The organism is Catenovulum sp. SX2 (assembly GCF_052056295.1).
In the GTDB taxonomy this organism is placed as follows: Bacteria; Pseudomonadota; Gammaproteobacteria; order Enterobacterales; family Alteromonadaceae; genus Catenovulum.
In genome coordinates this window covers 1,153,431-1,268,773 of sequence record NZ_CP182493.1, presented here as the reverse complement: position 1 = coordinate 1,268,773, position 115,343 = coordinate 1,153,431, and the positions used below count along the sequence as shown (strand labels likewise).

The 115,343-nt window shown below is 40.8% G+C and carries 95 protein-coding genes and 1 pseudogene (2 of these 96 cut by a window edge); 64 read left to right on the top strand and 32 right to left on the bottom strand.

The window, feature by feature from the left end:
• The 12 genes from rplF to rplQ all read left to right on the top strand — a co-directional run.
• Nucleotides 1-244 carry the final stretch of a 50S ribosomal protein L6 gene (gene rplF, locus ACMZOO_RS05290; RefSeq protein WP_440905704.1) on the top strand. 290 nt of this gene lie to the left of the window's left edge, so 244 of the gene's 534 nt are visible here — the last part of the coding sequence; the start codon falls outside the window, past its left edge; its stop codon occupies nucleotides 242-244.
• Between the two features lie 9 nt (nucleotides 245-253).
• Entirely contained in the window at nucleotides 254-607 is a 354-nt protein-coding gene (gene rplR / locus ACMZOO_RS05285; protein WP_016955059.1) for a 50S ribosomal protein L18, read from the top strand.
• Between the two features lie 9 nt (nucleotides 608-616).
• The gene (gene rpsE, locus ACMZOO_RS05280) at nucleotides 617-1,123 is read left to right on the top strand and encodes a 30S ribosomal protein S5 (protein WP_016955058.1); all 507 of its coding nucleotides are present in this window, start codon (nucleotides 617-619) and stop codon (nucleotides 1,121-1,123) included.
• 5 nt (nucleotides 1,124-1,128) lie between these two features.
• Nucleotides 1,129-1,311 (top strand): 50S ribosomal protein L30, encoded by a 183-nt coding sequence (gene rpmD, locus ACMZOO_RS05275; protein WP_016955057.1) that lies wholly within the window; start codon nucleotides 1,129-1,131, stop codon nucleotides 1,309-1,311.
• Nucleotides 1,312-1,314: 3 nt separating this feature from the next.
• The gene (gene rplO / locus ACMZOO_RS05270) at nucleotides 1,315-1,749 is read left to right on the top strand and encodes a 50S ribosomal protein L15 (RefSeq protein ID WP_016955056.1); all 435 of its coding nucleotides are present in this window, start codon (nucleotides 1,315-1,317) and stop codon (nucleotides 1,747-1,749) included.
• A gap of 7 nt (nucleotides 1,750-1,756) precedes the next feature.
• Nucleotides 1,757-3,085 (top strand): preprotein translocase subunit SecY, encoded by a 1,329-nt coding sequence (gene secY, locus ACMZOO_RS05265; protein ID WP_016955055.1) that lies wholly within the window; start codon nucleotides 1,757-1,759, stop codon nucleotides 3,083-3,085.
• Nucleotides 3,086-3,111: 26 nt separating this feature from the next.
• On the top strand, nucleotides 3,112-3,228 hold the full coding sequence (rpmJ, locus tag ACMZOO_RS05260) for a 50S ribosomal protein L36 (RefSeq protein WP_016955054.1): 117 nt from the start codon (nucleotides 3,112-3,114) through the stop codon (nucleotides 3,226-3,228).
• 99 nt (nucleotides 3,229-3,327) lie between these two features.
• Nucleotides 3,328-3,684 (top strand): 30S ribosomal protein S13, encoded by a 357-nt coding sequence (gene rpsM, locus ACMZOO_RS05255; RefSeq protein ID WP_016955053.1) that lies wholly within the window; start codon nucleotides 3,328-3,330, stop codon nucleotides 3,682-3,684.
• Between the two features lie 16 nt (nucleotides 3,685-3,700).
• Complete coding sequence (gene rpsK / locus ACMZOO_RS05250; RefSeq protein ID WP_016955052.1) at nucleotides 3,701-4,093, top strand: 30S ribosomal protein S11; 393 nt, start codon at nucleotides 3,701-3,703, stop codon at nucleotides 4,091-4,093.
• Nucleotides 4,094-4,122: 29 nt separating this feature from the next.
• The gene (gene rpsD, locus ACMZOO_RS05245; protein WP_016955051.1) at nucleotides 4,123-4,743 is read left to right on the top strand and encodes a 30S ribosomal protein S4; all 621 of its coding nucleotides are present in this window, start codon (nucleotides 4,123-4,125) and stop codon (nucleotides 4,741-4,743) included.
• 24 nt (nucleotides 4,744-4,767) lie between these two features.
• The gene (locus tag ACMZOO_RS05240) at nucleotides 4,768-5,757 is read left to right on the top strand and encodes a DNA-directed RNA polymerase subunit alpha (protein ID WP_016955050.1); all 990 of its coding nucleotides are present in this window, start codon (nucleotides 4,768-4,770) and stop codon (nucleotides 5,755-5,757) included.
• Between the two features lie 37 nt (nucleotides 5,758-5,794).
• Complete coding sequence (gene rplQ, locus ACMZOO_RS05235) at nucleotides 5,795-6,196, top strand: 50S ribosomal protein L17 (protein ID WP_016955049.1); 402 nt, start codon at nucleotides 5,795-5,797, stop codon at nucleotides 6,194-6,196.
• A 73-nt stretch (nucleotides 6,197-6,269) separates the two neighbouring features.
• Here the strand turns inward: rplQ and ACMZOO_RS05230 are convergent, their stop codons facing one another.
• Both ACMZOO_RS05230 and ACMZOO_RS05225 read right to left on the bottom strand, forming a co-directional pair.
• Nucleotides 6,270-7,625 carry an ATP-binding protein gene (locus ACMZOO_RS05230; RefSeq protein ID WP_440905703.1) on the bottom strand — a complete coding sequence of 452 codons (1,356 nt, stop codon included), beginning with the start codon at nucleotides 7,623-7,625 and terminating at the stop codon, nucleotides 6,270-6,272.
• A 95-nt stretch (nucleotides 7,626-7,720) separates the two neighbouring features.
• Nucleotides 7,721-8,848, bottom strand: coding sequence for a substrate-binding domain-containing protein (locus ACMZOO_RS05225; RefSeq protein WP_440905702.1), 1,128 nt, complete (start codon nucleotides 8,846-8,848; stop codon nucleotides 7,721-7,723).
• A gap of 351 nt (nucleotides 8,849-9,199) precedes the next feature.
• Here ACMZOO_RS05225 and ACMZOO_RS05220 point away from each other — a divergent pair, with 351 nt between their 5' ends.
• Both ACMZOO_RS05220 and ACMZOO_RS05215 read left to right on the top strand, forming a co-directional pair.
• Nucleotides 9,200-11,821, top strand: a complete 2,622-nt coding sequence (locus ACMZOO_RS05220; protein WP_440905701.1) for a carbohydrate-binding protein — start codon at nucleotides 9,200-9,202, stop codon at nucleotides 11,819-11,821.
• Between the two features lie 131 nt (nucleotides 11,822-11,952).
• The gene (locus ACMZOO_RS05215; protein WP_440905700.1) at nucleotides 11,953-12,759 is read left to right on the top strand and encodes an alpha/beta hydrolase; all 807 of its coding nucleotides are present in this window, start codon (nucleotides 11,953-11,955) and stop codon (nucleotides 12,757-12,759) included.
• 4 nt (nucleotides 12,760-12,763) lie between these two features.
• On the opposite strand, the gene ACMZOO_RS05210 is transcribed toward ACMZOO_RS05215, so the two are convergent.
• Nucleotides 12,764-13,882 (bottom strand): ABC transporter substrate-binding protein, encoded by a 1,119-nt coding sequence (locus ACMZOO_RS05210; protein WP_440905699.1) that lies wholly within the window; start codon nucleotides 13,880-13,882, stop codon nucleotides 12,764-12,766.
• A gap of 182 nt (nucleotides 13,883-14,064) precedes the next feature.
• On the opposite strand from ACMZOO_RS05210, the gene ACMZOO_RS05205 reads away from it, so the two are divergent.
• Nucleotides 14,065-15,183: a glycoside hydrolase family 5 protein gene (locus tag ACMZOO_RS05205; protein WP_440905698.1), complete on the top strand. Its 1,119-nt coding sequence runs from the start codon at nucleotides 14,065-14,067 to the stop codon at nucleotides 15,181-15,183.
• A gap of 44 nt (nucleotides 15,184-15,227) precedes the next feature.
• A complete protein-coding gene (locus ACMZOO_RS05200; protein WP_440905697.1) occupies nucleotides 15,228-17,792 on the top strand; it encodes a glycoside hydrolase family 3 C-terminal domain-containing protein in 2,565 nt (854 codons plus the stop codon).
• A gap of 42 nt (nucleotides 17,793-17,834) precedes the next feature.
• Here the strand turns inward: ACMZOO_RS05200 and ACMZOO_RS05195 are convergent, their stop codons facing one another.
• From ACMZOO_RS05195 to ACMZOO_RS05185, 3 genes are all read right to left on the bottom strand, one after another.
• A complete protein-coding gene (locus tag ACMZOO_RS05195) occupies nucleotides 17,835-19,139 on the bottom strand; it encodes an ADP-ribosylglycohydrolase family protein (RefSeq protein ID WP_440905696.1) in 1,305 nt (434 codons plus the stop codon).
• Nucleotides 19,140-19,250: 111 nt separating this feature from the next.
• Nucleotides 19,251-21,278, bottom strand: a complete 2,028-nt coding sequence (locus ACMZOO_RS05190) for a cellulase family glycosylhydrolase (RefSeq protein ID WP_440905695.1) — start codon at nucleotides 21,276-21,278, stop codon at nucleotides 19,251-19,253.
• 152 nt (nucleotides 21,279-21,430) lie between these two features.
• Nucleotides 21,431-22,645: a helix-turn-helix domain-containing protein gene (locus ACMZOO_RS05185; RefSeq protein ID WP_440905694.1), complete on the bottom strand. Its 1,215-nt coding sequence runs from the start codon at nucleotides 22,643-22,645 to the stop codon at nucleotides 21,431-21,433.
• A 264-nt stretch (nucleotides 22,646-22,909) separates the two neighbouring features.
• Between ACMZOO_RS05185 and ACMZOO_RS05180 the strand changes: the two genes are divergently transcribed.
• From ACMZOO_RS05180 to ACMZOO_RS05140, 9 genes are all read left to right on the top strand, one after another.
• On the top strand, nucleotides 22,910-26,245 hold the full coding sequence (locus tag ACMZOO_RS05180; RefSeq protein ID WP_440905693.1) for a TonB-dependent receptor: 3,336 nt from the start codon (nucleotides 22,910-22,912) through the stop codon (nucleotides 26,243-26,245).
• 67 nt (nucleotides 26,246-26,312) lie between these two features.
• The gene (locus ACMZOO_RS05175; RefSeq protein WP_440905692.1) at nucleotides 26,313-27,818 is read left to right on the top strand and encodes a tryptophan halogenase family protein; all 1,506 of its coding nucleotides are present in this window, start codon (nucleotides 26,313-26,315) and stop codon (nucleotides 27,816-27,818) included.
• Nucleotides 27,819-27,964: 146 nt separating this feature from the next.
• Nucleotides 27,965-30,058 carry a cellulase family glycosylhydrolase gene (locus ACMZOO_RS05170; RefSeq protein ID WP_440905691.1) on the top strand — a complete coding sequence of 698 codons (2,094 nt, stop codon included), beginning with the start codon at nucleotides 27,965-27,967 and terminating at the stop codon, nucleotides 30,056-30,058.
• Nucleotides 30,059-30,158: 100 nt separating this feature from the next.
• Nucleotides 30,159-30,872 (top strand): DUF6445 family protein, encoded by a 714-nt coding sequence (locus ACMZOO_RS05165; protein ID WP_440905690.1) that lies wholly within the window; start codon nucleotides 30,159-30,161, stop codon nucleotides 30,870-30,872.
• A gap of 17 nt (nucleotides 30,873-30,889) precedes the next feature.
• Entirely contained in the window at nucleotides 30,890-31,162 is a 273-nt protein-coding gene (locus ACMZOO_RS05160; RefSeq protein ID WP_440905689.1) for a hypothetical protein, read from the top strand.
• A 40-nt stretch (nucleotides 31,163-31,202) separates the two neighbouring features.
• Nucleotides 31,203-31,658: a hypothetical protein gene (locus ACMZOO_RS05155; protein WP_440905688.1), complete on the top strand. Its 456-nt coding sequence runs from the start codon at nucleotides 31,203-31,205 to the stop codon at nucleotides 31,656-31,658.
• A 165-nt stretch (nucleotides 31,659-31,823) separates the two neighbouring features.
• The gene (locus tag ACMZOO_RS05150) at nucleotides 31,824-32,252 is read left to right on the top strand and encodes a hypothetical protein (protein WP_440905687.1); all 429 of its coding nucleotides are present in this window, start codon (nucleotides 31,824-31,826) and stop codon (nucleotides 32,250-32,252) included.
• 26 nt (nucleotides 32,253-32,278) lie between these two features.
• A complete protein-coding gene (locus ACMZOO_RS05145; protein WP_440905686.1) occupies nucleotides 32,279-35,272 on the top strand; it encodes a P-loop NTPase fold protein in 2,994 nt (997 codons plus the stop codon).
• Nucleotides 35,273-35,421: 149 nt separating this feature from the next.
• Nucleotides 35,422-36,039, top strand: a complete 618-nt coding sequence (locus tag ACMZOO_RS05140) for a hypothetical protein (RefSeq protein ID WP_440905685.1) — start codon at nucleotides 35,422-35,424, stop codon at nucleotides 36,037-36,039.
• A gap of 163 nt (nucleotides 36,040-36,202) precedes the next feature.
• Here the strand turns inward: ACMZOO_RS05140 and ACMZOO_RS05135 are convergent.
• Nucleotides 36,203-36,301, bottom strand: a pseudogene (locus ACMZOO_RS05135) (type II toxin-antitoxin system RelE family toxin); the annotation flags it as partial.
• On the bottom strand, nucleotides 36,291-36,539 hold the full coding sequence (locus ACMZOO_RS05130) for a type II toxin-antitoxin system Phd/YefM family antitoxin (protein ID WP_440905684.1): 249 nt from the start codon (nucleotides 36,537-36,539) through the stop codon (nucleotides 36,291-36,293). The gene ACMZOO_RS05130 and the pseudogene ACMZOO_RS05135, both read right to left, overlap by 11 nt.
• A 269-nt stretch (nucleotides 36,540-36,808) precedes the next feature.
• Between ACMZOO_RS05130 and ACMZOO_RS05125 the strand changes: the two genes are divergently transcribed.
• Nucleotides 36,809-37,048 (top strand): type II toxin-antitoxin system Phd/YefM family antitoxin, encoded by a 240-nt coding sequence (locus ACMZOO_RS05125; RefSeq protein ID WP_440905683.1) that lies wholly within the window; start codon nucleotides 36,809-36,811, stop codon nucleotides 37,046-37,048.
• Nucleotides 37,049-37,192: 144 nt separating this feature from the next.
• Here ACMZOO_RS05125 and ACMZOO_RS05120 read toward each other — a convergent pair whose 3' ends face one another.
• A complete protein-coding gene (locus tag ACMZOO_RS05120; RefSeq protein ID WP_440905682.1) occupies nucleotides 37,193-40,270 on the bottom strand; it encodes a TonB-dependent receptor in 3,078 nt (1,025 codons plus the stop codon).
• 420 nt (nucleotides 40,271-40,690) lie between these two features.
• Nucleotides 40,691-43,264 carry a glycoside hydrolase family 3 protein gene (locus tag ACMZOO_RS05115; protein ID WP_440905681.1) on the bottom strand — a complete coding sequence of 858 codons (2,574 nt, stop codon included), beginning with the start codon at nucleotides 43,262-43,264 and terminating at the stop codon, nucleotides 40,691-40,693.
• 206 nt (nucleotides 43,265-43,470) lie between these two features.
• Between ACMZOO_RS05115 and ACMZOO_RS05110 the strand changes: the two genes are divergently transcribed.
• Nucleotides 43,471-44,556 (top strand): hypothetical protein, encoded by a 1,086-nt coding sequence (locus tag ACMZOO_RS05110; RefSeq protein WP_440905680.1) that lies wholly within the window; start codon nucleotides 43,471-43,473, stop codon nucleotides 44,554-44,556.
• A gap of 77 nt (nucleotides 44,557-44,633) precedes the next feature.
• Entirely contained in the window at nucleotides 44,634-45,773 is a 1,140-nt protein-coding gene (locus ACMZOO_RS05105; protein ID WP_440905679.1) for a helix-turn-helix domain-containing protein, read from the top strand.
• 18 nt (nucleotides 45,774-45,791) lie between these two features.
• On the opposite strand, the gene ACMZOO_RS05100 is transcribed toward ACMZOO_RS05105, so the two are convergent.
• Complete coding sequence (locus tag ACMZOO_RS05100; RefSeq protein ID WP_440905678.1) at nucleotides 45,792-46,487, bottom strand: pirin family protein; 696 nt, start codon at nucleotides 46,485-46,487, stop codon at nucleotides 45,792-45,794.
• Between the two features lie 28 nt (nucleotides 46,488-46,515).
• On the bottom strand, nucleotides 46,516-46,959 hold the full coding sequence (locus tag ACMZOO_RS05095; RefSeq protein ID WP_440905677.1) for a DoxX family protein: 444 nt from the start codon (nucleotides 46,957-46,959) through the stop codon (nucleotides 46,516-46,518).
• 146 nt (nucleotides 46,960-47,105) lie between these two features.
• Here ACMZOO_RS05095 and ACMZOO_RS05090 point away from each other — a divergent pair, with 146 nt between their 5' ends.
• Entirely contained in the window at nucleotides 47,106-47,999 is an 894-nt protein-coding gene (locus tag ACMZOO_RS05090; protein WP_016957700.1) for a LysR substrate-binding domain-containing protein, read from the top strand.
• 145 nt (nucleotides 48,000-48,144) lie between these two features.
• Nucleotides 48,145-48,936 carry a hypothetical protein gene (locus ACMZOO_RS05085; protein WP_440905676.1) on the top strand — a complete coding sequence of 264 codons (792 nt, stop codon included), beginning with the start codon at nucleotides 48,145-48,147 and terminating at the stop codon, nucleotides 48,934-48,936.
• Nucleotides 48,937-49,028: 92 nt separating this feature from the next.
• Here the strand turns inward: ACMZOO_RS05085 and ACMZOO_RS05080 are convergent, their stop codons facing one another.
• Complete coding sequence (locus ACMZOO_RS05080; RefSeq protein ID WP_440905675.1) at nucleotides 49,029-49,514, bottom strand: VOC family protein; 486 nt, start codon at nucleotides 49,512-49,514, stop codon at nucleotides 49,029-49,031.
• Between the two features lie 118 nt (nucleotides 49,515-49,632).
• Between ACMZOO_RS05080 and ACMZOO_RS05075 the strand changes: the two genes are divergently transcribed.
• Complete coding sequence (locus tag ACMZOO_RS05075; RefSeq protein WP_440905674.1) at nucleotides 49,633-50,526, top strand: LysR family transcriptional regulator; 894 nt, start codon at nucleotides 49,633-49,635, stop codon at nucleotides 50,524-50,526.
• On the opposite strand, the gene ACMZOO_RS05070 is transcribed toward ACMZOO_RS05075, so the two are convergent.
• The 3 genes from ACMZOO_RS05070 to ACMZOO_RS05060 form a co-directional block, all read right to left on the bottom strand.
• Nucleotides 50,527-51,612 (bottom strand): HDOD domain-containing protein, encoded by a 1,086-nt coding sequence (locus ACMZOO_RS05070; RefSeq protein ID WP_440905673.1) that lies wholly within the window; start codon nucleotides 51,610-51,612, stop codon nucleotides 50,527-50,529. It lies immediately after the preceding gene.
• Between the two features lie 170 nt (nucleotides 51,613-51,782).
• Complete coding sequence (locus ACMZOO_RS05065) at nucleotides 51,783-52,841, bottom strand: helix-turn-helix domain-containing protein (RefSeq protein WP_016957696.1); 1,059 nt, start codon at nucleotides 52,839-52,841, stop codon at nucleotides 51,783-51,785.
• 5 nt (nucleotides 52,842-52,846) lie between these two features.
• Nucleotides 52,847-53,728 carry a GGDEF domain-containing protein gene (locus tag ACMZOO_RS05060; protein ID WP_440905672.1) on the bottom strand — a complete coding sequence of 294 codons (882 nt, stop codon included), beginning with the start codon at nucleotides 53,726-53,728 and terminating at the stop codon, nucleotides 52,847-52,849.
• Between the two features lie 352 nt (nucleotides 53,729-54,080).
• Here ACMZOO_RS05060 and ACMZOO_RS05055 point away from each other — a divergent pair, with 352 nt between their 5' ends.
• The 8 genes from ACMZOO_RS05055 (at nucleotide 54,081) to ACMZOO_RS05020 (ending at nucleotide 64,812) form a co-directional block, all read left to right on the top strand.
• Nucleotides 54,081-56,774 carry a TonB-dependent receptor gene (locus ACMZOO_RS05055; protein ID WP_440905671.1) on the top strand — a complete coding sequence of 898 codons (2,694 nt, stop codon included), beginning with the start codon at nucleotides 54,081-54,083 and terminating at the stop codon, nucleotides 56,772-56,774.
• On the top strand, nucleotides 56,774-57,754 hold the full coding sequence (locus ACMZOO_RS05050; RefSeq protein WP_440905670.1) for a purple acid phosphatase family protein: 981 nt from the start codon (nucleotides 56,774-56,776) through the stop codon (nucleotides 57,752-57,754). Before ACMZOO_RS05055 ends, ACMZOO_RS05050 begins: the two co-directional genes overlap by 1 nt.
• A gap of 65 nt (nucleotides 57,755-57,819) precedes the next feature.
• Nucleotides 57,820-59,817: a phytase gene (locus ACMZOO_RS05045; RefSeq protein ID WP_440905669.1), complete on the top strand. Its 1,998-nt coding sequence runs from the start codon at nucleotides 57,820-57,822 to the stop codon at nucleotides 59,815-59,817.
• A 736-nt stretch (nucleotides 59,818-60,553) separates the two neighbouring features.
• Complete coding sequence (gene katG, locus ACMZOO_RS05040; RefSeq protein ID WP_440905668.1) at nucleotides 60,554-62,725, top strand: catalase/peroxidase HPI; 2,172 nt, start codon at nucleotides 60,554-60,556, stop codon at nucleotides 62,723-62,725.
• 156 nt (nucleotides 62,726-62,881) lie between these two features.
• Nucleotides 62,882-63,406 carry a demethoxyubiquinone hydroxylase family protein gene (locus tag ACMZOO_RS05035; RefSeq protein WP_440905667.1) on the top strand — a complete coding sequence of 175 codons (525 nt, stop codon included), beginning with the start codon at nucleotides 62,882-62,884 and terminating at the stop codon, nucleotides 63,404-63,406.
• A 15-nt stretch (nucleotides 63,407-63,421) separates the two neighbouring features.
• A complete protein-coding gene (locus tag ACMZOO_RS05030; protein ID WP_440905666.1) occupies nucleotides 63,422-63,862 on the top strand; it encodes a GNAT family N-acetyltransferase in 441 nt (146 codons plus the stop codon).
• 24 nt (nucleotides 63,863-63,886) lie between these two features.
• Nucleotides 63,887-64,225 carry a DUF5329 family protein gene (locus ACMZOO_RS05025; RefSeq protein WP_440905665.1) on the top strand — a complete coding sequence of 113 codons (339 nt, stop codon included), beginning with the start codon at nucleotides 63,887-63,889 and terminating at the stop codon, nucleotides 64,223-64,225.
• A gap of 116 nt (nucleotides 64,226-64,341) precedes the next feature.
• Nucleotides 64,342-64,812, top strand: coding sequence for a hypothetical protein (locus ACMZOO_RS05020; RefSeq protein WP_440905664.1), 471 nt, complete (start codon nucleotides 64,342-64,344; stop codon nucleotides 64,810-64,812).
• Between the two features lie 46 nt (nucleotides 64,813-64,858).
• On the opposite strand, the gene ACMZOO_RS05015 is transcribed toward ACMZOO_RS05020, so the two are convergent.
• The 6 genes from ACMZOO_RS05015 to ACMZOO_RS04990 form a co-directional block, all read right to left on the bottom strand.
• The gene (locus ACMZOO_RS05015; RefSeq protein WP_440905663.1) at nucleotides 64,859-67,957 is read right to left on the bottom strand and encodes an efflux RND transporter permease subunit; all 3,099 of its coding nucleotides are present in this window, start codon (nucleotides 67,955-67,957) and stop codon (nucleotides 64,859-64,861) included.
• Nucleotides 67,950-69,032, bottom strand: coding sequence for an efflux RND transporter periplasmic adaptor subunit (locus ACMZOO_RS05010; RefSeq protein WP_440905662.1), 1,083 nt, complete (start codon nucleotides 69,030-69,032; stop codon nucleotides 67,950-67,952). Before ACMZOO_RS05010 ends, ACMZOO_RS05015 begins: the two co-directional genes overlap by 8 nt.
• Before the next feature lie 116 nt (nucleotides 69,033-69,148).
• Nucleotides 69,149-70,054, bottom strand: coding sequence for an AraC family transcriptional regulator N-terminal domain-containing protein (locus ACMZOO_RS05005; protein ID WP_440905661.1), 906 nt, complete (start codon nucleotides 70,052-70,054; stop codon nucleotides 69,149-69,151).
• Between the two features lie 23 nt (nucleotides 70,055-70,077).
• Nucleotides 70,078-70,722 carry a flavodoxin family protein gene (locus tag ACMZOO_RS05000; protein WP_440905660.1) on the bottom strand — a complete coding sequence of 215 codons (645 nt, stop codon included), beginning with the start codon at nucleotides 70,720-70,722 and terminating at the stop codon, nucleotides 70,078-70,080.
• A 31-nt stretch (nucleotides 70,723-70,753) separates the two neighbouring features.
• Nucleotides 70,754-71,701 carry an alpha/beta hydrolase gene (locus tag ACMZOO_RS04995; RefSeq protein ID WP_440905659.1) on the bottom strand — a complete coding sequence of 316 codons (948 nt, stop codon included), beginning with the start codon at nucleotides 71,699-71,701 and terminating at the stop codon, nucleotides 70,754-70,756.
• A 27-nt stretch (nucleotides 71,702-71,728) separates the two neighbouring features.
• Nucleotides 71,729-72,646 carry an alpha/beta hydrolase gene (locus ACMZOO_RS04990; protein WP_440905658.1) on the bottom strand — a complete coding sequence of 306 codons (918 nt, stop codon included), beginning with the start codon at nucleotides 72,644-72,646 and terminating at the stop codon, nucleotides 71,729-71,731.
• Between the two features lie 463 nt (nucleotides 72,647-73,109).
• Here ACMZOO_RS04990 and ACMZOO_RS04985 point away from each other — a divergent pair, with 463 nt between their 5' ends.
• The 3 genes from ACMZOO_RS04985 to ACMZOO_RS04975 all read left to right on the top strand — a co-directional run bounded on the left by ACMZOO_RS04985 (nucleotide 73,110) and on the right by ACMZOO_RS04975 (nucleotide 75,286).
• The gene (locus tag ACMZOO_RS04985; protein ID WP_440905657.1) at nucleotides 73,110-74,000 is read left to right on the top strand and encodes a hypothetical protein; all 891 of its coding nucleotides are present in this window, start codon (nucleotides 73,110-73,112) and stop codon (nucleotides 73,998-74,000) included.
• Between the two features lie 86 nt (nucleotides 74,001-74,086).
• Nucleotides 74,087-74,620: a hypothetical protein gene (locus ACMZOO_RS04980; protein ID WP_440905656.1), complete on the top strand. Its 534-nt coding sequence runs from the start codon at nucleotides 74,087-74,089 to the stop codon at nucleotides 74,618-74,620.
• 132 nt (nucleotides 74,621-74,752) lie between these two features.
• Nucleotides 74,753-75,286 (top strand): hypothetical protein, encoded by a 534-nt coding sequence (locus ACMZOO_RS04975; protein WP_440905655.1) that lies wholly within the window; start codon nucleotides 74,753-74,755, stop codon nucleotides 75,284-75,286.
• Nucleotides 75,287-75,450: 164 nt separating this feature from the next.
• Here the strand turns inward: ACMZOO_RS04975 and ACMZOO_RS04970 are convergent, their stop codons facing one another.
• The 3 genes from ACMZOO_RS04970 to ilvC all read right to left on the bottom strand — a co-directional run bounded on the left by ACMZOO_RS04970 (nucleotide 75,451) and on the right by ilvC (nucleotide 81,442).
• Entirely contained in the window at nucleotides 75,451-76,446 is a 996-nt protein-coding gene (locus ACMZOO_RS04970) for an HD domain-containing phosphohydrolase (RefSeq protein ID WP_440905654.1), read from the bottom strand.
• Entirely contained in the window at nucleotides 76,446-79,757 is a 3,312-nt protein-coding gene (locus ACMZOO_RS04965; RefSeq protein WP_440905653.1) for an MHYT domain-containing protein, read from the bottom strand. Before ACMZOO_RS04965 ends, ACMZOO_RS04970 begins: the two co-directional genes overlap by 1 nt.
• 194 nt (nucleotides 79,758-79,951) lie before the next feature.
• The gene (gene ilvC / locus ACMZOO_RS04960; protein ID WP_440905652.1) at nucleotides 79,952-81,442 is read right to left on the bottom strand and encodes a ketol-acid reductoisomerase; all 1,491 of its coding nucleotides are present in this window, start codon (nucleotides 81,440-81,442) and stop codon (nucleotides 79,952-79,954) included.
• Between the two features lie 158 nt (nucleotides 81,443-81,600).
• Between ilvC and ilvY the strand changes: the two genes are divergently transcribed.
• The 6 genes from ilvY (at nucleotide 81,601) to ACMZOO_RS04930 (ending at nucleotide 88,616) form a co-directional block, all read left to right on the top strand.
• Entirely contained in the window at nucleotides 81,601-82,494 is an 894-nt protein-coding gene (gene ilvY, locus ACMZOO_RS04955) for an HTH-type transcriptional activator IlvY (RefSeq protein ID WP_440905651.1), read from the top strand.
• A gap of 75 nt (nucleotides 82,495-82,569) precedes the next feature.
• Nucleotides 82,570-82,866 (top strand): DUF3630 family protein, encoded by a 297-nt coding sequence (locus ACMZOO_RS04950; protein ID WP_440905650.1) that lies wholly within the window; start codon nucleotides 82,570-82,572, stop codon nucleotides 82,864-82,866.
• Between the two features lie 163 nt (nucleotides 82,867-83,029).
• The gene (locus ACMZOO_RS04945) at nucleotides 83,030-85,954 is read left to right on the top strand and encodes an EAL domain-containing protein (RefSeq protein ID WP_440905649.1); all 2,925 of its coding nucleotides are present in this window, start codon (nucleotides 83,030-83,032) and stop codon (nucleotides 85,952-85,954) included.
• An 8-nt stretch (nucleotides 85,955-85,962) separates the two neighbouring features.
• Nucleotides 85,963-86,739: a thermonuclease family protein gene (locus tag ACMZOO_RS04940; protein ID WP_440905648.1), complete on the top strand. Its 777-nt coding sequence runs from the start codon at nucleotides 85,963-85,965 to the stop codon at nucleotides 86,737-86,739.
• A gap of 65 nt (nucleotides 86,740-86,804) precedes the next feature.
• Entirely contained in the window at nucleotides 86,805-87,392 is a 588-nt protein-coding gene (locus ACMZOO_RS04935; protein WP_440905647.1) for an anthranilate synthase component II, read from the top strand.
• A gap of 78 nt (nucleotides 87,393-87,470) precedes the next feature.
• Nucleotides 87,471-88,616: an HDOD domain-containing protein gene (locus ACMZOO_RS04930; protein ID WP_440905646.1), complete on the top strand. Its 1,146-nt coding sequence runs from the start codon at nucleotides 87,471-87,473 to the stop codon at nucleotides 88,614-88,616.
• A 2-nt stretch (nucleotides 88,617-88,618) separates the two neighbouring features.
• Here ACMZOO_RS04930 and mutH read toward each other — a convergent pair whose 3' ends face one another.
• Both mutH and ACMZOO_RS04920 read right to left on the bottom strand, forming a co-directional pair.
• Nucleotides 88,619-89,308: a DNA mismatch repair endonuclease MutH gene (gene mutH, locus ACMZOO_RS04925; protein ID WP_440905645.1), complete on the bottom strand. Its 690-nt coding sequence runs from the start codon at nucleotides 89,306-89,308 to the stop codon at nucleotides 88,619-88,621.
• The gene (locus tag ACMZOO_RS04920; RefSeq protein ID WP_440905644.1) at nucleotides 89,308-90,147 is read right to left on the bottom strand and encodes a putative RNA methyltransferase; all 840 of its coding nucleotides are present in this window, start codon (nucleotides 90,145-90,147) and stop codon (nucleotides 89,308-89,310) included. The genes mutH and ACMZOO_RS04920 overlap by 1 nt, the downstream gene beginning before the upstream one ends.
• A 324-nt stretch (nucleotides 90,148-90,471) precedes the next feature.
• Between ACMZOO_RS04920 and ACMZOO_RS04915 the strand changes: the two genes are divergently transcribed.
• The 4 genes from ACMZOO_RS04915 to ACMZOO_RS04900 all read left to right on the top strand — a co-directional run bounded on the left by ACMZOO_RS04915 (nucleotide 90,472) and on the right by ACMZOO_RS04900 (nucleotide 92,392).
• Entirely contained in the window at nucleotides 90,472-91,185 is a 714-nt protein-coding gene (locus ACMZOO_RS04915) for a SapC family protein (protein WP_440905643.1), read from the top strand.
• Between the two features lie 102 nt (nucleotides 91,186-91,287).
• Nucleotides 91,288-91,833, top strand: coding sequence for a SprT-like domain-containing protein (locus tag ACMZOO_RS04910; RefSeq protein WP_440905642.1), 546 nt, complete (start codon nucleotides 91,288-91,290; stop codon nucleotides 91,831-91,833).
• 56 nt (nucleotides 91,834-91,889) lie between these two features.
• Complete coding sequence (locus ACMZOO_RS04905) at nucleotides 91,890-92,132, top strand: type II toxin-antitoxin system Phd/YefM family antitoxin (RefSeq protein ID WP_016957664.1); 243 nt, start codon at nucleotides 91,890-91,892, stop codon at nucleotides 92,130-92,132.
• Entirely contained in the window at nucleotides 92,132-92,392 is a 261-nt protein-coding gene (locus tag ACMZOO_RS04900) for a Txe/YoeB family addiction module toxin (RefSeq protein WP_440905641.1), read from the top strand. Before ACMZOO_RS04905 ends, ACMZOO_RS04900 begins: the two co-directional genes overlap by 1 nt.
• Nucleotide 92,393: 1 nt before the next feature.
• Here the strand turns inward: ACMZOO_RS04900 and ACMZOO_RS04895 are convergent, their stop codons facing one another.
• The 3 genes from ACMZOO_RS04895 to metK form a co-directional block, all read right to left on the bottom strand.
• A complete protein-coding gene (locus ACMZOO_RS04895; protein WP_440905640.1) occupies nucleotides 92,394-93,599 on the bottom strand; it encodes a pyridoxal-phosphate-dependent aminotransferase family protein in 1,206 nt (401 codons plus the stop codon).
• 78 nt (nucleotides 93,600-93,677) lie between these two features.
• A complete protein-coding gene (locus ACMZOO_RS04890) occupies nucleotides 93,678-94,400 on the bottom strand; it encodes a class I SAM-dependent methyltransferase (RefSeq protein ID WP_440905639.1) in 723 nt (240 codons plus the stop codon).
• 178 nt (nucleotides 94,401-94,578) lie between these two features.
• Nucleotides 94,579-95,730, bottom strand: a complete 1,152-nt coding sequence (metK, locus tag ACMZOO_RS04885) for a methionine adenosyltransferase (RefSeq protein ID WP_440905638.1) — start codon at nucleotides 95,728-95,730, stop codon at nucleotides 94,579-94,581.
• A 400-nt stretch (nucleotides 95,731-96,130) separates the two neighbouring features.
• Here metK and tkt point away from each other — a divergent pair, with 400 nt between their 5' ends.
• The 7 genes from tkt (at nucleotide 96,131) to ACMZOO_RS04850 (ending at nucleotide 104,341) form a co-directional block, all read left to right on the top strand.
• Complete coding sequence (gene tkt, locus ACMZOO_RS04880; RefSeq protein ID WP_440905637.1) at nucleotides 96,131-98,125, top strand: transketolase; 1,995 nt, start codon at nucleotides 96,131-96,133, stop codon at nucleotides 98,123-98,125.
• Between the two features lie 50 nt (nucleotides 98,126-98,175).
• A complete protein-coding gene (epd, locus tag ACMZOO_RS04875; protein ID WP_440905636.1) occupies nucleotides 98,176-99,201 on the top strand; it encodes an erythrose-4-phosphate dehydrogenase in 1,026 nt (341 codons plus the stop codon).
• A gap of 30 nt (nucleotides 99,202-99,231) precedes the next feature.
• On the top strand, nucleotides 99,232-100,410 hold the full coding sequence (locus ACMZOO_RS04870; protein ID WP_440905635.1) for a phosphoglycerate kinase: 1,179 nt from the start codon (nucleotides 99,232-99,234) through the stop codon (nucleotides 100,408-100,410).
• Nucleotides 100,411-100,503: 93 nt separating this feature from the next.
• Nucleotides 100,504-101,634, top strand: coding sequence for a DNA alkylation repair protein (locus ACMZOO_RS04865; protein WP_440905634.1), 1,131 nt, complete (start codon nucleotides 100,504-100,506; stop codon nucleotides 101,632-101,634).
• A 112-nt stretch (nucleotides 101,635-101,746) separates the two neighbouring features.
• Nucleotides 101,747-102,400 carry a bifunctional tRNA pseudouridine(32) synthase/23S rRNA pseudouridine(746) synthase RluA gene (rluA, locus tag ACMZOO_RS04860; protein ID WP_440905633.1) on the top strand — a complete coding sequence of 218 codons (654 nt, stop codon included), beginning with the start codon at nucleotides 101,747-101,749 and terminating at the stop codon, nucleotides 102,398-102,400.
• Nucleotide 102,401: 1 nt separating this feature from the next.
• Nucleotides 102,402-102,893 (top strand): DUF6942 family protein, encoded by a 492-nt coding sequence (locus ACMZOO_RS04855; protein WP_440905632.1) that lies wholly within the window; start codon nucleotides 102,402-102,404, stop codon nucleotides 102,891-102,893.
• Between the two features lie 518 nt (nucleotides 102,894-103,411).
• Nucleotides 103,412-104,341 carry a DUF3530 family protein gene (locus ACMZOO_RS04850; protein WP_440905631.1) on the top strand — a complete coding sequence of 310 codons (930 nt, stop codon included), beginning with the start codon at nucleotides 103,412-103,414 and terminating at the stop codon, nucleotides 104,339-104,341.
• Nucleotides 104,342-104,413: 72 nt separating this feature from the next.
• Here ACMZOO_RS04850 and ACMZOO_RS04845 read toward each other — a convergent pair whose 3' ends face one another.
• Nucleotides 104,414-105,580: a nucleotide sugar dehydrogenase gene (locus tag ACMZOO_RS04845; RefSeq protein WP_440905630.1), complete on the bottom strand. Its 1,167-nt coding sequence runs from the start codon at nucleotides 105,578-105,580 to the stop codon at nucleotides 104,414-104,416.
• Nucleotides 105,581-105,706: 126 nt separating this feature from the next.
• A complete protein-coding gene (locus tag ACMZOO_RS04840; RefSeq protein WP_440905629.1) occupies nucleotides 105,707-107,116 on the bottom strand; it encodes a mannose-1-phosphate guanylyltransferase/mannose-6-phosphate isomerase in 1,410 nt (469 codons plus the stop codon).
• Nucleotides 107,117-107,386: 270 nt separating this feature from the next.
• Between ACMZOO_RS04840 and pdhR the strand changes: the two genes are divergently transcribed.
• The 5 genes from pdhR to ACMZOO_RS04815 all read left to right on the top strand — a co-directional run.
• Nucleotides 107,387-108,151, top strand: a complete 765-nt coding sequence (pdhR, locus tag ACMZOO_RS04835; protein WP_016957916.1) for a pyruvate dehydrogenase complex transcriptional repressor PdhR — start codon at nucleotides 107,387-107,389, stop codon at nucleotides 108,149-108,151.
• Nucleotides 108,152-108,212: 61 nt separating this feature from the next.
• Nucleotides 108,213-110,882: a pyruvate dehydrogenase (acetyl-transferring), homodimeric type gene (aceE, locus tag ACMZOO_RS04830; RefSeq protein WP_440905628.1), complete on the top strand. Its 2,670-nt coding sequence runs from the start codon at nucleotides 108,213-108,215 to the stop codon at nucleotides 110,880-110,882.
• Nucleotides 110,883-110,903: 21 nt separating this feature from the next.
• Complete coding sequence (aceF, locus tag ACMZOO_RS04825; protein ID WP_440905627.1) at nucleotides 110,904-112,817, top strand: pyruvate dehydrogenase complex dihydrolipoyllysine-residue acetyltransferase; 1,914 nt, start codon at nucleotides 110,904-110,906, stop codon at nucleotides 112,815-112,817.
• Nucleotides 112,818-112,884: 67 nt separating this feature from the next.
• Nucleotides 112,885-114,315, top strand: a complete 1,431-nt coding sequence (gene lpdA, locus ACMZOO_RS04820) for a dihydrolipoyl dehydrogenase (RefSeq protein WP_016957914.1) — start codon at nucleotides 112,885-112,887, stop codon at nucleotides 114,313-114,315.
• Between the two features lie 154 nt (nucleotides 114,316-114,469).
• Nucleotides 114,470-115,343: the 5' end (the start) of a TIM-barrel domain-containing protein gene (locus tag ACMZOO_RS04815; RefSeq protein WP_440905626.1), read on the top strand. The gene runs 1,520 nt beyond the window's last position; the window shows 874 of its 2,394 coding nt (coding positions 1-874); its start codon is at nucleotides 114,470-114,472; its stop codon lies off the right edge, out of view.

Genomic DNA, 115,343 nt, shown 5'->3' with positions numbered 1-115,343 from the left:
AGCTAAAGGTAAAACTTTAAACTTAACATTAGGTTTCTCTCACCCAGTTGACTATGAAGTGCCAGAAGGCATTACAGTTGAAACCCCTAGCCAAACTGAAATTTTGGTAAAAGGTGCTGACAAGCAATTGGTTGGTCAAGTAGCGGCTAACATCCGTGGTTACCGTCCACCAGAGCCTTATAAAGGTAAAGGTGTACGTTACGCTGATGAAGTTGTTCTACGTAAAGAAGCTAAGAAAAAGTAGGGTAATACGATGGATAAGAAAGCATCTCGTTTACGTCGTGCAACTCGTGCACGCGCAAAAATTAGAGAATTGGGTGCCAACAGATTGGTCGTTCACCGTACTCCACGCCACATCTACGCGCAATTAATCGCGCCGACTGGTGGTGAGGTATTGGCTTCTGCTTCTACAGTAGAAAAGACCATTCGCGAAAGCATCAAATACACTGGCAACGTTGAAGCTGCTAAATTAATCGGTAAAACAATTGCAGAACGTGCAATTGAAAAAGGTGTAACTAAAGTTGCATTTGACCGTAGCGGTTTCCAATATCACGGTCGCATTCAAGCATTAGCTGATGCAGCTCGTGAAGCTGGCTTACAATTCTAGGGGTAAACAATGGCTAATAATGCAGAAGTTAAAAACAACCCAGAGTTGTCTGAAAAACTAATCGCTGTTAACCGCGTTTCTAAAGTGGTTAAAGGTGGTCGTATCTTCAGCTTCACAGCTTTGACTGTGGTAGGTGATGGTAACGGTCGCGTTGGCTTTGGTTACGGTAAAGCACGTGAAGTTCCTGCTGCTATTCAAAAAGCAATGGAACAAGCTCGTCGTAACATGGTTACTGTACAGTTGAAAGGTCAGACGTTACAACACCCTATTAAGGGTCGTCACTCTGGTTCAAAAGTATACATGCAGCCAGCATCTGAAGGTACAGGTATCATCGCTGGTGGTGCTATGCGTGCAGTTTTAGAAGTTGCAGGCGTACACAACGTACTTTCTAAGTGCTATGGCTCAACCAATCCAATTAACGTAGTTCGCGCTACAATCAACGCTTTGGCTGATATGAAGTCTCCAGCTCAAGTAGCTGCTAAGCGTGGTTTAAGCGTTGAAGAAATTCTGGGGTAAACATCATGGCTGGTAAAACTGTAAAAGTGACTCAAGTCAAAAGTTCTATCGGACGTTTACCTAAGCATAAAGCAACGTTACGTGGTTTAGGTTTACGTAAGATTAACCACACTGTTGAATTAGAAGATACTCCTTCTGTTCGCGGTATGATTAATAAAGTTTATTATATGGTTAAGGTGGAGGATTAATACATGTATTTAAATACTCTTAGTCCTGCTCCTGGTTCAAAACCAAGCAAAAAACGTGTTGGTCGTGGTATCGGTTCTGGTTTAGGTAAGACAGGTGGCCGTGGTCACAAAGGTCAAAAATCACGTTCAGGTGGTTCTGTTAAGCCAGGATTCGAAGGCGGTCAAATGCCAATCCAACGTCGTTTACCGAAGTTCGGTTTTACGTCACGCAAATCTTTAGTTTCAGATCAAGTTACTTTGACTGAAATCGCTAAAGTTGAAGGTGATGTAGTAGACTTAGCTTCACTTAAAGCGGCTGGTTTGGTGAAGAAGCATATTGAGGCAGTTAAGGTTTTAAAATCTGGTGCTGTAGCTCGCGCTCTTACTGTAAAAGGTTTAGGCGTGACTAAAGGTGCACGTGAAGCGATTGAAGCTGCCGGTGGTAAAATCGAGGAATAATTGATCCATGGCTAAACCAGGACTGGAATTTAACAGCACGCAAGGCGGACTTTCGGAATTAAAACGTCGCTTATGGTTCTTATTTGGAGCATTAGTGATTTTCCGAGCTGGTTCATATGTACCTATCCCAGGTATTGATCCAACTGTACTTGCACAACTGTTTGAGCAACAAAAAGACACCGTGTTAGCAATGTTTAACATGTTCTCAGGTGGTGCACTTGAGCGCGCGTCAGTGTTAGCATTGGGTATTATGCCGTACATTACTGCATCTATTATTATGCAGCTGATGACCCATATTCACCCTACTTTTCAAGAGTTGAAAAAGGAAGGCGAGGCAGGTCGCAAAAAAATCAGTCAGTACACTCGATACGGAACGCTGTTGTTAGCGATTGCCCAGTCCACCACAATAGCCAATAGCCTGCCGAACATGGTTCCAGGCTTAGTGATTGATCCTGGCTTTACTTTTTACTTCACAGCTGTTGTGAGTTTGGTTACCGGTACCATGTTCTTAATGTGGTTAGGTGAGCAAATTACAGAGCGCGGTATTGGCAATGGTATCTCTATGATTATCTTTGCTGGTATCGTGGCTGGTCTTCCAACAGCTATCGGCCAGACTGCTGAACAAGCACGTCAGGGCGAGTTACCTCTGATTCTATTGTTAATCATAGGTATTATTGTTTGTGCGGTTACATATTTTGTTGTGTTTGTAGAACGTGGCCAACGTCGTATCGTGGTTAACTATGCAAAACAACAACGTGGTCGCAAGGTATTTGCAGCGCAAAGTACCCATTTACCACTAAAAGTGAATATGGCTGGCGTAATTCCACCAATTTTCGCTTCTAGTATTATGTTGTTTCCAGGTACAATAGCGACTTGGTTTGGCCAAAGTGACAGTGCATTTGCAGAAGCAATTGCTCAAATAGCCATAGTGCTATCACCAGGACAACCTTTGTATATGATGTTGTACGCTGCTGCGATTATATTCTTCTGCTTCTTCTATACAGCATTAGTATTTAATCCAAGAGAAACTGCAGACAACTTGAAAAAGTCTGGTGCATTTATCCCGGGTATTCGCCCAGGTGAACAAACCTCACGTTATATTGATAAAGTTATGACTCGCTTAACTTTAGCGGGCGCACTTTACATTACTTTCGTATGTTTGGTTCCAGAGTTTATGATGGTATTTTGGAATGTTCAGTTCTATTTTGGCGGAACATCATTACTTATCATAGTTGTTGTAATTATGGACTTTATGGCTCAAGTACAAACTCACCTGATGTCTAGTCAGTATGAATCTGTGCTGAAGAAGGCTAACTTAAAGGGTTATGGCCGATAGGCCGAACCCATTAACGGAGTTGGAAAATGAAAGTTCGTGCATCTGTTAAAACCATTTGTCGTAACTGTAAAGTTATCAAAAGACATGGTGTTGTTCGTGTGATTTGTTCATCAGATCCTAAGCACAAACAACGTCAAGGTTAAAAAATCGGACGAAATTCGTCTTTTTATTTGAAATCTAGTCTCGGCTTGAGTATCCTTACGGGCTTTTCGGCTGAGGCTAATAAATTAGGAGTGCGTTAAATGGCCCGTATAGCTGGCATTAACATTCCTCTACACAAGCACACAGTAATTGGTTTAACATCAATTTACGGTGTTGGTAAAACCCGTGCAAAAGCAATTTGTGCTGCATCTGGTATTGCTGAGAACACTAAGATTAAAGACTTAGATGAAGCTCAGTTAGACCTGCTTCGTGAAGAGGTTGCAAAGTTCACCGTTGAGGGTGATTTGCGTCGTGAAGTTTCAATGAATATCAAGCGCTTGATGGACTTAGGTTGTTTCCGTGGTCTACGTCATCGTCGTAGCTTGCCTGTTCGCGGTCAAAGAACGAAGACTAACGCTCGTACGCGTAAAGGTCCTCGTAAACCTATTAAGAAATAAGTAGGAGAAGTGAATAATGGCTAAAGCTCCAGCACGTAGCACGCGTAAGCGCGCAAAACGTCAAGTTGCAGACGGTATGGCTCATATCCATGCATCTTTCAACAATACAATCGTAACTATTACTGATCGCCAAGGTAACGCTTTATCTTGGGCTACTTCAGGTGGTTCAGGTTTCCGTGGTTCACGTAAATCAACTCCTTTCGCTGCACAGGTTGCTGCTGAAAGAGCAGGTGTTGCTGCTCAAGAGTATGGTTTAAAGAACTTGGAAGTATTTGTAAATGGTCCAGGTCCAGGCCGTGAGTCTGCGATCCGTGCATTAAATGCAACTGGATACAAAATTACAAATATTACAGACGTAACGCCGATTCCTCATAACGGCTGTCGTCCACCTAAGAAACGTCGCGTTTAATTGTGTTCCTCTGATAACGGAGAAGAAAGATGGCAAGATATATAGGGCCAAAACTGAAGCTCAGTCGTCGTGAAGGAACAGATTTGTTCTTAAAAAGCGGCGTTCGAGCAATCGATTCAAAATGTAATATCGAAACAGCACCTGGTCAACATGGTGCACGTCGTGGTCGTTTATCTGACTACGGTTTACAGTTACGTGAAAAGCAAAAAGTACGTCGTATCTACGGTGTATTAGAAAAGCAATTCCGTAACTACTATAAAGAAGCTGCACGTTTAAAAGGTAACACAGGTGAAAACTTGTTAAACCTATTAGAAAAACGTCTAGATAACGTTGTTTATCGTATGGGTTATGCTTCAACTCGTGCAGAAGCTCGTCAATTGGTTAGTCACAAAGCAATTACTGTTAACGGCCAAGTTGTTAACATTCCGTCTTTTTCTGTTAAGCCAGAAGACGTGGTTGCAGTTCGTGAGAAAGCTAAGAAACAAGCACGTATTCAATCTGCATTAGAGTTGGCTGGTCAACGTGAAAAGCCAACTTGGTTAGAAGTGGATGCAGAGAAGAAAGAAGGTGTCTTCAAGCGTTTACCTGAGCGTAGCGACTTGTCAGCAGACATCAACGAACAGCTAATTGTTGAACTTTACTCTAAGTAAAGTTAATAAAATAGAGAGGAAACGATGCAGGGTTCTGTTACTGAGTTCCTTAAACCGAGATTGGTAGATATCGAGAGTCTTGGTCCTTTTCGTGCAAAAGTGACTTTAGAACCGATGGAACGCGGTTTTGGTCATACATTGGGAAATGCGTTAAGACGTATATTATTGTCTTCAATGCCTGGTGCTGCGGTTACCGAAGTGGAAATCGACGGTGTACTACACGAATACAGCACCAAAGAAGGCGTTATTGAAGACGTAATTGAAATATTGCTTAATTTAAAAGGTTTAGCCGTCCGTATCGAAGAGAAAGACGAAGCGACACTGAATTTAAGTAAAAAAGGTGCGGGCCCTGTTACTGCAGCTGATATCACTCACGATGGTGATGTTGAGATCAAAAACCCGGATCATGTCATTTGTAACTTGACTGGTGACGCAGAGTTAAACATGCGCATCAAAGTTCAGAAAGGACGTGGCTATGTTCCGGCTTCTGCTCGTCGTTCCTCTGAAGAAGATGATCGTCCAATTGGCCGTTTGTTGGTTGACGCTTCATTCAGCCCAGTAGAGCGTATCGCTTATGCGGTAGAATCTGCTCGTGTTGAACAGCGTACGGACCTTGACAAGTTGGTCATTGATATGGAGACGAATGGTACGATTGAGCCTGAAGAAGCAATTCGCAGGGCTGCAACTATCTTAGCTGAGCAGCTAGATGCGTTCGTAGAATTACGTGATGTATCTGAGCCTGAGCGCAAAGAAGAAAAACCTGAATTCGATCCAATTCTGTTAAGACCAGTTGACGATCTTGAATTAACTGTACGTTCTGCTAACTGCTTAAAAGCAGAGCAGATCCAATACATTGGTGATCTTGTTCAGCGTACTGAGGTTGAGTTGTTAAAAACTCCTAACCTTGGTAAGAAGTCGCTTACTGAAATTAAAGACGTTTTGGCCTCTCGTGGCTTGTCTTTAGGTATGCGTCTTGAAAACTGGCCTCCAGCCAGTATCGCTGATAAAGACTAACCCTGTTCTACATAGTTATTGGTAGAAGGATAGCATTATGCGTCATCGTAAAAGTGGCCGTCAGCTCAACCGAAATAGCAGTCATCGCAGTGCAATGTTTAGCAACATGGCGGGCTCTTTAGTTCGTCACGAAGTTATTAAAACTACTTTGCCTAAAGCGAAAGAATTGCGTCGTGTAATTGAGCCGCTAATTACTTTAGCAAAAAAAGACAGTGTAGCGAATCGTCGTTTAGCTTTCGCACGAACTCGTGATAAAGAAGTTGTTGGTAAATTGTTCAGCGAAATTGGTCCTCGTTACCAAGCTCGCCCAGGTGGTTATACTCGCATTTTAAAATGTGGTTTCCGCGCTGGTGACAACGCACCTATGGCTTACATCGAGTTAGTAGACCGCCCAGCGGTTGAAGTTGAAGCTGATGAAGCTACAGAAGCAGCTGAATAAGATATTATATCCAGATGCAACACAAAGGGACGCTTAGGCGTCCTTTTGTATTTTTAGCGTATAGGTTTTTATATTAATCCAAAGATGGAAACTTGATAATAAATCGCGTGCCTTGTTTCGGTTCAGAAACAAGTTCAATTTGCCCTGCCAATTTCCCTGAAACTAAGTTATATACTGTAGATAGGCCTAAGCCTGAAGAACCGGCACCACGTTTAGAGGTGAAGAAGGGTTCAAATACTTGTTTTTGATCTTGCTTCTTGATACCCACACCATTATCGCGGATCTCAAAGACAAAATTATCACCTTGTTTACTTGTGATAACTTTTATCTCATTGTTTGCATTTTGCTCTGGGAATGCATGTTGAATCGCATTGGTAATTAAATTTGTGGTGATTTGTGCGATCACGCCAGGGTAAGTTTTAGTAATTAAATTTGGCTCTAAAGATAAATTAAGTTGAATTGATTGTTTTTTTATATGTGCGCTAATTGGGTTAACGACTTGAGCTAAATACAAAGACAGATCTAACCCTTCTATTTTGTCACTTATTTGGTCTGACGTGGTGCGCTTAAAGTCACGAATTAGCTGAGAAGCTTTATTTAAACTTTGCTCTGCCAATTGTAATCCGCCTCTTGTATCTTGAATAAAGTTGTCGAGTTGGCTTTTTCCTAAAGATTTATTGGTTACTGCTGACTGCAGTTTTGTTAGCGATTCTAAACAGTGAGTAACAGATGTTAAGCCTGTACCTAGAGGCGTGTTTACTTCATGCGCGACGCCTGCGATTAAATTACCCAAAGCAGCCATTTTTTCCGTTTCAACCAGTTTGCTTTGAGTTTGTTTAAGTTGGTTCAGAGTTGCCTCTAAATCTTTGGTTCTTTCTGCTACCAAAGCCTCTAGGTTTTGATTAATTGATATGAGTTTCTGTTCATACTCAGCTTTTTGTTGTGCACTGATTGCACGCCCATACAAGTCGGCTATGGCAGATGCGAATACTTTCTCTTCTTCGCGCCAAATTCTATCTATTCCTCTATGTTCGCAACAGATAATGCCTATCATTTTTCCTTGATGGCGCAGTGGTACATCCAGCATAGAGGATATGTCGAGCGGCGCTAAATAGACTTCACTAAACTCAGCAGTTGCCACATGATTATGCGCATCGTCAGCTGCGATAGTTCGTTCACTATCAAGCGCTTTAAAATAGTTAGGGAATTGTTCGCGGGTTAGCAGGATAGTTTGGCTAGTTAATTCTCTGCCGGCATCAATGAGGAGTTTGCAACTGATACTATTTGACGAAGGGTCAAGTAGCCAAATGCCTGCGCGAGAAATGCGCAGGCCACGACAAATGGAGTCTAATATCAGCCTTGAAGCAGCCGTTAGATTACCATTGTCTATATCTTCGCTTTGGCTAATGTGTAAAAGTATTGATTCCAATAAAGCGTGCATAGCGCAGATGTCACTTGTTATTACCTTATATAAAAATAGAAGTGTTCGGCCGCTGCGTCAATGTAACAATTTAATGGCGAGAGTTATAAAGCTTCAGTCAGCTCGATAAGGGTTTCAATGTTGAAGTCATAATTTTGCAGTTTTGGATTTAAACATTTGCTCATTAACGCAAAATTGAGATTGGCAAGATTAGTGTGGGTAATATACTTAGTAAATTTTTCAACATTGCTTTTGTCTGCCAGTGTTAGCTCAGTTTGGATTATTGGTTCGAGGTCATCGATAAAATCTTGTCCATGTAAAAAATCGTATAGCAGTAATAATGACCATGCACCTTCTAAAAAATGACCGCCAATTGACACATCTGCTTTGCCTTGACGAATTAAATCAAGCGCTTCAATTGTCCAATCAAATGTACCTATGCTGATTGGGTGGGTAATTTGCCGCTCAGCAATGTGATCGCTGGCTGCGCGAGCGAGTGTTGATGAAACTGTCCAGATAATATTGATATCAGGCACACGACGATACAAGGCGCTAATCGACTGATGTGCAGATGCGTAATTCCAATCAGTGTACATAGGTGAGGGAATTGGTAAGTTTTGTTCAGTTAACACTTGGTTTAAACCCGATACTCTGTTTTCACTGACAGTACTGGCATGTGCGCCCGCCAAGGCTACAACAATAGGCTTAGTTGTGGATTTATTTTTATGGCGTATAAGTAATTCTTGCATTAAACGGTAACTGGCTAATTTGTCATTTGGCGTCATCAGCGCAAGCCAATATTGGTTGCGTTCGCGCGGTTGTTTAATTTTGTCTATTAGGTTTGCTTGTAGGCTGGTGTTGACAATAATGTGGTAGATATTGTGACTAGCTAATAGATTAAGTGCGCTTTCTTCCGCATTTAAAAATAAGGTAGTAAGAACCGCATCTGGTTTAGGGGCTTGCTCAATTCGATGTTTTAAAGTGTCGGTAAAGATAAACCTATTATCTTGATGGTTGTTTAGATATAAAAACTCTACATAGACATTTAGATCTTTTGCCGCTTCGGATAAAGCTGTGCTGTACATAGACCAGAACGAGTTTTTATCTGTAGCAGATACTACCGCAAGTACATGTAAATTTGGATTATGGGGTTTGCAGCTTGCTGATGCAGCTAGGCTAAAAAAGCATAAACTGCAAATTAGCAGCATCCAGCGTAGTAGCAATTTGTACATGTGTATTCTTTAATAAACATCTATAGTTTTAAGTCTAGCTGCAAATCAGCCGATTTCAATTAGCTTAAAAACTGATTCTATCAGTGTTTTTTACCTATTTAATGAAAATGCGCGCGAGTACAAATTTTTCGTTAATGATTGTTGGTCATTTGTATCATGCTGATTTTTAAATTATTAATTTTATTGGATGCAAGAATGTATGGTACGCAAAAGTGCAAGTTTGGGTTCTATCGCTAACTAGAACGTTTTAATTAAGGTAAAAGTGGTGGAGCAGGAAGTAAGCTCTAATCGCTAGGGTTAAATTTATGTTGCAAGTATGTTTAATGACAACACAAGGGTTGGAGCTTTATCGTGAAAAACACACAAACAACAAAATTTAAACTAAAACCGATTGCCCAATGTTTAGCGCTGGGTTTAATTGCCGCAACTGTCACAGGTTGTGATTTAAGTACCACAGATGCTGATAAACACAATGGGGTGACAGAATATTTACCTGAACCTGAGCACAATATGGCGACGCCACAAGCTGGGCAAGAGCAATACAGTGCACTGCGCCAACAAGATACCTATTGGGTAAATGAACAAAACGAAGTTGTATCTTTACGTGGCTTAAACTTAGGTAACTGGTTGATGTTAGAAACTTGGATGATGAATTCAGGTGAAAACCCAGTTGGTGAAGGCATTCACGACCAATGTAGTTTTGAAGGCAAATTAGTTGAGCGTTTTGGTGATGCTGAAACTGAAAGATTAATGGACTTGTACCGCAGCAACTATATTACAGATCGCGACTGGGACATTATGGCCGAAGCAGGCTTTAATGTAATTCGTTTACCTTTCCCATATCACATTATTGAAGACGAGAATAATCCAAAAACTTTGCGTGCAGATGCGTGGGAATGGTTAGACTTAGCTATTGCCGAAGCGAAAGAACGTGAAATGTATGTGATTTTAGATTTACATGGTGCACAAGGCAGCCAAGGTTGGGAACATCACAGTGGTTGTGAAGGCAAAAATGAATTTTGGGGCGGCGACCAAGATAACCCTGACACAGCGTTAGCAGCGGAAAACCAAGACAGAGCAAAGTGGTTGTGGCAACAAGTTGCGACACGTTATAAAGATGAAAAAGCTGTTGCAGCTTACGGTGTATTAAATGAACCTTGGGGAACTGATGCAGACACGCTAGCTGAAGTTTCAATTGAATTGTATAACGCGATACGTGAAGTCGATCAAGATACTATTGTGGTATTACCGGGGCATAATTCAGGTACAGATTCATACGGCGATTTACCGGCGCAAGGTCTTACCAATGCTGCACTAGAGATGCACTTTTACCCAGGTATTTTTGGCTGGGGTGAAATTGGCTATAAAGTTCACAGAGACTGGTTAACTTGTGGTTTGTTCTCAGACGAAGGTGTATGCGAGTGGCAAGAACAACTTAAAAAGCAACATAAGGTGCCGTTTCTAATTGGTGAAATGCAGCCTTGGACTGGTTTAGGTGAAACCGGTGGTGCAATTACCCGTGCTACTTTCGATAAATATAATGAAATGGGTTGGGCTGCAACTACTTGGTCGTACAAGGTTACTACTCGTGATGGTGGTCAAGGGCAGGGCACTTGGGGTTTAGTTACCAATAAAGGGGATAGATTACTCGCTAAAGCCGATACTTGGGCGTGTGCTGGCTGGGATAGCAGTTTGGCGGATGCTTGTGGTTTAGGTACTAAAATTGTTACACCAACTGACGATGATCAAACTTATCACTTAGTGATTAAAGTGGGGTCTGGACGCTGGGGCGCGCCTGATCCTTATCAGGTTGATTTACGCTTAGACGACATTCAGCTTATTGCTCAATCGACAGAAACAAATGTTTTGGCAAATAGTTCATTTGATTCAATGGATTCTTGGTTAGAGTGGAGCGCTACTGATGGTTCAATTGATGATGATGGTTTAGTCGCACAAGTAAATACAGTCGAAGGTTCGGATAATTCAGCGCTTAATTTTACCGTGTTGCCTGGCACAGAGTTTGCCAATGGTGGTGTTTATCAAACAGTTGAGCTTAAAGGTGGAGAGTCTTATTTATTAACTGGCCATTTTGCAGATATGGGCTCAGTCAATACTTGGGCTGAAATCTACTTATTGCCAACAGCACCTGTTAATGGTCAAGACGTAAGTGGTTCGGCTATGCCAACTATAAATTTGAATAACTCAAGCCTTGAAGAGATAGAAAATTACTTCTCGATGCAATCGACCATTGAGTATGATAAAAATCAATGGGTAATTGATGCATTAACCGCAGAAACTGCACCAAAAATTTTAGATGTGCCATATCGACCCGTGAACTTATCTTTAGTTGAAGACGAGGAAAACAACACTATTGATTTAACTTGGAAAGCTGTTGATGGTGCTAAGTACAATGTATACCGTTCAGCAATATCAGGTGCAAGCTACCAATTAGTTGCAGAAGGGGTTGAAACACCTTACTACACAGATACGACTAAACCTGAAGGTGTCACTGGCTTTTATGTGGTAACTGCAACTAACGCTACGGATGAAAGTTATTACTCAAAAGAAGTTGCATCAGCATTTACTGCATTTGCTATCCCAGGGTTAATCCAAGCGGAGAACTTTGTACACCAAGAAGGTATGCAGCTTGAAAATTCACAAGACGATGGTGGCGGCCAAAATACTGGTCATGCAAACCCTGGCGATATCTTAGAATATACGGTTGATGTTGCAGAAGCTGGTGAATACACAGTTGAATTCCGTGTGGCAACCGAGCCAGGCTCACAAGGTTTTATCTTGCGTTTAGGTGAAACTGACTTAGCTACAGTTGCAGTACCTGCAACCGGCGGTTGGCAGACTTGGATGACAATATCTACTACTGTGAATATCACAACAACTGGCGAACAAAGTTTAGTGTTAGAAGCTGTTGATGATGAATGGAACCTCAACTGGTTTAGATTTACTAAGAACTAATAAACAAAAGCAACACACATAGGGCATAAACCCAAAGCCAGCTTAGTGCTGGCTTTTTATGTGGGATTAGTGCATTAACACCAGTAGATTCGTTAATAGTAAATCGTCCAAAAATACGAAGGAAAATCATTATGTTTAAAACGCACTTTTTTACCTTGCTGAGTTTATTGCTTGCATCTATCGGCAGTGCAAATGGCCAAACTGAATATACTACCCAAACGGATATTGCATATTATTCGCCAGCGCAAATTCAAGATGAATATCAACAGAGCCAATGCAAACTAGATTTATACTATCCAACCAACAGCAAAAGTTTTAAAACAGTTGTGTGGTTTCACAGTGGTGGATTACGCGGTGGCTACAAAGCAATTCCGGATGAATTAAAACAACAGGGTATAGCTGTGGTGGCCGTAGGTTATAGGTTGCATCCAAAAGTTAAAAATCCAACTTATATAGAAGACGCCGCAGCGGCGACTGCTTGGGTGTTTAACAATATAGAAAAATTTGCTGGTTCGACAAATCAAATTTATTTAGCCGGACACTCTGCAGGCGGTTATTTGACTAGCATGTTGGGGTTAGATAAAACTTGGTTAGCTAAACATAAAATCGGCGCCAACCAACTGGCCGGATTATTTGCATTTAGTGGCCATGCAGTCACACATTTTACCGTAAGAGAAGAACAGGGTATTGCAGATACCCAATTGGTGGTAGATGAATATGCGCCACTTTTTCATGTACGTAAAGATGCACCACCTTTATGGTTAGTCACAGGTGATCGCGAATTAGAAATGTTAGGCCGTTATGAGGAAAACGCCTTGTTGTGGCGAATTATGCAAGTGGTTGGGCATACACAAACAAAAATATTTGAACTGGATGGTTTTCATCACGGCAATATGGTTCACCCTGCGTACAGCATAATGTTGGAACATTTAAAATAAATCTTTATTCGTTGGTGCCAATTAACTGATCAAAGTTGAGTTGATATTTAGTTATTCGCGGGTTTAAGCACTTGCTTAGTGAAGCAAATTTTAGAGAGTCAAAATATCTGGCATCCAATAATTTACTGTAATCTTGTAAGTTTATTTTGGTCAAAGGGAGTAAACGGGTTTGTATGTGTGCTCCTGTGTCATGTATAAAGTCGTTGCCATGCAAGTAGTCATAGAGCAGGATTAAAGCCCAAGCGCCTTCTATAAAGTGTCCACCCATGCTGACATCAATGTAATTCTGTTTAATGTTATTGATAGCTTCATTTGACCAATCAAAAGTGCCTATAGATACAGCATTACCCGGATGATATTTTGTTAAATAATCGACAGTTGCACGAGCTATCGTCGGAGATGTTGTCCAAACTATGTTTGCTTGTGGAATTCTTTTAAATAAAGCGACACTAGCGTCATATGCTTGAGAATAACCCCAATCAGTATAAATCGGTGATGCTGGCGGCATGCCGTTTTCGGTTAAAAATTGGTTTAAGCCATAAAGCCGGTTTTCGCTTACGTTATTGGCATGTGGGCCAGCGAGAGATAACAAAACTGGTTGCTGCTTGCTTGATTTGCCTTTATGAATTTGCATGAGCATTTTAGCCAAATCGTATCCGGCCAAACTGTCATCCGGCGTGACACTCCCTAGCCAGTATGGGTTAGATTTTCTTGGCTCACCTAATCGTTTTACCAGTTCTGGGCGCAAGCTAGTATTTACGACTAAATGTGGGATCTGGTGTTGTTGTAACAAATCTAATGCCGAAGCTTCTGCATTTAAGAATAAGGTGGTTAAAACCGCATCTGGTTTTCGACCTTTTTCAAGTTGTTTTTTTAGCGCTCTTGTATAAAAAAAGCGATTATCTGAATCATGGTTAAGCGCAAGAAACTCAACTTCAAGGTTTAAGTCATTGGCTGCCGCCAGCATTGCTTTTCGATAAACACCCCAAAAAGTATCTTCGGAAGCATTTGCCGCGATTGCCAATATTTTTAGATCGCTGCGGTGTGTTTTGCAGGGGCGAGCAAACAGCTCAGTTGTGCTCAAACATAACAGCATAATTAGCAGTGAAGTTTTAACCCACATAACTGACCTCAATCAAAGACATTCATTGAGTTTAGTCGACAATTATCAATAGAGGTAGCTTGGCTATAAAACAAGAAAAATGGTCTTATTTTAGGTTTAGCGCTAATTGGTACGAGCGGAAAGTGACAAATGTTTAACATTCTAATGTCATGTTTCTAACACCACATAATACGAGAGGTTTAATGAAAAGTTATCAAGCGCTGACCATTGCTTTGTGTCTGGTTTTTATCACTGCTTGTGGCAGCTCAGGCGAACAAACACAGGTTAAAGATGATGTATCTAACCAAGCGCCACCACAAACAAATAATGAACAACCAATTGAAATTCCATCGGTAGAAAAAGTAATTGACCATAGTCCACTATTGGCAATCCAAGCTGTTGCAGCTATGGGGATTGGAATTAATTTAGGCAATACGCTAGATGCACCACATGAAGGTGAATGGGCATTAGCAGCTGAAGAAAAGTACTTGGTCGATTTTAAAGCGGCTGGTTTTCAACACGTCAGGATCCCTGTGACATGGCATAATCATGTTGCAACACAAGCGCCTTATTTAGTCGAATCTGCTTGGATGGATAGGGTAGAGCAAATTGTTGATTGGGCGTTACAGCAGGATTTATATGTCATTTTAAATGCGCACCATGAAGCTTGGTTAAAAAACGATTACAGCAATCAAGCAAATAAAAACCGTTTTGACGCTATTTGGTTGCAAATTACCGACAGGTTTAAACATAAGTCGAACAAACTTATTTTTGAGATCTTAAACGAGCCAAATGGCATGAGTATGTCGCAGATTAATCAGCAAAATAATCGCACACTCAGCATAATTAGAAACACCAACCCAACTCGGCTAGTTGTCTATTCTGGCAATGGATATACGCCAGTCGACAGTATGTTAGATGCGGCAATTCCAGACGCCAATGATCAATACCTGATAGCAAACTTCCATTCTTACGATCCTTGGCCATTTGCCGGGCAGTGTTTACAAACATGGGGAACAGAGCAAGATAAACTTGCGTTGGAAGAAATATATCAAAGAGCCAATACCTGGTCACAAACCAATGGTATTCCAGTTACAGTCAACGAGTTTGGTGCAGCCAAATACGACTTCACCGCACCTGAAAATATCTGTGATTTGAATGAGCGCTTAGAGTATCTCAAGAGTCATGTGGCTTTTAGCCATAAGTACGGTATAGCTGCGACATTTTGGGACGATGGTGGTTCGTTCAGTACCTATGTTAGAGCGCAAGGTATCTGGGGCCCTGAAATGAACGTGTTGGTTGAAGCGCCATTACAAGACTAGTCACAAACTAATCGAATTTATTGTCCATTGTATTTGGAGTACTTATGAAATCTATACTGAATAAAACAGCTGTGTACTTAGCGGGTGGGTTGTTGACCTTGTCTTGTACAACAGTACCAACAAATAATACTGAGGTTGGCCTTGAGCAGAGAGGTGCTCAGCATCAAAGACAAAATATAGAACAACAAATTGAAAGCTTGTTAGCACAAATGACATTAGAAGAGAAGATTTCGCTAACTCACGCCAATAGTAAGTTTTCAATTGCCTCAATAGAACGTTTGGGCATACACGAAATGTGGATGTCAGATGGGCCACATGGTGTTCGCCATGAAATTAATCGCCACAATTGGGGTAGTGCGGAATGGACAGACGATCACTCAACTTATCTACCAAACTTAACTGCAGTTGCAGCCAGTTGGAACAAAGAAATGGCTAAACTGCATGGTGATGTACTCGGTGCCGAAGCTAGACACAGAGACAAAGACGTTATTTTAGGCCCAGGTGTAAACTTAGCTCGTTTGCCATTATATGGGCGCAATTTCGAATATATGGGTGAAGACCCATTGTTAGCTGGGAAACTAGCAGCTGCAGAAATTAAGGCAATCCAAGCAAACGACGTTGCAGCAACTGTAAAACATTACGCCTTAAATACCCAAGAGCTAAATCGCATAGCGGTTGATGCTAAACCGGACGAGCGAACACTGCGCGAAATTTATCTACCAGCTTTTGAATATGCAGTCAAAGAAGGTGAGGTTATGGCGGTAATGGGCGCGTATAACCGTTACATGGGCACAAATGCAAATCAAAGCAAACACTTAGTTAAAGATATCTTAAAAGGTGAGTGGGGATTTGATGGTGTGTTATTAACCGACTGGAATGTTGATATTAATAGCTTTGATGCCGCAATCAATGGGCTAGATATTGAAATGGGTACGGACGTAGCGAGTTACGACGATTATTTTTTAGCTAAGCCGCTGCAAAAACTCATTGTTGATGGCAAAGTTCCGATGTCAGTGTTAGATGACAAAGTTCGACGTATTCTACGCATTCAGCTTCGCATGGGGATGATGGACAAACACCGCCTGTCTGGTGAGCGCAACACAATTAAGCATCAACAAGCTGCTCGTCGCATTGCGCAAGAAGGTATCGTACTGCTGAAAAATAACAATGATGTTTTACCGCTGGATAAAAACAAAATTCGCAATGTGCTGGTTATGGGCCCCAACGCTGACAAACTGCATGCGATGGGTGGTGGTTCTTCACAAGTTAAAGCCTTATATGAAATCTCACCCTTGCAAGGTTTAAAAGCCGCGTTGGGAGATAACGTAAACATAACCGTGATGCGTGCTAAAAGTAGTGAAATTTCACCTATCCCAGGCGACTTTGTCATGAGTCGACACTGGACAGGTACACCAGCCTGGAGTGTTAACCGTTATAAAAATAAGCAAATGACTGAAAAGTGGGTAGATGAATTATCTTATCCAGAATCTGCGTATCAATCTCCACAAGGTATTGATAACGAAACTGTTGTTATGCAAGCACAAATAAAACCGCTAGCAACAGGTAAACATCATTTCAAACTAAAACTGCAAGGCTCAGCTAAGTTAAAACTAGATGGTAAAAGCATAATTAATGCCGATTCAAACAATGAAAAATTGTTTAGCGAAACGGTTAATTTAACTGCAAATCAAACATACCAAGTAGAAGTTATTTACCAAGGTAATCAGTCGTTTGTGATTGGTTGGGACGCACCTGGTTTAGAATTTACCCCTGAAAATGAATACTTAGCTGCAGCAAAACAAGCTGATGCAGTTATATATTTTGGTGGTTTAAGCCACGATGACGACAGAGAAGCGATTGATAGAACAGATATGGCATTACCTGGTAGCCAAGATGAAATTATTAGCAAGCTATTAGCTGCCAATCAAAACACCGTGGTATTTATGATTGCAGGCTCAGCGGTTGAAATGCCTTGGGCAGAACAAGCAAACGCAATTGTTTGGGGTTGGTACGCAGGTATGGAAGCAGGTAATGCGTTTGCTGATGTATTAGTTGGTAAAACGAACCCAAGTGGCAAAATGCCAATTACCCTACCAGCTAAAATTGCTGACACACCTGCTATTGCATTAAATGATTACAACGAACACGACTCTTACTACAAAGAAGGCGTGTTTATGGGCTATCGCTGGTTTGAAGCGAAAAATATCCAACCTTTATTTGCCTTTGGTCATGGCCTGTCGTACACCAGTTTTGAATATAGCGATATCAAACTTTCAACTGATAAGCTCACAAGTGACGAACAATTAACGGTAACTTGTACTATTACCAATACGGGAAAAGTAGCCGGCGCAGAGGTTGTTCAATTATATGTGCAAGACAGTGAAGCATCAGTTGCTCGACCAATCAAAGAACTTAAAGGTTTTGCTAAGGTGATGTTGCAACCGAATCAATCTGAAACCGTAACTTTCAGTCTGAATAAGCGAGACCTCTCATTTTGGGATGTAAACACTGGCGATTGGCTTGCGGAAAGTGGCGAGTTCAAAGTTATGCTAGCGGCAGCAGCAGACGATATTCGTTTACAGCAAGCTTTTACCTATCAAGCTAAATAAACTTTTCTACAGTATAGAGTTGAGTGGCAGGTGTGAAACCTGCTACTCACTTTTAATCAACCAATACTGCACCGGCGCAGTTTGCTCTAAAATTCGATTAATTATTTTGATTGAGCGTTCAGCCATTAAACTAAAGGTATCTTCACCTGCTTGGGTTGGTGTGTAATCTCGAAAGTTTCGTCGTGTTCTATGTATCCAATAACTGTCAGAGAGCTGGTGTTGATTAAAGGCATTTTTAACCCCTTGTGCACCTAAGATAAAACCTAGCAATCCACCCCAAGTCGCCGTTGGATTATCTGAATCCCAGCCGACTAAAGTACCAATTCTAATTGTTTCGACAATATCACCTTGACCATAAAATAAGCTGATTAAACTGGCTGCAAAATTTATCCCTGCATCAAATGGCTGCTCGTATTTGTAGCCATCATTTGTTTGCAATTGATAGCGTTGGTAAACCGCATCTCGGGTTGCTTCCCAATCCGACTTGTCAGAATTTTGTTGATAATGCTGTTTAATAAACTGGTACATTTTTAACGGAAATTGCTCTTGTGCTAAGACTAAACTGGCTTGTTCCGCCAAGCTAAAAACTTGCTGAGATCTTGGCAAAGAGTGATCAATCACAGCAGCTAATGCATGCATGACAATATAAAAACGAGCGATAGACGCAGCTTCATGATTGGCTGAAATCCTAATTGGCAGCTCTGCAATTGTTAATGCAAGTTTTGGCTTGCCGGGCGCAAGTAAGCCAAAAAGCTCTGTTGTAAGCTGAGCATCTATCATGTTGTAAAATTGATTATGCTCAACTTCACTGGTTTGTGGCGGTAGCATACCTTGCGCCATTAATATTCTTGCTCGTTCGTTCGACACCCACAAAAAATTTTCGGCAGTTGGTGTTGAATCAGCAAATTTTTTATACAGGGGTGCATCCGTCTCAGAGTAGGTGTGAGTTAACCATCCTTGGCGCAGTTGCTCTGCTGTTAATTGGGCTGTTTTATACTTGTGGTGTAAATGTAAGTACACATACTCGATATCAGTGTCATCATCAGCACCCCACGGCGTACCTGACGTTTCAAAGTAGAAATTTATCGTTGAAGCATGTGGCACATATTCTCCCCAAAAAGCTTTTTGGTCTGGTTTGCCCCAATCATCATCTGTGTAAAAAGGCATGGTTTCAGGCGTACCAATTTTATCCATTTCGGTAATTAACCCCGTCCAGTTTGCAATGCTTTGACCTAACCAGAAGCCTTGCAATTTCTCTGCGTAGGCTTTTTTATCAATACGAATTTCTTTAGCTGCACAGCCAACTACGTAGCCAAGCGCTATAAGTGCGACAGTCAGTTTTTTCATGAGGGACTCCGCTATAAAATTTGTTTAGCTTTAAGCGAAAGAGGACTTTTGAAAAAAAAGCGGCTCGAATGAGCCGCCTAAAACATCAACAAGGGAATAACAAAAACTTAATTATTGGCAGCTACCAACTAGTGTCCAAGAAGCATCGCTGCCTGGTTCAGAGCTGGTGTACCAGTTAGCTGTGTATAAATTGCCTGCAAACACCATTTGGTCGCCTGCGTCTTGGTGAGTATTTGCGCCACCTGGTACGTCATTGCGTTGCCAGTTTGGATATACAGCTACACCGTCACAGCTTGAACCTGTAGGTTGGGTCGTTGAACCATCTACTGCTTTTATTTCAAACCAGTTAAAGTTCCAACCACCAGTTGTTGCAGCAATGGCTAACTGAGTTGTTCCAGCAGGAATAGAAACAGTATGGCTAACTGTTTGCCAGTTCTGCCAGCCGCCAGTTGCACCAAAACTAATGCTACCATATTGAACAGCGCCGCCTGGTTGTTCTAAGCTCAAACTACCACCAGCGCTATCTGATGCGATACGGTAAGAAACTTCGTATTGACCAGAGCTACTTGCAGGAAGATTTACGTTATATGTCATCCAGTCGCCTGCATCAATCCAACCAACATTTTGACCACCACCGTTATCTTGAGTTGCTTCAGTTTCAACACCGTCAGCTTGAGCAAAAGATTCAGCTTCAACTTTTACACCTGAACCGCCACAATTAGAGGTACAAGTAGTATCAGTGGTAATTGTGATTTTGTTTAAGTTCCAACCGCCAGTTTGTGCCGCTACACCAACCAATTGATTGCCAGCTGGTAATTGCACTTGATGACTAACATCAACCCAAGTTTGCCAGCCGCCAGTGTTTGGAACTGTCACTGTGCCGTATTCTACGTCTCCGCCAGCTTGTTCAAGACGAATAACACCGCCACCTACATCTGAAGCAACTCGATAAGTTACAGTTGCAGTGCCTGCTTGTGGCATATCAATGTTGTAAGTTAACCAGTCGCCGTCATCAACAAAACCGATGTTTTCGCCACCGCCGACATCTTGTGTAGGTTCAGTTTCAATACCACAAGCTTGTGCAAATGCTTCTGCTTGTACAGATCCTGGCGCAACTAATAAATCAGCTGGACCGTCAACTATAGTGCAGTCACCGCCACCTGGGCCACCACCTAAAATTTCTTTTAAGAAATGTGCCGATTCTTTATAAGTGCCATCTGCCCAAAACATTGAAGACATTTCAACTTTGCCAGGAATTTCAGTACTGTACTCTTTATCATTGTACGACCACATAGCGCTGCCGATGCCGTTTGCGCGCAAAAAGTCTATCCAAGCCCAAGTTTCGTCATAGTTAATAGCACCTGCGCCGTCTGCGTCTGTCATACCCCATTCGGTGGCGAATAATGCAATACCATTGTTTAACGCAGTTTGAGCTTTAGCGCGTTTGTCACCACGGTGTGTATTGGCATAAAAATGCACTACGTAAGCCATGTTTGATACATTAGCTGGGTTGGTTGAAGCAATATCTACATCTTGCGACCAGTTTGGAGTGCCCATAACAATTAAGTTGTCTGGGTCAATGCTGCGAATAAAGTTACCTACATCTTCAGCATAAGGTTTTAATGTACTGTGCCAATCTACAGCTAAAGGTTCATTATAGATTTCATAAATTACGTTGTCATAGCCACCCCATTTATTGGCAACGTAAGCAAAAAAGTCTTTGGCTGATTCCCAGTTTGTATGGGCTTTATGGCTATGGTAGTCAACAATTACATACATGTCGTTGTCGATCGCAGCTTGGATAACTGTATCCATTTTGGCTAAGTTTCCATCCCAATCGTCTTGAATGCCACCCGCAGCACCATGGCCTACAGCAGCACGAACCAACTTAGCACCGAATTCATCTTTCATTCGTTTAACATCAGCTGCAGTGTAAAATTTCTCACCACCCCAGCCATTGTTACTCCAAAATAGTGAAATACCTTCGATGGCACGTGCGTCTACTTTGCCGCCGACCAAAACTTTGTTGCCAGATACAGTTAATTTTTCAACTGCTAATGCGCTGCCTGAAGCTATTAAGCCTAAAGCTGCAAATGTGCTTGCAAGTGCTGTACGTGTGAACAAGGATTTTTGTTTCATGAGTCACTCCTATGATTAGTGAACGCTTTATAATTTGTGTGTGTAAAATGTTTGTTCTAATGAAACATTTCATTCACATTGTCGGAGTGTCAGGATGGATTATCGTCTCAATATGCGGATTATCGCGTATTGAGACGAGGTGCTAGCTAAGGTTAAGTGCTGGTGGCTGCCGGGTTGGTCTCATTTAATTGCTTAACTCTAAATTGAGTAGGCGTTAAACCTGTTGCTGTTTTAAACAAGCGGTTAAAGGTCGATTTGCTGTTGTAACCAGCGGCAAATGCGAGGTCGATAATAGATTGTGTTTGTTTGTTACTATCGCTCAGCAAGGTCTTAACTTCAGCTATGCGATAGTCATTAATAAACTCAAAATAGTTTTTGCTAAATTCTCGGTTAATTATATTGGATAAGGTTTTTACCGGTATTGATACTTGATTGGCTAAATCTTCAATTTTTAAATTGCAGTCTAGATACGGTTGTTTTCTCTGCATGTGGTTTTTTAACCTTTGGATTTGTTCTTCGGTATAACTAGGACGCGCGTCTTGTTCATTTTCTGCTGTGCTGATCTGCACCTCATTTAAACTTTCCTCATTAATCTGTGATTCATTTCTTGCATTGGCTGTGCCGAAATACAGCACTAGTGATACAAGGATAAGATGACCATAATCGCCCATTGAACCCATTAAATCGAAGTAGCTTAAGTTGATAGAATCGCCGCCAAACACGGTAAACACAAAAGTATAGATAACCACATATAAGGTCACCCAAAGTTTGAGCAATACATAAGCGCCGACTAAAAATTTTAACCAACGAAATGACAAAGTATCTAAGTTTGAATAAGCAAAGTTAATTTTGCGCTGATGATTGTGCAGTACTAAATAAGCAGCGACACCAAAGGCCAAACGAATAATATTTCTAACATGTTCATAATATTGGGCTATGTCTGAGCGCAAAAATTTTAAAAAGGCCACGTCTTGAGCCGGCTGTAATACCAAGTGAACCATCAATAAGGTGAACAAATAGAGGGTTATTGGTAACAGGTAAATCAGCGCCTTAGCCGTAATTTTAGACGGTTTGTACAAACTATGCGTAACATAAGCCAATAACAATGGTGCTTCTAACCACAAAGCTAACTCCAAAACTTCAAAAGCCCAAGGTGCATTAACGACTACCCAAGGGTGAAAGCCGTCCCCCCACAAAGCAAGTGCATATAGTGAGCTAGCAGCTTGTGAGAGCAAAAAAGCGCTAAAAAATAATCTTGGATACAGCAAGTGTTTAGTTGCAAACACAGAGAAGGTTGCAAACAAAAGACAGGTATAAATGATCACAAACAAAAAAATGTCGTGCAAATTAAATAGCAGTTCTTTCATATAAATATTGGATTCTCGAAAATATGCGATGAAGGCATAACAAAACTAAAGTGTAGACTATCGTGAATAAATGTCATTTAACATAAAATTAACTGTAAACGATTTCTTTGTTGGGCGCAACAGCGGCTTTTATCCGTTCCAACTTAGGATATTACTGAATTTGGGACGCTGACCCATGCTTGAGTTGTTAAATTTTAGTTGCGTTATTTAGGTTGGAGAAAAAGTGACGCAATAAAAAATATTATTTAATGAACTGGAGTCAGCATGACAAACAAGACGACAAACACACAGGTTAAATTTAAACGTTCGTTGTTGGCTTCTTCTGTGGTTAGCTTATTGGCAGTATCGGGATACGCCACCGGTGAACAAGTATCAGAAGAACAAACAGAAATAATTGAAGTAAAAGGACTACGCGCCAACTTAATTAGCGCACAAGCCCTAAAACGCGATGCCGATACCTTTATGGATGGTATCACAGCATCTGATATTGGCTCTTTGCCAGATAGAAGTGTGCTCGAAGCAATGCAGCGTATTCCCGGTGTATCTATCGAGCGTTTTGCCGGCCCAGATGATCCTGATCATTTCAGTGTTGAGGGCAGCGGCGCGATTATTCGTGGTATGTCAGCTACGCGTAGTGAATTTAATGGTAGAGACTCATTTACTGCAAATTCAGGCCGCGGCTTAAACTTTCAAGATGTATCACCAGAGTTAATGGGTGGCGTAGATATTTATAAAAACCAAACAGCCGACATGATAGAAGGTGGTATTGGCGGCACAGTGAGTTTACGTACACGCAAACCTTTCGATTCAAAAGGGCAAGTTGTCGCGTTAAGTGGCGACATATCATATGGTGATGTCGCTGAAAAAAGCAGCCCAACTGCATCGGCATTATATAGCAATAGATGGCAAACGGATGCTGGCGAGTTTGGTGTGTTAGTAAACTTTGCCTATTCAAAATTATATGGCGAATCACATGGTATCCAGTCGGATGCATACCAAATGTACAACGCAGCTGATTTACCGGGCGCCGAAAATTTTGTAGGTGATGGCTCTGGTCAAGTTTGGATGCCAAACGCATCAAATCTTTTAATGAAAGAAGACGACCGTACACGTAAAGGTTTTGCACTAGCCACTCAGTGGAAGCCAAATGATTCAATGTTGGCAAGCTTTCAGTACTTACGCTCTGATGCGCAATTAGCTTGGACAGAAAACGCACTTAAATACCAAGGTGGTTATCAAGACAAAACAACGCGTCCAATGCCGGGTACAGAATTTGAGTTTGATGATCAAGGTTTATTTGCTGCAGGTACATTAACCGACTCAGGCGGCTGGCGTACAGGTGACAAAAATATTGACCATGTACCACGTGGTTGGGGAGATAATGCTGTTTCTCATTTTGGCCAAAAATACCAAACAGAAACACGTTACAAAGAGACTGACACTTTAGTAGAAGATTTTGCGTTTAATTTTGATTGGCAAGTAAACGACAACCTAAAAGCAAATTACGATCTGCAATATGTTAAAGCAGAAACGGCCGATAACGACGTAGTGGTAATGTTAGGTACCTATGCTTTGCAGCAATATGATGTAACTGGCAACCCCCCACTACTTAACTTGTCAGAACCTTGGAATGGACTACGTGATCAAGCTAGAGCCAATAACGACGCAGCTTTTGAAACTCACCCTGATAGCGCTGCGTTTCCAGACGGTTACCCAGGTTTTAGTGATGATCAACTTGGCGATCAAAACTATTTTTCTGATGCCAATTCGTACTGGTTACGTTCAGCCATGGATCACTATGAGCGTTCAGAAGGCGACTCAATTGCAACTCGACTAGACTTTACCTATACACCTGATAGCGAAGGTATCTTCCATACCATTAAAACAGGTGTGCGTTTTGCAAAAAGAAATCAAGTGGTTAGAACAACAGAATGGAACTGGGGTGCATTAGGCCCAGAATGGTCGGGCGAAAAAGCTTTATGGTTGCCAGATATTCCGCAACATGCAAACGACTACCAAGTGATTGATTGGGCTGATTTCCACAATGGTGAAGCTGCATCTATTCCTGGTAATCAATTAATTCATCCTACCCAAGACTTTGTTAAATCACTGATTGGTGTTGGCGAGCCAAATGTTGCGCGCAATGTTAGCGGCACATGGACACCATATCCGGGCAGAGCAAATGTAGATGCAGAATATGGCATATTTGAACCGGGTGAAATTTACGACACAACTGAAACCAATAAATCCGCTTACATACGTTTAGACTTTGACACCGAAGCCGCAGGCAAACGCATCAGCGGTAACCTTGGTTTGCGTTACGTTAATTTAGAGCGTGAAGCTTTAGGTTTTGTTAAATATCCTGATTATTTGGGTGATATTCCAGTACCGGCTGATTCAGGATTTAGCGCACCGTTACAAATTAATGATGTAGTTGAATTTGTTCAAGTTAGAGTGACTGATGCGATGGCTCAAGATCCAAGCTTATCTCAAAGTGATGCTATCGCTAATGTGCTAATTGCCAACCCATGGGCGACTGAAGCGGCTAATTATCTGTCTGCTGACGAACGTGCTTTTGGTAATGATATCGACGTTGCTAATACCGCAGTTGCAGACTATAGCGCCGTACTACCAAGTGTTAACGTTAAAGTTGAGTTGAATGACGACTTAATTATGCGTGCGGCTGTGGCTAAAGCAATTGCATATCCAGATATGGAATTGGTACGTAACCGCATCGCCTTAGGTGGTGATATTCAAGCTCAGTATGAAGAGCCTTTAGCGGGTGAGCCGGTTGACCCAGATAAACCGCGTGTTTTAAAAGGTGTTGCGATTGAAAAAGAAGGTGGTGACGGTGGTAATCCGTTCTTGAAGCCTATGGAATCTATTCAATATGACTTGTCATTAGAATGGTATTTCGACGATGCAGGCTCGTTAACTACAACTTTATTCTACAAAGATTTAGAAAACTTCTTCATCCACGGCGCATACCCAAGAACCTTTGTTAACCCAGAAACTGGGGTAAGCCGAAGCTTTGATGTAACTGCAACTCGCAATGGTGGCAAGGGGGAAATGAAAGGGGTTGAGTTTGCGTATCAACAATTTTTCACTGACTTACCTGCGCCATTTGATGGTTTAGGTGTGCAAGCTAACTATACACATATTAAAGCCAGTGGTGTGCCAAACAACGAAGTACCATTAGACGACGCTGATTTTGTTGGAGGTGATACCGACACAGGTGCGCGTGTTACTTTGGACAGTGTGCCATTACAAGGTCAATCTGAGCATACAGTTAACTTGGTTGCTATGTATGAAAAATACGATTGGTCAGCCCGTATTGCTTATAACTGGCGTTCAAAGTATTTGTTAACTACGCGTGATGTTATCAGTAAATTCCCACTTTGGTATGACGATGTAGGTTTTATGGATGCATCGGTTTTCTATAATTTTGAAAACGTAACTGTAGGTATTCAAGGTACTAATTTGCTAGGTACTCAGTCTGAAACCTTAATGCAGCTGGATGATTCAGGCATAGAAGCAGGTCGTTCGTGGTTTGTTCAAGACCGCCGAATCGCGTTAGTGTTACGCGCTACCTTTAACTAAAGTCACCCAAGCAATAGTGCGCCCGTGGTCTAGTGGCGCGCTATTTTTCCAAATAGTAGAGGCTAATATGAGTATTCAAAGCATTAAAAATATTACTATTTTAGGTGGTGGCACAGCAGGTTGGATGGCTGCCGCAGCCCTTGCTAAAGTTCTACCTACTAGTAAATACACTATCAGTTTAATTGAAGCGCAAGATATTGCACCAGTTGGCGTTGGTGAAGCGACCATTCCACAAATTTTGTTGTTTAATAAATTGCTAGAAATTAATGAAGATGATTTTATCCGAGCAACAAAAGCCACGTTTAAACTCGGTATTCAATTTGAGAATTGGCGACAACTCGGTGATAAATATATTCACGCTTTTGGTGACGTTGGTAAAGATTTTGAAGGTGTGCCTTTTTACCACTATTGGTTGAAACTCAAACAGCTTAACCAAGCTGAGGATATCGACCAATATTGTTTAGCTTCATTAGCTTGTCACGAAAAACGCTTTATGCGCTCGGTAGACGCAGGCAACTCCCCATTATCTAACATTGCCTATTCTTATCATTTTGACGCAGGTTTATACGGACAGTATTTAAAAAAGTATGCGCTCCAGCGAGGCGTAAAACACATTGTTGGCAAAGTTGAACAAGTTCAGCAGTTAGACAATGGTTACATTAGTGGACTGATGCTGAATACAGGGCAGTTTTGCAATGGAGACTTTTTTATAGATTGTTCAGGATTTAAAGGTGAATTAATTAGTCGTACCCTCAACGTCGGTTATCAAGATTGGAGCCATTGGTTGCCTTGTGATAGTGCCATTACATGCCAATCAGAACTAGTTGGTGAGCCTGTGCCTTATACGCGTTCAATTGCTAAATCGGCTGGTTGGCAATGGCAAATACCTTTGCAACATCGGCTTGGCAATGGTTATGTATTTGCGAGTAAATATTTATACGAGACAGAGGCTGAACATAGCTTATTAGCTGGGCTATCTGGTAAGCAGTTAACTGATACTCGTTTGATTAAATTTAAAACTGGTAAAAGAGCAAAAGCATGGGATAAAAATTGTTTAGCCTTAGGTTTAGCCAGTGGTTTTATTGAGCCGTTAGAATCAACCAGTATTCACCTTATTCAGTCAACCTTAGCAAAATTGTTTAGTTTCTTTCCGGATAACGGTTTTGCCCAAGCCGATATAGATGAATTTAATCGCCAAATTGATTTTGAAATGGAAAAAATCCGCGACTTTATCATTTTGCATTACCACGTAACTGAGCGTGCCGACAGCCCATTTTGGTTGTATTGCAAAACTATGGATATACCAGAAACGCTCCAACAAAAAATTGCACAATTTAAACAAAATGGTCGTATTAGCCGCTTTAATCAAGAGATGTTTAACGAACTCAGTTGGTTTGAAGTGATGTACGGGCAAGGTTTGCGCCCAAAAGGCTACCATGCTTTAGTTGATAGACTAGCGCCTGAATTTATTCAAAATCGTTTCGAGCAAATTCAAAAGGTTATTCGCACTTCTGTTGATTGTATGCCGTCGCACCAAAGCTACATTGACGATATTTTAAAAGGTTCGAATTAGCGTTTTTGGGTTCGAACATGCTATTCGAACGTTCTAATTTAGGTTTGGGCTGGTATTAGCACGCTAAATTGCAACCCCCTTGTTAATTTTATGTTGCGTTTAAACACACGGAAAACGCATCACACAAATTAACCAATGGGGGTTTTATGCGACCAACGCACAACAAGGCAAGACAGCTGTTAAAAAAACTGATTTGTACTACGGCACTAACATTTTTATTAACTGGTAGCTTGCACGCAAATTTTGTTAGAACAAACGGCACTAAACTAATAGACGAACATGGTAACCCACTGTACTTAAGCGGTATCAATTTAGGTAACTGGCTAGTGTGGGAAGGTTACTTGATGATGGGCGACTTTAATTACCGTACCCACACGCAGTTTTTTAACGAGTTATCGTCAGCATTTGGCAGTGCTGACAAAGCGGCAAACTTTGAATACCAATGGCGGTTAAATTACGTCGACGAACAAGCAATTGCTGATTTAAAAGCACTTGGTTTTAACTCGGTTCGTGTCCCTTTTAACTACAACTTATTTTGGTGGAATGGCCAACTGCGCGACAACGGTTTTGAATATTTTGACCGTGTTATTGATTGGTGCCGTACTCATGGCATGTACGTATTATTAGATATGCACGGTGCACCGGGTTATCAAAATCCAGGTGATCATGCCGATAATGTCAATTCGAATGCCAGTCAACCAAGAGACTCTGTTACTTTTTGGGATGGTAACAATGTGCAAATAGCCGCAACGATTTGGCGTCATATTGCCAATCGCTACAAAGACGAACCTGTAGTTTGGGGTTACGATTTAATTAACGAACCAGTACCACAAGCCGGTCGTGAATATGAGTTATTGCCATCGTTGGTAACTATGCGTAACGCAATTCGTGAAGTAGATAATAACCATATTATTGTAGCTGAAGGAAGCTGGTGGAGTTCTGATTTAAGCAAAATAGATTGGACCAATCCAGATACACAAGCCAATACCGGCATTAACTATAAGTGGGATGATAAATTAGTCTATCAAATCCACCATTATGGCCCTGCGGCTGATACTTATGGTCGTGAAAATATCACCAACAACTTAAATATCCCATTAATCATAGGTGAGTATGGTGAGTCGGATAATGGCAATATTGCGGCTATTACCAGTTGGGCTAAACAAAATTTAGCGGGTTATTTCCCATGGTCGTTCAAAAAAATGTCGCACGATCGTACCTTGTGGACTATTCCGACCAATGCTGACTATGAACAAGTAAAAGCTTATATCAATAACGGCGGTACACCACCCACTCATTTATATGATGCAATGATCAGCTTTGCGCAAAACAACAGTCGTAATGGCCACAGCAGTCACCAATGGCACCAAGGTTTTTATGATGCAGTAAAGCCAGATCCTCAAGCGGCAGGTTGCAGCGGTAGTGCTAGCCATACGGCATCAGGTAAAACTCAAGCTGAGCATTATTGTGATATGAATGGTATTGAACACGAAGCAACATCTGATACAGATGGTGGTGAAAATTTAGGTTGGATTGACGCAGGTGACTGGGTGGAGTTTCAAGTAAATTTTAACCAAACTGCGCAATATCAATTAGACTTTCGAGTAGCTAGCCCAAACGGCGGTGGCCGCATTGAAATGTTATTAAACAATAATTGGGTTGCTGCGGTTGATGTAGGTGCAACCGGTGGTTGGCAAAATTGGCAAACGGTTTCTACCTCTGCTTATATCGAGCAAGGCACTTACCGTATGCGTTTAAACTTTACTAGTGCTGGTTTTAACTTTAACTGGTTTGAATTTAGCGCTAATTCAAACGCAACATCGCCTTTGCAAGCAGGCCAGTATTACATTGTTAATCAAGCAAGTGGCAAGGTATTAGATGTAGCAGGTGTATCTACCGCCAATGGAGGCAATATTCATACTTGGGATTATTTTGGCGCTGCTAATCAACAATGGCAGTTAAACCAAGTAGCGGATAACTTGTTTGAATTGGTTAGTTTAAATAGCAACTTGTGTATGGATGTAGATTCAGGCAGTCAAAATGCGCAGCAATGGCAATGTTTTGGCAGCCAAAATCAACGCTTTTACATAGAGCCGTTAACCGATGGTTTGTATCACATTCGTTCGCAAGCTAGCTCGCAAGTATTACAAGCAGCCAGTGCAAACAATGGCGCGAATGTACAAGCGGCTAATCAGCAAAACGCCAGTTTACAAAAGTGGTACTTTAACTCGGTAAATTAGTATTTAATTGCGTTTAACTTTTGAATTATCAAATAGAGGGGTTACCCTCTATTTGTGTTTTTAGTACGTGTTTAGCAAATAATAGTAGCAAAGAGTATTTATGTTAGAGCAGTCAACACAGTATCAACTCAATCCACAAGCTAAATGGCATTTAATGCGTATTGGCCACGAAAAAACACCGGTTATTTTAGTCGATAACTTTTTAGCCGATGTAGCGCACATACAAACAATTGCCGCACAAGCTAACTTTATTCAAGAGCAACAAACCTATTACCCAGGCGTACGCGCCGCATTGCCAGATGACTACGTGGCGTTTGTTTTGTCACAGTTAAAACCAGTGATTTGTAAATATTACGCAATTGAGCAAAACCAGCCTGTTAAATCAGACAGCTGTTATTTCTCGCTGGTGGCTAAACCTAGCCAGCAGCTAACACCAGAACAATGCATACCGCACTTTGATGCACTGAACCTCAAGCAATTTGCCATTATGCATTATCTTAATTCTGGCGATTATTCGGGCACTGGTTTCTTCCGGCACAAACCAACAGGCTATGAAAATATCCACCAACAAAACATTCAACATTATCGAGCTGTACAGCAAGACCAAGCCGTCGCATGGGGCAGGGCAGAGAAACAATACATTAATAGCAGTACAGACGAATACGAGCTACTCGGCTCAATTGCCTACAAAACAAACCGGCTAGTGGTTTACCCCGGAACTTTGTTACACTCAGGTTTAATTGACGAAACAAAAGATTTATCGACAGACCCAAAAAGTGGTCGATTGACTGCGAATATATTTGCGGCTTTTTAAACAACCTGGAGTATTAGATGGGTATTTGGATTGTAGGTTTATGCTTTTGGTTTGTATTCGTATGCTGGCAGTCGATAATTACCAAGAAAGTCGCATATTATTTGCCTGTAGAAAATGATATGCGTATTCAACCTGATAGAGCAGAAGCCAGTAAAGCGCTCAACGAGCTTTCGGAATTGTCGATATTTGTACACGACAGGGATAAGCAGTTGTATCGTATTGCTACTTGGTTAACTAGACTTTCAGCTTTATACACTGTTTTTGCTATTGGTTATTGGAAGTTCGAATAACCAAATTAAGCCCAAAGATGAAAACAAAACAACAACAAATATGAAATATCAATGCCCCAACTGTGATAAAACCATATTCAACCGCCGGATCAACTCTTGCGAATTTTGCGGTGAGGTTTTGCCTGCTGAACTGCTGTTAAGTGATGAAGATAAAAAGAAATTGAATAGAGAATACCTTCAAGGGCAGGCCGACAATGCCAAACAGGAAATTGATCCCATTGACTCGCCTGACTTATTTAGTCCTAAATTTGATTTTATGGAGTTAGGTGACACAACTTTTATCGGTATGCCTAGACCTTCAAGAAAATGTATTAAATGCCACTTAACCATTCCAAATGATGTGGCTGATTGCCCCACTTGTTTTGGAAAAACTGCTGAAGCTGTGCCGAAAGTGAGGAATCAGTTTTATGCAAATTTATCGGCACATGTAACTCTCGGGAAATGGTTTTGGCTGATGGTTGTGGTTTTGGTAATAGTGCTGCTGTTGTTGTATTGAATAGGAGTTAGGACGTAACTCTAGTTTGGTCCGCATTGGTGTGGCTACTAGTACAATAATATCAGTGGTAATAGATTAGTTTATTTGCTAAAAATAAATGACTTCGTACCGACTATCAAATATTACCCTATATAAGCTATATACCTGAATGTTCAAGGAATAAATTTGAAAACTATTATGCTAAGCATTAAAAATCTCATCCTAGTTATTGGCGTTGTTGGAAGCTTCTTCTCAATAGCTACATATTTTGTCGCAACACAGACATTTGCTCTTAATTCAAATGCTGAGAACAGTCCAAATATTGCCTCTAGTGCCCCAGTTACAGTTAACTATGCGTCAAATAAGAACTCTAAGGACTGGTTTAGTGAATATGAAAAGTACAAGCCAAATATAACTAAACAACAATATGAGCTAATTGCAGAGGGCATGACATACAGAGAAGTTGTAAAGATATTAGGGATTGAAGGTGTTGAACAAGGAAGCTCCGCGGGGCACAAGCATTATGCTTGGGGTACTGCTCCTTTCTTTTATTTACACATGAGTTTTAAGCCTGATGGTCGGCTGCAATGGAAAGCCAATAGTGGGTTGTTTTAACTCAATAGCGCTTAGGGATCGTTGTTATGTCTATTACCGTTAAACGCTGGATTGATCTGATAGCATTGAGCTTATGTTCTTCTACTATTGTTTTCTTTATCTTTAGCCAAACGAGTATTGCGTCAAATATATTTAGCTTTGTTTTCGAAAACAGTCGAATGTTGGTCAGCGCCGCAACAGTACTATGTTTTTTTATTGGTTGTGCGATTTATTCTTGGCTAGAGCAGTTAGGAGTTGTGAATCACAAGCGACTTTTCGAAATGGAAAAATGGGTAATTTACCCTAGCTCCTTGTTTACTATTACTTTTGGCTATGGTCTGTTCCTGTTAATGATATACGGCGGTTATGGATTAGTTTTCGAACCTTTGGCATGGGTTCCACTTAATTCCGTTGTTACAGGATATATAGGATCTTTGGCTTATAAAAAGCGTAAATTAATTGAAACTCGATTTTCGTTGTGCTTATTTGGCGTGTCTGGCTGTATTTTTGTCTCTTTGCTATTGTCTTCTAGCATCCTTTCATTTGATAACTATTTTGTGTCGATAGCTGAATCTTTGGTTGTGTTCGTCTTTTTGCTTAATCCAATATTGTATGTGCTATTGCTAACAATAGGTCGAAAACCTTGCGAAAATAAGCTTGCACCCCATGGAATTAGCAGGCCAATTGAAGATTGGTCTGACGACGAGGTTGTCGATTGGTTAAAGCGAAATGAACCGGAAACTAAGGCTGAGCAGCTATTATTTGACTACTCTATATATGTTGAAAAAATTGTCAGCATAGTTGAAAAACCAAGCCAAGAGAACAGTAGCAAAGCTCCTTGTTTTAAAAAGAACATAGCCCTTTTGGGAGAGTTTGGTTCTGGTAAGTCAAGTATTGTAAATGCAGTACAATCTACTTTGGCAAACAAATCTTCTACGAAATGGTTGTTTGTAACAATTGATACTTGGGGAAGGGACGAAAAAAGTATCGATACTCAAATATTTAACAAAATTTTAAGCCGATTAGCTGAAGCATTTGATATCCTCTCTTTAAACGATTTGCCGCAAGCTTACCATTCAGCAATGAACGCTAAAGGTGGCTGGTTTTCTGTTATTAACCACTTGCTGATTAGTGGTAGTAGAGACTTTTCACAAGAATTAAAAAAGATAAATCAAATTTTAGCGGCCTGTAACAAAAAGCTTTTAATCACAGTAGAAGACGCTGATCGAGCTGTGAAATCAGATCTCTTATGTGCAGATATTGTTGCACTAGTTGATAAGCTAAGGCCATACGAAAATATTCAATTTATCGTAGCGCTTGGATATCAAAACCATTTTTCTGATGCCATTAGGCGAGCTTGTGATTTTCGCGAAGATATTATTACGCCTGATTTAACAAAAGCCTTTTTGGCAGTTTACAAAGTGTTGGTGAAGAGACTAGGAGAACATGTTAATGATAAAGGATGGCCGGCTAGTTTTTTGTATAAAACTCAATATGACAATTTAAGCTCGGTACAAAAGAGGTTACCTTCATCAAAAAATGCTGATTTAGAAATTTTGTGTCGGTGTTTGAAAACACCAAGGGCGTTTAAGGCGGCTTTGCGTGCCGCAAATGAGTTGTGGCAAGTGCCACACGAAAAAGCCGGGAGCCAAATTGGTTTATTAGGTGAAGTCAATTTGTTTGATTTGTTGACTGTATTGGTTTTGAAAGAACAAGCCCCAGTAGTGTTAGATTTCATCCATGCAGAAAAATATATGCTGACAGGCGATATTTCGGGAAAACCTAAAGAAGAGCTTAATGCCATAAGTGAGCATAACAAGAATTCGTTGCTCAGCCTATTGCCTGAAAAGGGTCAACTTAACGCAAAAATTGACGAAAATAACAACGTGATATTTAATCTTTTTTCAGGAGAAGGCGCGGCAAACTTAAGCGTAGTCGAGCTAGTTGGAATCCTTTTTCCAAAGTGGAAGGGACAGCAAGAATTTAAGTTTATGCCGCAGTCAATTGGAAGTGCTGCTGGAGGATTCAAATATTTAAATCGGCTCTTAAAAGGCGGGGTACCAGCGGGTGAAATTGGCCGTGACGGGGATATTTTTTCTAAAATGTGGGCATTCAAATGTGAACCGCAAGAGAATAGACCTTACGTTGAATCTTTGCTAACCAATCACGAATATTACCTAATTTTCAAAGATTTTCATCTTTCAACTTTTCAAGAAGCTGATACTCAAAATATTAGAAAGCAAGATTTTGTAATGGACACTTCAATCTACAAATCTTTGCTTGACACTGCTACAGACGTAGTAATTGATAGGTATAATGACTATGTTGCTGCTAAAGACGGTGATCAAAAAGCCGCGTTAAATTATATGTGTGGTAGCGGTTCCTTGTATGGTTCGGAAAATCCATACACTTTGTTTATTGCAGTTGTTGGCGAAATAAATAGGGTAGTGTCGTTCTCTGATGGGAGAGCTTCCAAAAATTCTATTGGAGCGTATGACTTTGTTGCAATCGTCATCACGCGATTAATTGACGTTGACCAGTTTTTATTCAATAGGGTTGTTGAAAGTTTAGCCAGTTATTGGCCGACTTCGACTTCTCAAGATCTTTTTGAATTGGCCTGTAGTAAGCTGAATGATGCAGCAAGTGCCGATGCTAAAGATGTGTATGAAACGATTTATATTATTGCTTCTATGCATATTAGGGTTAGTAACGGCTCAAATACTTTATTGGATTTACTTCCTATCTTGATACAGTTTACCAGTAAGCTATGGGATGTCGTAATAGCGTATTTTGTATATCGCATGTTTCATGACAAGGTAGATCGAAATGTAAGGTATGCAGATTTTATAGATAAGAATAGAAACATATTTAACGAAGACAATTTGCATTGTTTACACTCTATTTTTAGTAGAGTTTCTGAGAGTGCTGTAGAGCAAATATTTGGCTCTGGAACAATTGCGAGTGGGAGCTGGGAGGCGTTAGTGGACACTATTGGACCGCAGTATAAAGAGTTAAGTGGTAATCAAATTGATGTGTCTTAAAATCAATAGTGTATTGAGGTTTAGCTTGTAGGTCATGATAGCTGGCAACTTAATGTTTCTTTTGAACAAATTACGGTTTAGACTGATTTTATTTGTCAAAGCTGAGACTGTCGTTTTTCTGCAGTCTAGTTATGTGTTTAGGTATCTAGGTGAGTAACGGTTCAAATTTAAATAAACTCATTAAAACTAAGATTGCTCTTGCTGACCAAGAGTGTGAATCTGAAACTCGGAAAGTGATTTCTGGATTTTACTCCGAGATCAAAATAGAAAATGGACGCCTCCGGTTACCTGACTTCCAAAAAGCGGCAAATGCTATGGGCTGTATTATTTATAATAAAGAAAAGCGGTTTAACTCAGAACTAGGACGAATTCTAAATGTTTCGGGTGGTTTTAGTAGTCAGCAAGAACTAGAGCTTTCTCAAATACATATGCGAGAATATTTTGAAGAATCGCGATACCTAAATAGATATGAAAAATTTCTTGAAAGTGTTGACTTAAAAGTAAAAGGCTATGGGTTGAAATTTGAACGTGAACGTTATCGAACTGATCTCCCGTCAGCCCTTTATAAAGTTCTCGTTAAAAACTCTATTCGAAGAGCTATTTCTTCTGTGAATTCGGAGCTGGAAATTTTTCTAAATTCGAAGGTAAGTAGTAACAATAGCGCATCACTTGATGCAATTGATGTTATTGAATTAAAGCCAAATTTCATGGGGATTGGTCTAAATTTGAATGCAATATATCGTAAGTTTATGCGTAAGAAAACATAAGATATAAGGATATGTGTCGTGAAGCTGAAACATATCTAGGTGTTAAACAAGCCTGGAGAGAAGACGTTTGGTGTTGAGAGTGGGTTAGTTCTGATCGACCTTTCTTATATCGTAAATATCAGCGCCATTGCATATGGCTGAGCGGTTTTGCATTATTTTTTTACCGCGTAATGAACTTTTTCTTAAATTGTTGTTGCAGCGTAGCGCCAAGCTTTTTCCACTCTTTAAGTGCGCTCTTTTTGAAGTCGAGCTTATAGGTCATCAATATTTACCGATATGCTCTCTTCCGATTCTCGCTCTTTGGCAATTGCCAGTAGCTCTAAATCTTCCAACCTGTCTATCATTAATTCGTAAGCTTGCGCTGGTATGCAGTAAAACGCGGGTTCATTGCGGTTAAGCACTGCAACTGGTTCGCCATGGGCGCTGTTGGCCACTTTCATTGGGTTGGCTTTTAATTCAGTAATACTTGCGGCTACATCAGCTAAAATTCTAGAGGTCATTTATTCGATCTCTAATTAGGTCTTGTTGTTGGTTATTCTAGGTTTGATATGGCGAAATAACAAGCAGCATTAGGTTGATAAAATACGAAAAACACCGTAGCTTGGGTTGAATGAAGTAAATCCCAACAATAGGATGAATCACCTCAAAATGTTGGGACTCGCCTTGGCTCGTCCCAACCTACGAATCTGTCAGAAAGTGATCAACCATCTGTACATGCTGTAAATTCGCACTTATATTTGTGCCAAGTACTTTATGTGTTGGGGTTGATATGAAGATTGTATCTTTTACAGAAGCTTGTAATGAATTTGAGGCTGTTTTAGATGGCGTGGTTAACGATGCCGATACAACAGTTATTGCTCGAAGTGATGCTGAACACCTTGTTGTAATGTCTTTGGATTATTACAACAGTCTAATGGAAACTGTCCATTTACTTAGCTCGCCAGCAAACGCGGAGCATTTAAATCGTTCTATTGCTCAATATAGACTGGGTAAACTGTCGCATCGATGACTCATCAATTACAATTATTTCTTGTCGCTATCATTATTAAATTCAAAGTATAAAAAAACACCTTTGCTGCTTGCGCAACAAAGGTGTTTGGGTTTGTTGATTATCAAATCAAACAAAGTGACAGGGATTATACAAAGTTACAATTTAAAAGGTGTAGCGGGCGCCTACATTGTACCTTGGTGCCATCTGACGGATATCCAATAGCATGCGCTCGTGGCGCCCGTGGTCTCGTGTGTACTCGTCCGTAATATTGATACCCTCCACAAATACTTGTAACTGTTCGGTTACGTCGTAGCTAAAGTTGATATCAACTTGGCCAAATGCTTCGGTATATCTGGGGTTGTTACGGCCATCAGTGTTGGCACTAGCCAAGAAAGTATCACGCCAGTTGTAGGCAATACGCAGCGACATTTTATCGTTTTCGTAGAAACCTACTAGGTTAGCAGAATCACCAAAACCATCGATTGCAAATTGTGATGCTAAGTTGGAGTTATCAAAAGTTACGTCACCTTCGGTAATGGTTGCATTGGCGCTAATACCAAAGCCTGTGTCACCAAAGACGTGTTGCACGGCTAATTCGTAGCCATACAAGTAAGCTTCTCTATCAGAATTCGATGGGATTGAAATTCTAAAGTCGACTAATGGGTCGGCTAATTCACCTGATTCAATCGGTACTATAGTAATAAACCCTTTATCATCAACTGTTACGCCTTCACTATAGTTGTCTGCAATATATTGGCGTATAAGTAAGTTTGAAGTAAATCCTGCATCAAGCGCTGCTTGAACTCGCGGGCCCGCACCTGGGTTGCGTAAACCAAAAGCAGATTCAATCTTAGAGCTTGTGCCTATGTAGTTTTTAACATCTTTACGGAAGAAACCTACAGCTGCATAACTTGCTTCGTCGTAATACCACTCGACTGCTAAGTCAAAATTGGTAGACTCTAGAGGTAATAACGATGGGTTACCTTGGCCGCCTGAACCTTCAACTCTGGTGAGTTGTGAGCCTAAAGTTTTGCCACCTTGCATATCGCCGTATGATGGGCGCGCTATGGTTTTACCGTATGATGCTCTAACTTTCACATCGTCCATTGGCTCGATAGCAAAATCTATACTCGGCAACCAGTTATCATAGTTACCTGATTCTGAGGTAAAGGTTGAAATCGCAAGCCCTGATTCTGGATCTATGGCCGGCAGTAATGCAATTTCATTTTCACTTGCCCACTCTACACCTGAATATGCAGGCACTTTAGCTTTTGCAAAGGTATCTGTTGTTTCGTAGCGTACACCCATCAATACATTTGCTGGCATATCCATTACATCAAATACTAAGTTTGCTTGTACATATGCTGCTTGTGACTCTTCAATTGTCGTTCGGTCGGTCGTGAAGTTTTCACCACCACAAAAACGCGGGCCACATGGCCATTCGTTTATATCGTCGGTTGAGAAGTTAGTTGCAACAAAGTCAGCAACGGTTTCAAAATCCCAATCAATATAATGTGGCGCTAAATCTGGGTCAGCATGGCCTGGTATTTTGTCGTACGCATCACCTAAAGATTTTTTAGTAAACCAATCGTCATCAAAGTCACTTGGTTCACCAACACCACCCCAGCTATTGCGAGTTGCGCTTGCGTATCTTTGTTGGTTTTCAACTGTGGTGTCGTTGATACCAAAGTCGATGCTTTCAACAATGCCGTCATCAAAAACAAATTTACCTTTAACTTGTAATTGTTCTATATCTGAACGCTCGTAGTTAGTCCCAAAGTTACTACCCGCAGCTAAAATGTCCTCTGGTTCAAAACCGTCGACGCCGTCAGGATAATCAAAATTCATTACTGGCATATCTTGGGTAAAGTCTGTGGTTTGGCGAATTCGCTGCTGCGAAATCATCGCCAATGTGCCCCATGAACCAAATATACTGTTAGGTTCGTGTTTAGCCGAAGAGTCGTGGTAATCAAGTTCTAACGCTAAGTTTTGGTTTACTTGATATTTTAAGTTTAAGCCGACTGAGCTATTGGTGTTTTTAGTACCAGATTTTGAACGACCGGTATTAATACCTGTACCTTTAATTTCACCCACTTTAGCTTGTTTATAACCATCAGTATCTTGGTATTGCATTGGATAAACTACGCCGTTTTCATCTGGCTCTGACCAAATTAGCGTTGAATGTTTATAGTCGCGCGAGAACCAAGCCGACATATCAGTCAGTTCTCGATCTATGGTTTTTTCTGAATAGGTGTAGTCGAGGCGTGCGGTTAATGCATCAAAGGGTTTGTACTCTAAAACTAGTTGGCCGTTAATACGTTCGCGGTATGCTTCATTTAGCTGGTACACAATATTCTGCGGTACACCATAAATAAGCCCATCTTCTGGTTTATTTAATGTCGCACCTTCTGGCGCTACGTCAGGAAGTGCACCTGATATGGTATTGCCATTAGCGTCTACTTCAGCACCCGGTTCGCCTGCACCAGCGCCTGATCTAAAAGTATGCCAGCCTGCATTTACAGAGGCGTTACTATTACCACTGTGGCGTTCTTGGTATATGCCAACTAAAGCAACACCAAAAGTATCATCGGCAAAAGTATCGCTATAAATACCGGAAATTTCAGGTGTCCATTTGTCGCCTTTTTTAGTTGAATCGTCATTAACTGCTTTTACGCCTAATGAGATTTTTTGCCCTGGGTTTGCGAGTGGGCGAGGGGTAATAATATTAATTGTGCCGCCCAAACCGCCTGTTGGCATAAAAGCTTTACCGGTTTTATATACTTCAACGCCTGTAACACTTTCAGATGCGAGATCAGAAAAGTCGAACGAGCGGGTAGGGGTTGGCATTTGACGGCCATTTAACAAAACTAAGTTTTGTGATGGGCCCATACCTCGAATGGTTACTTGGCTACCTTCACCGTCGCTACGGCTGATAGATACACCGGTAATACGTTGCAAAGATTCGGCTAAGTTGGTATCTGGGAACTTACCAATATCTTCTGCGGAAATTGCGTCTACAACACCAAAGCTATCGCGTTTTACATCCATAGAACGGATTAAACTGCCGCGAATACCTTTTACATTGATAATTTCAACTTCTTGGTCGTTTTGCTCTGCTGCTAATTCTGCTGCCAGTGCTGTGTTTAAGCTGCCAGTTATCCCGGTTACTAATGCAGATGCGCCAAGTATTAGGCTCATCTGTTTAGCTAACTGGGTTGGTCTAAATTTTCTGTTATGCATAATAATTTCACCCTAGTGTGTTCAATTATAGTAAGTAACCTGAACTCGGGATAACAACTTGCTTTCTAGCGGCTATTTTTCCTTATAACTACGTTGAATTCGCTAGTAATAGCCAGCTATTACGTACGCAAATTCGCCTTGTTCTAAGAAAAAATATCACACTAGAACCAAAATAATTCTATTTTATAAATAAATTCGGAGTACTAGCTAACTTGTTACCCCGAGTTCAGGTTAAATTCTTTTTAAACTTCTCGTTACATTTTTGAAAAGTCTTAAGCGAGATTAAGTTACAAATAAAGTTAAATCGTTTTGTCGCCCTATAATTCGCATATTCGAACGTTCGAATTGCTTATTAGAACCAGTGGTGACTATTGGTCATATTATTCGCCACTGGCTCTATCGGCGCTTAACGGTTAGCTACTACTGACATTTAATCCCAGCTTGTTCGGCCGATTGCGGCACTAACCTAACTCGAGCAAAGGCTAGTTGATTTGCTTTGCTGCTAGATATTTCAAATGGTGCAACTGTGTTGCTAAAGTCTGCACCTTGTTTTGCGAAACAACTCAAATCAACACTGATATCCGCCCATTGTTTTACTGTTTGTTGTTGTAATAAGCTGGTGATATCCACTTGCCCTTGGCAACCTTCACCACAACTTACTGACAAATGCACAGGTGCTTGCACTGTTTGGTCAACCCGAATTTGCAGCTCTAAACTGGTTTGGGTATCAAGGTATGCAGATAAATCGTGTGGTTCGCTCCAAGCTAAATAAGCTTTAGCTAAGCTGCGACCTTGCCAAGTTAATAGGCGTGCATCTTCTTGAACATTTTTATCTGTGGTTTTTAGGTGCAGATTATCTGAGCCTTGAGTGGTTACTACGCTGGTTGCTACTGGTACTGCCCATAAGTTTTTGTCACCTAAGTACAATCCAAGATCGGCTTGTGGTTGCGATTCAAACAAAGTTACTGCTTGGTTAAAATCTTTTTCTAACGGAATTTCCGCTACTTCATTCAGGTTGTCAGCCAGCGTGTCTTTGTCTTGATAAGTTAATCCATAACCATATGGGAAGAGTGGGTCGTAGTTTTTATCACCTAGGTTTAATACAACTTGTGCATCAGATTTAGGCCACGAATAAGAAAGTTTGCCTTTAAAGTCGAAATTAACTTCGCCTTGTTTATTGGTAAATAGCACATCGCTCACACCAACCCCTTCAGAGCCCGGTAACCATGCTGCAACAAAAGCGTCTGATGCATTAAGTTCTGCATTTACCCATAATGGACGGCCAGAAATAAATACCGACACAACCGGAATGCCTTGAGCTTTAAGTTTTTGTAGCAATTTAATATCGCGTTTATTGCCACGTTGGTACTCAATGCCTTTAATGTCGCCAACACCTTCGGCATATGGATTTTCACCAAATACCACGATAGCAACATCCGGTTTTTGTTCGAATTGACCTTGTTCATTTAACTCAACTTGGCCACCAGCTTGTTCAACCGACTGTTTAATACCGTCATAAATTGAAGTGCCACCTGGGAAGTCGGCATTCACGTTGCCTGTGCCTTGCCAAGAGATAGTCCAACCGCCACTTTGTTTGCCAATATTGTCTGCGCCACTACCAGCAACCAATACTTTTTGCTTAGGGTTAAGTGGTAATAGATTGTTTTTATTTTTTAGTAACACCAGTGATTCACGTACAGCTTGGCGCGCTAAATCTCTGTGTTGTTTTGCGCCTAATAAAGCTTGTTCACCGGCAAAAGCTCTATTATTTGGTGCTACACCATCAAATAAGCCGGCGCGCATTTTAACGCGTAAAATTCGACGAACTGCATCGTCAATTCGTGCAACTGAAATTTCACCACTTTTCACTTGGTTTACTGTGTTGTGGTACATGGCTTTCCATTCGTTGGGTACCATAATAATGTCGACACCAGCATTAATTGCTTGTGCACAGCTTGCGTTACTACAACCGGTAACTTGGCCGTGGCCGTCCCAATCGCCCACTATTAAACCATCAAAGCCCATTTTCTCTTTGAGCACTTTGGTTAACATGCTGTGATTGCCATGCATTTTTTCACCATGCCAGCTATTAAAAGAGGCCATGATTGTTTGCACACCTTCTTCTATTGCGCTGATATAACCTTGTGCATGTATGTCGATTAGCTCTTGTTCGCTGGCGAGGTTATTGCCTTGGTCTATACCTAAATCTGTACCACCATCACCCAAAAAGTGTTTTGCTGTAGCAATTACTTTGCCGTCAGCCATAAAGTTGCTATCTGCATGGCCTTGCATACCGTTAACCATAGCGCGCGCGTATTCTTTGACGATTTTAGGGTCTTCGGAATAACCTTCGTAAGTACGGCCCCATCTGTCATCTCTAACAACAGCTACGGTTGGCGCAAATACCCAATCAATCCCTGTGACGCGAACGATTTTTGCCGTTGCATCACCAATTTTTTCCATTAAGTCAGGGTTGTTCATTGCACCCAAACCTATGTTGTGTGGATAGATAGTCGCACCAATTACATTGTTGTGACCGTGTACTGCATCTGTACCCCACATAGTTGGAATTGTGCTGCCGTCTTGGCTGGCATCAATTGATGCGTTGTAAAGCTCGTCGGCTAAATCTACCCAGTCTTGCATGCTGGCGTATTTGTCGTTATTTGGAAAAGCGCCACCACCATTTAGGTAAGAACCAAAACCATATTTGCGCATGTCTGCTACATCAAATGCGCGAATTTCCGGTTGGATCATTTGTGCAACTTTTTGTTCAAGCGTCATGCGGGCAATAATTTGATTAATGCGTGCTTCTTGCACATCATCTTGTTTAATTTTACTACTGACCGATGGCCATATATCTATATTGGCTTGGTTGCTAACAACAGCAGCTGCTTTATCACTGTCGTTTGTTGTTTCTGTATGTTGGCACCCACTTACTGTTAAGCTGGCTATTAAAGCCAAATACACGCTGTTCAGCTTATATTTTTTGATCACCTTTATTTCCTCGTCTGAATGGAGTCAGCTTAACTGTAAATAAAAGGTTAATCTGTTGCGTCTCAGTGGTTGAAAAATGACAAATTAGAACGTTTTGGGACTTAGTCGAACGTTCTGATTGGCGTAAAATGGGTCATGCAGACGTAAGTTGATACTCATTGTTATAGTTTTGTTACTAGCTTGGCGAAATCAACTTTGAGGTAAATATGCAATACGAAGCTAGGTTAGCAGTACCAAATTTTGTTTGGTTAATTGGCTGTATTTTTATGCTGGGTTTTGTTTTAACTTTTAGCATATTGCTATTAATGGTGCAGTTACCAACTGATAGCTTGTCGCAAGGTAACCTGCTTTTTGCTTTTTTAGCGGTTATTTTGTTGGCTGTCGCTGGTGCCGGTAGGCTAATTTTGTTGAGCGGACAAAAATTTGCATTGATGAGTGCACTTTGGCTGATCCTGTTTAATTTGGTATTGGGTTTAGTTTTTGCGCCAATTGAACACTTTTGGCTGCAATTATTGCTACTTAGCTTATTGCTGGTAGCCGGTATTGTTAGTTTTATCGTAACCATTCCAGCGGTTGTGTTAACCGCTAGCCAAGATCTTGCTAGCGAGCGCGTATGTTTGTCCTATGCGTTTAAATACTTAGGTGCGACCTTCGCTTTGGTATTGTTAAGTTCTGTATTGGCGAAATCTCAGGTTTTGCAGCCGCTCGATCCACTACACTACAAAGTTATTTATACAGGTTTAACCTTGATTTTGGCTGCTTTTATGTTTTTGTTTAGCCAAAGCCAATCCGTGGATAAATCAACCAATTGGCTGCAACAAAACAATTTGCCTTGGGTAAAAATGTCACCTTGGTATTTGGCTATTTTAATAAGCGCTGCGTGGCAGGGTGCTTTAGTTAAATATTTATCTAGCAGCAGTGAGGTGGCGTTTTTAAACGAGGTGACCCACGAGCTATTATCTTATTTGGCTCTATACTCTGTTGGTTCGCTTATTGGTTTGTTTGCTGCGGCCATTGGGTTAAATTGGCTCAAAGCAAAAGTATTGATTCAATTTGCTTTGCTGGCTACTGTGGTTTTGTGTGCACTGCATTGGTCGCAAGTTGACCTAAATAAGCACATTAGTTTGTTAGGCCTTATTTTAACCAGCTCTTGTTTGGTGCCAGTATTTTTTGCTCAAGCTTTGGCCAATGCAAACAAACACTCAAACCAATTTATATATGTGGCTATGGGATTAAGTATCGCATTGGTTGTAGGCATTACTTTAGGATTTAACTTAGTCGCTAACAATTGATTTTACCTTAGGGTATGTTGTTAAATTGTTAACCTGAATGTATTTTGTTGAGTATCTATTAGAGTTGGCTGTTATCGATGGATAAAACCTTATTCAATTTGCACGATTTAATCCTATTGCTTAGCGCATTTGAGAGCTTAGCTATTGTTGCTTTTTTATCTTTGAATAAAAGCACAAAAACCATAGCAAGCTTTTTATTAATTGGCTTTTTTACCATTCGCGCTAGCTTGTCGTTGCACGAACTTATTTTGTGGGGCAGTACTTTTAGATACTGGGTGTTAGACCTTTCGCCTAACATCTTTTTTATCTTTAATGTCTCTTATTTGTTAGACGCACCCTTGTTGTATTTATACAGCCAAGCCAGCCTAAATAAAGATTTTAAATTGCAGCGCCAACATTTATTGCACCTTATTCCGGCAGTATTGTTTATTGGATTTTTAAGCTTAACTTTTTACAGCTTGCCGTTGGCAAGCAAAACAGAGCTGATAAAAAATTATACCTTTGCCGATTTTAACTTTGTCACAGCTGAGTTTGTCGCTAAATCTATTCGCCTTGGTTATATGCTGTGGCTGGTGGTTTTGTTAAAACGCTATTTTGCCCAGCAGCAACCGAGCTTTGTTATGCCAGTGTGGGTGTCGCCGCTCATTCAGGTATATGCAGGCATTGTTGCTTGGGAGTGGTTATTAGGCTGTATTAAGGTTTATCACTCTATTTGGGGGCTAGATTATTACGATGTGGTCGAGATAATTGGTTTAACCGATTATTACCTAATATTTGCGCTAACCAATGTGGCTATTTATTTAATGGTGACACATATGGCGAAAACCGAAGCGCAAAAGCGTCGGCAGCAAAGCCAAAAAGAGCCAATTAATATGGACTATGTCGGCAAACTCGAACAGGCGATGGAGCAAGATAAACTCTTCTTAAACCCCAATTTGTCGTTTGAACGTTTAGCAGAAAAGCTGGATATTCCAGTGAAAGATTTATCTGCAACCATTAACCGTCATTACCAAGTTAATTTTTACGAGTATATAAATCATTACCGCATTCAAGAAGCAAAACGCTTATTGGAAGACCCAAAACAAAGCCATCGCAGTATTACCGACATCTTTTACGACGCCGGCTTTAACAGTAAATCTGTTTACAATACTTTGTTTAAAAAGAAATTTAATATGACACCCAGCCAATTTCGCAAGAAATCTGCTGCAAGCGGGTAGCCATACAACTTGCTGTTGTTATGGCAACTCAAATATTAGTGCAGTGACATCTGTGTCGCTGCTATTGCTAAAGTGCAGGGTACTTTCACCTGTTACTTTAGCGCCATCACCAGCAGCTAAATTTGTATCCTGCAGCCGCACGCTACCTTGCACTAGGTGAATGTATTGTTTTGTACCTATTGTTGAGGAAAATTTATAAGTTTCACTAGCAGGCAATATCAGCTGGTGTAATTTTGCATCTTGTTTTATCCGCAGCGTGCCACTTGCGCCATCGGGTGTAACAATTGTGGTTAAACCAAGTTGCTGACCAAAATCTTTTTGCTGATAACCGGGTTTATTGCCAAAAGTATTTGGCTCAATCCAAATTTGTAAAAAGCGTAAGTCATCAGTATTTGATGCATTGTATTCGCTGTGCAAAATGCCTTTACCGGCAGACATCAATTGAAATTCACCCGCAGGTAAAGTTTGCACATTGCCAGCACTGTCTTTGTGTTGAATGCTGCCTTGTAAAACATAACTGATGATTTCCATATCTTTATGACCATGTGTATCAAAACCTGCTGCTGGTTTAACTACATCATCATTAATCACTCTTAGTGCTGAAAAGCCCATGTGTTTAGGGTCGTAATAGTGGCCAAACGAAAAAGTATGGCGGCTATCTAACCAGCCAAATGAAGCTCGGCCACGTTCGCTCGACTTTCGAACGGAAATCATAATAGTTTCTCCTAAATCAAGCTGGCGATTAAGCCAGCTTTTTCGCTAAAACTTGGTCAACTGCAGCTTTACCTGAGCCTGAAAGTGCTAACGAAACACTTGCTGCCAATAAAGCTAACCCAAACTCATAACCATTGTTTGACATAAACAAGCCGTTGGCAAAGTGCACTGAAAATATCGCAACAAGCATAGTAAAGGCGAGTGCAATGGCCGCAGGGCGAGTTAACAAACCGAGTAAAATAAACAAACCACCAAAAAACTCAGCACTACCGGCTAATAACGCCATTAAAAAGCCCGGTGCTAAACCGATTGATTCCATCCAACCGCCAGTGCCTTCTAAACCATAACCGCCAAACCAGCCAAATAGCTTTTGTGCACCATGCGCCATAAAAATAATGCCGACTGGTACACGTAGCGCTAAAGTTGAATAACCTGCGGTAGATGTTGATAATTTTTGAATCAATGCTTTCATTGTTTTATTCCTCAATATTTTTAAATTAACTGCTTGGGTTAATGAGTGACTAATCACTCGTTGAAATTAAGTATAGGTATGCTAACTTCAATAGAAAATCGGTATGTTTTGAAGGGTTAGTTCAATTTTTTTGAATAAAGGAAATTATGTACCAAGCTATCACCATAGATGCACTTAGAGCGCTCGACGCCATCGACAAAAAAGGCAGTTTTGCAGCGGCAGCTGAGTCTTTATACAAAGTGCCATCGGCATTAACTTACACTATTAAAAAACTTGAAGAGGATATTGGCGCACCTTTGTTTGATAGATCTAAACAAAGAGCTGTGTTAACACCTGCAGGTAAATTAGTACTGGAACATGGCCGGGAAATACTCCACGCCGCCAATAAAATGGTCGATGCCGTTGCCCAATTAGAATCGGGTTGGGAAAAACAATTGCGCATAGCGCGCGACACTGTGGTACCACAAGACAAACTTTTTCAGCTACTTGGTGAATTTACGCAATTGCCACAAGATGTAGATGTGTCAATAAGTGTCGAGTCTTTAGGCGGCGGTTGGGATGCGTTACATAGCAAACGCGCTGATATAGTCATAGGTGCATCTGGCGACTTACCCAAGGGGTTATTTCACACCTATAAAATGGCCGAAATAACCTTTATTTTTGCTGTGCCACCATCACACCCACTAGCCAAAATAGACGGGACAATAGAAGCAGAGCATTTACGCCAATACCCATCTATAGTGGTTGCCGACACATCACAATTATTACCGAGCAGAGACAGTGGGTTATTTAATAGCAAACAGGTTATTCGGGTAAATAATATGGATGCCAAACTGCAAGCCCAGCTGCAAGGCATAGGTATTGGTTTTCTGCCATTACATTTCGCAAGGCCACATTTAGACAGCGGCGCATTAATCCAAAAGCCTTGCGCAATCCCACGAGGCAACCAAGCCTTATACATAGCTTGGAATAAAGGCCACGAAGGCAAAGCTTTTGAATGGTTTATTGATAAATTGTGCAAGTTGGACTGGGAGATTTAGCGCTGGCTCTATGAGTTTACTCAAACTTAGAGCTATGACGGGAACTGAAGTTAATGATTTTGGTCAACTTATTGAGCAGGCATTTTTATCTAGTTTAACTAAGCTGAACCTCACAAGTTAGCTATTTTGATATGGAGTTTTTGTTTTGAAAAATATAATTACATTCCTGATATTAAGCTGTTTTTTATCCAGCTGCTGCAGGGTTTTAGAAACGACCAAACAAACTTTCCATAACAAAACAGCCGCGCCTGTGGGTCAGGCTTATATCTACGAAAAATCGAATTTAGATGGCACAAATCACGCTAGCATAGCTGTGTATTATCGCAAACAAGGTGACATTGAAGCCTTTAAGTGGCACAGCGGTAATCACGCTGGCACCATAGTTAAAGCAGTGATAGATCAAAACTCGAAAAACGTGCTTGAATTTGAGGTTTATCGCCTTAGTTCAAAAAATGGTTTAAAACGCCAAGCTGTGTTGGATACCACAGCTAACGGTGATATTCGAGTCACCTTAGGTGAAAACGTGCAGATATTTAACGAAGTTCCAGTGAGCTGGCATAGTTATGATTTCGATTTTTCTAGCTTGAGTTACGCTTATCGCTTTTTAAATGAGCCTAAACAAACTTATAACTTCCATATTTTGGATTTAGACCTGAGTGAATCGCCACCACAAATGAAAAACTTTGGTTTAGTTAGTATGCGTTTTGAGAAGCAAGATGAGCTAGGTTTAAAATATTCTATCGATGGTGCTGGGTTGGATAATCGAGGAGGGCATATCTGGTTTGATCCAACAGAGTTACATATGCTGGCGTTCGAAATTCAAAAACCTGATGAACCCGGTTACGATTCAGGCAAAATGACCCTGAAACAAATTGTTCAATTAACCGATGAAAGTTGGGAAAAATTTAAGATGGATGCTATTTCTAGCACCCATTAGCCGTAGTAGTGCACACTAAATTTTAATCCGCTTTAGGTGCGATTAATATCAGCATGGATGATGAGCATGTTGTAGCTGAGTCGCGGTAAACTTTATTCATAATCTGCCGCATAAGTTTCTTCATAACTATGCGAATAAAGCTCAAACAAATTGCCAAATGGGTCTTCTAAATACACCATTTTGGCTGGTTTATTATCATCGTCTGGGTGGTAGCGCATTACATCCATACGTACTTTGCCGCCGTATTCTTGGGTTTTGCGCATCACAGTTTCAAAATCATCTGTTTGTAAACAGAAATGAAAAATACCGAGTCGAGCAAAATCTAAGTCGTGGCGCTCAGCGCGATGTTTCATTTCAAATAATTCAACGCCTATACCGTCAGTTGTTACCATATGGGCAATGTTGAATGCCTCGAAACCCTCACCAAAAACGGCGATACACATACGGCCAATAGCTGTTTTGCGCTCTTCAACTATTTTTGTATTCTTCATAATCAGTCTAAGGCCAAGCACTTTGGTATAAAACTCAACTGCTTGGTCCATGTCACCAACCATAATGCCAACATGATTCATTTTCATAAAATACTCCTGCGTTTAGGTTAAATATTCAAACTAGAAGGCTATGTTATGAGATTAAATTTATTAATTTAAATTATCATTTATAATTGATTTGATAATAGAAAATTATGGTTTTTATATGCTCAACCCTGTTTGGTTAAATACATTTAAAACTTTGGTGGATACTGGCCACTTTACTAAAGCGGCCGAAAAACTATTTATGACCCAGCCGGGGGTTAGCCAGCATATACGTAAACTTGAAGAGGCTTGTGGTGCGCAGTTAATTAGACGAGAGAAAAAACGTTTTGATGTAACTGAGCAAGGCAAGTTGTTGTATGCGTATGCTGAACAATTAGTCAAAAACGAACAGACTTTTCTTGAACAGCTCCTTGGTGATAGCCCAGTAAAAGGCCAATGCTCTTTGGCATGCTCTGGCTCTGTGGCGCTTTTGCTGTACCCCAAATTGCTTGATTTGCAGTTACAGTATCCTGAGCTAACAATTAAATTAAAAGCTGCGCCTAATCAACAGATATTATCTGAAATTAAACAAGGTGATATCGACGTTGGGATTGTTACCCATGTACCAAACTCAGCTTGGTTTACTGTGGAGAAACTAGCGCAAGATGAGCTCTGTTTGGTTTTGCCGGCTCAGCAAGAAATTACACAATTAGAACTAGCTGATTTATTGCAAATGGGTTTGGTTGCACATCCAGATGCAGAGCATTATTTGTCTTTGTATTTAGCGCAATGCCAAGAAGAAAGTTTCGCTAATTTGGATTTTAATCAATTGCCAGTTGCAACCTATATCAACCAAATTAGCCAAATACTTTTGCCTGTGTCTAAAGGGCTTGGTTTTACCGTATTGCCAAAAAGCGCGATTGATAGTTTTGCCGGAAAACATTTATTACAAGTATACAAACCGACAAAGCCAGTTGTTGAAACCTTGTATAAAGTTAAAAAGAAAAACCATCAATTACCAGCAAGGTATAACACGCTTGATTCTGCCATAGTAGATTTATGGCAGAATAAATAGCTACTCATCACTCTGCTTATTTTTTTCAATTTCGCCTAATACGTCATATAACAAAGTGGATGCTTCAGGTGAAATTAGCTTTTGGTTGGCATATTGCACGCATATATCAGACGACAATAATTCAGCCTGACAAATACATTCAAGTTGGCTAATGGTTGAACCTTGGCTAACAAATGCAGCAATTGAATCGTAACTCATGTATACGCGTTTTGGATCTTCCAATGCATCAATCAAAGCTTTTGGTAAATTCCAATGTTTGGCAATCGCTAATATCAGTTCACTGCCACGTTGACGCATAATGGCTTTGATGAAAAACGAATTAGGTTCAACATTGGCATTTACTACTTTGTAGGCATCTACCACTAATTGGAAAATAATCATCTTGCCAAGTTGGTTAATTAATCCGGCTAAAAAAGCTAGGTTGCCTGCTTGTGGGTTTAATTCTTCAGTCGCAAGTTGTTTTGCGAATAACGCTGACTGCTGGGCATGTTCCCATAAATTTTCACCAAACGACTGAAAATAACCCGCATCAGCAGGGTTAAAGCGTTTAATAAAATTCATTAATACACATTCTTTTATGCCATTGGCACCAAGTTGCACAAATGCGCTTTTTAAACCTGAGACTGGTTTTTCCGAGCGGCGAAACATGGGCGAATTGGCCAAAGCTAAAATCGCGGCAGATACTGCAGGTTCCTGCTTTATCAGGTCTAGCAGTGTTTGGGTATTGAAGTCGTCATTATTCATCATAGAGATCATAGTTGCGACTGAATGTGGCATTGCGGGTAATTCGTTGATAATTGTATCAGGCTGGGCTAACAGTTGATCAACTTGATTGTAGATGGTTTGTTCCATCTCCGTCATTTTTGATTGTTGTTCACTTGCGCCCAATAAATAATCGTAAAATGCTGTATCAACAGCGTGTTGCAGGCTGTTATCTACTAATTGGCTGTTGTGATCTTTAGTTAATTCAAGCTGAGATGAAAAGCGAAAATTGTCGCTAGTAGAGCTTTGCGCAGGGGCTAACTCAGTAGATTGCTGCTGGGTTCGTTTGTTTGTGAAAATGTTTTTCAATAAGCGAATAAACATGGTGGCCTTAATATGCACGGAATTATCAAATCACTAGAATAAGTTACATCTAGTCTAATAAGCATGGCAGGCTTTTATGACATTTCAAATCACTTTGCTTATTGTTTTACTTCCATACTGGCTGTCAGCCTTGCAACATGGCAATAATTCTATGTATTACTGACACTTAGTCAAGATTCACTTAATTGATTAAGATTATTCAAATAAGTACTTTTGTAGTCTGTTGGTGTCATATTAAACCAACGTTTAAACGCACGGCGAAAATTAGCTAAATCGTTAAACCCAAGTTTGTTGGCGAGTTCTTCATTGGTGTAATTGGCAAATTGTAGCCAATGAATAATCTTTTCTTTTTGTTGGGCATCTTGAATGGCTAAAAAACGTGCTTTATGTTGCTTCAATTTGCGCTTTAAGCTGGCAGGACTCATGTCCAACAACTGCGCGACTTCTTCTAGCGTTAAACTGCGATTTGTTTGAATTATGCTGCGCATCTGCTGTAAAAAAGGCTGAGCGACAGGTGTTTGTGCTAAATGTTGTAGTGCTAGCTGTTGTTTTATTGGGCTGGTAAATCTAAAGCTTTGTTTAAGTTTAACTTTGTCCAAGCTAACCACATCTGCAAGCTGGTCAAAGGCCAAGTTAAAACCTAAGTTTTCTTCGTATTCTTGAATATACCTTGGGCGGCTATGTTTAAACTGATAGTGTATTTTTATTTTGCTGCTGGTTAAGTATTTTATACAGCTATTTAATGCGGTTAATGTCACTTCTAGCAGATAGATATATTGTTCTGAAGTTAGGCCAATTGCATCATAAAAATACAGGTGTATTTGTTGCTGACTTGTACGTAATTCACAACCAATAAACGGGTTGATTAAACTCTGGTAGCGGGCAAATACTTTAAATAAATCAGCTAAGTTAGCAGCGTGCTGTACTGCTTGAGAAAAAGCGCCGTATTGACCGGGCAATAAACGTTGGCCTAATAAAAAACTTGAGTCATAACCGGAGATATTTTGTTTGGCTTTGTCTAATAATTTTATAACTTGTTCTGGGCTGGTTAGTTGTTTTTCTGGTGCTGTTTCTGCGGTTAAGTCTTGTAAAAATATACCACTTCCACGCAAGATCTTTTCTGGGTTTACCCCACGAGATAAAGCTAGGTCGATAATGCTGGTCGGCAAATGTTGCAGTGGCAAACACTTGCTATCGGCATAAATTATTGGCGCTACAGCTTGCTTCATTTAGCTTATTTTTCCAGAGCTAAATTAACTTGGCGAATTGCTTGCTCAAGCTGCTGCTCAGGCTCAGACAATACCACAGCTGTGGCGATTTTATGGTAAACCGCTTTGTTGTTGCCGTTGGGTTTAAATGCTAGCGATTTAACCGCTTGTTGAATTTGCTCACAAACTTCTTGCGCCTCAGCTAGCCCTGTATTTGGCATCACAATTATAAAACGATCACCTGCGTAGCGGCAGGCTAGGTCAGCAGTCCGTAAATTCATCACAATCAAATCAGCTACTTCGCGCAGCAGTCTGTCGCCATCTTGGGTTGAATAACTGCGGTTAAAGTCAGCAAATTTGCGAATATCTAACATAGCCAGCGCATAACTTTGTTGCTCGGCGATTAATTGGCTTAAATGGTCGCGCATATAGTCGGCACTATACAATTGGGTAATATAGTCTATTTGGCTATGCTCTCGGTAAAAGGCTTCGCGGCGGCTCAGTTGTTTGTGCAGTTTAAGTTGTTCGTGGTGCCATTGGTATAAACCCCAAGTCATTAATACCATACCAACTAGCGCAGGTAATGACTCTATCCAATACAACCAAAACTCTTTGCTTGGATAGCTGACAAATTCGTCGGTTAAATCGAGCAAACTTGAGCATAAAAAGCAGGTTAGCCCGATAGACAATAAATAGGTCACTTTGCCCGCTGGGCGACTGGCAAGCAGAAAAAACAACCACACAGCTGTCATAACAAATATGCCACCTTCACCTAATACATCTAACCAGTCGGTCGTTTGGCCACTTTTCAACTGGCCTTGAGTAAACACGGCAGTTAGCAATGCAGCGACTGTGATAAAAATTGCGGCAACAATTTTGTAATGCCGTTTTAAAAATAAAAAATCCATAGCGAGTATTTAGTTTTGCTGAGCTTAAGTTATTTGCTGCAGAAACTAACTTAAACTGCTGTGAGTTAAAAGGGTCAATTTGGCTCAGCCAATTTAGCCCAAAGCCTGTTGTTTTTGCTTGATTAAAACGGTTTTAATTAATGATTTGTTTTAATTTGTTGATTTATATACTTTTTGTTTGGGGTGAAATCAGGTCAAATTCCCTAACAAAGGGCACTGTCAGCTGCTATCAGCGCGATTAATTGACCTATTGTCATAAAACATTCACAGCAAAGTTTGCCGAACACTTTTTAAATGCGCTCAAATTGATTGTTTGATTCACTGTTTAATACATTTATGGAACGCGCTAAAAATGAGCAAAAAATATTTTAATAAACTCGCGCTAACAACTGCAATTGCTGCTGCATTAACTTCGGTTTCAGCAACTGCTGGTGGGTTAGTTGGTAAAGTAACTGATGCAAATGGTTCACAGTTATACAAGGGAGCTAAAGTCAGCATAGCTGAGCTAGATTTGGTTACTACAACAGACCAGTCTGGTGTGTATCGTTTCGCCAATTTGCCAGCAGGCGAATATAAAGTGGTTGTTGAATATATAGGTGCAGGTAGCAGCGAAACAACTGTGACTGTTAACCAAACGGGTACGGTTGAACAAAACCTAACATTTTCGGAACAAGCTCAATTAGAAGATATAGTTGTCTACGCGCAGCGTGCTGGTCAAGCTGGTGCAATTAACGCGCAGAAAAATGCGGATAGCATTAAGTCGATAGTCTCTGCTGATGCCATTGGTCAATTCCCAGACCAAAACGTTTCTGAAGCTTTGCAACGTTTACCGGGTATGTTTATTGAGCGTGACCAAGGTGAAGGGCGTTTTGTTGGTATTCGTGGTATCGATCCTAATTTAAACAATGTGACTATTAATGGTTTAAATGTGCCGTCACCTGAGTCGGGTGTGCGCTCGGTTGCATTAGATGTGATCCCATCAAACTTAGTGGGTGGTTTAGAAGTTTCTAAATCGGTAACGCCAGATATGGATGCAGACGCTATCGGTGGTTCAATTGAAGTTAAAAGCTTAAGTGGTTTTGATCGTGCGCAACAAAGCATTACTTTTTCTGCTGAAATGGCGCAAAACCAATTGCGTGATAGCAAGAGCCCAAAAGTATCGGCAAGTTACACAGATATTTTTGATGATACTTTTGCTGTAGCTGCAGCACTTTCATATTCAGATCGCGAATTTGGCTCAGACAATATTGAAAGCAATGGTGATGATGAAATTGAGCAAAGATTCTATTCAATTACCCGCGAGCGTTTAGGTGCTGCGGTTAACTTAGATTATCGCCCTGATTTTAACAACCAATATTTTGTTCGCAGCTTGTTTAGTGAATTTAGTGATGACGAATATCGCTTAAGCAATACTTTTGTATTTGATGATGAAGGCGAAGTTGAGCGCGCAACCAAAGACAGAAAAGAAACGCAACAAATTATCAGCTTAACCGCAGGTGGTGAGCACCAATTAGATAGCCTAACGGTGAACTACCAAGTGGGTTATTCAAAAGCTGAAGAAGAAAACCCGAATGCTTTGTATTACACAATTAAAGGTGAAGGTTTAACTTTTGATTCTGATATGCAAGGACAAATTCCGCAGATTAGCCAAGGCGCGGACGTTCATGATTTTGCGAATTATGAGTTAGATGAAGTATCAGACGAGTCAGATTTTGCTGAAGATGAAGAGACGAGTTTTAAATTAGATCTGACGAAAAAGTTACTGGTTGGTGACTCAGCTTACGAATTTAAAACGGGTGTGAAATATCGCCAACGTGAAAAAAACACCCGAGCTATTATCGATATTTATGACGACGGTTTTGATGCGTTTAACCCAACAGATTTTGCAACTGCAACACCTGATTGGTCGTTAGGCGATTTTGGCCCAGGTTTAAATAGACAAGCTTTGCGCAACTTCACCAAACAAAATAAAGCGGGTTTTGAAAAAGTTGAGTTAGATTCAGATTTAGAATCACAAGGTGCTAGTTACACTATTAACGAAGATATCTTTGCCGCTTATGCCATGGTTAGCGCTGATTTTGGCAAGCTTAATGTGGTTGCTGGTGTTCGTTACGAACAAACTGATTTTTCGACTCAAGGTGCCAAAGTTGAGTTGGTAGAAGATGAGCAAAATGATGTTGAAGAAGTACAAAACACTCCTTGGTCAACAGAAGATAGTTATAGCAAATTGTTGCCAAGCATTAACTTGCGTTATGAGCTATCTGACAAGTTAATTGCCCGTGCTGCTTATACACAAACTTTAGCCCGTCCTAAATTTGAAGATGTTGGTGCTTATCAAATAATTGAAAGCAAAACTGAAGAAAACGACGACGGTGAGTTTGAAACAGAGCGCGAAGCCGAAGCCGGTAACCCAAGCTTAAAACCATATTTTGCTGACAACTTCGACTTGTCACTTGAATATTACCCAGGCCACATTGGTGTGTTGTCGGCAGGTTACTTCCATAAATCAATCGACAACTTTGTTATTGTGGTTGATGTCGCAGGTACGAGCGAATGGCAAGGTTACGATGAAGTATTCCAACCTATTAATGGTCAAAGCGCTAAGTTGCACGGTGTTGAACTTGCTTGGGTTAAAAGTTTTGATTCAGGTTTATTGTTAGCTGCCAATGCCACTTTGACTGATTCAGAAGCCACCACAATTGTTGATGGTGAGGTATTTGAAACTCAATTACCTAACCAGTCAGACACTATTGCTAACTTCACGCTAGGTTTTGAAAATGACACTGTTAGCTTGCGTTTAACCAGCGTATACAAAAGCAAAAACCTAGAAGAAATTGATGACGGTATGTTGCGTTATGAAGATGCACACACCCAACTTGATTTCAGTGGTAAGTACTACATTAACCAACAAACGCATATTTACTTTAATGCTGTAAATATCAACGACGAGCCAATGTACCACTATTTTGATAACCGCAATCAAAATGCTCAGTACGAAAGTTATGGCCGTACATTCCAACTTGGCTTTAGCTGGGCGTCGTTCTAATGATTAAGTGGTTACTTTTAGCAGTAACTTGTTTGACAGCGCCAGTGGCGCTGTCAAATCAAGTATTTAAAGATGAAACTTGGTATCAGCAACATTTAATTGCTGATCTTAAAGTTGACGAACAAGCGCTGAATTTTTTGGTGGTTGGTGATTGGGGTCGCAATGGCCACTTTCAGCAAAAAGCCGTAGCTGAACAAATGGATAATTTAATGTATTGGTTAGACGGTGAGTTTATTTTGTCGACTGGCGATAACTTTTATCCAGATGGCGTGGCGAGCGTAAATGATCCCTATTTGAAGTCGTCGTACGAAGATATTTATTCCGGCCCTCATTTATTTGAGCCTTGGTATTTAGTTTTAGGTAACCACGATTACCGCGGTAATGTGCAAGCGCAAATTGACTACAGCCGAGTCAGTCAGCGCTGGAATATGCCTGCTCGTTATTACAGCAAGCGTATGCAGCTGAATGATTCGAACGATACTTTGTTGTTGATATTTTTAGATACCAGTCCGTTTGAAGATAAATATTACACAGAAGACAAATATTTAACTGTGCGCTCGCAAAACAGTCAGCAACAACTTGATTGGTTTGAACAGCAGCTAAAAGGCGCAGATGACAGATGGATTATTGTGATTGGTCATCACCCTATGTATTCCAGCGGCAAGCGTTACGGCAAAACCGACTCGGTTAGACGCAAATTAGAGCCGTTAATGGAAAAGCATCAGGTAAATGCTTATTTCGCAGGCCATGAGCATGATTTGCAACACAACCAACCGCAAGGCACCACAGTGCACCATTTTATCTCTGGTGCTGGCTCTGCCGTGCGCCATGTTAAACCACGCGAATTCACTCAATTTGCTAAAGCAACTGCTGGGGTTACCGCAGTGTCGCTTAGGCAAAACTCAATGTTAATTCAAATGGTTAGTGCCGAAGGTCAAGTTTTATATAACAAAGACATAGCACATCCAGTGACAAAATAATTATCAAACAGCAATTGGCCTAATGTTTGGCTAATTGCCCGCAAGAATTTAGTAAGAGTAATAACATGCAATATTTTAATCAGCTTGCCCACAATAAATTAGCTAAGGTTTCGGTTGTTATCACAGCTGCTGTTTTCGCGTTAGCTGCTTGTCAATCGGCTACGGAAACAGCACCTACACATTCAGCTGTACAGGCGTTAGCAAAAGCACCAGAGCAAATTTTTCATCACGACAAATTAAACGGCCAAAAAGTTATTCAGCTTAATCAAGACACTTGGTTAGCCAACAGTGAAAACTTCGGGTTAATGTTAATTAATCAACAAGGCGAAATGGTACAAAACCATGCAGGTAACTTTGAGTCGTTAGATATTCGCCAATTAGATAAGAATACATGGTTTGTCAGCAGTGTAGATAAAGAAGCAGGGCAGTTTTTGTTGTTTAAAGTAGCGTTAGCCGCCAACGCGCAAGCGCATAAAATTACTTTGTTAAATACGATTAAGCCTGAAAGCAGCGTTATTGATAACCAATGTTTGGCTTATCAAAATGGCCAGTTAAGCAGTTTTTGGTTAACCGCACAGCAGCAAGTTGAACAACGTATTGTTTATCTTAATCAGCCAAATGCGCAATCAACTAATTTATTAGTGCGCAGCTTTTCTGCGCCTCCGGGTGCTGGCGCTTGTGTAGTCGACGATATTAAACAACAAGTTTATGTTGCAGAAGAAACTATAGGTGTGTGGGCGTATCCGACTAATCCTGAAAAAGAATTATCGCGCTCGCCAATTGCCTTAGTTGCACCATTTGGTCAAATTCACGGTGAAATTAAAGATATCAGCTTATTGCCTGATGGTAGCTTGTTAGTCGCATTACCAGAGGCTGAGCAAATTCAGCACTATCAAACTGATGGTAGCAAGCATTTAGCAAAAGTGTATTCAGTTGCTGGTTTCACTATTGAAAGTATAGATGCGAAACAAACCGCGGATAATAAGTGGCTAGCGGCTTTTTATGATGATGAATCTGGTGCATATTATTCGACAGAATTGCCACTTTCGGTTGCAGAAAAAAGAATTGCTAAGCAAAGTGCATCACAAGTAACTGCTGATATGCAAACCGCACCTGTTGCGCGTTTTGGTGATGCAGCGGACGATCCTGAAGTTTGGTTAAACCCAAACAATAGTGCAGACAGCTTAATTTTAACCACAGATAAAAGGTATGGTTTAAACGCATACAACTTAGCTGGTGAATTGGTTGAGACGATAGCATCTGGCCGTATTAACAATATTGATATTAGTTATGGTGTTGAGTTTAACGGCGAGCATTTTGATTTTGCTACAGCCAGTAACCGTACGTATAACAGCATTATTGTCTATAAAATTACGCGTTCTGGCGATATTTCTGAGCTAGCTAACGTACCAACCAGCCTGCCAGATGTTTATGGTTTGTGCCAATATCAGTCGCCGATAACGGGTGATTATTTTGTTTTTATTAATGACGAAAGTGGTGTTTATCATCAATACCAATTGGACTTTTCTACTAGCCAAGTAACAGGCAAGTTAGTGCGTGAGTTTAAAGTAGCGAGCCAACCAGAAGGCTGTGTGGCTGATGCACAAACGCAAACTTTATATGTAGGTGAAGAAGATTGGGGCATTTGGACTATAGGTGCAGAGCCTGATGCTGGCACAAAATTGGAGGCATTTTATCAAGTAGATGGTGATGTATTGGTAGATGATGTTGAAGGTTTGTCTTTGTATGCGCCTAAAAATCGCTCGGAAAAATACTTAGTTGCTTCGAGCCAAGGTGATGATAGTTATGTTGTATTTGATTTAGCTAAAAATGCTAAAAAAGGCCAAGTTGTAGCTAAGTTTAATATTGTCGCCGATGTGTTAAAAGGCATTGATGGCGCGTCAGAAACCGATGGTTTGGCTGTGATTGCTGCGCCATTGGGGGACTTGTATCCATTCGGTGCTTTGGTTGTGCAAGATGGGCGCAATATTATGCCGGTGCAGCCGCAGAACTTTAAGTTGGTTGATTGGCGTAAAATTAATGGTTTGATTTTAAAGCAGTAGGATGATCTCTAGCCAAGGATGGCAACCTGCTAGATTTGTGCAATGGTGCTTGGATTTTGTGCCAGAGAATATCGAAGGTGAATGGGGTATTCCTCATAGAGCGCTGAAAATCCTCAGCAATATGCGATAAGTACTAGACCATAACTTTCGCAAAAACGCTGTATGCAGAGGCGACTATTCATCCTTGAAGGTGAGGCCCTGTCGTCATCCATGACTCCACCTCATTCAACTGCGAAGCAGAGCTTCGGTTCTCATTCGCCCCTGAAAAAGAGATTTTGCTCTAAGTTATTGCTCTAGTACTTATAGCCCTGAGTCGCAGGGATATATGCGATTGTCTGTATGCAGAATATCCTTTGGGAGCAGAGCACTTCACTTTTGGACATTTCTGTTGTCTTCAGGATAAACCTTGATCAGCAATTCCGTTGGTGAGGACTGAGGGTAGGTTGTCCAAAACAGAACCTGCTTTTCATGGATGAAAAGCCGGAGCGCACAAGGACGTGTTTACAGCGTTTCTGGTTTGGACAACCTACCCTCAGGCCGACCATAGCGCACAGGACGAGCCGCGAGTTTTGCATATAGAACCAACTATCTTCCACTATCAAAACCAGCAATTTCAAATTTCCGATTAACCCAACCTAGTTAATCAATTGGCAACAAATTGATCTCTAAACTATAACTATACGTAAGCTTTTGGCATGCACAGTGCCACTTTAAGAAACAAAACGGAGAGCTAAATATGTCAGCAAGTAAATGTCCATTTCACCAAGCAGCCGGTAACGGTACAACGAATCAAGACTGGTGGCCAAACCGATTAAAGTTAGAAATTCTTCACCAACAATCAGCTAAATCCAACCCAATGGAAAGCGATTTTAATTACGCACAAGCATTTAATGCCATTAACTATGAAGCACTAAAAAAAGACTTAACTGATTTAATGACAGACTCGCAAGATTGGTGGCCTGCAGATTTTGGTCACTACGGTGGTTTTTTCATTCGTATGGCGTGGCACAGTGCGGGTACCTATCGTATTGGTGATGGCCGTGGTGGTGCTGGCTCTGGTAGTCAAAGATTCGCGCCATTAAATAGCTGGCCGGATAACGGTAATTTGGATAAAGCTCGTCGTTTATTGTGGCCAATTAAACAAAAATACGGTGATGCTATTTCATGGGCTGACTTAATGATTTTAACCGGCAACGTCGCTTTAGAATCTATGGGCTTTAAAACCTTCGGTTTTGCCGGTGGCCGCGAAGATATTTGGGAGCCTGAGTTAGATATCTATTGGGGTAACGAAACTGAATGGTTAACTGACAAACGTTATTCTGGTGAGCGTGATCTTGAAAACCCTTTAGCAGCGGTGTTAATGGGCTTGATATATGTAAACCCAGAAGGGCCAGATGGTAACCCAGACCCAATTTTAGCAGCAGCGGATATTCGTGAAACTTTTGCGCGTATGGCAATGAACGATGAAGAAACAGTTGCGTTAATTGCTGGTGGCCACACCTTTGGTAAAGCACATGGTGCAGGTGATGCAGCTAATGTAGGTGTTGAACCAGAAGGTGCGAGTATCGAAGAGCAAGGTTTTGGTTGGACCAGTACTTATAAATCAGGTAAAGGCGCTGATGCGATTACCAGTGGTTTAGAAGTGACTTGGACGGAAACACCAACGCAGTGGAGCAACAACTTTTTTGAAAACTTGTTCAACTACGAGTGGGAATTAACTAAAAGTCCTGCTGGCGCACATCAATGGGTAGCAAAAGATGCGGCGGATACAATTCCAGATGCATTTGATGCAGGTAAAAAACAAAAGCCAACTATGTTAACGACTGACTTGTCGTTGCGCTTTGACCCTGCGTACGAAAAAATCTCGCGTCGTTTTTTACAAAATCCAGACGAGTTTGCCGATGCATTTGCCCGTGCTTGGTTTAAATTAACTCACAGAGATATGGGACCAAAAGTACGTTATTTAGGCCCTGAAGTACCAGCGGAAGATTTAGCATGGCAAGACCCATTGCCAGCAGCAACATATGCACCTTTATCTGAGCAAGCTGTTGCTGAGTTAAAAGCTAAAATTGCTGCAAGCGGTTTGTCGGTTGGTGAATTGGTTGCAACAGCATGGTCGAGCGCTTCAACTTTCCGTGGCTCTGATATGCGCGGTGGAGCGAATGGTGCACGTGTACGTTTAGCGCCACAAAAAGATTGGCAAGCGAATAACCCACAGCGTTTAGCTAAAGTATTGGCTGCATTGGAGCAAATTCAAACTGAATTTAATCAAGCGCAATCGGGCAATAATGGTGTTTCATTAGCTGATGTTATTGTATTGGCCGGTAATGTTGGGGTTGAGCAAGCAGCAAGTGCTGCGGGGCAATCAGTTTCTGTGCCATTTACACCTGGCAGAGTAGATGCTGAGCAGTCGCAAACTGATGTTGAATCATTTACCGCGCTTGAGCCAAAAGCTGATGGTTTCGTTAACTACTTGAAGCAACAATACGCAGTGCCAGCGGAGCATATTTTAGTCGACCGCGCTCAGTTATTAACTTTAACAGCGCCAGAAATGACAGCTTTAGTCGGTGGGTTGCGTGTATTAGGTACAAATAGTGATGGCAGCAGCCACGGTGTATTCACCGATAATGTTGGCAGCTTAACCAACGACTTTTTTGTTAACTTGTTGGATATGAGTACTGAGTGGAAACCAACTTCAAAAGACGCACAAACTTTTGAAGGCAAAGACCGTAAAACCGGTGCAGTTAAATGGACTGGTACCAGAGTAGACTTAGTGTTTGGTTCAAACTCACAATTACGCGCAATTGCTGAAGTGTATGCATCTGCAGGCAACCAAGCTAAGTTTGTAAATGACTTTGTAAAAGCTTGGACTAAAGTAATGAACGCCGATAGATTTGATGTAGCATAATCAAATATTATTTTGAAACGTTCGATTTAAAACAGCGCCGATGGCGCTGTTTTTGTTTTAATTACAATAGATTAAGTATGAATTGATATTTGATTTTCAATCAATGTCAGTGTAGTTTCTCAGTACCAAACACTGCTGCAAAATGGCTACTGAAAAATGCAAGATTTTACCGATGTAAACGTGCAAAGGATACTTCGTGTAGATCATGCAGGCGAGCTTGGTGCAATCAATATTTATACCGCACAGTTATTCTTAGCTAAGTACTTTTATCATGACATAGTTGCCGAATTGCAAGACATGCTGTTACATGAAAAACAGCACTTTAATACTTTTGACTCGCTACTAAAAAGTCGCGGACTTCGTTCATGTTATGCCCTTCGGTTATGGGCTATCGGCGGTTTTTTGTTAGGATTATTTACCGCGTTGTTAGGTCGAAATGCCATCTGGATATGCACAAATGCGGTTGAAACAACTGTTTTGCATCACCTAGAGTCGCAACTGGATTTGTTGAAATTTATCGATAAAGAAGCTTATGCCGCAGTACTTAGTATTAAAACAGATGAAGAGAATCATCAATCGACAGCTGTCAATAATGCATCTAATTCCTGCTTTGCTTGGCCAATAAATATACTAGTTGGAAATACAACCAAATTCGCTATTTGGTTGTCTACCAAACTTTAATCAAAAAGGACTGCAATGATTGAATCAGTTTCACCGCAAAACTTAATTGAAGTATTACCACTTATTCGTGCTTATCAAAACTTTTATAAAGTAGCGAATGTGTCTGATGAAAATAACGCTGAGTTTTTTGCTCAATTCGGTGAGGGTAGCCCCGCTGGTTGCCAGTTTATTTTTAGAGTAGACAACAAAGCTGTTGCATTTGGTACTGTGTATTTTTCTTTCACTTCAACCATAACGGCCAAAGTAGCCGTACTAAACGATTTATATACTGATCCAGAGTATCGTGGCAGAGGCATTGCCAAACAGCTTATTGAACACTGCCGTGAATATGCAAAACAAGCTGGGGCCGCAAGGCTACAATGGGTGACTGCGCCGGATAATACCCAAGCACAAAAGCTTTATGATAAATTAGCCGCAAGCAAAAGTACTTGGCATTTTTATGCATACAATACTTAATAACAAAATACGGACTTTAGCTGAATGAAAAAACGCTTAATATTACTGATTGGTTTATTTACCGCAGGCAATGCCTTTGCTGACATGCAGGCTGAAATTGATCATCTATTAAATTATGTAGCGACTACCAATTGCCAGTACGAACGAAACGGCACTATGCACAAGGGGGAAGAGGCTGTTGCTCATATTAAAAAGAAATATGACTACTTTGTTGATGATATTGAAAGCACCGAAGATTTTATTAAATACTCAGCAACTAAAAGTAAAATGTCCGGCAAGTATTATTTGATTCATTGTCCTGAACAAACGCCGATTAAAAGTAAAGATTGGTTATTGGCTGAATTAGATAAGTATAGGAAATGATTTTTGTTAAGTTGAAAATTCTTGATAACAATCAATTACAAAATGAACATACCACAATGTGATTGGCCATCATATTATTGAGCTATAACAAAGGCTCAAAATAATAAGGAATTCTTTTGGCTAAACTCAAATCACTTTTTTTATTCGTTCCAATTTGGCTAATTTTAAACCTTATTGGGTGTCAATCTGATAGTGAGGTTGGCTTAACGGAAGAAGATCCTATTGAAACCTGTACTGGTTTTTTCGCTCCAGGGATTAACGTTTTTGTGTACGATTCGTTAGATGAGTCGATTATCATCGAAAATGCGACGGTCTTGGTCATCTCTGAGAATGAAACGGACAGCGTGGCGGAATATGCGCAGTTTATTCCAGAAGATGATGGTCTTTCAAATTCACTGACAGGTGCTTACTACACAACTTTGTCTCTCAACGCATCCAAATTTTTAATTAATTTGGAAGTGACTGCAGACGGCTATGATTCGTTTGTCACTAAGAATATTGAGTTTAAATTAAACGCCGGATGCGGAGCAGATAATGGTGTGCTTTACTCTGTTTATCTGTGCCCTGAGAGTTCTAATTGTTTGTAGGGTAGCCTTTGCTACCCTATCCTACAAAACACTGCAAGTTGACCACTTATTGCACTTGCTCAACCTGCTGCAACTCTTGTTCCAACGCCGCTTGTTCATGGCCTCTTGGTTTGTGGAATTTAGCTGTGGCTAAATACACAACAGGGGTTAAATACAAAGTAAATAACGCAGCTAAACCTAAACCGCCAAACATTACCCAACCAATGGCACTGCGTGCTTCTGCACCTGCGCCCGCGCTTAAAATAAGCGGCAAGCCACCTAGTATGGTTGAAACCATAGTCAGCGCTATAGGGCGTAAACGCACATTGGCGGCTTGTTCAATCGCTTGGCGTATATCTAAACCTTTGTCACGTAATTGGTCGGCAAACTCTACGATTAAAATGCCATTTTTGGCCATTAAACCAATCAACATTACTAAACCAATTTGCGAATAAATATTCACACTGGTATCGGTTAACCATAAAGCGTAAATTGCCGCAGCTAAACCAAAAGGTACTACAGTCATTACATTTATAGCGCTGGCAATACCTTCAAACTGCGCACACAACACCAAAAATACCACTAACAAAGCAATTGCATAAGTAAAGGCTACTTCGTTGGAGGTTTCTTCTAGTGTTTGTGCTTCGCCTAAAAATATCATGTGCACATCGTCAGGTAACACTTGTTTGGCAATATCCTGCATTTCTTGCATGGCATCAGCCAGTGGATAACCTTCAGCAACATTTGCTTTAATTTCGATAGCGCGGCGCTGCGCGTGGCGATCTAATTCAGCGGCAACGCTATTTTCTTTCATAGTCACAACACTCGAAAGGGGTAACTGACGACCGGAAGCGCTTGAAACATACAAGTTGGCTAAATCTTGTGGTGACGAAACTCGTGTTGATGAAGTTTCTAACATAATTGGAATTGATTCATCGGCAATGCTTAAATCGACCAAATCCCAGCCATCCACTACTGCGCGTAAGGTATTGGCAATTTCATTCAGCGATATACCTAAATCAGCTGCGCGGCGTCTGTCTATTTCTAATGACAATTGTGGTTGGGTAGGGCGATAAGAAATATCCGGTTGGCTGATGTGGCTACTTTGTTCATTAATTGCATCTGCCATAGCTAAAGACGCAGCATAAATATCGTTATAGTCATTGCCTAATAATGCGACTTCAATGCCTCCTACATTGCCACGAATCGCTAAACTATTTGGGCTGCCAACACGTACACGTGCGCCGGGTATTTGGCTTACTTGTTGGTTAATTTCCGCCATTACTGTTTGTTGGCTGACAGTTCTTTGCTCCCAGGGTACAAACGGCAACATCACTTGTGCACGGTTCGGATCGTAGCGCCCCACGGTTGTGAACATATCGGTAATTATGCCTTGCTGAATGTACGGCTCGGCAATGGCCTCAATTTGTTCTGCTTGGCGGGCGATATAATTTAAACCCACACCATCAGGGCCAGTTGCATCTACATACAAGACACCACGGTCTTCACTTGGTAATAGCTCGTTAGCCAGTTTTGGATAAACCCAACCAGCTGCTATTGCCGACGCTAACGCGAGTAAGAAAAACCAAATGGCGTGATTTAATACAAAGTGAATTGAGCGCCCATATAAACCTGCCAAAGCTAGGCCACAACGGGCAAGTAAATTTGGCTGCGCCGATTTTTTCGCTTTAACCAATGGGAAACGCGCAGCCATTGCTGGCACTATGGATAAAGCTACAAAAGACGAAATAATGACCGCACAGGCTAAAACAAAACCAAACTCACGGAACATTTTGCCGGCAGAACCCGGAATTAACGCAATCGGCACAAATACACTCACCAACACAGCTGTGGTTGCGATAACGGCAAATATGACTTGGCGAGTACCTAACACCGCCGCGGCTCTTGGTTTTAACCCTTGCAAACTTAAACGCTGAATGTTTTCTAATACAACTATTGCATCATCTACCACCAAACCTGTGGCTAAAACAATGGCTAATAAAGTTGTGATATTAATAGAAAAGCCCATTAACCAGATACCCGCCAAAGTGCCAACAAGCGCTAATGGAATTGCGGTACTTGGGATCAGCGTCGCGCGCAAACTACCTAAAAATAGCCATAGCGACGCAACCACTATAGTTATAGTTAAGGCTAAACTGGTTAGAACTTCACTGACTGAACTTTTAATAAAAACAGCGTTATCTGAGGTAATAGTCAGTTCAATATCGTCAAACTTATTGTTGAGCCGCTCAATTACTTGGTTTACACGGTCGGATATTTCAATGGTATTGGAGTGAGCCTGACGAATAACCCCTAAACCTATAACTGGATTCTTGTTTAGATAAACCAGCGAGTCGACATCTTCAGGGCCAAAATACACTTGTGCAACATCACCAATACGCGTAGTGCCTTTGATGATGATATTTTTAACCTGTTCTTCAGTTACTGTGGTTGCATTGGCGCGCACTAACAATTCTTGGTCTTGCGCACGAAAACTTCCGGTTGGTACATCTAGTGGTGCATCGCGCAAAACATCGGCTAAATCATTTACCGTTAATCCAAAACTGGCCAAACGCAGTGGGTTTAACACCACATGCAATACGCGTTTTCTATCGCCAAATAATGGCACATCGGCTACACCATTTATGCCAATAATTTCTGGCACTATGTCTTTTTCAATAATGCGGGTGAGTTCTTCTTGTTTTAAATGCTGGCTGGTAATGGCGATATTGATAATAGGCCGCGCATCGTCTTGCGCTTTGACTACACTGATGCGCTCAACATTGTCGGGTAATTCGCGCTGAACTTGGTTAACTGCTTCGCGCACATCTGACGCAGCCGTCATTAAATCGGTTGCCGAAGTGAACTCTGCGTGAATGCGAAAGTTATTTTCTTCACTAGATGAGCGAATATTTTTGATACCCGACACTCGCGCCATCGCACCTTCAATAATGGCAGTGACTTCGGCATCCATAGTTTCAGGTGTTGCACCGGGCAAAACACCGCGCACCGAAACAACCGGGCGGTCAACGTCCGGCAATTCACGCACTTCAACATACGAGAGTGCGGCTAAACCTGCCAGCGCAATTAATAAGTTAATAACTAAAATTAGAAAAGGGCGGCGAACGCTTAACGAGGCTAAGTCGTCTTTAATAAATTCACTCATTGCCTAATAACCTTTGTTGAACTTGCGCGGTTACGTCGGTAATTTTTTTACCTTCACGCATACGTTGAATGCCTTCTTTAACCACTATGCTGCCGCTAGGTAATTCACCTTCAACTAAAATTTCACCCTTAAGCCTTTGCACAACCACAACTGGTAAACGTGTTGCGTGTTCATCAACAATTTGCCAAACGTAAGCGCCATCTCCACCCCATTGCAAAGCGGTTTCTGGCACCAGTGGATATTCACCACCAATTAAACTCAGCATAACTTTAAAACTCATGCCCGGGCGGTATTTGTCTAGCGGGTTGTCTAACTTAGCTTGAACAGTAAAGGTACGGCTTTGTGGGTCTACGCGGCTATCAATATCCACTACATTTGCTTGTTCAATTTGGCTGGCATTTTGCCAAGGCGCTACAGCAATTTTTTGTCCGACTGCTATCTGTGGATAATAAGCTTCGGCGACCTCAAACATGATTAGCAATGCACTTCTATCGTCTAAGCTGACAATAGGTGTTTGTGTATCTATATATGCGCCCGGGTCTAGCTGAGTAATGCCTAAATGGCCGGTAAATGGGGCTTTTATTTGATGATAATCCAATAAAACTTTGGCGCGGTTTTGGGCAACTTGTGCGCTGGCAAGCTCGGTATTTGCTTCATCTAAAATAGACTGAGTAACACCACCACTGCTAATGGCTGAATGATATCTATCGTAAGTTCGTTTAGCGTCATCTAAGGTGATTTGCGCTTGTTTTAGCAATAAACTCTGTTCGCTAGAATCTAACTGCACTAAGGTTTTACCCGCCGTTACTTTGCTGCCAGCTTGCACATTAATCGAGTCGATAATACCGCTAATTCTTGGATACAAAACAACGGATTTTAATGCCCTTGAGGTACCAACTGCAGTAATGTCGACCGATTGCTGCTGCCATCTAACTGCTTGAGTTAATACAGGTTCAGCGTTAATACTTTTGCTTTTAGCTGCTGGTGTTTCTTCTGATTGGCAGGCAGATAACAACAAAATGAGGCAAGATAACCAACAGAAAGGGTGGGTGAGTTTAGACTTTAAAATAGACATAACAGGGCCTAAATAGACAAATGAAATCAAGATGTTTGCCTGCCACTATATGCTATTCATTCAGCAACTTTAATCCCCTTAAGTGTAAAAATCCTGTAAAGCTAGTTGCTATTATTTTAAACCGCTTGTTGTTTTAATCTTTGCATATCTTTTTGTGGCGGTAGCCCAAATAAACGACTGTATTCACGGCTAAACTGTGATGGACTTTCATAACCAACAACACCGCTTGCCTGATTGGCATCTAGGCCATTGACCAGCATTTGATCTCTTGCTTCTTGCAGACGCAGCGTTTTTAAATACTGCAGCGGACTAGTGCCTGTTAAGGTTTTAAAGTGTTGCCTGAAGGTTGATGCGCTCATATGTGCTTGATCGGCTAAATCATTCATTTCAATTGGCCGCATAAAATTTTGTTTAAGCCAGCTAACTACCCTAACAATATGGCTACTGGGTGAACCTTCACTGGCTAATCTGCGTAATTGTGGACCGTGTGCGCCGAGCAATAAACGGATAATTATTTCTTTTTCAAGCAAAGGAAATAAGCTTTCGCGGAACTTATCGTCATACTCCAAATTGAATAATCGGTTTAACGCGTCATTTAGCCCAACATCTATATCCTCAATGGATACAGTTTGCTGTTTGGTATCACGAGTCAAGTTAGGTAAATTAAGTTCAGCCGCGGTTTGTAAAATTTTGTTGTAATCCAACTTGAGTAACAGAGCGATAAATGGCTGATGGCGTGATGCTTGGCTAACGTGCGAAACCAAAGGTAGATCAAAGGTTGTCAGCATTGACTGCCCAGCTTTACAACTTAACACATCATTTTCAATCGAGAGTATTTTTGCGCCTTGCAATACAACCGCCAAGCTCAAGGTATATACACAATGCAGTGGCTCGGTTGTGCTATTACGAATGTGCATAGTTAACCCGTCAACGTGGCTATTATATTCACCTGGCTTTTTGGCAAATAACAAAACTTTTTGCGCCAAAGGGTTAACTAAATCTGCAAGGTTAGTATCTGGCATAATGACTCTCTTATGATTAAAACTTATTTGTTTTGAGTATCGAAGACTTTCAGCATTTCTTCGGTGGATAACTGGTCGCCCATCCGGCCTCGTTTTACAAAACGATGATTAAAAGACTTAGCGCCATTTGCTTTCACTAGGTTTTCAAAATCATCAATAAAATGCTGCTCAAACTTACTGTTAAACGTATTGAACAATACAACATCTTTACCGGTAAAGTTATTATCTTTAGCAAACTGCCAAATAGGTGGTGCCGGACTATACAGCCAAATTGGTGAACCTAGATAAACTGTATCGTATCGACCAAGTTCAATTTGTTTTGGCGTAATGCTGGCAATATTGCTTCTGGCATCCGCTAAAGCACTAAGCCATCCCGGAATACCTAATTCGTAATCTTTGGCAAAAATCTCATAGATATCTGCATTTGTTTTATCTGCAATATGCTGCGCCAGCGCTCCCGTATTACCCGAGCGCGAAAATACAATAACTGCTGTTTGAGTATCACTGTTGAGATTTTGTTGATCAGGCATAGCAGTATCGGCTTTGCCCAAACCTATGCGAGATTGATTTTTCGCAAACTGAGTATTTTCAACCCGAGTTACCCAAAGAGCGATTAAAATCAGTGAGATTAAAACAATCCCAATTAGGATTAATAACCACTTGATCATGTGTTTAAACCTCAATTTTAACTTCAGCAGATTATCCGTGTACTGACAAATGTTTGCTTAAAAAAGGCAAAATGCTTTGCATTGCGATGCCAACAGCTTCTGGGTTGTCGTACAAATCGTAATGCGACCAATTTTCTAGCTCAACCAACTGGCGGTCTTTCGAAGCAAACGACTTACCATATATTTCTTTACCGTCTCGATAACCACCAAAAGCACCAACTTTCTGGCCTATTACAGCCATCATAGGTTGAGTCATCAAAATTTCGGCAAAGGCAAAAGCATCCCAACTTAACGTTTTTTGTGCATGTGAAAATAACATGCGCGTAGCGCCACCTTCAGTCTGTCCTCGTGGTGTTTTGTAATAGTCTGTTGCTTCAAATACATCACGCTCGGTTAATCCATTTGCTTTGGCAAACTCAATACTAGGCGGCAATAACTCATTTACTTGTAACTCAGCGCCTTTAGCTTCAGCACTGCGCTGCTCGGCCATTGCCTCTAATGCTGCAAGTGGGTTAAATTCGCTAAAGGCTTCTCGAAATAATCGACCTAAGTTAACCGGCGTAATACCGATAACCGCTTTAATTCGTTTTTCCGTCAGTGCCGAGTTAAATGCATAAGCGCCACCACCACACACGCCAATTGCAGCAATGCGATTTTCATCTACATATTCAAGCGTAACTGCATAATCAATTGCACGGCTGATATCTTCCACTCGCTGAGCAGGATCTTCAACATATCTGGGTAAGCCGCCGGATTCACCCTGAAAGCTCGCGTCATATGCAATTACCACATATCCGGCGTCAGCCAAGGCTTTGCCATAAATACTGCTGGAAGTCTGTTCTTTACAGCTACCAAACGGGTGAACGCTGATGATAGCCGGATATTTTTTGCTTGGGTCAAAGTTATCAGGTGTTAACAATAAAGCGGAAATATCCCACGCCATGTCATGATTTTTAAAGCTGATTTTTTGTGATTTCATAACAATCTCTACTAAAACTGAATGTGATTAAAGAGTACGGGCAAAAAATGGAGCTAACGCGCCAATTGCTTGCTTAATTTCAGCTTCGCCATCGTATAAACTCATATGGTTTGCACCTTCAACTATATGCATGTCCTTGTCGGTAGATGCGGCTCTTTCGATTAAATCGTCACTCATCCATTTACTACCAGCTTGGCTACCAACAACTGTTAAAAGCGGCTGAGTTAAAAACGCTTCAGCTTTAAAAAATGCATCGTAACTAATAATCTGATTTAAACTTCTGGCTGTAGCAAAACCCGGCGCAGTGCAGTAAGCAGCGCGATCTGTATGGTAGTATTCCCAAGCCTGACGAAGCTCTTCGTTTGGCGCATCTTCTTCTTTTAACGGTGCCATAGGCATAGTGGCGATTTCATTACCACTGGCATCAGATGTGCGTGAATCTGAGCCAGCTTGCATGTATGGAATAGCATCACTGTCTTTAACGTTATTGTCCCAACCATTGCGGAACATTTGGCCAATATTTACCATGCTTACTGTGCCTACAGCTTTAATGCGTCTGTCATTAATTGCTGCATTTGCGGTGTAACCCCCACCGGCACAAATGCCCATTGCACCAATACGAGTGTTGTCTACATAAGGTAAAGTGGTTAAATAGTCTATCGCAGCACTGATGTCCTCAGTGCGAACATGTGGGTTTTCTAATTGGCGAGGCTCGCCGCCGCTTTCACCTTGGTAAGATGCATCGTAAGCTAGCGCAACAAAACCTTGCTCAGCCAATTTTTTAGCATAAGTACCGGCAGTTTGTTCTTTAACACCACCGCCTGGGTGAGAAACAACAATTGCAGGGTAAGTTTTGCTTTGGTCAAAATCGGTAGGCAAGTTTAATAAACCAGCCATAGTAATATTTAAGCCATTGGTGTTTGGGAAAGTTACTTTGTTCATCATTTCAATTCTCTGTTAGTTAAATATAAATTACTGCTCGTCACTGGAAATTAGTATAGGAAAGGATTGCTACTGATGTTTGCCTAAAACGACGGGGTGATTGTCAAAAATGCTGAAGTGCAGTTGGAGATGAGATTTTCTAAATACGTATAAAGCTGTGGGGAATAGGTCTAATCCCCTTGTATCTATGGTTTGAAGTTAAAGTTTAGTTGTTTGCGCAAAGTTCTAGCAACAGAACTAATATAGCATTCAGTTGTACGTCGACTATGGCAGTTACGCCAGTCTATAATTGTTGCTTGCAAACAGTTCTCTGATTTTACTATTGGAGAATATGGTTGACTTAATTTTTAGATCGACTAAGTTTTTGAAATTAGTTATTTTTATTAATGGATTTGCAAATTGACAATAATGTTGAAGAAGCGATTTCATGGTAATTTTCTATCAAACGCTCTCATGGAATAGAAGAATGAACGAAATATCTGAATTACTAAAAGCAATAGCAACTCTTTTGTGGCCTATCTTTGCGTTTGCTTCGCTATTTGTATTTAAAAAACAGATTGCTGAGGCCATCTTAAGATTTAAAAAAGGAAAGCTTCTAGGTCAAGAAATAGAGCTAAATGATTCACTGGAAAATCTCCAACGGTCAGCCTCCAAACTCTCTGAAGAAGTTTCTGCTATCCCTACAAGTGATGCAGGTAGTTCCGCGAGGATAAATTCCGAAAAAGACGACGAATCAATTATCAAAGTAATTATTCATGAAGCTGTAAGGTCACCCAAAGCCGCTTTGATATTACTAGCAACTGAAATTGAAAAGGAATCAAGGCAAATACTCGCAAGTATCGGGCTGCTAAAAAGCAGGAAAAATATTAATGTTCGGCAAGCGATAAGTGAGCTAGATAGTCACTACGGTTTGCCAAAACATATTTCTAGCAGTTTGCGCCTTTTCTGGGAAACTAGAAGCAAAATAATACATGGCGGCGAAACCAGAGAGCGCGATATTTTAAGCGCATTAGACTCAGGAGTTAGTATTCTGAAATCATTACATGCCTTACCCAAAGAAACTAATTGGGTTCATTATCCAGATGTTGAAATATATTCGGATCCTGAATGCAGAGCTCTAATTACAAAGGGCAAAGGTGTGATATTAAAGAGTACGTCTTCTAGTGGAGCAAACATATTCTATCGAATTTTTCCTACTACACAGACTCACTTCCAAAAAGGGAAAAAGGTAGCTTGGGAATGGAGCTTCGATAATACTTGGTCTGACGCGTGGTACAAAGATCCTGAAACAAGTGAAATCAAATTGGCATGGAATAGTTCTGCGGAGTTTATTGGTCGTCATTTAGACGAGCTTTAGCACTTATAAGCGCATGTTGTCGGACTAGTTTTCGGCTGTGATCCAAAACAAGCCGAAAATGCGGGTGTTAAGGATAGGTAATACGAATGAAATCTAATTTAAAATACTTTCAGAATAATCCCCCTAGATGCTTAGAGAGTTTTATTGTCAAAGCTATTGGTATTGAAAACCTTGAATATGATGGGCATGGGGAAGATTTAAACTCTGTTTTCGAAATTGAATGTAGGTGTGGAAATGAAAAATATAAAGTTAGCGGGTTTAATTGGATAAACCCTGATAATCAAAACTCGTTTTTTGTTGGCCCGTTAAGCTTGGATTGTACTGGGTGCAACAGTATTAATGAAATTTTTAATATAGAAAAACATGGATATGATTCAGAGCTCGGTCATGGATGCTACGGGGTTTCTGGAGAAGGCGAGCATTCTTATTTTGTATGTGAACTATGTGAACGTAATACATTTAAAATAATGGCGAGATTTGAATTCACGAATGACCTTTTTGATGATGATTTTCCAGAAGCTCGAGGCAAAGAAAAAGATCTATTTACGTGGTTTAGCTTACATGGAGTGTGCTCTAGCTGTTTGAATATTGTGCAGATTTGTGATTATGAATGCGCTTAAAAAACACCTAACACATATGGCTCCGTCGGTCAGTGCATTAAAAAATCTTAGCTTAGGTAGTTCTTCACTAATTTTGGTCAAGCTTCTCACGGCTCATAGCAATGCTGTGCGTAGCACCAACTAAATAAACAAATGAACATATTTATAGACACTGAATTTACTTGTTTACCGGGTGACGAGTCTCATTCTGAAATAATGTCGATAGGCATTTATTGTGAGGACGGTAGTCATTATTATGGCGTTCTTTCTGATTTTAATCAGCTTCATCATAGTCCTTTCGTGGCTGAACATGCGCTACCCCTTTTGCCACCGAACAGTACTCGGAAGCCTAAACACATCATCAGCAACGAACTGGTTAGTTTTTTAATTGGTAAAGATATAACTTCAGTTTGGGCAACATTTCCAACTGTGGAGCAACTAAAAAAACTATTCAGTGTTTCCACCGATGTTGAGTACATCTATCAAAAATATGCAGATTGGGATTACCAGCTTTTGTTGGACTTACTTGGAGAGCTGCCAAAAGGTTTTCCAACCTTTTGTAAAGATATTACACCTCTTTATAAATCATTAAAAACTTCGGAAGTGCCGGAAAATAGTCGAACTCATGATGCCCTACAAGACGCTATCTGGAACTACAAGGTATGGGAAGTTGCAACTAGCAAATAAGCGCTAAGCTAGAGCTATAAAATTGTTACGCGTGCAGATGTGTATTGCCATCTGCATAATACTTACTTAAGCAATTTAAATTATCAAAACACTGAGGCTTAATGTCGATGTCTGGGTGCTGATAAAAGGTTATTTCAGCTACTTCTGATTGAAGCTGCTTACTTTTAAACTTCTTGCCACTTTTCTTTTATTGCTAAAAATTCCGGCAAGTGTTTTAACAGCTCATCAACTAATTTAGGGTCAAAGTGAATGCCACTTTGTGATTGAACAAATCCAACAGTTTTTTCGATTGACCAAGCTTTTTTGTACGGACGTTCACTGGTTAAAGCATCAAATACATCAGCTAGGGCGACTATGCGACCTTCTAATGGAATATCTTCACCAGCCAGCCCGTTAGGGTAACCAGAACCATCCCATTTTTCGTGATGAGTTAGCGCGATTGATTGGGCTAATTTGAGCAATCCAGATTCACATTCACCTAATATTTCTGCGCCTATTTCTGGGTGTTTGCGCATTTCCGCCATTTCTTCGTCGGTTAAGCGCCCTGGTTTTTGCAGAATATTATCGGCTATACCAATTTTACCAATGTCATGCATAGGCGCTGCATGCATTATTTTATCTGCTTGAAACTCAGACAAACCTATCGCTTTGGCGAGTATTTTTGCATAGTGGCTCATGCGAATAACATGCATGCCAGTTTCATTATCTTTATATTCAGCCGCTCGACCTAATACTTGAATCACCTGCATACGCGTGCGTTTTAGCTCGTCCGCTTGTACTAAGGATAAGTGGGTTTTTACTCTGGCTTTGACTAAAGCAGGGGAAACAGGTTTGGTAATGTAGTCAACTGCACCTAACTCAAAACCCAAAGCTTCGTCTAATTCATCGTTTAATGCTGAAACAAAAATAACTGGAATGCTTGATGTATTTGTATCGGCTTTAAGCTTACGGCATACATCATAACCCGACATATTTGGCATCATAATATCGAGTAAAATCAGGTTAGGCTTTTTATCCGTGACTATTTGCAACGCATCTTCACCAGACTTGGCGAAAGTCAGTTGATAATCTTGCTGCAAAATTCCTTTGAGCACCCGCAGATTCGTAGGTTCATCATCGACAATTAAAATAGTTGGGGTCGAATTGGGTATATGACTCATTACTGCCCTCCAACGGCGTCTGATTGAATTGTTTGAATTAGCGCAAGTGCTTTTTTAAACTCAAAATCATTCAGTAGATCAATTGCTTGATCAAGTTGCTCCTTATATTTTGCGGGCGCTAACTTGAGTAGATCTGAGTTAAGTTGATCGTCAACCTGGCTCGAAAGCGCTAATTGACTGATGGTATCTAACATTTGCAAAAACTGATTGTCAGTCTGTTGAGCTACAGGTGCATCAAGGGTGTCGGTTATTTTTTCTTGCTCACATGAATGCAGCAGTTTAGCTTGGTGTTCGGCTATTTGTGAAATTAAACTCGGCAAAGTTTTACTATCACGTCGGCGCAGCGCCCTTTCTAATTGACTAAATAAACTGGTAAGTTTAGGCAGAGATAAGTTGCCTGCTATGCCTTTTATTTTGTGCGCGTAGTGTTGTAGTTCACTCCAATTTTGTTGTTCAACTAAGTTTGTTAGTTGTATATCTATATTTGGATTGTCTTGCATAAATCGCTGTATTTCAGAGAAAAATGTATTTTTATCTCCCCATAAACTAATGCCTCGTTCGATATCAATGCAGCTCACTTTCGCGTCTGCATGCGCTGGCACGGCTTCTGGTGTTATCGCTATATTGAGCACCCGAGCTATTTCTTGTTTAATTTGTAATGGATCTATCGGTTTATTGGCAAATCCATTCATACCTGCTTGTTGCGCGCGCAGTTTGTCGTTGGCCATAACACTAGCGGTTAATGCAATAATAGGTATGCTAGTTAAACCGTGTTCGGCTTCATATTTGCGCCAGGTCATACTTGCGTCTAGACCATCCATAACTGGCATCTGTATATCCATAATGACTAAGTCGTAATCGTTTTTATTGCGTAGTTTGGTCAGCGCTTGTTCACCGTTGTAACAACTGTCTATGATGTGGTCGTCACGCTCTAAAACGACGGTTAGTAAGTCGATATTTTGTTGAATATCGTCCACTAACAGAATACGAAGTTGCGGCAAGCTTACTTGGTTGCTTAGTTTAACTTTTTGTTTAGGTTTAACCCCAGGCGCTAGTGGTAAAACTATTTCGAAGGTGCTGCCTTTATTTGGCTGACTAACAACATTGATTGAGCCACCCATTAATTGGGCTAATTTAAAGCTAATGGTTGTACCTAAACCTGTGCCGCCAAATTTGCGACTAATAGACGCATCTGCTTGAGTATATGGCTCAAATATTTGTTTGATTTGTTCTGGCGACATGCCAATACCCGTATCAACTACTTTTATTGATACGGCATCGTTTTGGGCTACTTCAACTTTAACCGTGCCTGTTGGAGTAAACTTAATCGCATTACCTATAATATTGGTTAAGATTTGGCGAATTCTGTTTGGATCACCTAGATAATAAGGTAAGACGCTATCATCCATAGTGCTATATAGTTGTAAGCCTTTGTTTTGCGCTTCTAGGTATAAAGTTGAAATCACAGTATCAACTTCTTCAACTAAGCTGAAGTTAGTTTGTTCTAGCTCTAATTTGCCTTTATCAAGTTTGGCACTATCTAATACATCATTGAGTAAATAGAGTAATGAACGTGCCGAATGGTTGATGGTTTTAATGTGTTTGTGTTGTTCTAGTGGTAATTCTGAATCTAATAAGATGTCGCTAAAACCAATAATCGCATTCATAGGTGTGCGTATTTCATGACTCATATTGGCAGTAAATGCGGCACGGGCAGCGGCTGCTTGTTCGGCTTCTTCTTTGGCGATTCGCAGTTCATCTTCCATATATTTACGTTCGCTAATGTCCATAATAAAACCATCAAGGCAATTCTCACCTGTGATTGGGTCTTTGGTTAAACTACCTTGTTCTAATAACCAATGTTGCATGCCATGTTTGTCGATAATACGGTATTCAAAAGCATACAGCCCAGTCTCATTATAATAGTCAGATACGCGCTCTAAATCGTCAGGGTGGATTAAATCAGAAAAGTAACGTGTTTGATTAGGGTAGACAAAGTCAGATGCAGGGTAACCAGTAATTTTTTCGACCGCATTACTAATGTACAACATAGGCCAGCCTTCAGTGTCTAAACAACGAAATGCTATGCCTGGAATATTGGTAATGAGTGAACGGAATTTACTTTCGTTTTCTCTAAGCGCTTTTTCCATTTTTGCGCGTTCGGTTAAGTCGGAAACTATTGCAACATACAAGGTTTCACTATCAAGTTTGACGGTACCGACTGAAACACGCGCATCCACCAGATGGCCTTGTTGGTGGATTATTTGCACTTCACGGCTGCGGCCAACAAAGGCATTAACCCCAGTATGCATTTGGCTTTCAAATTCTAGCCTAAATTTTTCCGGTAAATATTCAGCAATTGATTTACCAAGCATATCTTGTTGCTTCCAGCCTAATAAGGCTTCACATGCTTGGCTGATTTCTAAAATTACACCATTTTTATCTAGGGTGAAAATAGCATCAATTGCGGTATTCATAACAGCCCGCATACGACGTTCACTGTAGGCTGATTGCTTAGATAAATCGCGAATTTTGAATAGGTAATGAGTGGCTAATACAGCGCCAATCATGACAAGGGTAACAAAACCTATGCCATAACCAAGGTACAGCGATATCTCACCAGTTTGTTTAGACAACTCTAACCCAGGTGGCAGGACAAATCGTGCTGCGGCCATGCCTGTATAGTGCATACCCGCTATCGCTAGACCCATAACGACGGCTGCCGCCAAACTTTTTATCGTTGAATTTGCATGCGGAATGGCAAGTTTGCCTATGGCAAATTTAATTGAAAGAGCCAAAACGGATAAAGTAACGGCAACTAGGATAGATAATAAAAATAACCCTAGGTCATATCTGAGCAGTGGCGCCATTTCCATAGCGGCCATACCAGTGTAATGCATTGCGCCTATGCCAGATCCAACCAGCACACCACCGATTAATAAGGTTTTACCATTTATGTTTGCACTACTGGTAATTCTTAACGCAACCCAGCTTGCAAGCAACGAGGGGATAACCGACAGAGCGGTAATTGGGATATTGTAGTCGACCGTAGTACACAACCTAAATGCTGTCATACCAATAAAGTGCATAGACCACACGCCACCTCCTAGTGCCAATGCACCAGTTGCTAGCGCCAAATTTCTTCTTAATGGACTTTTATTTGAAGCTGCATAATCAGCAATTTGTAATCCCATAAAAGAAGATAATATCGCAACTATCACAGATAGAGCGACTAACCATGGGTTGTAATCACCATCGGTCAACAAACTGTTGGTTGGGATTTCAAACAAAGTGATGATTTCTGTGAGCATGCTAAATTTTTGCCTAATTCGTAAAATGGTTATCTACACCATATGCTCATTACACCTTTTATCTCGATTGAGATCAATGAGCGCAGAAATATATTGTGAAGTGGGTGGAAAAAGTAGCTGATTTAATGGGCAGTGTTCAAATAAAAAATGCAGCCGAAGCTGCATTTTTTAAAGATTAAGTATAAAACTTAAAATTAGATTTCGTTTTTATCAACGATAGCTTTCATGTCAGTCATGTAACCACGTAATTCTTGACCAACCCACTCAACTGGGTGGTTGCGAATTTCGTCGTTAACACGTACTAATAAAGCATTGTCTACAGAGTTAGACTTAGGTGCTTTATACTGACCGATAAACGCGCTGTCTAAGTCGTTTACGAAGTCTTTTAATAAAGGTACAGCAGCGTGAGCGAATAAGTAACAACCGTATTCAGCAGTGTCAGAAATTACTACGTTCATTTCGTATAATTTTTTACGCGCAATAGTGTTAGCGATTAACGGAGTTTCATGTAGAGACTCGTAGTAAGCTGACTCGTCGATGATACCAACTTCAGTCATAGCTTCGAATGCTAATTCAACACCAGCTTTAACCATAGCAACAAATAAGATGTTGTTATCGAAGTATTCTTGCTCGTCGATAGAAGCTTCTTGAGAAGAAGATTTTTCGAAAGCTGTTTCAGCAGTTTCTGCACGCCATGTTAACAAGTTAACGTCATCATTTGCCCAGTCTTCCATCATAGTTTTAGAGAAGTGACCAGTGATGATGTCGTCCATGTGTTTACGGAACAATGGACGTAAAATGTCTTTTAACTCACCTGCTAAAGCGAAACATTCAATTTTAGCTGGGTTAGAAAGACGATCCATCATACCAGTGATGCCGCCGTATTTAAGCGCTTCAGTGATAGTTTCCCAACCGTATTGGATTAGTTTAGAAGCGTAACCTGCGTCAACACCTTCAGCTACCATTTTTTCGTAACCTAAGATAGCACCAGTTTGCAACATACCACAAAGGATAGTTTGCTCACCCATTAAGTCAGACTTAACTTCAGCAACAAATGAAGACTCAAGAACACCTGCACGGTCACCACCAGTTGCAGAAGCGTATGCTTTAGCCCACTCTAAACCGTGACCTTGTGGATCGTTTGCTGGGTGAACAGCGATTAATGTAGGAACACCGAAACCACGCTTGTATTCTTCACGTACTTCAGAACCAGGACACTTAGGTGCACACATGATTACTGTTAAGTCGTCACGAATTTGCATGCCTTCTTCAACAATGTTGAAACCGTGAGAATAAGCTAAAGTTGCACCTTGCTTCATTAATGGCATAACAGCACCAACAACCGCAGTGTGTTGTTTGTCTGGTGTTAAGTTACATACTAAATCAGCAGTAGGAATTAATTCTTCGTAAGTACCAACAGTAAAGCCGTTTTCAGTAGCGTTTTTCCAAGATTGACGCTTAGCTTCAATTGCAGATTCACGTAAAGCATAAGAAATATCTAAACCAGAATCGCGCATGTTTAAACCTTGGTTTAAACCTTGAGCACCACAACCAACGATAACAACTTTTTTGCCTTTTAATGCTTCACAACCGTTTGCGAATTCGCTACGGTCCATAAAACGACATTTACCCAATTGCTCTAACTTTTCAGCCATAGAAAGGGTATTGAAATAATTTTGACCCATCTTGATTATCCTATCGAATTTACCTGATAAAAATTTGCGCACACTTTACCTAATTACAGACGTTGCTTAAAGTGATATATTTAAAAAACTGTATTTCATATTGTGAAATGCTCGGTCAGATTCAACTAACTCTTGGTCAATTGATAGGTAAGTCGCTGGTGGAACTTAAATCGTTGCGTTGTTTTATTCATTTAGCTGAAAGCCTGCACTTTGCAAAAACTGCAGAGGCTATGCACACCAGTGCACCAACTTTAAGCCGTATGATTAAAAAGCTAGAAGAAGAAGCCGGTTGTATTTTGCTCGAGCGTGACAACCGAAGTGTTGCGTTAACCGAAGCCGGCAATCAGTTTTTGTCTTTTGCACGACAAACATTAGATAACTGGCACAAGTTTCAACAACATACCCAAGTGAACAGCCATGAGCTACGAGGTCAATTGAAAGTATTTTGTTCGGTGACTGCCTGTTATTCACATATTCCGCCTATATTGGCGCGCTTAAGTCAGCAGCATCCGAAAATTGAAATTCAGCTCGAAACCGGTGCGGCTTCACTCGCTATGGCAAAAATTTCTAGCGGTGAAGTTGATATAGCTTTGTCTGCTAAGCCTGACCTAATGCCAAATAATTTAGCCTTTCATCCAATTGACCGCATTTCAATGTCGCTCATTGGCCCAGTAATGGACTGTGATGTCAAAGATAAACTTAAGGTGGATAAACCAGATTGGCAGGCAATTCCATTTATAATCGCAGATTCAGGTTTTACTCGGACGCGCAGTGATAAGTGGTTTAGGTCGCATCATATAAAACCAAATATTTATGCAACTGTAGCAGGGCATGAAGCTATTGTCTCTATGGTGGCGCTTGGCTGTGGTGTAGGTTTGGCACCAGATATTGTTATTGAGAATAGCCCTGTACGTGAAAAAGTCGTGCGTATTGAAGCCGCAGGTGAGATAGAACCATTTGAACTTGGCGTGTGTTGCATGCAAAAACACTTGGTTGAGCCTTTGGTCGCAGCTTTTTGGCATGAAGCCTGTACCGCAGAAAATTTGCAGTAACTATATTGTAGTGTCGACTAGACTAAGGTCTATAGGTTATTATTTATAACTTTATTAAGGGGATTTAGCCATTTTATGCAAAAATTAAATCTAATTTCTGTTGAGCAAACGGATGACAGTATTTTATGCACCTTTGCCCAAAACTTAAATTATGACAATGTTGAAGATTTAATCTTGCCTTGGCTCAATCAACATAGATTTAATTTTAAAGAAAGCATGTTTGGCGCCGACAGAATAAGCTGGCGGTTAGAGATAGCGCAACAGATTGTATGGCTGCACTTTGATGAGCTAACACAAAGTTGTTGGTTTGACCAAACAAGTGAAGAATTATTGGCTAAACTTAAACAAATTGTAGAAAATAACGCACATTAGACACACACATAACACTCTTACCAGATATATTTGCGATGTTGTAACGCGCTGGCGTATTTCACAAGTATCTGTTGGTTTATAAATAGACAGTCCATTAGGCTTAAAGAAGCTAATAACTTAGACATTTAAAACAAACAATAAAAACAGATAAGTGACTCTTTAAATGAAATTTGTAACAAGGTTTTACCTACTTGTAGTATTTTTGCTCGGCTTTATGGCATGGCAAGGCACTGCAAGCGCTCAGCAATTGTCTGTCGAGCAAATTAAACAACAGAAAAAAGTTGTTTTGGGACAACATCTAAAATATCAGGCGCTTGAACAACAAGTTGATATACAAACTGTGGTTGAGCGTTTTCAATTGATAGATTGGCAGACCTTTTCCAAAGACCTTCCGGTATTACCCTATAGTCAACAAGCCTACTGGTTTTACTTTGATATTAGTAACACTAGCTTTGTGCAGCAGTCTTTGTATTTAGATTATCAATTTCCTTTGGTTGATCACATAACCGTTTATCAGCAAGATTCTACAAACGGTGTGGTTGAAATTATGGATACCAATTTAACTCAGTCGATAGAAGAGCGTTTGTTGCCGTCGGCTGACTTTGTGGTGCCGCTGACACTTGTGGCTAATAGCCAAACACGTATTTTGATTAGAATAGAAAACGACGGCTTGGTACAAGTGCCTATGTATTTGGTTGACCAACCTTGGTTAACTACAGACAAATCAATAAATAGCTTTTGGTTGGGAGCAGGCCTTGCCTTGTTGGTGGTATTGTCGATTTTCTCGCTGATAGTTTATGTGCTCAATCGCGATGTCAGTTTTTTATATTATGCTGTGTTCTCGGCTTTCTTTTTTATCTATTACAGTGCCGCTACTGGTTATCCTATTGAATTTTTATGGCCGAGTTACCCGGCTATTTCGCAAGACTTATCCATGTTTTCACTCGGTATTTCTTTAGCTGGTGTGTGTTTATTCGCCTCAGCGTTTTTACATTTGCGTGAAAAAGTCCAGTGGTTGCATAAATCGGCGCTTGGTTTGTGTGGTTTATTTGCTGCTAGTTCCTTAATTGGCATCTTTGTTAACCACTACCAACAAATTCAATTACAGGTTGTGATTTTTGTTTTATGCGCTGGATTTTTGTTAAGCAGTGGCATTTATGTCTGGGCTAAAAAGTATCAAGACGCTGGCCGTTTTGTAATTTGTTTTTCTTTAATCACTTTATCTTGTGCGCTTTTTGCAGCAAATAGATTTGGCGTTATCCCAAGAAACATAGTGACTGAATATAGTTTGTTGGTATCGCAATTTTTTGCTTTTATCGTGATATTTGAGGCTTTATCGAGCCGGATTAAACAAGAGCGCAGTCAAAGGTTAAAAGCTCAGTTAGAAGCGTTACACCATTACGAACAATTTTACGATATTTACGAAAACGCAGTAGAAGGGCATTTTACCACCACAGTTGATGGTCGATTACTCAGAGCCAATAAAGCTTTTTGTGATCTGGTCGGTTACATAAATTTTGAAGAATTAGCGCATAGCATAGAAAATATTCTCGAGTTATATGTATCGCCAGACGAACGCGAAAAACTGGTCGCACGTGCAAAAGAGTTCGGCAGGGTATATGGCTTTGAAGCGCAATGGCGTCGTACAAATGGGAAAAAAATATGGGTTTCTATCAACTTAAGGTTTGAGCCTAAAACCCCAGAAGGCCCAGCTCTGATTGGATCATTAATTGATATCAGCCAGAAAAAACGCTCAGACAAACAGCTGCAATTTTTGGCGGCGCACGATTCGCTTACTGGCTTATTAAACCGCCGTGAATTCGAACGCATTTTAAATGAAGCTTTAATTGAATGTAGTCAATCTAAAGTCAAACACACTTTGTTATACATGGACTTAGATCAGTTTAAGGTTGTTAACGATACTTGTGGCCATAAAGCGGGAGATATCTTATTACGCCAATTGACTGATGAATTGAAAGACATCTTAAACAAACAAGGCATTATTGCGCGTTTAGGTGGTGATGAATTTGGTGTGCTGATCAAAAACAAAATTGGCGATGATGCTTTTGTGATTGCGTTCCAATTAAAACAAGCTGTGCAAGATTTTCGTTTTGTCTGGGAAGGGCGGGTATTTACCGTTGGTGTCAGTATAGGTTTGGTTGAACTCAACGAAGAGAACCACTTTATTGACGAAGTTATGAGTATTGCCGATACCGCTTGTTATGCAGCCAAAGATAAAGGGCGTAATCGTATCCACGCGTATACCGAATCGGACGAAGACGTTAAAACACGTCATAACGAAATGCAGCAAGTGTCAAAAATTAACGACGCGTTAGCTAATGATAGATTCGCCCTACAAGCTCAGTTGATATACAACATGCAACAGCCAACAGAGATGCTGCATTACGAATTACTTATTCGTATGTTCGACGAAGAAGACAATTTAGTGCCACCAGGATTGTTTTTGCCGGCAGCTGAACGTTATGGTTTAATGCCATCCATCGATAAATGGGTGATTAACCATTATTTTGCTTGGTTGCAGCATAACCCTTTACATATGGCTAGAGTGGGTAAATGTGCAATTAACTTATCAGGACCGTCGCTTGCTGAAGAAAGCATGCAAAACTATATTCTCGATTGTTTTGACCATTACAAAATTCCATACAATAAAATTTGTTTTGAAATTACCGAATCTATGGCAATTCAGCAGTTAGACGCCACTTTAAGTTTTATTAAATGTTTTAGAGATTTAGGCTGTTCGTTTGCATTGGACGATTTTGGCAGTGGCTTTTCATCTTATGGTTATTTGAAAAACTTGCCGGTGGATTACTTAAAAATTGACGGTAGTTTCGTTAAAGACATGCTAGTCGACCCGATTGACCGAGCTATGGTTAAATCTATTTATGAAGTTGCCAAAGCAATAGGTATGGAGACTGTTGCAGAGTTTGTTGAATCGGAAGATATTCTGGCTGATTTACGTGGTATTGGGATTAATTATGGTCAAGGTTATGGCATTGCTAAACCAATGAATTTGGATGACTTCGTGAAAAAATTTGGCCGCAGTGGTCGTTTTGAAATGGGAAGCTAACAATTTTTATGGGCAAGTTTGTTTATTTAGGTTTGTTGTGCGCTTTTTTCGCAACTTTTACTAGCGACCTGCACTCGGCTAGCTGCCGTAGCACAGGTTATCATAGCCAAGTAAAAGTGAAACAGGTGTTGGACGCAGACTTAATTGAGCTGGCTAGTGGTCAACAAGTGCGTTTAATTGGTATACAAGCGCCACTTAGGAACCGTGCAACTGACGAACTGGCGTTAAAATTGTCAGCGCAGTCGAGTAAGTTATTGAAGGATATTTTGGCAGAGCAGCCAAGTATTTCGTTAGTTTTAGACAAAGAATTGCTCGACAGTGATGATCACATGCTTGCACATGTGTTTTTAGCTGACGGGCAAAACATCCAACAACTGCTGTTAGAGCAGGGCGCTGTGCAATTAGATATTCAACCGCCAAACACTATGTTTTGGGGCTGTTATTTTCAAGCGCAAAAGCTGGCAATACAACAACAATCAGGTGTTTGGGCACATGCTGAATTTCAAGCCAAACCTGCACAACAAGCACGTTTTAGCAGTGATGTTAAACAAAATTGGCTTGGCAAAGTTGTCCGTGTTTTTGAGCACCAACAATCGACTTGGTTGGTACTGAATGATTGGTTGTATATTCAGGTGCCTGATAGCGTTAAAAGGCGTTATTTTAAAGAAATGACCTTCTCTGAATTAATTGGCAAACAAATCATAGTTAATTCATCTGTTAGTTATAAAAATAATCGTTGGCAAGGGCAGGTTGCTAATCCTTGGGAGCTAATCAAGCAATTTTAGCTCGCGTAACGGGGGTAAATTTGTTATTTTGCCCGCTTCAAATCATCTAGTGCATGCGGTTATTTATGCTTCTATTAATCGATAATTACGACTCTTTCACTTACAACTTAGCCCATTATTTTATTGAGCTAGGCTGCAAGGTAAAAGTGGTACGTAATGATGAAATTTCCATCGAACAAATTGAGCAGCTTAACCCTTCGCATATTGTTATTTCACCTGGCCCTTGTACGCCAAATGAGTCTGGTATCTCGTTAGCTGTCATCCAAGCTTTTGCACAGGACAAACCCATTTTAGGTGTGTGTTTAGGCCATCAGTGCATAGCACAACATTTTGGTGGCAAAGTAATTAAAGCGCCTAAAGTGATGCATGGTAAAACCGCTTTGGTATCCCACAATAATCAAGGTTTATTTGCTGGGATTAACCGTGAATTTATCGTTACCCGCTATCATTCATTAGCAGTTGAACCAGCTTCATTACCAGATGAATTAGATGCTACTGCGTGGAGCGATGAAGCAAATGGCGACAAAGTGATTATGGGTTTGCAGCATAAAACTTTACCTATTTTTGGTGTGCAGTTTCATCCTGAATCTGTTTTATCTGAGTTTGGCCATCATATTTTGCAGAACTTTGTTGCGGCTCGCAGTAAAACTTGATTTCATTGGTAATGGGGTTAGCAGTAAGCTAAACTCAAGTTCACGCTCTCATCGGATCTGATATAAAACTTCAACTACATGGCTGATACGCGCTACTCAAATCTAATCAACACTCGCTTTCACGACTTATTAATAAGTTACGATTTCGCACGTAAACACAATGGTGCTCATCTACAAGCAATGGCCGATTTGTTTACTGAGCAAGAGCAACGCCAGTTATTAGATGTTGAATTAGTTGCAAAAAACGAGCGTGATGCACTTGAACATGCCAAGGAAAAACATCGGCAAAAGAAAGACCTTGAGATTAATCAATTAGTGGCAGATCAAGTTGTTGAGCAACTGAGTGATGTCGACAATATCTTTGAAAATGTATTGCATATCCAAGACTCTATTCCGGCTATTTTAGATATTTTATCCGTACGTGCAGCCAATATTGGTCGTATCGAACCCTTGGTCATGAACCTACCTTGGTTAGAGCAAGACATGGTACAGTTTGTTAATTTGCCAGGTTATCGACCGACCAAAGAAGGCAAACCAATACGAGTAGATAAAGCGAAAAGCGCACTCAGTTATATAGGTATAGATAACCTTAAAATGGTGGTGCCTACTTTTGCTATTCGTAAATGGATCCCGCACAGTACAGAGCCATTTAGATTAATGAAACGCAAGCTGTGGGAAACCGGCTTAGGCGCAGCAGTTTCCTGTAAACGCTTGGCGTTGATTCATAACTTAGACCAAAACATAGCATTTACCATAGGTGCATTTCATGGTTTAGGTCAGTCCGCGTTGGTGCGAATGTATCTACGTACTTTTGATAAAGTATGGAAAGAGCAACTAGAAATTGCTCGTGAACGTAGATTAAAAGACGATCATGAAGCAATTAGTGCGCTTGAACCCAGCGGTGAAGCTTTGCGCAACATTATGCTTGAACATACCCCTAGATTAAGTGCAGAGCTGATAAAACGTTTTGATTTAAAAAGGTTTATGATCCACAACCCAATGCAAGAATTTGCAGCAGGTGATATAAGAGAAATGTCACCACTTGCATTGATCATGAAAAAAGGCATTTGTTACTCACGTTACAAGCTACTGCAGCGCCATGGTTTAATCGCCAAACATGAAGCGAAAATTTATTTTAAAGAAAATAATTTTACCGCAGTAGAAGTAGCCGAGTTAAACAAGTTGTCGATGCGCCGTTTAAATTTACGTTTAGAACAACAATAGATTTAACCAGCCATAGCTTGGCGCAAAATATCTAAAGTGAAGGCTTTTTTCAGATAAAAGCCGCGCGGTAACGTTTGAATTTGTTGCCCACTTGAACCTATGCCTTGCGTGCGTACTCGGCTGTTGGCCGCTTTTGGTCTTATTTGTAAATATTGGCCTGTTTTAGCGGTAATTTGGCTTACTTGACCAAGTGCTATCATATCCATTAGTTCTTCCCAATCTTGCTGCAGAGCTTGATCTTGTTCCGGCGTTGGCGACCACAAAATAGGGAAGCCGACTAATCGCTCGGCAATGGTTATGCCTCTTTCAGCTAAAATAGGTACCCACAAAACTCGGTTTAATTTCACTCGTACAGGACATTGTTGCCAAGTTTGTCCTGCAATACCCGTGAGTGGAGCAACACAAACATAGGTTGTTTCTAATGGAGTGCCTGTTCTGTCGACCGGAATGGTTTTTAACTCAATGCCGATATGCTCAAAATCAGGTACAGGTTTAGAGCCTGCGGTTGCGCCTAAATGCCATTCTAATAATTGGCCGGTCCAACCTTTATCACGGTCGAGTTTTTCAGGAACAGCGACACCAGCCAAGTGAGCAAGCTGGGCTAAATTTAAACCCGTGATTTGCCCAGCTCTTTGCATTAATTCACTTTCTGTTTGTGGGGCTGTTGGTTTGGTTGGAGGAGAAACTTGCATTAACCGTTCTCTTGTTGCCACACGCTTATCTGTGCATCTATCCCAAGGGTAAACTCAGATTGTTTTTTAAGCGCAGTAATTTTATCTGTATTGCCTTTGTGTCCGTGTGGTGTCATCAAGAGCAAATCACTAATTTGTTGTTGGTTTAAACAATAATCATATTGCACTGATTCGGTATTAATTAGCTTAAAACCAGCTGCAATGGCGCTGTGACGGTTAATGGGAGAGAATGCCTTAACTTCAGGATAAATTGCCTGACGCAATTCAAGTAAATGCTTTTCACCGCTATCGACACAAATTAACAAGCCGCTAGTTTGCAATTTTTTGGCAAATTCTGCATAAACCGGGAAACCAAACATACATAAAATGTGGCTAAGAGAATGATCCACAACAGGAATATTTTTATTCGACGCAACTAGATATTGCACTTGCTGATTATGTTGTCGGTTTTGCCGGGCAGCGGATATGATGGCATCTTTGGAAATATCTAAACCAGCTAACTTTGCCTGTGGTAACTGCAGGGCAAATTGACGCAAGTAATACCCTTCACCACAACCTGCATCTAACAAGCTAACGTCGGTGTGATTTTGTTTAGTTAAGTTAATGACAGTTTGGGCAATTTGTTGGTAAACGCCTGAATTTAAAAAACGACAGCGCGCTTCAACCATAGTTTTGTCATCACCCGGTTGTTTAGAACGTTTTTGCTGCACAGGTAACAAGTTTAAATAACCTTGTTTGGCAAAATCAAAATGATGATTATTGCGACAGCTCACGAATTTATGGCTGCTGTGCAGATGTAAATTTTCGCCATCTAAAGGGCAAATTAAACCAATAGACATGACCAACTCGTCTAATTTTTAATGTGAGTACTATAACTGTTTTTGCTGGAAGCTGGTTAAATGTTACAAAAATTATCGTCGCTAATGCATTGTTCGTCTAAAAAATAGCCCGAATGGTTGAATTTACTTCTATCATTTACCTCAATTTAACTTTTTGTTGAATTTATGCTTGAAATTGTTCGGCTAATGCATATCTTAGTATCTACCTTTTACTCAATTGCACGTCGGTTGGGCTTAAAGCTATACACAGTTACATCGCGTTGATAATGACAATAATGTATTCAACTCGAGCACGATAATACAAAGAATTTATGGAGAACCCCGATGTTTAAAAAATTGGTTCCGATCAACTCAAACCAACATAAAGATATTAAGCTTAAGCGCGCACCGAATTATAACTTTGCTAAAACAGTCCATGTAGCACCGTTATTGGCTCATGAATTTCCACAAGCGTCTTCTAGCTTCCCAATTATTTTCCACAAAAACGAAGAAACCAACGAGTATCATCCACTTGGTTTGTTGGGCTTGAAAAAAGAGCAAAATTTATTAATTAAAGATGGTCAATGGACTGCAACCTATATCCCAGCATCTATCCGTCGTTATCCTTTCGCTGCTGCTTCAGTTAACGGCAATGATGAAAACATGGTTGTATGTTTAGACGAAGAAGCTGAAATGTTTAACACTGAAGAAGGTGAACCGCTATTTAAAGAAGATGGCAGCGAAGCTGAAGTGTTAACTCAAGTTAAAGAGTTTATGAATTCTTTCATCGACCGTGAAGCTGCAAGCCGTGGTTTTGTTGGTTATATCGCTGAAAAAGAATTATTAGTACCACGTACAGTTGGTTACACCAAGCAAGATGGTGAGCGTGTAAACATTGGTAGCTTCCACGCGTTTGACGAGCAAAAATTTAATGAGTTGTCTGATGAAGATTTCTTAGAAATGCGTAAACGTGGTTACTTACCTGTAATTTATGCAATTTTAACTTCTATGCAGCACATGGAATCTTTATTCCGTTTACAGCAACAAGCTGACGCATAAATTAAATTTTAGCTACAACTAAAATTATACAAACAGCCCACAAAGTAATTTGCTGGGCTGTTTTTGTTTGTATACCCAGCCAAAATTTCTCGGTACGTTTTTATGAATCTGACGGATAAAAAACATCTGATAAAAAATAGCTTCGACAAACTGATTGCAAGCTATGCAGAACGATACCCAGAACTAGCAGGCTACGCTTTAAAATTCAATCAAGGAAAACGCCAACTTGGTAGCTGCCATTATCTAAAAAAACAGATAAGTATCTCGGCACATATTCTTGAACACAACCCGATTGAATTGCAGTTAGACACGCTAGCTCACGAACTCGCACATGCACTGGCTTATATTGCCGATGGACATAGAGGGCATGGCAGACCATGGCAAAAGTGGGCAAGGGCACTTGGTGCAACCCCCAAAGCGCGTACACGTGAACCGATTAAAACCCAAGCTAAATATCAGCTGGTATGCAAACGCTCAGGCACAATTGAAGAATTACCCCGCAGCTACCATAAAAAAGTCAGCCTAAAAAACCGTTATATTGGCGGTGATAAAAGCAGCTTAAATTGTTTGTACTTAGTGGAGATGCAACAGTGGCAGGCATATTTGCAAGGGGAAATTCTAACTGAGCAGCTGCAGTTGTTGCAGTGAATGTAATTGTTGACTAAACGCACGTATAGGCGTACGCTTCTGTTGGAGGTGAAAATATGACCACTTTAAACGCAACAGAAGCTCGAACAAAGTTATACAGTTTGATTGATGAAGCAAATCAAACACATCAGCCGATACTTATTACTGGTAAAAGAGGTAATGCAGTATTGATGTCTGAAGAAGACTGGTCTGCAATAAACGAAACGCTTTATTTATTGTCTATTCCAGATATGCGAGAGTCAATCCGTGAAGGTTTAGCAACGGATTTAGCTGAATGTGATACGGATCTCGATTGGTAATGTGGGATATTTATTACACTAAACAAGCTAAAAAAGACGCTAAGAAATTGGCTGCAGCCGGGTTAAAAAGTAAGGCCAAAAACTTGTTGGATATTATACAACTTAATCCTTATCAAAATCCGCCACCGTATGAAAAGCTAGTGGGTGATTTAGACGGTGCGTATTCCAGACGTATAAATGTTCAGCACCGTCTCGTTTATCAAGTTTTAGAATCCGACAAGGCCGTTAAAGTATTAAGGTTGTGGACTCACTACGAATAATTTAAAAATTATCCGAATATTGCGCTTGCAAACCACGCTCTAACTCAGCCATACCAGTAGGCAAATCTATATCACCACCCAAATCACGAATCGCACAACCAAAAGCGTGTAAGGTTCTAAATAAATGATGAGCACGGCTTTGTTCACCCATTTGGCCAATGCGCACAATATTTAAACCAAAAGAACCCGCTATCTCGACGCGGTAGCGATTTGATATATGTTGGCACAAAGCTTTTTGCGCAATGCCATTTGGCACTTCAATACCTATTACTGAATTTAACCGAGCGGCTTCAGGCACAAATAATTTTAACCCTAACGCTTCAATGCCACGTTGCAGTGCTAATGAGCAACGCAAATGGCGAATAAAACGATTCTCTAAGGTTTCTTTACAAATAAGAGCCAATGCTTCATGGATTGCCAAAATACCTGATACTGGGGCTGTATAGTGATACGAACTTTGGTGCCAAAATTTTTCGGCCAAACGCGCATCTAAACACCATTGTGGGCAGTCTCTTTCACGGCTGTGAATGCGTTGATAAGCACGCTCAGAAAAAGCAATTAGTGACACACCAGGAATAGACGATAAGCCTTTTTGCCCGCCAGTGATCACTGCATCAATTTTCCACTCATCCATTTGCAGCGGCATAGTGCTTAACGTACAAACAGCATCAACAATTACATAACAGCCATAACTATGGGCAAGCTTCGCTATTTCTTCTAAATTTTTATTACAAACTGTATTTGAGGTTTCACCTTGAACTAAAGTGATAACCTGTGGCTTAAAACTTTCAATGCTTTGTTTGAGCTGAGCTAGATCGGGAATTTGCTGGTCGGGAACGTTAAATAATTCAACTTGTGCACCAACTCGTCGTGCCATTTCCGCTAGGCGACCACTGAAAAAACCATTGTTAATACTCAGTACTTTAGTGTCTTGCCAAATTAAGTTGGTGATTGCCATTTCCATAGCAGCCGAGCCAGGCCCAGCTACGCCCATTATCCATTTTGAATTGGTTTGGAACACATAGCGTGACATTTGTTTTACTTGTTCAATAATTTTCGCCATTGTGTCACCCAAATGGTTGATCACTATTGAATTGGCTTTGGCGACTGGCTCAGGAATAGGCACAGGACCCGCACCCATCATTAACAAGGGTTCAGTTGGCAGGATATCTTCTAATGCTGTGAGCTCAGGCGTTGGTATATGCATAAAACAATTAAAAATTAATGACAGTTGGGATTATCATTGTCGCTTAAACAAATGGATTGTGCTAGATGGAAAGTCATATTAATCAGTATATTTGTGCTGTGCGTTTATAAAAATCGCGAAGAATGGATGTTCTTTAGGAGCCTGTAAAGCGACTCGCGAAAAAGTCACTTTTTTAAACGCTGGCTGGAGCATATTTATTAAACCGATAAACCCGTTTTTTAAGCCCAAATCTCGCTGATAAACTGGCATTACCATCAAGTCTCCGCCAGATTTACAGCAATCTATCATTGCCTGATAATACTGCTCACTTTGCTGAAATATAGATTCTGTTAAAGTTGTACTTAAGGGGAATGGATGCGGGGCAAAAGAAGTGACTAAATCAAACTGATTTTTTAACTCGGGTAGCTCAGTAAGGGCTTGTTGAATGGTCAAGTCAATTAAATAATTTGGGTGCAGTTTTGTATGAATAGGATTCCTAGGATTGTTTATGTCCGGATCAAGCGCCCAGACGGCTTTTGCTAGAACTGCGAGTAGGTGGGTGATTTGCCCACCACCACAGCCAACATCTAATATCCGTTTGCCAACTAGCCATTCACTTGCTTGTGAAAAACCGTTGGCGCAAGCAGCCATTTCAACAAATCTATGTGGATCTTGTTCACGTTGCCAAGCAGCTTGACCTGAATGGTCAACAACTGGGTATACACTTGCATCGACAAACTGTTTTGCCTTGGTCATAGGTGTGAGGGTGAATTGGCCGTATATAGGTGAGTGAGTTGTCTTGCTTTGACAGTCTACTAACATTAGATGTTTTCCTTAACTAAACCAGCACTCCCGATAGACAATCGCCCATGGTAATACCCATAGCAATTATCAGTTCAGGTTCTTTTCGTAATGTTGAAGAGTATAAATAAAAAAGGCTGCCAGTTGGCAGCCTCAATGTGGAATCGCTAGGTTTAACTATCGACTGATAGTTCGAGTTTTACAAACCAGCAGCCGCTTTTAAAGCTTCAGCTTTGTCGGTTTTTTCCCAAGGGAATTCTTCACGACCAAAGTGGCCATATGCAGCAGTAGGCTGATAGATTGGACGCTCTAAATCTAACATCTTAATTAAGCCATAAGGACGTAAATCAAAATATTCACGTACTAATGCAACCAATTTATCTTCATCTAATTTGCCTGTGCCAAAAGTATCAATACTGATAGAAGTTGGCTCAGCAACACCAATTGCGTAAGAAACTTGAATTTCACAACGGTCAGCTAAACCTGCAGCAACAATATTTTTTGCAACATAACGGCCTGCGTATGCTGCACTGCGGTCAACTTTTGATGGATCTTTACCAGAGAAAGCACCACCACCATGACGCGCCATACCGCCATAAGTATCAACAATAATCTTACGACCTGTTAAACCACAGTCGCCCATTGGCCCACCAATTACAAAGCGGCCAGTTGGGTTAATGAAAAACTTAGTATTGGTTGATAACCATTCAGCAGGTAATACTGGCTTGATGATTTCTTCCATTACAGCTTCACGCAAATCTTCAGTTGAAACACTGTCACAATGTTGAGTTGATAAAACAACTGCGTCGATTGCAACAGGTTTGCCATTTTCGTAAGCAAAAGTCACTTGGCTTTTTGCGTCTGGACGTAACCAAGGTAAAGTGCCATTTTTACGTACTTCAGCTTGGCGTTTTACTAAACGGTGTGAATAAGTAATAGGCGCAGGCATTAAAACTTCGGTTTCGTTACTTGCATAACCAAACATTAAACCTTGGTCACCAGCACCTTGGTCTTCTGGGCGAGCACGGTCAACACCTTGGTTAATATCAGGTGATTGTTTACCTATAGTATTTAAAATGGCGCAAGAATCTGCATCAAAACCCATATCTGAGTGGGTATAACCAATTTCACGTACGGTTTTACGGGTTAATTCTTCAATATCCACCCAAGCGCTGGTGGTTACTTCACCACCGACCATTACCATGCCGGTTTTTACGTAAGTTTCACAAGCTACGCGTGCCTGTGGGTCTTGTGCCAAAATAGCATCTAATACCGCATCAGAGATTTGATCGGCAATTTTATCCGGATGACCTTCTGATACAGATTCAGAAGTAAATACGTGTCTGGCCATGTTTTAGTCCTAGTCGACGAATTTTAAATAAAGATGGGCTAATTTTAATCGTTAATTGATAATTTGCAAGTCTTTACGTCTAGACGTCTAAACCTCTAAATCGTGAGTTGTTATTTTTCGCATCTAATTTATGAATTTTTATATAGTCATACTTATTCTTTTGTCGGCAGCTTTTGTGCTAGAATACGCGCAGTTTTTCGGCAGGTGATATTCGCCAATATGTCATATTTGTGAATTATTATGCTGGCTATAAGTGATAAATATTTGCACTTAAATAGTGGCTGGTAGAAAATACCCGCCGGTTTTAGTCTGCCAACCGTCTAGGTACATAGCACACATAGGTTGGCACACAGTAAAATTTATATACTCACATAAATACAGGTTATCTTAAGGAGTTAACATGGCTTCACGCAAAGAACTTGCTAATGCTATCCGCGTACTAAGTATGGATGCGGTGCAAAAAGCAAAATCAGGTCACCCTGGTGCCCCTATGGGTATGGCAGACATCGCTCAAGTTTTATGGTGCGATTTCTTAAACCACAACCCACAAAACACTAAATGGTCTGATCGTGACCGTTTCATCTTGTCTAACGGCCATGGTTCAATGCTTATTTATTCATTGTTGCATTTATCTGGTTACGATTTACCAATGGATGAATTGAAGCAATTCCGTCAATTACATTCTAAAACTCCAGGTCACCCTGAGTACGGTTACACAGACGGCGTTGAAACAACAACTGGTCCTTTAGGTGCCGGTATCTCTAACGCTGTTGGTTTTGCAATCGCTGAAAAAACTTTAGCTGCACAATTCAACCGTGAAGGCCACGACATTGTTGACCATTTCACATACTGTTTCTTAGGTGACGGTTGTTTAATGGAAGGTATCTCTCACGAAGCATGTTCTTTAGCAGGTACTTTAGGTTTAGGTAAATTAATCGCATTCTGGGATGACAACGGTATTTCTATCGACGGTCACGTAGAAGGTTGGTTCACTGACGATACACCTAAGCGTTTCGAATCTTACGGCTGGCACGTAATTGCCGGTGTTGATGGTCACAACCCAGAAGCAATCGCTAAAGCAATCGAAGAAGCTAAATCTGTAACTGACAAACCAACAATGATTTGTTGCAAAACTATCATTGGTTTAGGTTCTCCTAACAAATGTGGTAGCCACGACTGTCACGGCGCACCATTAGGTGATGAAGAAATCGCAGCAGCACGTGAATTCTTACAATGGCCACACGCGCCATTCGAAATTCCTTCAGACGTATACGCTGGTTGGGATCAAAAAGAAGCGGGTGCAGCAAAAGAAGCAGCTTGGAATGCTAAATTCGAAGCTTATAAAGCAGCTTACCCTGAATTAGCAGCTGAATATGAGCGTCGTGTAATCAAAGGTGAATTACCAGCTGAGTTCGCTGAAAAAGCAAACGCATTCATCGCTGAAGTTCAAGCTAAAGGTGAAAGCATTGCTTCACGTAAAGCTTCACAAAACACTATCGAAGCTTTCGGTAAAATTATGCCTGAGTTGTTAGGTGGTTCTGCTGACTTAGCAGGTTCTAACTTAACTTTATGGTCTGGTTCTAAAGGTATCCAAGACGACGCAGCTGGTAACTACATCCACTACGGTGTACGTGAATTCGGCATGGCGGGTATCATGAATGGTATTTCATTGCACGGTGGTTTCATCAACTACGGCGCTACTTTCATGATGTTTATGGAATACGCTCGTAACGCAGTACGTATGTCTGCACTTATGGGTATTCAAAACATTTTCGTATTCACGCATGACTCTATCGGTCAAGGTGAAGACGGCCCAACTCACCAACCAGTTGAGCAATTAGCAAACTTACGTATGACTCCACGTATGTCTACATGGCGTCCAGCGGATGCAACTGAAGCTGCAGTTGCGTGGAAATTTGCAGTTGAGCGTCGTAACGCACCAACTTCATTAATTTTCAGCCGTCAAGGTTTACCAGCTCAAGCACGTACTGCTGAGCAAGTTGCTGACATCGAAAAAGGTGCATACGTATTAGTTGATACTGCTGGTACACCAGATGTAATCTTAATCGCAACTGGTTCTGAAGTTGGTTTAGCGGTTAATTCTGCTAAAGCATTAGCTGAAGAAGGTATTCAAGCTCGCGTTGTTTCTATGCCTTCAACCGACGCATTTGATGCACAATCAGCAGAATACAAAGAATCTGTACTTCCAGCTGCAGTAACTAAGCGTGTTGCTATCGAAGCTGCACACGGTGATTACTGGTACAAGTACATCGGCTTTGCTGGTGCAACTGTTTGTTTATCTACTTTCGGTGAATCTGCTCCAGGTGGTGACTTGTTCAAGCACTTCGGCTTCACTGTTGAAAATGTAGTAGCGACAGTTAAAAAATTAGGCTAATTTAGCCACTAAAATGATAAAAAGGCAGACTTGATCTGCCTTTTTTGCGCTTGGAGAATCTAACTATTATTCGCATTGCTATTAACGGATTTGGCCGTATTGGTCGAAGTGTTGTTCGAGCCATATTTGAATATGGATTAGAAGACCAGTTTAAAGTTGTTGCTATCAACGAATTAGCTACGCCAGAAGCTATGCTACATTTGTTGAAGTACGATACCTCGCATGGCCGTTTTAAGGCTGACGTTTCAATTGAAAATAATCGGCTAAAAATTAACGATTATTGGGTGCACTTATTACACGAAGCAAACACAGCTCATTTGCCTTGGGATAATTTAGGGGTAGATGTGGTTTTTGAATGTACCGGTAAAATTGGTTCATTTGAAGAAGCTTTTGTTCATGTAAGGCAAGGTGCAAAAAAAGTGTTATTGTCGCATCCAGGTGATTCTAGCATTGAAGCAACTGTTGTTTATGGGGTTAATCAAGATATTTTGTCGCGACGTCATCGCATTGTGTCGGCAGCATCTTGTACCACCAATGGTTGTGTGCCAGTGATCACTTGTTTAGATGATGCTTTTGGTATTGAAAGTGGTTCGGTGACAACGATTCATTCGGCAATGAATGATCAATCAGTTATAGACTCTTTTCACCCTGATTTACGTCGAGCGCGCGCCGCAGGTGAATCTATCATTCCAGTAGATACACGACTCGCTGCTGGTATTGAACGGATTTTGCCTAAATTTCAGCGCCGCTTTGAAGCCATATCGGTACGAGTGCCAACTGTAAATGTAACGGCACTAGTAATGAGTGTTACAGTGGAAAAATCTGTGCGAATTCGCGACGTAAATGAAGTGATTAAACAAGCAGCACAAGGTAAACTGAAGGGGATTTTGGACTACACGGAAGCCCCGCTTGTTTCGATAGACTTTAATCACGATCCACATTCGTGCATACTCGATGGTACACAAACTCGAGTCAGTCATAACAAATTGGTTAAGGTATTAATTTGGTGTGACAACGAGTGGGGTTACGCAAATAGAATGTTAGACACTTGCCGTGCCATGTTTGCGGCAGAATAAACATATACATAATAAATTGGAGACACGATTATGTCAGTAATCAAAATGACTGACCTGGATTTACAAGGTAAACGCGTATTAATTCGTGAAGACTTAAACGTTCCTTTGGACGATGCAGGCAACATTACTTCTACTGTGCGTTTAGACGCTGCAATTCCAACTATCCAACAGGCATTGGATAAAGGTGCGGCTGTATTGGTAATGTCTCACTTAGGTCGCCCGACTGAAGGCCAATTCGAAGAAAAATATTCATTAGCACCTGCAGTTAAATATTTAGCTGAAAAATTATCTGCGCCAGTATCTTTAGCAAAAGATTATTTAGACGGTGTAGAAGCTAAAGCAGGTGAATTAGTTGTTTTAGAAAACGTGCGTTTTAATGAAGGCGAAGGCGCTGATGATGATGCATTAGCGAAAAAACTTGCAGCTTTATGTGACGTATTTGTAATGGACGCATTTGGTACTGCGCACCGTGCACAAGCTTCAACTCATGGTGTTGCTAAGTTTGCACCTGTTGCAGCTGCTGGCCCATTATTAGTGAACGAGTTAGACGCATTAGGTAAAGCTTTAGGCAACCCTGAGCGTCCATTAGTTGCTATTGTTGGTGGTTCTAAAGTTTCTTCTAAATTAGCTGTATTAGATGCATTCTCTAAAATTGTTGACGTATTAGTTGTTGGCGGTGGTATTTCTAATACTTTCGTTGCTTCTGCTGGTAACGAAGTAGGTAACTCTTTATACGAAGAAGATTTAATCCCAGAAGCTAAGCGTTTACGTGATACAACAGAAGTTATTTTTGCAACTGATGTTCGTACCACTAAAGAAGGTTTTGGCGACTGGAACCACAATTCAGTAACTGAAACTAAACAAGCAAATGAAATTCAAGCCGACGAAGAAATTATCGACTACGGCCCAGAGTCTGCTGCGCGTGTTGCTGAAATTATCAAATCAGCTAAAACAATCATTTGGAATGGCCCTTGTGGTGTATTCGAATTTGATGCTTTTGCTAAAGGTACTGAAGTGGTTGCACGTGCAATTGCTGAGTCTGACGCTTTCTCAATCGCAGGTGGTGGCGACACTTTAGCTGCTATTGATAAGTGGAATTTAGCAGATAAAATTTCTTACGTTTCAACTGGTGGTGGTGCTTTCCTTGAGTTTGTTGAAGGTAAAGAATTACCAGCTGTTAAAGTATTAGAAGAAAGGGCTAAAGCTTAATATTTAGCATAACTTTGCTTTTATCCAAACCCCAGCTTGCTGGGGTTTGTTGTATCTGGGGCTTGTTGTATCTGGGTTAGTGCAGGAGGAAAAATGGAACCGTTTAAAAACGTCTTTAGTATAAAACTGATTGAACATATTGCGGCACAAATTGAGCTATATGATAAGGCTTTTAATAAATCTCAATTTATCGAGCTAGCGGCTAAGGATTTAGAGCAGCTTGAACTGAAGCAGCGCAGTCAACAAATCTATCAAGCGTTACAACAAACCCTTCCTTCAGACTACCGTGAATCTTGTGAAATTTTATTAAAAACGCTCGCGCCAGTAGACGAGACTTCTGAACAAATTCATTTTGATAATAGCGCACAAGGTATTCGTGGTTGGGCAATTATGCCTATGGCAGATTTCGTCGCTTTACATGGTTTAGAAGATATTGAGTTTGCCTTATCGGTTTTAAAACAAATGACCAAACGCTTTTCTGCCGAGTTTGCCATTCGGTATTTAATTGAAAAAGACCCAGAGTTGGTGATTGCCACATTACAAACTTGGTTAGAGGATAAAAATCCGCATGTGCGCCGTTTAATTTCTGAAGGTACAAGACCAAGATTGCCTTGGGGTATACGTTTGGGCTGTTTTATTGAAAAGCCACAGTTGACTATTCAATTATTAGAACAACTCAAAGACGACGACAGTGAGTATGTCCGTCGTTCGGTTGCCAATCATTTAAATGATATTAGTAAAGACCATGCAGATTTGATTGTGAGTTTAACTGAAAACTGGCTAGCTAATGCTGATAAAAACCGCCAAAAACTTCTAAAACACGCTTGTCGTGGATTAGTTAAACAAGGGCATCAAGCAGTGTTAGCTGCATTTGGTTTCGGCGAGCCTCAAGTAAAAGTGATAGCCGGGCAAGTATCGCCAAAGCAGATTGAGTTGGGCGGGCAAGTTGAAATAAGCATAGAACTTATTTCAACAGCAAATAAATCACAGAATTTAGTCCTTGATTATGCGGTACACCACCAAAAAGCGGGCGGAAAAACATCCGCCAAAGTGTTTAAGTGGAAACAACTTGAGTTACAGCCAAATCAAACTCTGTTGGTTAAAAAAATTCATAAAGTCATAGCTGTAACTACACGAAAATATTATTCGGGTGAACACAAAATTGATATTTTATTGAATGGACAATTGCTAGAAACCGTGAGTTTTGACCTGTCCGTACCATAAAATATTATATTGGCTAATTTTGCATACTGGTTGGTGCGCGCATGAAATGTGTAACTTCTAATGGCTTACGTATATAATCACGCCACTTTGATTTAACCAGCAAGCCGACACTGTGACTTTTGTATATAACCCACCACAAACACCTTATCTACCCATTTTGTATCAAGATCAAGATATGGTGGTGTTTAACAAACCAAGCGGTTTATTGTCGGTAAAAGGCAAATTACCCGAACATTGGGATAGTGTAGAGTTAAGAGCAACACGTGTATGGCCAAAAATTGGTGTAGTTCATAGGTTAGATATGGCGACGTCTGGTTTAATGGTGTGGGCTTTACACAAAGAAGCACACGGCAAGTTGGCTCGGCAGTTTCAAGACAGGGTGACCAAAAAAACGTATATCGCGCGCATTTATGGCAAAGTTGCAGCAGAGCAGGGGTTAATTGAATTACCTCTTATTTGTGATTGGCCGAATCGACCAAAACAAATGGTAGAGTTTAATCGTGGTAAACCCTCAACAACTTATTGGCAAGTTGAAGCATACGAAGAAAATGCCACTAGGGTTAAACTCTTTCCGATCACAGGCCGCTCTCATCAACTTAGAGTACATATGTTAAAGCTTGGTCATCCCATTTTGGGGGACAGGTTATATGCACATGAAGATGCATTAGCTAAGGCTAACAGGCTGCAATTGCATGCTGAAACTTTGTTTTTGTATCACCCAATGACAGGTGAGCCTATGAACTTCAACGCACCTTGCCCGTTTTAATATGATAGGTATAGGTAATCCCCGAGCAAATATTCACTTGTGTTTGCAACACAGACCACCAGTTGCACCATACCCAGCGCTGCAGGCTATGCATTATCTGCAAATAGGTGAATTGGCAGAGCTGGTTGGTCAATGTTCGAATAATTGGCGTAAGGTGTTTAATTGTTATGCCAAGTTGTTATTTGAACTAGATGCCTTAGGTTTTGCCAGTTGGCAAGATTATCGAGAAGCTCACCTGTTGCAGCAGGGATGTCAGCACTCTGTGTTGTTTGCACCAACGCCGTTTGAATTTAAACCAGATCCGGATTGTGTTTATATTATTGCCGGTAAAACTTATGCGGCAACTTTACCATTACCTGACCTTGAATGGTTGTCCCCTTCATTTGCCATTAATCACAAACACAAAATTATCGTATCACCCTATTTTGATTATCGGCAGTTAACCAATGAAAAAACACTGCAGTTAGCCGGATTGATTCGGCAGCTTTGTTAGATGTGGCGAATATCACTGCACGTTGTGTGCAATATACGGGAACTACTAGCTTTCTAGTTGCTGCACAAAGCGAGTTAAACAAGGTCAAGGTGGTTGAGATATTTTTGAAAAATCGCTTCAAGGCCATCCTGGCTCGCTCTCACACGGCATCCATGCCGAGTTGACGTTTTTCAAAAACAACCTCAACCACCTTTCCCGCAATTTTATTGCTTTTCTTGTGAGGAGTAGCAGCTTTGAATTGTTTTTATCAAGCAACAACGCCGCGATATACTAGTTCGAGAAAGCCTGCTCGAAATGCTAACTTTCTAAAACTTCTTTATCAGGGATGATAAAGCAGAGCTTCCACGGATGGATTTACAGCGTTTTTAGAAAGTTATGCTTCGAGTGGGCTTTGGTACACGGCTCTACCAGCGTATTCCAGAATAAAGAGCACAGTAATAGCTCGATACTTATACTATAGTTTAGCCATTAACCGCCGATAACCTAACTAAGCAAGGTAACCATAAATCAGGTGATTTATGCGAGTTTTTACATCATTCATTATATTCGTGTGTTTATTCGCAATTGCATTGCGCAGTTATGCTGAAGAAACACCCGCAGAAGCATCTACTGAGGTCGCTGCTGAAGAAGGCGCAACAGCACCACAGCCAACCGCCATTCGACCCAAACACATATTGCCGCCGTCTGAATACCAAGTCGCGTCAAACGACTTACTCAGATATGCACCAGAAGCAGAGATAAAGCCGTTAATGGCAGGCGAAAGCCAGTTTACTGCGTTAATTAGTGAGCAAGATGGTAGCGTAATTCGAGGCAGCGCTTTGTTGCTGCCTGATATCAGTTTGCATCCTAATCAATCAGCCACTTTTTACCAATTGCGTTATGCGCTCAATCAATATGGTTGGATCAGCGTTGCCGGTATTATGCCAGAGATAATGCACCAACAACTCAAAGATGAGCAGCAGCTTCAACAGCTAATTGAACGCCCAAATAACACGCTTGATGTGGTTTTAGAGGATACGCAAAAACAATATATCAACCAATTGCAGCTGGTTATGTCGAGTATGTTAGATGAAGCCTCAGCGTATCCAGGACTTATCATGTTAGTGGCGCAAGGGGCAACAGCCGGTTGGTTGGTTGAAGGTTTGGCATCGCAGCAACTAGAAATGCCTGACGTATTAGTGCTGATATCTCCGTATCTGCCCGATCAAAAACTCAATCAAAAACTACCGGCGAAAATTGCCCAGCTGCCAGTGCCAATTTTGGATGTATGGTCAGAGCGAGATAACCCTTGGGCAAAATCCACTGTAATGGCACGGAAAAAAGCGAGTAAACGTTATTTGACTATGCATTATCGTCAACGTGAATTATTTGGCTTTCGCGGATTAGAAACAACAGACGCACGCCTTGGCAAAGAGATATATGGTTATGTAACTTATCTGGGGTGGTAACAACTCACAACAGTTAGAAACAAAAAAGGAAGCTAATGCTTCCTTTTTAATGAGTTAGCTAAATAGGATTATTTAGTCACTGCCAAATAAATCACGGGTATATACTTTATCCGCGACATCTTCTAATACATCTGCCATGCGGTTAGTTAAAATAACGTCTGACTCTTGTTTAAACTCATTTAAGTCTTTAATCACTTTTGAGTTGAAGAAGGTGTCTTCTTCTAACACTGGTTCATAAATAACAACTTGAATACCTTTGGCTTTTATACGTTTCATAATGCCTTGGATAGATGAAGCGCGGAAGTTGTCTGAGCCAGATTTCATAATTAAACGATAGACACCAACTGTTTTTGGCCCACGAGCAATAATTGAATCTGCAACGAAATCTTTTCGAGTGGTGTTGGCATCTACAATCGCTCGAATTAGGTTATTTGGAACATCTTGATAGTTAGCCAATAACTGTTTGGTATCTTTTGGCAAACAATAACCACCATAACCAAAAGATGGATTGTTGTAATGACTGCCAATGCGAGGGTCTAAACCAACACCTTGAATAATTTGACGACTGTTTAAACCATGGCGCTCTGCATAAGTGTCTAACTCGTTAAAGTAAGCAACACGCATAGCTAGATAAGTATTTGAGAATAACTTAATTGCTTCTGCTTCGGTTGAATCAGTAAACAATACATCAACGTTTTCTTTTATCGCGCCTTGTACCAACAAGTCTGCAAATACCTTAGCACGCTCAGATTGTTCACCAACAATTACGCGAGAAGGGTAGAGGTTATCGTATAAAGCTTTACCTTCACGTAAAAATTCAGGTGAAAACATTAAGTTTTCGCAGCCCAACTCTTGTTTAATTTCAGCAGTGTAACCAACAGGTACAGTTGATTTAATCACCATAACTGCATCTGGGTTAATAGCCATTACATCTTTAATTACCGCTTCTACTGAGCGAGTATTGAAGTAGTTGGTTTCAGGGTCATAGTCAGTTGGTGTTGCGATAACAACGTAGCTTGCACCTTGGTACGCTTCTTTTTTATCTAAAGTCGCACGAAAGTTAAGCGGTTTTTCCGCTAAATACTTTTGAATATATTCATCTTCAATCGGCGATTTTTTATCGTTTAGCAAGTTGACCTTTTCTTCAACTATGTCTAACGCGACTACTTCGTTGTTTTGTGCCAATAACACTGCATTTGAGATACCAACGTACCCTGTTCCTGCTACGGCTATTTTCATATTTCCGCTCCTAATGCTTCCTGACCTAAGGCCATTTTTTGTCTTTGCTGGCGCAGTGGCCAAAATTTTAAAATTTATAGTTGTAAACGCTACATGCAGTTAAATAAGCACACGCGCTTAGCCGTGTTAAACACGGCCGTATCTATCTTCAAAACGTACAATGTCGTCTTCACCAAGGTATGATCCTGACTGAACTTCAATTAATTCTAATGGTACTTTACCTGGATTTTCTAACGCGTGAATTACACCAACTGGAATATAAGTCGATTGGTTTTCTGTTAATAATAATTCTTTATCACCATTAGTTACTTTGGCTGTACCAGATACTACAATCCAGTGCTCAGCTCTGTGGTGATGCATTTGCACAGATAATTTCGCACCAGGTTTTACTGTGATGCGTTTAACTTGATAACGTGCACCATTATCAATTGAATCGTATTTACCCCAAGGGCGATATACTTCTCGGTGGAACTGAAATTCGCTGCGACCTTCAGCTTTTAATTGGTTTACGATGTTTTTAACATCTTGCACCTTATCTTTAGCTGCAACCATAACCGCATCTTTAGTGTCGACTATGACTAAGTCTTCAACACCAACTGTTGCTACCATACGGCCTTCAACCGAACCATAGACCAAACAGTTTTTAGTACTTTCGCCGATAAAGTCGCCACGCACAGCATTGCCGTTATCATCTTTATTATTCACTTCCCACAATGCTGACCATGAGCCAACATCATTCCAACCTGCATCTAATGGTACAACCACAGCTGCATCGGTTTTTTCCATTACCGCATAATCAATTGAATCATCTGGGCAAGCTTCAAAAGCTGCTTTATCTACACGAACAAAATCTAAATCAGCGGCAGTATTACCTATGGCTTTTTTACAGGCTTCTAAAATAGCCGGTTGGTATTTAGCTAGTTCAGCTAAGTAACGGCTAGCTTTAAACATAAACATACCACTATTCCAGTAGTACTCACCGCTATTTAAATATTCGGTTGCTGTGGCTAAATCTGGTTTTTCAACAAAACTATCTACCGCATAAGCTGTGTCTACTGCGTTGCCACGTTTAATATAACCATAACCAGTTTCAGCATGGGTTGGCACAATGCCAAAAGTCACCATCTTATCTTGTTTGGCGAGAGCTTGGGCTTTATCAATGGCGGCTAAAAACGCATCATTGTTTTGAATAACATGGTCTGCGGCTAAAACTAATAGTAGAGGGTCGTCACCATTTGCAGTTGCTTGCAAAGCGGCAAGTGCAATAGCAGGGGCTGTGTTGCGGCCAACTGGTTCTAAAATTACTGGGCTTTGCAGCGCTTTAATCGCTCTAAGTTGCTCTGCTACCATAAAGCGGTTGTCTTCGTTACAAATTACCAGAGGTGCTAAATGATCACTGCCTTTTAAGCGCAATACAGTTTCTTGTAACATAGAGTTATCGCTTGCAAGCGGTAAATATTGTTTTGGGTAAGCTGAGCGAGAAAGGGGCCATAAACGCGAGCCAGAACCGCCCGCCATCACAACTGGTAGAAACATAAAAAGAGTCCTTGAAATGCATCAAATTTTTATTGTTTAAATATAAGCACAGATGCTAACACGTATTGTGGGCGACCGTAAGCTTGAAAACATGACATTTACCACAGATGTTTAAATTTAGCTTACATACTTTACTGAGTTAGATTACAGGTAAGACCTCACCACTATAAACAATAAAAATTGTGCACATTAATTTACAGCAAGAATTGCTTCTGCTATCGTAACGCGCAATTAAATTGGTATTACCAATTATCCTGTGCACGGAACAACATGAATTACCAAAAAATACGTCAACCTAAATTGGCTGATGCCATCCTACAACAACTCGAGACTATGATACTCGAGGGCAGTTTATTGCCAGGACAAAAGCTACCACCTGAGCGTGAGTTGGCTAAACAATTTGACGTATCTAGACCTTCATTACGCGAAGCTATTCAAAAATTAGAAGCCAAAGGTTTAGTATATCGCCGTCAAGGTGGTGGTACTTATGTTCACAATAAATTACAGAATGCTTTAGTCGACCCCTTATTTGAATTAATCTCTGCAAATCCTGAAACTCAATTTGATTTATTAGAATTTCGTCATGCACTTGAAGGTATTTCAGCTTACTACGCAGCGCTTAGAGGTACAGAAGCTGATTTCAATCAAATTAAAGCTGCATATGAGTTGACGAAGACGCAGGCACAATCCACAATTTCTGACCAAGTTGATGCTTTATATCAGTTTTATTTATCAATTGCTGAAGCATCGCATAATTTAGTGATTGTGCATTTAATTCAGGGTATGGCTGCACTGATTAAGAAAAACATAACGCAAAATTTAGAAGTACTATCTGTTAAGCCGGATATATTACCCAGCTTAGACAAGCATAGAGATTCATTGATGGTTGCAATTCTAGCGCGTGATCCAGAATCAGCACGTTTAGCGTCGCACCATCATTTGTCTTTCATTGAAGAGTCTTTACTTCAATTAGGGCAAGAAGAAAACCGATTGCAGCGTGCAATGCGACGTGTGCAAAAAGAACTAAAACACTAGCTGGCTAAGGTATAAACCAAGGGGTTTATCAAAGTTAAGCCTAACGATAAAGGAAAATGATATGTCTGACGTCCTTAATCATGATGTTGATCCGCTTGAAACGGGCGAGTGGTTAGACGCACTGGAGTCTGTACTTAAAGAAGAAGGTCCAGAGCGTGCTCATTACTTGATTGATCAATTAATTGAGACTTCTCGTCGCAATGGCGCTCATTTGCCATTCAATGCGACAACAGCTTACTGCAATACAATTCCTGCTGGCCAAGAGCCTGCGATGCCGGGTGATCCTGCATTGGAAGCGCGTATTCGTGCAGTAATCCGTTGGAATGCAATGATGATGGTTGTTCGTGCATCTAAGAAAGATTTAGAATTGGGTGGTCACATTTCATCATTCCAATCGTCTGCAATGTTGTACGATATCGGTTTTAACCATTTTTTCCGTGCACCAAATGACAAAGACGGTGGTGACTTAGTTTATTTCCAAGGTCATATTTCACCTGGTATTTATGCACGTTCATTTGTTGAAGGTCGTTTATCTGAAGATCAATTAGATAATTTCCGTCAAGAAGCTTTCGCTGATGGTTTATCTTCTTACCCACATCCTAAATTAATGCCTGATTATTGGCAGTTCCCAACAGTTTCTATGGGTTTAGGTCCGATGCAAGCTATCTATATGGCTCGCTTCTTAAAATACTTAACTGACCGTGGGTTAAAAGACTGTTCAGAACAAACTGTTTACTGTTACTTAGGTGATGGTGAAATTGATGAGCCAGAATCATTAGGTGCTATCGGCCTTGCTGCTCGTGAAGAATTAGACAACTTAGTATTTGTGGTTAACTGTAACTTACAGCGTCTTGACGGCCCTGTACGTGGTAACGGCAAAATCATCCAAGAATTAGAAGGCACATTCCGTGGTGCTGGTTGGGATGTCACTAAAGTTGTTTGGGGTCGTTATTGGGATCCACTATTCCAAAAAGACCATAATGGTTTATTACAAAAGTTAATGGACGAAACCGTTGACGGTGAATACCAGAACTTTAAAGCTAAAGGTGGCGCGTTTACGCGTGAGCACTTCTTCGGCAAATACCCAGAATTAAAAGAAATGGTTGCTAACATGTCTGACGAAGACATTTGGCGTTTAAACCGTGGTGGTCACGATCCAGTTAAAGTGTATGCAGCTTATGCAAAAGCAAAAGCAACTAAAGGTCGTCCAAGTGTAATCCTTGCTAAAACTGTAAAAGGTTATGGTATGGGTGAAGCGGCTGAAGGTAAAAACATCGCGCACGGTGTTAAGAAAATGGATCTTGATGCGATTCGTTATATGCGTGATCGTTTTAATGTACCAGTATCAGACGAAGATTTAGAAAAATTACCTTATTATCGCTTCCCAGAAAACAGCCCAGAATATAAATATATGATGGGACGTCGTGAAGCTTTAGGTGGTGTAATGCCGGTACGTCGTGAAAACTCTTCAGTTGAATTAGAGTTACCACAGTTAGACGCATTCAAAGCAACTACCGACGGTTCGAAAGGTCGTGAAATTTCAACAACTATGGCGTTTGTACGTGTATTAACTGCCTTGTTGAAAGATAAGAAAATTGGCAAAAACATAGTGCCAATTATTCCAGATGAAGCGCGTACTTTCGGTATGGAAGGTTTATTCCGCCAAGTGGGTATTTATGCACACGAAGGCCAAAAATATACCCCACAAGATGCTGACCAAGTAGCTTACTACCGTGAAGACAAAAAAGGTCAAGTATTACAAGAAGGTATTAATGAACTAGGTTCAATGGCTTCTTGGGTTTCTGCTGCTACTTCATATTCGCATGCAGACTTACCTATGATCCCATTCTACATCTACTACTCTATGTTCGGTTTCCAACGTGTAGGTGACTTAGTTTGGGCTGCCGGTGATTTACAAGCTCGTGGTTTCTTAATCGGTGGTACTGCTGGTCGTACAACACTTAACGGTGAAGGTTTACAGCACGAAGATGGTCATTCACACCTTCACTTTGGTACTGTACCTAACTGTATTACTTATGACCCAACTTATGGTTATGAAATTGCAGTTATTGTACAAGACGGTATCAAACGTATGTACGGTGACAACGAGAACATTTTCTACTACATCACAGTAATGAACGAAAACTATGTACAGTTACCTATGCCTGAAGGTGTTGAAGAAGGCATCAAAAAAGGTATGTACAAGTTAGAAACTGTTGCGCCGAAGAAAGCTAAAGCATCTGTCAGTTTATTATCTTCAGGTGTTATTTTAGAAAGAGCGCGTGCAGCTGCACAAATTCTTGCTGAAGATTATGGCATCAGTTCAGACGTTTACTCAGCTACTTCATTTAACGAATTAGCACGCGACGGTTTAGATTGTGAGCGTTGGAACATGCTTCACCCTGAAGCAGAAGAACGTGTACCTTATGTGACTGAATTGTTAAAAGATGCACAAGGTCCAGTAATCGCAGTAACTGACTATATGAAACAATACGCTGATCAAATTCGTGGTTTTGTCCCAACAAACTACCGTGTATTAGGTACAGATGGTTTCGGTCGTTCAGATAGCCGTGACAACTTACGTAAGCACTTTGAAGTAAATGAACACTACATCGTAGTTGCTTCATTATATGAGTTGGCTAAACGTGGTGAAGTTGATAAGAAATTAGTTGCTGAAGCAATTGCTAAATTTAATATCGACGCAGACAAGATTAACCCGCTTTACGCATAAGGGCTAACATAGGAAAACGATATGGCAAATATTAAAGACGTATTGGTCCCTGATGTTGGGAGCGATGAAGTAGAAGTTATCGAATTATGTGTTGCTGTTGGCGATACAATCGAAGCTGAAGACGCGCTGATCACGGTTGAAAGTGATAAAGCATCAATGGACGTACCTGCGCCATTTGCAGGTAAAGTTGCGGCTATTAAAGTAGCGGTTGGCGACAAAGTATCTGAAGGGACTTTGATTGTGCAAATCGAACAAGCTGGTGGTGCAGAAGCACCGGCAGCTGAAGCAGCACCTGCACCGGCTCCGGTCGCAGAAGCTGCGCCAGCACCTGCTGCAGCGGCATCTAGCTCTGTTATTGAAGTAACAGTGCCGGACATTGGTGATGCATCTGATGTTGAAATCATCGAATTATTAGTTGCCGAAGGTGACGAGGTTGAAGCAGAAGCTGGTTTAATCACCTTAGAAACTGACAAAGCCACTATGGACGTACCATGCCCACAAGCAGGTAAAGTTCAGTCACTTAAAGTTAAAGTTGGCGACAAGGTATCTCAAGGCTCATTGGTACTAATGCTTGAAGTTGCCGGCGCAACCGCAGCTCCTGTTGCAGAAGCTGCTCCTGCACCAGCGCCTGCGGCAAGTGCTCCAGCAGTTGCTGCAATTAAAGAAGTTTTTGTGCCAGATATTGGTGATGCTGAAAACGTTGATGTAATCGAGTTATTAGTTGCAGTAGGTGATACTGTAGAAGCTGAAGCCGGTTTATTAACCTTAGAAACAGACAAAGCCACTATGGATGTGCCTGCACCATTTGCCGGTACGGTTAAAGAATTAAAAGTTACCGTTGGTGACAAAGTTTCCAAAGGCAGCTTAATTGCGCTAGTTGAAACTCAAAGTGCAGCACCAGCTGCGACACCAGCTCCAGCACCTGCGGCGAGTGCGCCAGCACCAGCTCCTATGCCTGCTGCTGCGCCAAAAGCACCACCTGTTGAAGCCGCTCCAGTGGCAACTAGCGGCACTGTGCATGCTGGTCCTTCTGTTCGTCGTATTGCGCGCGAATTTGGTGTGGATTTAGCTAAAGTTAAAGGTAGTGGCCGTAAAGGACGTATCTTAAAAGAAGACGTACAAAACTGGGTGAAAGCTGAATTGGCTAAACCTCGTAGTGAAGCGGGTGCTTCATCTGCAAATGCAGGTGACTTTAAAGTCATGTCTTCACCAAAAATCGACTTTGCTAAGTTTGGCGAAGTTGAAGTTAAACCTTTATCACGCATACAAAAAATTTCAGGTCCAAGCTTACACCGCAACTGGGTTAACATTCCTCATGTTACTCAATTCGATGAAGCGGATATTACTGAATTAGAAGAATTCCGTAAGAGCGAAAATGCTTACCACGCTAAAGCACAAACGGGTATTAAACATACTCCGTTAGTCTTTATCTTAAAAGCTGTGGCTAAAGCTTTGGTTAAGTTCCCAACGTTTAATTCTTCATTGTCTCATGATGGTGAGTCAATTGTTCTTAAGAAGTACGTTAACATTGGTATTGCAGTAGATACACCAAATGGTTTGGTTGTACCTGTAATCAAAGATGTTGAGCAAAAAGGACTTGAGACTTTATCAAATGAATTAATGGAAATAAGTAAAAAAGCACGTGCTGGTAAGTTAACGGCGGCAGATATGCAAGGTGGATGTTTCACTATTTCTAGCTTAGGCGGAATTGGTGGTACAGCATTTACCCCTATCGTTAACTGGCCTGAAGTGGCTATTTTGGGTGTATCAAAAGCTGATATGAAACCAAAATGGAACGGCAAAGATTTTGAACCAAGATTGATGTGTCCGTTGAGCTTATCTTACGACCACAGAGTAATTGACGGTGCTTTAGGCGCGCGTTTCTCTGTAGAGGTAGCTGCGAACTTATCTGATATTCGACGTTTAGTGCTATAACACTATTCTTGCATCTAACAACAGGGTGGGTTGATAGCTCACCCAGAACAAAATTTCAGAGGACGTTATGAGTAAAGAAATTAAAACTCAAGTTGTCGTATTAGGCTCTGGCCCAGGCGGATACTCAGCGGCTTTCCGTGCAGCCGACTTAGGTTTAGAAGTCACTTTAATTGAACGCTACAATGCTTTAGGTGGCGTATGTTTGAACGTTGGTTGTATTCCGTCAAAAGCTTTATTGCACGTAACTAAACATTTAGTTGATGCGCAAAACATGGCACACGAAGGTGTTACTTTCGCTAAGCCTGAAGTAGACATCGACAAAATGCGCGCGCACAAAGATAAAGTAATAGGTCAGTTATCTGGTGGTGTTGCGGGTATGGCGAAAATGCGTAAAGTTAACGTAGTTAACGGTTACGGCAAATTCACTGGCCCTAACAGCATAGCAGTAGAAGCTGAAGATGGTTCAGTAACTACAGTAAACTTTGATAATGCGATTATCGCTGCTGGTTCTCGTCCAGTTAAATTACCATTTATTCCACACGAAGATCCACGTGTATGGGATTCTACTGACGCATTAGCAATGCCATTTGTTCCTGGCAACATGCTAATTTTAGGTGGTGGTATTATAGGTTTAGAAATGGGTTCAGTTTATAGTGCATTAGGTGCACAAATTGACGTAGTTGAATTCATGGACCAACTTATCCCGGCTGCTGACAAAGACATCATCAAAACTTTCACTAAATCTATCAGCAAAAAGTTCAACAACATTATGTTGGAAACTAAAGTAACTGCGGTAGAAGCGAAAGAAGATGGTATTTACGTAAGCTTTGAAGGTAAAGCTGCTCCTGCTGAGCCAGTTAAATATGACGCAGTATTAGTAGCTGTTGGTCGTGCACCAAACGGTTTATTAATCGATGCAGACAAAGCGGGTGTTACAGTAACGGATCGTGGTTTCATTGAAGTAAACAATCAGCTTAAAACTAACGTGCCACACATTTACGCAATTGGTGACATTGTTGGTCAACCTATGCTTGCGCATAAAGCTGTACACGAAGCGCACGTTGCTGCTGAAGTTATTGCTGGTCAAAAACACGTATTCGACCCTAAAGTTATCCCTTCAATTGCCTATACTGATCCTGAAGTTGCATTTGCTGGTGTGACTGAAAAAGAAGCTAAAGAGAAAGGTATTGCATACGAAACTGCAGTATTCCCTTGGGCTGCTTCTGGCCGTGCAATTGCACAAGGTGCACAAGACGGTTTCACTAAATTAATCTTCGAAAAAGAAACGCATAGATTAATTGGTGGGGGTATCGTAGGTAGCAATGCAGGTGAACTTTTAGGTGAAATCTGTTTAGGTATTGAAATGGGTTGTGATGCTGAAGACATCGCATTAACCATTCATGCTCACCCAACTTTACATGAGTCAGTTGGTTTAGCTGCTGAAGTATATGAAGGTTCAATTACCGACATTCCTAACAAAAAAGCTAAGAAAAAATAATTCAGTGCTTTTACGTTAAGCGCAACTTGATTGGGCTAATGAAAAAACACCTGCTGCGGCAGGTGTTTTTGTTTCTGCACTAATCAACGACTTAACCTAAACTTAACTCTAAGCTTGTTAGCATGCGCACAAAATTTATTTTAGGGTTAGGACAATGAAGGTTTTTAAGTTATTTGTTTATTTGTGTATTTCGCTGCTATCCAGCAGCTTATTTGCATGGGAATACCAACAGCATCAATTAAAACGACAGCAACTGATTATCACTACAGACCAAGGTGACGTGTCTATTCGTTACTTCAATCCATATGTGGTTGAGGTGCAGTATTTGGCAGACATCCATTCGCAAGCATCATATAGCTTGCCCGAAAACCTTAGTGCACAACAAGGGCTGCTAATCAGTGGGCAAAATCAGTTAATCTACAGCTTACAAGACTTAACCGTTGTAGTGCAAAAACAGCCGTTCAATTTGTCGTTTTATTACCAAAATAAATTATTAACTGCCGAAGTGGCAGAGACAAAACCTGATCCCGACAACAAACCCGATAAAAATCCAATAAAAATTGCTTTTCAATTAAGCAAAGATGAAATTCTTGCTGGTGCCGGTGAGCGTGTGTTGAGCATGAATCGGCGTGGCCATCAACTCCCTTTATACAACAGAGCTCATTATGGTTATGGCACTCATTCTGAGCAGATGAATTACAGTATTCCTGGTGTGTTATCCGATCAAGGTTATATGCTGATGTTTGATAACCCAGCTAAAGGCACAATAGATCTGGGGAAAACCAATTCAAATCAGTTGCAGTTTTCCGCTGTATCAGGTCGCGCAAGTTATTATTTGGTTGCAGGGGATAGCCCACAACATATAGTTGAAAATTATGTGCAGTTAACCGGTACTCAACCTATGCCACCGCGTTGGGCTTTAGGTTATTTAGCTTCGCGCTTTGGTTATCATACTGAAGAAGAAGCTCGCACTGTCGTGGAACAATTTGCCCAAGCTGATATTCCACTTGATGGGATTATTTTTGATC

Bases quoted from the DNA above. Each gene is read 5' to 3' on its own strand.
- rpsE (WP_016955058.1), top strand. From the start codon at position 617: ATGGCTAATAATGCAGAAGTTAAAAACAACCCAGAGTTGTCTGAAAAA.
- ACMZOO_RS05015 (WP_440905663.1), bottom strand. From the start codon at position 67,957: ATGAGTGAATTTATTAAAGACGACTTAGCCTCGTTAAGCGTTCGCCGC.
- ACMZOO_RS04895 (WP_440905640.1), bottom strand. From the start codon at position 93,599: ATGCATATACCAACGCCTGAGCTCACAGCATTAGAAGATATCCTGCCA.
- ACMZOO_RS05210 (WP_440905699.1), bottom strand. From the start codon at position 13,882: ATGTGGGTTAAAACTTCACTGCTAATTATGCTGTTATGTTTGAGCACA.
- ACMZOO_RS04870 (WP_440905635.1), top strand. From the start codon at position 99,232: ATGTCAGTAATCAAAATGACTGACCTGGATTTACAAGGTAAACGCGTA.
- ACMZOO_RS05130 (WP_440905684.1), bottom strand. From the start codon at position 36,539: ATGACCTCTAGAATTTTAGCTGATGTAGCCGCAAGTATTACTGAATTA.
- ACMZOO_RS05175 (WP_440905692.1), top strand. From the start codon at position 26,313: ATGAGTATTCAAAGCATTAAAAATATTACTATTTTAGGTGGTGGCACA.
- rpsM (WP_016955053.1), top strand. From the start codon at position 3,328: ATGGCCCGTATAGCTGGCATTAACATTCCTCTACACAAGCACACAGTA.
- secY (WP_016955055.1), top strand. From the start codon at position 1,757: ATGGCTAAACCAGGACTGGAATTTAACAGCACGCAAGGCGGACTTTCG.
- ACMZOO_RS04950 (WP_440905650.1), top strand. From the start codon at position 82,570: ATGCAAAAATTAAATCTAATTTCTGTTGAGCAAACGGATGACAGTATT.
- ACMZOO_RS05050 (WP_440905670.1), top strand. From the start codon at position 56,774: ATGATTAAGTGGTTACTTTTAGCAGTAACTTGTTTGACAGCGCCAGTG.
- ACMZOO_RS05145 (WP_440905686.1), top strand. From the start codon at position 32,279: ATGTCTATTACCGTTAAACGCTGGATTGATCTGATAGCATTGAGCTTA.
- pdhR (WP_016957916.1), top strand. From the start codon at position 107,387: ATGAATTACCAAAAAATACGTCAACCTAAATTGGCTGATGCCATCCTA.
- ACMZOO_RS05195 (WP_440905696.1), bottom strand. From the start codon at position 19,139: ATGAAAAAACTGACTGTCGCACTTATAGCGCTTGGCTACGTAGTTGGC.
- ACMZOO_RS05225 (WP_440905702.1), bottom strand. From the start codon at position 8,848: ATGTACAAATTGCTACTACGCTGGATGCTGCTAATTTGCAGTTTATGC.
- ACMZOO_RS05075 (WP_440905674.1), top strand. From the start codon at position 49,633: ATGCTCAACCCTGTTTGGTTAAATACATTTAAAACTTTGGTGGATACT.
- rpmD (WP_016955057.1), top strand. From the start codon at position 1,129: ATGGCTGGTAAAACTGTAAAAGTGACTCAAGTCAAAAGTTCTATCGGA.
- ACMZOO_RS05100 (WP_440905678.1), bottom strand. From the start codon at position 46,487: ATGATTTCCGTTCGAAAGTCGAGCGAACGTGGCCGAGCTTCATTTGGC.
- ACMZOO_RS05025 (WP_440905665.1), top strand. From the start codon at position 63,887: ATGAAAAAACGCTTAATATTACTGATTGGTTTATTTACCGCAGGCAAT.
- ACMZOO_RS05010 (WP_440905662.1), bottom strand. From the start codon at position 69,032: ATGTCTATTTTAAAGTCTAAACTCACCCACCCTTTCTGTTGGTTATCT.
- tkt (WP_440905637.1), top strand. From the start codon at position 96,131: ATGGCTTCACGCAAAGAACTTGCTAATGCTATCCGCGTACTAAGTATG.
- ACMZOO_RS05000 (WP_440905660.1), bottom strand. From the start codon at position 70,722: ATGATCAAGTGGTTATTAATCCTAATTGGGATTGTTTTAATCTCACTG.
- rplQ (WP_016955049.1), top strand. From the start codon at position 5,795: ATGCGTCATCGTAAAAGTGGCCGTCAGCTCAACCGAAATAGCAGTCAT.
- ACMZOO_RS04970 (WP_440905654.1), bottom strand. From the start codon at position 76,446: ATGAGTCATATACCCAATTCGACCCCAACTATTTTAATTGTCGATGAT.
- ACMZOO_RS05090 (WP_016957700.1), top strand. From the start codon at position 47,106: ATGTACCAAGCTATCACCATAGATGCACTTAGAGCGCTCGACGCCATC.
- ACMZOO_RS05080 (WP_440905675.1), bottom strand. From the start codon at position 49,514: ATGAAAATGAATCATGTTGGCATTATGGTTGGTGACATGGACCAAGCA.
- ACMZOO_RS04845 (WP_440905630.1), bottom strand. From the start codon at position 105,580: ATGAAAATAGCCGTAGCAGGAACAGGGTACGTTGGTATCTCAAATGCA.
- rpsK (WP_016955052.1), top strand. From the start codon at position 3,701: ATGGCTAAAGCTCCAGCACGTAGCACGCGTAAGCGCGCAAAACGTCAA.
- ACMZOO_RS04930 (WP_440905646.1), top strand. From the start codon at position 87,471: ATGGCTGATACGCGCTACTCAAATCTAATCAACACTCGCTTTCACGAC.
- ACMZOO_RS04915 (WP_440905643.1), top strand. From the start codon at position 90,472: ATGTTTAAAAAATTGGTTCCGATCAACTCAAACCAACATAAAGATATT.
- ACMZOO_RS04945 (WP_440905649.1), top strand. From the start codon at position 83,030: ATGAAATTTGTAACAAGGTTTTACCTACTTGTAGTATTTTTGCTCGGC.
- ACMZOO_RS05170 (WP_440905691.1), top strand. From the start codon at position 27,965: ATGCGACCAACGCACAACAAGGCAAGACAGCTGTTAAAAAAACTGATT.
- ACMZOO_RS05165 (WP_440905690.1), top strand. From the start codon at position 30,159: ATGTTAGAGCAGTCAACACAGTATCAACTCAATCCACAAGCTAAATGG.
- ilvC (WP_440905652.1), bottom strand. From the start codon at position 81,442: ATGGGTCAAAATTATTTCAATACCCTTTCTATGGCTGAAAAGTTAGAG.
- ACMZOO_RS05060 (WP_440905672.1), bottom strand. From the start codon at position 53,728: ATGGATTTTTTATTTTTAAAACGGCATTACAAAATTGTTGCCGCAATT.
- ACMZOO_RS05030 (WP_440905666.1), top strand. From the start codon at position 63,422: ATGATTGAATCAGTTTCACCGCAAAACTTAATTGAAGTATTACCACTT.
- ACMZOO_RS05200 (WP_440905697.1), top strand. From the start codon at position 15,228: ATGAAATCTATACTGAATAAAACAGCTGTGTACTTAGCGGGTGGGTTG.
- rpmJ (WP_016955054.1), top strand. From the start codon at position 3,112: ATGAAAGTTCGTGCATCTGTTAAAACCATTTGTCGTAACTGTAAAGTT.
- ACMZOO_RS05205 (WP_440905698.1), top strand. From the start codon at position 14,065: ATGAAAAGTTATCAAGCGCTGACCATTGCTTTGTGTCTGGTTTTTATC.
- ACMZOO_RS04850 (WP_440905631.1), top strand. From the start codon at position 103,412: ATGCGAGTTTTTACATCATTCATTATATTCGTGTGTTTATTCGCAATT.
- ACMZOO_RS05155 (WP_440905688.1), top strand. From the start codon at position 31,203: ATGAAATATCAATGCCCCAACTGTGATAAAACCATATTCAACCGCCGG.
- ACMZOO_RS05190 (WP_440905695.1), bottom strand. From the start codon at position 21,278: ATGAAACAAAAATCCTTGTTCACACGTACAGCACTTGCAAGCACATTT.
- ACMZOO_RS05240 (WP_016955050.1), top strand. From the start codon at position 4,768: ATGCAGGGTTCTGTTACTGAGTTCCTTAAACCGAGATTGGTAGATATC.
- aceE (WP_440905628.1), top strand. From the start codon at position 108,213: ATGTCTGACGTCCTTAATCATGATGTTGATCCGCTTGAAACGGGCGAG.
- ACMZOO_RS04900 (WP_440905641.1), top strand. From the start codon at position 92,132: ATGTGGGATATTTATTACACTAAACAAGCTAAAAAAGACGCTAAGAAA.
- aceF (WP_440905627.1), top strand. From the start codon at position 110,904: ATGGCAAATATTAAAGACGTATTGGTCCCTGATGTTGGGAGCGATGAA.
- ACMZOO_RS05065 (WP_016957696.1), bottom strand. From the start codon at position 52,841: ATGAAGCAAGCTGTAGCGCCAATAATTTATGCCGATAGCAAGTGTTTG.
- ACMZOO_RS05005 (WP_440905661.1), bottom strand. From the start codon at position 70,054: ATGCCAGATACTAACCTTGCAGATTTAGTTAACCCTTTGGCGCAAAAA.
- ACMZOO_RS05215 (WP_440905700.1), top strand. From the start codon at position 11,953: ATGTTTAAAACGCACTTTTTTACCTTGCTGAGTTTATTGCTTGCATCT.
- ACMZOO_RS04865 (WP_440905634.1), top strand. From the start codon at position 100,504: ATGGAACCGTTTAAAAACGTCTTTAGTATAAAACTGATTGAACATATT.
- ACMZOO_RS05160 (WP_440905689.1), top strand. From the start codon at position 30,890: ATGGGTATTTGGATTGTAGGTTTATGCTTTTGGTTTGTATTCGTATGC.
- rplO (WP_016955056.1), top strand. From the start codon at position 1,315: ATGTATTTAAATACTCTTAGTCCTGCTCCTGGTTCAAAACCAAGCAAA.
- ACMZOO_RS04980 (WP_440905656.1), top strand. From the start codon at position 74,087: ATGAAATCTAATTTAAAATACTTTCAGAATAATCCCCCTAGATGCTTA.
- ACMZOO_RS04905 (WP_016957664.1), top strand. From the start codon at position 91,890: ATGACCACTTTAAACGCAACAGAAGCTCGAACAAAGTTATACAGTTTG.
- ACMZOO_RS05185 (WP_440905694.1), bottom strand. From the start codon at position 22,645: ATGAAAGAACTGCTATTTAATTTGCACGACATTTTTTTGTTTGTGATC.
- ACMZOO_RS05125 (WP_440905683.1), top strand. From the start codon at position 36,809: ATGAAGATTGTATCTTTTACAGAAGCTTGTAATGAATTTGAGGCTGTT.
- ACMZOO_RS04840 (WP_440905629.1), bottom strand. From the start codon at position 107,116: ATGTTTCTACCAGTTGTGATGGCGGGCGGTTCTGGCTCGCGTTTATGG.
- ACMZOO_RS04985 (WP_440905657.1), top strand. From the start codon at position 73,110: ATGAACGAAATATCTGAATTACTAAAAGCAATAGCAACTCTTTTGTGG.
- ACMZOO_RS04890 (WP_440905639.1), bottom strand. From the start codon at position 94,400: ATGTTAGTAGACTGTCAAAGCAAGACAACTCACTCACCTATATACGGC.
- rpsD (WP_016955051.1), top strand. From the start codon at position 4,123: ATGGCAAGATATATAGGGCCAAAACTGAAGCTCAGTCGTCGTGAAGGA.
- ACMZOO_RS05120 (WP_440905682.1), bottom strand. From the start codon at position 40,270: ATGCATAACAGAAAATTTAGACCAACCCAGTTAGCTAAACAGATGAGC.
- ACMZOO_RS05035 (WP_440905667.1), top strand. From the start codon at position 62,882: ATGCAAGATTTTACCGATGTAAACGTGCAAAGGATACTTCGTGTAGAT.
- rplR (WP_016955059.1), top strand. From the start codon at position 254: ATGGATAAGAAAGCATCTCGTTTACGTCGTGCAACTCGTGCACGCGCA.
- ACMZOO_RS05055 (WP_440905671.1), top strand. From the start codon at position 54,081: ATGAGCAAAAAATATTTTAATAAACTCGCGCTAACAACTGCAATTGCT.
- ACMZOO_RS05095 (WP_440905677.1), bottom strand. From the start codon at position 46,959: ATGAAAGCATTGATTCAAAAATTATCAACATCTACCGCAGGTTATTCA.
- ACMZOO_RS05105 (WP_440905679.1), top strand. From the start codon at position 44,634: ATGGATAAAACCTTATTCAATTTGCACGATTTAATCCTATTGCTTAGC.
- ACMZOO_RS04965 (WP_440905653.1), bottom strand. From the start codon at position 79,757: ATGCTCACAGAAATCATCACTTTGTTTGAAATCCCAACCAACAGTTTG.
- ACMZOO_RS05045 (WP_440905669.1), top strand. From the start codon at position 57,820: ATGCAATATTTTAATCAGCTTGCCCACAATAAATTAGCTAAGGTTTCG.
- ACMZOO_RS04920 (WP_440905644.1), bottom strand. From the start codon at position 90,147: ATGTCTATTGGTTTAATTTGCCCTTTAGATGGCGAAAATTTACATCTG.
- ACMZOO_RS04975 (WP_440905655.1), top strand. From the start codon at position 74,753: ATGAACATATTTATAGACACTGAATTTACTTGTTTACCGGGTGACGAG.
- ACMZOO_RS04995 (WP_440905659.1), bottom strand. From the start codon at position 71,701: ATGAAATCACAAAAAATCAGCTTTAAAAATCATGACATGGCGTGGGAT.
- ACMZOO_RS04910 (WP_440905642.1), top strand. From the start codon at position 91,288: ATGAATCTGACGGATAAAAAACATCTGATAAAAAATAGCTTCGACAAA.
- metK (WP_440905638.1), bottom strand. From the start codon at position 95,730: ATGGCCAGACACGTATTTACTTCTGAATCTGTATCAGAAGGTCATCCG.
- ACMZOO_RS04990 (WP_440905658.1), bottom strand. From the start codon at position 72,646: ATGATGAACAAAGTAACTTTCCCAAACACCAATGGCTTAAATATTACT.
- ACMZOO_RS04940 (WP_440905648.1), top strand. From the start codon at position 85,963: ATGGGCAAGTTTGTTTATTTAGGTTTGTTGTGCGCTTTTTTCGCAACT.
- ACMZOO_RS04855 (WP_440905632.1), top strand. From the start codon at position 102,402: ATGATAGGTATAGGTAATCCCCGAGCAAATATTCACTTGTGTTTGCAA.
- ACMZOO_RS05180 (WP_440905693.1), top strand. From the start codon at position 22,910: ATGACAAACAAGACGACAAACACACAGGTTAAATTTAAACGTTCGTTG.
- ACMZOO_RS05110 (WP_440905680.1), top strand. From the start codon at position 43,471: ATGCAATACGAAGCTAGGTTAGCAGTACCAAATTTTGTTTGGTTAATT.
- katG (WP_440905668.1), top strand. From the start codon at position 60,554: ATGTCAGCAAGTAAATGTCCATTTCACCAAGCAGCCGGTAACGGTACA.
- ACMZOO_RS04935 (WP_440905647.1), top strand. From the start codon at position 86,805: ATGCTTCTATTAATCGATAATTACGACTCTTTCACTTACAACTTAGCC.
- mutH (WP_440905645.1), bottom strand. From the start codon at position 89,308: ATGCAAGTTTCTCCTCCAACCAAACCAACAGCCCCACAAACAGAAAGT.
- lpdA (WP_016957914.1), top strand. From the start codon at position 112,885: ATGAGTAAAGAAATTAAAACTCAAGTTGTCGTATTAGGCTCTGGCCCA.
- ACMZOO_RS05070 (WP_440905673.1), bottom strand. From the start codon at position 51,612: ATGTTTATTCGCTTATTGAAAAACATTTTCACAAACAAACGAACCCAG.